Below are 114,291 nucleotides of genomic sequence, written 5' to 3'. Positions count from 1 at the left end.
GGCTCCATCGGGGTCCTGATGCTCGCCCCCGCCTTCCAAGCTGTGGTGGGCGCCTCCGGTGCCATCTTCGGACTATTCGGTGCCCTGTTCGTGATTCAGCGTCAGCGTGGCGGCGATGTCAAAGCCCTGTTGATCCTTATCGGCATCAACCTGGTCCTGGGCTTCGTTTACCCAAGCATCTCCTGGCAGGCGCATCTGGGCGGTTTGGTGACTGGCGCTGCCTGCGCCGCAGTGCTGGCCTACGCCCCCAAGGGCCCGCGCCGGTCGCTGGTGCAGTTCGGCGGTCTCGCCGCGATCGCACTGGTGCTGCTGGGCCTCGCCTTTTTCTGGACGCCCAGCTTCTAGCTGCCCGGCTTCCAACCACCCCGCCGCGCAGCAGGCCCCCGGTAAACCCGGGGGCCTGCTGCCGTTAACCACTCTGCACTCATCTGTTGATACTCCTCAACCGGCAAGCGGGACTGGTGGTTATCCACAGAGATACCCACATTGTTAATAACTTACAGGCGTGTAACTCTGCGATCGGACGCAGCGGGTCGGGCCGAAATCAGGACCTTAACGCATGGAAAGGCAGGTTACCCACAAGTAGCGCTGAGAGTTATGCACAGCCAGTGGGTAACTTCCGATGGAAGTTATCCAGTGCGCCGCCTGAGTTACACACATGTAATTCCACAGCTGTGGATAACTATGTTCCGCGTAAACACGCCAAATTGACCCTGACTGGCCACAGAGTTACCCACAGTTGTGGATAACTCTGTGCACATGGTGGGTACAACCTCGGTCGGGTTGCCCCTGAGTTATCCCCAGCTTTTCCACGTCCCCTTGTGGAAAAGCTGGGGAAAGCGCGGCACAACGTCCACTGGCTGACCGGGGCTGTTCTGAACAGGTTATGCACTCCTGTGGATAACCCCCTGTGGAGAAGTTGGCCAGCTGTGGGAAAGCCTGTTTAAAACACGAACTCCCGGCAGGCGGAGGACCGCATGCCGGGAGCTGGGGTTTATCTGGGGAAGTTTAGCGCCAGCGCGTCGTCATCAGGAAGCCAGCGATCGCGAGTCCGAAGCCGACCAGAATATTCCCTGAGCCCAGCGCCGGGACCGGGTAGACACCCTCGGAAATGTAAAAAACGATGATCCAGATCAGGCCAATCAGCATCAGCCCGAACATCACCGGCTTGTACCAAACCGGGTTCGGTTTGGGCGCGGTCTTCGCTTTGGCCGGAGCCGGTGCGTCAGCGGCTGACGGCTTCTTGCGGGACTTTGACTCGGGCACGGATCCTCCTAGCGGAACCGGCTCACTTCACGCCGGTGCGATTATGGTCTGTGGGAGATCCGCGCGCCGCGCCCGGGTGACGATATCCTGACTGGGTATCGGCGGTGAGCTGGGTGGCTTGCAGGTTCCCCTCTTCCAATCGTAGCGAATGACCAGCACCAAAGTGCCCGGTACCACCCGGCAGAGTATGGAGAGGATCGGGGACCGATTGCGCAGTTCAACGGAGGACATCCCAGGCACCGGTACCCCTGCGCCCGAATCCCGCCGGGCACGGCGGAACCTTCGAGAGGGCGGACGGCGTGGACGTGGCTCCCTGGCAGTGCAGGTCATTGGTGAACTTCTCATCACTGCCGGGCTGGTCCTGGTCCTCTTTGTGGTCTGGGAATTGTGGTGGACCAATATCGAGTCAGACCGCAGGCAGGAACAGGCCATGGAGGAACTCTTCTCCGGGTTTGACGCCCCGCCTGCCTCCACCGAAGCCGCGGCCCTGGAAGACTACGGCAACCCAGTCGTGCTTCCCGCGCCCGATGCTGAGGGCAGCACCTTCGCCGCCGTCTATATCCCCCGGTTTGGTCCGGAGCATGCCCGGCCGGTGACCCAGGGCGTGGGAACCGAGGTCCTGGACACACTGGGCCTTGGCCATTACCCGGAAACCGCCATGCCCGGCGAAGTTGGCAATTTTGCGTTGGCGGGCCATCGGCAAACGCACGGACAGGTCCTGGACGCCGTCGACACCCTGGTGCCGGGGGACCGTATATATGTGCAGACGGCAGAGGGCTACTACACCTATATCTACCGGAACAGCCAGATAGTTCTGCCGGACCAGGTGGACGTGCTGGCGCCGGTCCCCACACAGCCCAGCGCAGCACCCACAGAACGGATACTGACCCTGACTACGTGTAATCCGCGGTTCGGCTCCCAGGAACGGTTCATCGCCTACGCGGTGATGGAGTCCTGGCAGCCCGCGTCGGCAGGACCCCCGGCTGAGATCGCCGCAATCGCAGCGGCCAGGGCAGGAGGACAGGGATAAAATGTACGCTTGGATATTCCGGCATCTGCCCGGCCCGCTGTGGGTGCGCATCATTACGTCTGTGCTGCTGGCCGCGGGCGTGGTGCTGGCACTGATGGTTTATGTTTTTCCCTGGTTCTCGGAATTCAGTTTCCTGGGCCCACTTACGGATTCAACGATTGGCGGTTCCTGAGGCAATGAGCACCCGTATCCTCGTGGTCGATAACTACGACAGTTTCGTTTACACCCTTGTGGGGTATCTGCAGCAGCTGGGAGCCCAGACAACTGTGGTGCGCAACGACGACCTGAGCCTGGAGGAAGCCAAAGAGCTGGCAGCAGCCCGGGACGGCGTGCTCGTCTCCCCCGGTCCCGGCGCCCCGGCGGATGCCGGCGTCTGCATCGACCTCATCCGCTGGTGTGAAGCGAACGCCAAGCCGATGCTGGGCGTCTGCCTGGGACACCAGGCGCTGGCCGAAGCCTTCGGCGGCACGGTCACCCATGCCCCCGAGCTGATGCACGGCAAGACCTCGGAGGTGGAGCATCACGGGACGGATGTCTTCTCCGGGCTGCCCAGCCCGCTGACGGCCACCCGCTATCACTCCCTCGCAGCAGTCGCGGACCAGATTCCGGCGGAGCTGGAAGTCACTGCACGGACCGCCAGCGGAATCATCATGGGCCTGCGGCACCGGACAGCACCGCTGTCCGGCGTGCAGTTCCACCCGGAATCCGTCCTCACGGAGGGCGGCTACCAGATGCTCGGAAACTGGCTGGAGAGTCTTGGCCTGGAAGGCGCCGCGGCACACGCAGCCACTCTGAGCCCGCTGATCAGCTCCGGTGCCTGACGCCCTGCCAGCGCTAGTCGTCCCGCCGGTTGCCGGAACTCGACGGCGATGAGGAGGAACTGGGCGACGCCGACGGCGACGGGCTCGCCGGCTCCTTGGCCACCGTCAGCGTGATGGTGCTGCCCTGCGGAACATCCGATCCGGGCAGGGCGCTTTGATCAATGACGGTACCCGGTTTCACCACCGAGTTTTCGACTTCCTCCACTGCCACCTCCAGCCCGTAGGCAGGATCGGCCAAGTAGGCCCGGGCCTCTTCGATGCTCACGTCCCTGAGATTGGGGACGGTGACCTTCCCGGAAGAGAGCACCAGGTCCACGGTGCTGCCGACCTGGACGGAGGTTCCGATGCTGGGCGTCGTTTCGATGACCCGGCCCTCGGGAACAACCGGACTGTTAGCGGTGACGGTGTTGCCGCCCTGCAGTCCCATCAGGCGCAGGACGTCCCTGGCCTGGGCCTCGCTCATCCCTGGCAGGGTTTCCGGGATCGCTACCGCGGACGGGCCCTGGGACACAAACAGGGTGATGTCGGCGTCGAACAGAGTGTCTGTCCCAGCCGTCGGTGAGGTTCCTATGGCCAGGCCGGATTCAACCGTGTCGCTGTACTGCGGCTCAATGACGGGTGCCCTGAAGCCCTCAGCGGTAATGGTGTTGATGGCTTCGGTCTGGGTCATGTTTTCCACATTCGGGATGCTGCCCGACACCGGTGGAGGGGGCGGCTGGTTGGCAAGGTTGTAGGCAAAAATCCCCCCTGCCGCGAGAAGCAGCGCCAAAGCAAGGAACAGTGTGATGATCCAGGCCCTGCGTCGTTTCTTCTGCCTGGGATCCCGCTCCTGGTTAGTGCCCACCGGCAGCCGGGAATGACCCTCATCTTCCTGGAGGTCTTCCGCCGGCATGCTCGTCAGCGGTCCGCCCTCCATGACCCGGGCCATGGCACGTGTGCGTGGTTCCTCGTCAGGCCAGGGCTGCACAGAGGCCTTGGGCATCTGGATAGCCTCCGTGGCACCAGTTTGTTCCGGTTCCAGCTCACCGCGGCGCGCGGCCTGCAGCGCTTCGGAGAAGGCATGGGCGTTCTGGTAGCGCTGCTCGCGGTTCTTGGCCAGACCACGTTCCAGCACGGAATCCAAGGCGGGCGAAACCTCCCGGTTAAAGCTGCTGGCCTTGGGCGGCTGCTCCCGTACATGCTGGTACGCCACTGACACCGGGCTGTCCCCCACAAAAGGCGGCCGGCCGGCCAGCATCTCAAAGAACAGGCAGGCAGCGGAGTACAGGTCGCTGCGTGCGTCGACCGTCTCCCCGCGGGCCTGTTCCGGTGACAGGTACTGCGCCGTGCCGATAACGGCCTGGGTCTGCGTCATCGTCGCCGCTGAATCCGCGATCGCCCGGGCAATGCCGAAGTCCATGACCTTGACCCGTCCGTCGGCCGCAACCATAACGTTGGCCGGTTTGATGTCGCGGTGCACAATCCCGGAACGGTGGCTGTATTCGAGGGCAGCCAGCACGCCCAGGGTGTAGTCCACCGCCGCATCAATGCTGATTTCTCCGGCCTTGATGAGGTCCCGGAGGGTGCGTCCGGAAACGTATTCCATCACGATGAAGGGCAAACGGACCTCATCGTGGGATCCGTCCGCCGCTTCCTGGTCCCCGGTGTCATACACGGAGACGATGGAGGGGTGGTTCAATCCGGCGACCGCCTGCGCTTCACGCCGGAACCTGGACTGGAAGAGCGGATCGCGGGCCAGATCCGGGCGGAGCACCTTGATGGCCACTGAGCGTCCCAGCCGGGAGTCACGGCCGAGGTAGACGTCGGCCATACCGCCGCGGCCAATGAGCTCACCTACCTCGTACCGCCCGTTGAGGATCCGGTCAGTGTTCAGTGTGGGGTGTCCTTTCAGGAAATCCGCGCTCATGGTGCCTACGGACCGTCGGGATTCGTATCAGCGCCTGCACCGGGTTGTGAGTCAGGGACGGGGCCCAGGGAGACGACAATCGTCACAGACGATCCGGGAGAGACGGTTGCACCTTCACCCGGATTGACGCCAATGACATTACCCTCGGGAACGGACGGATGATTCTGTTCCGTACGGGTAGGAACAAGTCCGGCATCCACAATCCTTGCGCTTGCCGTTGCAGCTGAGACGCCAATCAAGCCGCCTGGTACCTGAACCTGCTGCTCGGCTTCAGGGCCAGAGGAATAGGTGATGGTGACGCTGTCGCCGGGGGAAAGAGTACCCGTTGGATTGATTGAAATAACCAATCCACTCGCGACCGTATCCGAGCTGACGGGATTCGTGTTGACGCCCAAGCCGAGCTGCGTCAACTCATTCGCGACCGTATTAACATCGCGGCCCTGGTACTGCGACGCGTTGATGGTGATTTCCTCCGCAGCCGAAGAACTGGGGCTCGCGGACGGGCTTGTTGGCGACGCTGAGCTCGTGGTCGGCGAGGCACTGCTCCGGGTGGGACTGGCGGACGTCGACGGCGAGGAAGATGTGGACGGGGACTTCGTGGCCTCGTTGTCGCTGGCCGGATCGGAGTTCAGGTTCACCGCGATCACGGCAATGATGGCAATCAGGACCAGGGACAGGAGCACGATCAGCGGGATGAGCCATTTTTTGCGCTGAGGCTGGTCATCGTAGCCGTCATCGCTGCCGTATCCGTCACCGTCGTCGTCGACGTCCTCATCGGTCCATTCACGGGACGCTGCCAGTGCACTGGTTTCCTGGCCGTTGGCTTCGGAGGCTGCCACCGGCAGTGCGGAGGTCGACGGCGAAGTATCCACCATGCGCGTGGCGGAGGTGTTGCCCGGCATCGGAACCGGTGCCGTGACGGCGCTGGTGGCCGCCGTACCGGCGGATCCGAAGAGGAGCATGCCCGGAACGGCCTGCTGAGCGGTGCTGATATCGCCGCGGCGGATAGCCTCAACGGCCCGGGCCAGCGCCTCGGCATCGGCGGGGCGGTCCGCCGGGTCCTTGGCCAGCATGGACATGATCAAGGCGCGGACCGGGGCCGGAATGGACTCCGGCAGCGGCGGCGGGGTGTCATTGACCTGGGCCAGCGCAATTGCGATCTGGGATTCCCCGGAGAACGGACGGGTGCCGGCCAGCAGTTCGTAGCCAATGACACCGAGGGCGTAAATGTCGCTGGACCCGGTGGCCTGCTGACCCGTTGCCTGCTCCGGTGCAAGGTACTGGGCGGTTCCCATTACCTGTCCGGTTGCGGTGAGCGGCACCTGGTCGGCAAGGCGCGCAATGCCGAAGTCGGTGATCTTCACCCGCCCATCGGGCATGATCAAAAGGTTGCCGGGCTTCACATCGCGGTGCACCAGCCCCTGGCGGTGTGCAACCGCCAGCGCCGTGGCGGTCTGGCCAATGATCGAGAGCGTCCGGTCCGGGGACAGGACCTTTTCACGTTCGATAATGCTGGAGAGCGGCTGGCCCGGGACCAGTTCCATCACCAGGTAGGCCGAACCCTCCTCCTCGCCGTAATCGAACACGTTGGCGATGCCTTCGTGGTTCAGCAGGGCAGTGTGGCGTGCCTCCGCGCGGAAACGGTTCAGGAAGCCAGGGTCGCCGGTGTACTCCTCCTTGAGGATCTTGATGGCAACGATCCGGCCCAGGACAAGGTCCCGCGCCTTCCAGACCTCGCCCATGCCGCCGATGGCTATACGATCGGTCAGCTGGAACCTGCCGCCTAAGGTGATACCCGAAGTAGGCCTCACTTATTCAACACCGCCTCTAGGAGTTTTTGCGCGCTTGGAGTGGTCAATTGGGATCCGGTGGCCAGGTCAACGTCTTCCATGACGATGGAGATGGCCACCCGGGGGTCGTCTGCCGGGGCGAAGCCGGTGAACCAGGCATTGTCGCCGCGTCCCTCGACTTCGGCGGTGCCTGTCTTGCCTGCCACCTGGAATCCGGGAACGCGGGCTGCCGAGGCAGATCCGTTGTTCACGACGCTCACCATCCAGTCCGTCAACTGCGCGGCCGTGCCTGGGCTGACGGAGGTGTTGAGCACGGTTGGCTCCGGTTCATCGATGACGGACAGGTCCGGTGCGCGGACCGCCTTGATCAGGTTTGGGGTCATCTGGACGCCGTTGTTGGCGATGGCCGCGGAAATCATGGCCACCTGCAGCGGGGTTGCGGTAACACTGCCCTGTCCGATGGAGGAAAGCGCCAGTTCGGCCTGTCCCTCCGTATCAGGGAACTGGCTGGCCGTGACGTCCGTGGGGATGTTCAGTGACTGCCCGAAACCGAACTTCTCCGCCTGCTGCGCCAAGGCATCCTCGCCGACGTCCCAGGCGACCTGGGCGAAAACGGTGTTGCAGGACTGCTCGAGAGCGAACTCCAGATCAGCTTCGCTGCGGGTTGAGCACAGTCCGTTGGTGAAGTTCGGCAGTGAAATAGTGGTGCCCGGCAGTGGCAACGCTGCAGGGTTGGGGATGACGGACTCCGCGTTGTACTTGCCGGTTTCCAGCGCAGCCGCAGCGACCACCAACTTGAAGGTCGAGCCAGGGGCCAGGAGCGACTGGGTTGCCGGGTTCGTGTAGGGAGAAAGCCCCGGAACGCCCAGCAGTGCCTCCATGTTGGCTTCGACCTGGGGGGTGTTGTGCCCAGCCAGCAGGTTCGTGTCGTAGGAGGGCTTTGACACCATCGCCAGGATATCGCCGGTCTTGGGATCCATCATCACGATCGATCCCTTCTGCCCGTCGGGAATCAGGTCGTAAGCCATCTGCTGCAGCTCAGGGTCGATGGTGAGCTCCACGGAAGCGCCCTCTGCCTGGGCGCCGGAGAGCAGCTGGACCAGGCGGTCGTAGAACTGCTGGTCGCTGTTGCCGGTAAGTTCGTCATTCATGGCCTGTTCCAGCTGGGTCACGCCATAAACCAGGGAGAAGTAGCCGGTGACGGCTGAATAGACTTCAGCGTTGTTGTACACACGCTGGAAGTTGAACTCGTCGTTGGAGGGCACCGATTCGGCGATCGGAACTCCGTCTACCAGGATCGAACCACGGTTCTGCCCGAAGTCCTGGTACAGGCTGCGCACATTGATCGGATCGTCATTGAGCTGCTCAGCGGCGAAGAACTGCACATACGTCAGCGAACCCAGGATGGCCAGGAACATGGCCAGTGCCACGATCCAGCTGTTGCGGATGGCCTGGTTCATGGGCGCCTCACCTCCGTGGAGTCGTTACCGGTGCGCCGCAGCGGGTTCCCGGTGTGCGCTGGAGAGGCCAGGGCAGGCTCCATATCAGTCATCAGGCCGGTGGCGGCTGGACGGCGGGCGGCGTTGGAGATCAGCAGCAGCAGGGCAATGATGATCCAGTTGGCCAGCAGCGAGGAGCCGCCGGCGGACATAAAGGGAGTGGTGAGGCCGGTCAGCGGGATGAGCCGCGTGACTCCGCCGATCACCACGAAGCACTGCAGTGCGAGGGTGAAGGACAAACCACACGCCAGCAGCTTGCCGAAACTGTCCCGGGTGCCGAGCGCGGCCCGGAACCCCCGCGAAACCAGCAGGACGAAGAGCAGCACGATCGCGAAGACACCGATCAGCCCGAGTTCCTCCCCGAGGGCGGCGATGATCATGTCCGAGTTCGCGTAGGTCACCAGATCGGGGCGGCCCTGTCCCAGGCCGGTGCCGGTCATGCCGCCGCTGGCCAGCCCGAAGAGCCCTTGAACGACCTGCCAGCTGCCGCCCGGACTACGGTCGATGACCTCCGGGTCAAAGGCATTGAGCCAGCTGTCGATGCGCAGTGCCACATGGCTGAACAGCTGGACTGCGACCAGTCCGCCTGCTCCGATCAGCGCCAGGCCGATCAGGACCCAGCTAACCCGGCTGGTGGCAACGTAGATCATTGCCATGAACAGCCCGAAGAACAGGATCGAGGAACCCAGGTCGCGCTGGAAGACAAGGACTCCAATGCTCACGCCCCAGGCGGCCATCATGGGCCCCAGGTCCTTGAACCGGGGGAACTGCAGCGGGCCGACCTTGCGGCCGGCAAGCAGGATCAGGTCCCGGTTGGTGGAAAGATACCCCGCGAAGAATATAGCGAGCGTAATTTTGGCGATTTCACCCGGCTGGAACGTTCCAAAGCCCACATTGATCCAGATTCGGGCACCGTTGATGGTCAGTCCGAGGGGCGTCAGAGGCAGCAGGAGCAGGACGGCACTGACAATGAGGGAGATGTACGTGTATCGCCGAAGGATGCGGTGATCCTTGATGACGAACAGCACGCCGATGGCCGCGGCGATGGCGACAGTGCTCCAGAGCAGCTGGCGGTCCGCGGCTGTGTCCCCTTCGACGATGTCCAGCCGGTGGATCATGGCCAGGCCGATCCCGTTCAAGGCTGTGACGATGGGAAGTATTACCGGATCGGCATATTTTGCCCGGAAGCGGAGAACAATGTGGAAGGCCAGGACAAGGGCCACCAAGGTGCCGCCCTGGACCCAGAAGTCCTCATCGAAGGCCCGGTCCTCGTCGATGCCAACGAGCATGTTGGCGCCAATGCCCACGGCGAGGGCGAGCAGCAGCAGCACAGCTTCGACATTGCGGCGGGACTTGGCGGGAGCAGCCAGCTCTGACATTATTCCTGCCCTCCACACGGGTTGGGAACCGCGGGAGCGGAGTCCGGAGCCGCTGCAGCTTCCAACGCGTCCGCGAGCACTGTCGGCGACGGGGAGGGTGCAGGTTCAGTATCGGATGGTGCCGGGCAGAGAATTGCCTTGGCAGTACCGCGCAGCTGGTCCACGATCTGTTCAGCATGGACGAGGTCACGGGCCGGAACGGTGTCATTCACCCGGCTGCGCCAGTATTCCGGCAGGCTGTCGACAGGAATGTTGGACGTCTCCGTGACCTGCGAGAGCTTGATCGGCCCCAGGGTCTGCGAAACACCGTTGAAGATTGCAACGCGGTTGTCCGCGGAACCCACGTAGTAGCGTGTCTGGGTCCAGGCATAGCCCACCCACAGCACTGATGCCAGCAGGGCGGCCAGGACCGCGAGCACGACAACGAGGATCCAGCGCCTGCGCTTGGGCGGCACCTCGGTTTCCGCGGGAGTGTCCGGGGAACCGGCGTCGTCTGCCTTGTGCATCAGCATGCGCGCAGCGCGGCGCTCCGCCGTCCGTTCGGTGACGATCGGAATCTGCCCGGTTTCCGTAGCCAGGGAGGCAGCTCCAACCAGGATGTGCGGACGGGAGGCAAGGTCCTGGCGGATCAGCTCGGCCCGGACCGGATTGTCAGCGTTTCTGTCCCCGTCGCTCTCAGGAAGCGCCGCTGCTGGTCCTTCCGGAGCAGCAGCGTGACCGGAGGCAGCCTGGCTTCCCGCTGCGTCTGCTGAGGATGAAGCAGCCCTATGCTGAATGGCCGTTCCACCGGTGACCGGAGCAGGCTCTCGCCGCGGGTGCTTAGCGTCCGCGGCGTCGGCGGCAGCTTCGGCGACTTCGATAACGGCGACGGTGACGTTGTCCGGCGAGCCGCCGGCAAGGGTCAGGTCCACAAGGGTTTCGACGGCGTCGTCAATGTCTGCTGACCCGCGGAGGACGGACTCGATGTCACTGTCGCGCAGCACGGCGTTGAGGCCGTCGGAACACAGCAGCCACTTCTCTCCGGCAGCGACCTCGAAAGTAGCCAGGTCAAGTTCCGGACTGGCATCGACGTCGCCCAGGACCCGCATCAGAACGTTCTTGTGCGGATGGATCTCCGCTTCCTCGGGCTTCAGCCGGCCTTCATCGATAAGCCGCTGAACGAACGTGTGGTCAACGCTGATCTGCTCGAAGACGCCGTCCTTGAGACGGTATGCCCGCGAATCCCCAATGTGCGCCAGCGCAGCACGGTTTCCCTGGAGGAGCATTGCGGTCACCGTGGTGCCCATGCCGGAGAGTTCAGGGGACGTCGTGACCAGTTCCGAGAGCAGGGAGTTGGCCGCCTGGATTTCGTCAGCAAGTACGGTCACGGCTTCGTCGTCCAAATCCGGACGGTCCAGGTGGACCAGGTCCAGCACAGTTGAAGCAGAAGCCACGTTGCCTCCGGCGTGGCCGCCCATGCCGTCAGCAACGACGGCGAGGTAGCGTCCGACGTAGGCAGAATCGTCATTCTTGAGCCGCACCATGCCCACATCGGAGCGGGCCGCGTATCGAAGGACCAAAGCCACTGCTAAGGCCTCAATTCAATGACCGTTTTGCCGATGCGGATCGGCACGCCCGGGTCCACGGGCTGGGCACGCGTCAGCTGGGATCCACCCAGGAAAGTTCCGTTGGTTGAACCGAGATCTTCAATGAACCAGCGGCTGCCCTGCGGGAAGAGGCGGGCATGCCGGCCGGAGGCATAGTCATCCTCCAGCACGAGGGTGGCTTCCTGGGCGCGGCCCAGCAGAATGGGGCTGGAGGCGAGCTCCAGGGTGGTTCCGCGAAGCGGGCCTTCAGTGACGACCATCTGGCGGGCCTGAACCCGCGCCGGTGCCGGAGTTTCGCGTTCCAGGGCCGGATTCTTGCGGACCTGGCGTGCCGAAGGGGTGCCGGTGCGGTTCCGCAGGCCAAGCACCAGATCCCGCCGGATTGCTCCGACAACACCCAGGACCATGACCCAGAGCAGAATCAGGAATCCATACCGCAGCAGGGTCAGTGTCAGTGAGCCGTCCATCAGCGCCCCCCGGAACGGATCGGAAGCAGGCGGAAGACGATGCGGGTCCGTCCCATGGTGATGGTGGAGCCGTCGGTGAGGATGGTGTCCCCCTGTACTTTCTGGCCGTTGATGTAGCTGCCGTTGGTTGAGCCCAGATCAACTGCCCTAACAGTGCCGCCCTCGGTCCGGATTTCCAGATGGCGCCGGGAAACTCCGGTGTCGTCAACGAGGATGTCGGCCTCGGAGGACCGGCCGAGCACTACGGAGGAAGCATTCAGGGAATAGCGCTGGCCATCTATGTCCAGCACGGGCTGCATGCGTGTGGGACTCTGCCTGGGAGCAGGAGGCTGGGGATGGCGCGGGCCGGCTGTGGTGGATTTCTCCGTGGCGGAGTCAACCTCGAGCGAGCCGGGTTTGAGCGAAGAGTCCCTGGTGAATGAGACCCGGACCGGACCCTGAAGGGTGTAGGTCTGGCTGCGTGCATGTTTGATGACGACGTCGCACAGCTCTTCAGCGAGCGGCGCGCCCCATTCCTGGGCGCGGGCAAAATCTTCATCGGAAAGACGGGCGGTGAAGACGTTGGGTGCGAGGGTGCGGCCCTGCCCCAGCGTCATGGACTTCTCATCCAGTTCACGGCGGAGGGCGATCGCCAGTTCGAGTGGTTCAACACGTCCTGAGGAGCCGCTGGAAAATGCTCCTCGGACCATCCGTTCAATGCCGCGTTCGACGTTGTCGAGTAGGCCCATCTCCGACTCCTTCCCTATGCCTAGAGTTTCCTGACCTTGCTGAGGACTTTGTCCCGCCCTGCTTTCGACCCAATCTTCCGGTGAGGGTCCGGTGATCCGGTCCCGTAAAGGAATCTGCGCACGTACACCTGGCAGCCCGCTGCAGAATGCAGGCGTGCGGACAGGACACATGTCTATCCATTCCGATAGTACTGGGGTCAGCTGATAAATGTCTTAACACCCTAGCGGTGTCCCGGACCGCTGTTTTCTGCCTCTCCCGGGGTGCAGCCCTGGCGCTGGCGGACTGTGCGGGCCGGTAAGTCCCGGAATTTCGCCGTTCTTCCGGGGCTTCGGTGCCGCCGGAAGGACCCAGTGGAGCCTGATGGGACCCCGTTTAGGTGTTTGGCGCAAATGCCGGTATGCTTGATTCTGCTGTTCCCGAGGAATCGGAATGCCGGGCCTTACCTTTGAAGGTGAGATTCAACGCATTACCTCTGCGGGAGACACTTTGCGCGAGTGGCGGAACGGCAGACGCGCTGGCTTCAGGTGCCAGTGTCCGAAAGGGCGTGGGGGTTCAAATCCCCCCTCGCGCACGAATGAAGATTGGCCCCTGACCCGGCTTTGATAACCGGGTCAGGGGCCTTTTTTGTTAGGCGAGTTTGATGGCTCGACCTCGGGCAGCAGTATTCCTGCGCGTGACTCACGTTGATAGTGCACCACACGGTGCAATATCATGCACTTATGAGTGTGGACGCAGAAACGCTGGCCGCCACGATCGGATCGCGGGTGCGGCACGAACGGATCAAGCGTGGGTGGACGTTGGATCAATTGGCGGAGATGGCCGGTGTGAGCCGGCGAATGGTAGTCAACGTCGAGCAGGGCGCGGTGAACCCGAGTATCGGCACCCTGCTTCGGTTGAGTGACGCCCTGGGCGTCGGACTGCCGGCACTGGTGGAACCACCTCATCAGGAGCGGGCAAAGCTCACCCAGGCCGGCAGCGGAGCCACGCTGTGGAAAGGCAGCAAGGGCGGGCGGGCCGTGCTGGTCGCGGGCACCGAACCGCCGGACGTGGTCGAGCTCTGGGACTGGATGCTTGCTCCGGGCGAGGAACACGCCAGCGAGGCCCATTCCCACGGAACAAGGGAACTCCTCCAGGTGCACGAAGGCACCCTCGTGGTCACGGTGGCGGATGAGACCTTTACGCTCGGCCCCGGTGATGCGCTGAGGTTCGTGGGAGACGAGGCACATTCCTACGTTAATTCCGGCGATACCCCCGCACTTTTCTCCCTGGCCGTGCATGAGCCCGGCGTCGGAAACAGGCATCGGATGGAGAGTACCCATGTCTGACCTGCGCTTCAGAACTGGCACCCGCCCGGCTGCCGGGATCCCGCCGTGGTCGATGGCGGTCGCGGCGATGCTCGCCGTCCAGCTTTCCAACGCCCTCTCGGTCGGCGTGATCGAGCAGGTCGGTGCGGCAGGGACCGGCTGGCTGCGCATGTGCTTTGGAACGGTCATCCTGTGGATGATCTCCCGCCCGGCGTTCCGATCGCTGCGCCGCAAGGACCTCCCGGCGCTGCTCGCACTCGGAGTGGTCACCGGCTTCATGACCACGTTCTTCCTCGGTGCGGTTGAACGTATTCCACTGGGCACCGCGGTCGCGATCGAGTTCCTTGGTCCGCTGACCGTGGCGGGCTTGATGAGCAAGCACCGAAAGGCACTCGTGTGGCCGCTGCTCGCCCTGGTGGGCGTTGTGCTCCTCACCGAACCCTGGCACGGGGACATCGATCCGGCAGGGGTTGGGTTCGCCCTGGCCGCGGGTGCGTGCTGGGGGCTCTACAACGTGTTCACACAGCACGTAGGTGACCGGTTCTCCGGGATCAGCGGGCTTTCGATGACCATCCCGATCGCGGCGCTGGCGACCCTGCCGGTTGGGCTGCCGCAGGTCATCGGCGGCGAGATCACCTGGTGGGTGCTGCCTGCGGCCGCGGGCATCGCGCTGATCAGCCCGGTCATAGCATTCGGGCTTGAAATGCTCGCCCTGCGCCACATGACCCACACCGCGTTCGGCACGCTGCTGTCCGTCGAGCCTGCCTTCGGCATCCTTCTGGGACTGCTCATGCTCGGCCAGACGCCCGCGCTCATCCAGCTGCTCGGCGTCGCCCTTGTCATAGCCGCGGGTGCCGCAGCACAGCGTGACGGCGCCCGCCTGACCAACCCGGGTCCGGCGGAGAAGAGCACTGCGGCGCCGTGAGCGGCCTCAGGTTAGGAAACCAGGCCTCCCGGACTTCCCGGGTTCCCGGCCCCGCGCACGGCGGCCCCGAAGGTGCCCCGGTGCGCAGGACCGGAACGGACGTCCGTTAAGCGCGGGCCTTCTTGGCTGCTTCGTCCTTGACCCGCTTGGTTTCGGCACGAACCGCCGCAAAACTGGCGCGCTCGGCGACGAGCCACTGCGGAGGAGCAGCGAGCAGCTCGGTGATCTGCGCCGTCGTCAGCGGATCCGTAATGCCGCCGCGGGCCAGGCCGCCGATGGAGATGTTGAGTTTCTGCGCCACTACGGGGCGGGGGTGCGGTCCGTTGCGGCGCAGTTCGGTCAGCCACTCCGGAGGCGTAGCCAGCAGCTCATCGAGTTCGGCGCGGGTTACAGGGTTCTCCTGGAACTCCTTCGGCGCGGCGGGAAGGTAAATGCCCAATTTCTTGGCAGCCGTTTCAGGCTTCATGGATTGGGAAGATTTTTGGGACGTCATGGCTTAAGGGTATCCGCCGTGCCCGCTGGTGATGGTGAGCTAGTGTGAACAGGTGCCCCAAGAGTCCCTGTCACCGTCCGGTTCGGCGGCCATGCCGCTGAAAATCGCCTACGTCCCGGGGGTAACGCCAGGCAAATGGATCTCACGGTGGACCGAACGCCGCCGGCGCGGCCTCGAAGCTGAACAGGTTGACGAAACCGCCGTCCTGGCCCGCCTCGAAACCAACTCGGCGGATCTGGTGTTCCTCCGTATCCCGGAGGAGGGCTTCCGCCGCCCGGAGGGTGTGCACGCGATTCCGCTCTACCTTGAACAGCCGGTTGTGACCGCACCCAAAGACCACCCTGTGGCGGCATTCGAAGAGGTCGAGCTGGCCGATCTGGCCGGTGAGAACCTTATGGAGGCAGGTGAACTCGGTGGAACCGCCACCGCGCTGGAAGTTGTTGCTTCCGGCGCCGGGCTGCTGATTCTGCCCATGCCTGTGGCCCGGATCCATTCGCGGCGGGACATCATCACCCGCCCGGTGCATGGAGATGGTGTGGAAGGGACCCGGATTGCTGTTGCCTGGCGCGAGGACGCCCAGGACCCGGACATTGAGGAGTTCATCGGGATAGTCCGAGGCCGAACAGCCAACAGCTCCCGCCAGCCTTCGGCGCAGGCTGAGCCGGCAAAAACCCGGAAAGCCAAGGCTGGCAGGACCGGAGAAGGCAAGCCACCAGCTGCAGGAAAATCCGGGGGGAGGTCCGGCGCCGGCAGGACCGCAGGTAAAACCACGGGCAAAAGCCAGCACGGCAAACCGGACAAGACCGGCAGTAAGCAGCGCCGGCGGCCAGGAAAGGGACGCGGTTAGCACCGCTTCCCGGCGAGGCCCTGCTAGACCAGCCACCCCCGCAGGGCAGCGAATCCAGCCTCGATGACCCCGTAGATGGCATAGACCGAGACCGGGACCATGATCGCCCATTCCCGCCAGGATCCCGCTCGTCCGATGAGCGGCACGGACAGGGAGCCACTTGCCTTCCACAACTTGGACAGCAGCGGCATGGAGGCTATTTTCCGGGGCCGTTTAATCCGCAGCGGCCACAGCACCATCACGCCCTGATGGGTCAGCAGGTCACCGAGAATATGCACCCCGACGCCAAGTCCGACGGCGATGGGGAGCCACCCGTTGTTTTCCGGCGCATACAACGCGATGAACAGGGAGAGAAGGATGGCCAGCAGCCAGCTGCGGGCCGCCCCGCCGGCGATTTTGAGGGCCTTCAGGGCGAAACCCATCAGCAGGACGGAGAGCAGTCCTGCGCCGATCTCCACTGTCCCGAGCCCGCGGATTTCCGTGGTCATTTCGCCCAGCGCACCGGCCAGGGCGACGAACACGGCCAGTCCCAGCAGAGAGTGGGTTCCGCGCCGGTGTCCGCCGCTGATCCGCTCCGTGATGCGGGCGAGGATCCGGGTCAGGGGAGGGAGGGAGTTGGCGATGGTTCCGCTGTGATGGTCGAGGTCCGGCAGCAGTGCGGCTCCGGCTGTCAGCAGGGCGCCGCTGACAACACCGAGCGGACTGACCGGATACCAGCCCAGCGCGTACGGGGCGGTTGAGGCTACGGCTACCCATGCCGCTGCGCCGCTTGCGGCGTGATGGCCACCCATCATGGTGTGTTGCGTTCCTTCCGGGCAGTCTTTGCGCCGGAAATCCGGCAGTGTTCCATGCTGTCACCTGCCTCTGACATTCAAGGCTGCGGGGCGGCGTCCCCGGCCGGTACGGCCACGGGCAACGGATTGCACTGTGGGGTTAGAGGAGAAGCCTGTCCAGGATTTCCGCCGTGAGCTGGGCCGGGCTCTTGAGGATGTCAACGGTGATACCGGACTCGTCAGCCGCCAACGGCTCCAATGCGGAGAGCTGGGAGGGCAGCAGGGAAGCGGGCATGAAGTGGCCGCGGCGGGACTGCATCCGCTCGGCAAGTACATTTGGCTCCCCGTGCAGGTGCACGAAGTGGACCTGTCCTTCCGCCTTCGCCAGTACATCGCGGTAGCTGCGTTTCAATGCCGAGCACGTGATGATGGTGCATCGTCCGTTCCGGGCCTGGGTGCTCATCCAGCCGGTAATCGAGGAGAGCCAGGGCCACCGGTCCTCGTCAGTCAGGGGTACGCCGGAAGTCATCTTGTCGATGTTGGCCGCGGGATGGAATTCGTCTGCCTCAGCAGCGATCCAGCCCAGGTGCTCGGAGAGCAGTGTGGCGGTGGTGGTTTTTCCCGAACCCGCAACGCCCATGATGACCAAATGCTGGGTGGGGTGATTCATGGTAGTGCTCCTCAGGACGCCGTTGTCGCCGAAGATGGGATGCCCACGCTTCGATCCATGGTGCTTTCAAAGGTATCACCATAGACTGGGAGGGTTTTTATGCCCGCTGAAGGGATACGCTGGACAAGGCCGGTCACGGACCTTGCCGGACCGCAAAGGATGCGCCTTGCAGGACAATGGAGTTTTTGAACAGGACCGGCCTGCAGCCGAGGTGATGAACAACCGGATTATCGAGGTTGTTGGCAGCGAAATTGTGACCGGTGTGCTTGCTCCGGGAAAACGCCTCACACTCGTTGGCCTCCAGGAACAATTTGGTGTTTCACGTACCGTTGTGCGCGACTGCATGCAGATCCTCGAGGCCATGAACCTGGTCTATTCGAAGCGGCGCATCGGAATCGTTGTCCTGGGGCCGGAACGCTGGAACGTCTACGATCCGCGGATCATCCGGTGGCGGCTGGCCGGGCCGGGGCGCAGCAGCCAGTTCCGCTCGCTTACCGAACTGCGCGTCGCCGTCGAACCTCTTGCCGCAGCCGGCGCAGCGCGCGCTGCGAGCGAGGATCAGCGCCGGGCCCTGCAGGATTTGGCGGGCCGAATGCGCCGTGACGCAGATGATCCTGAAGCCTTCCTCGCCCTGGATATCGCCTTCCATGCATTGCTTTTGCAGGCCAGCGGCAACGAAATGTTCGCCTCCCTCCGCGAGGTCTTCGCTGAGGTGCTCTCGGGCCGGAGCAGGCAGAACCTTATGCCGGAGGGGCCCCGTCCAGAAGCCCTGGACCTGCATGAGAGCGTAGCCGAGGCCATCTGGCGGGAAGACCCCGCCGCGGCCAGGGCACACATGGCTGAACTGCTGGTCGAGGTGGAGGAAGCCCTCCGGCTGCAGGGCTAGTCCTGCTCAGGAACCGGCCGGATCCTGCGCCAAAACGCGCCGGACCCGGCCGGAAGATGCGCGGACTAGACCGTGGCTGCCTTGTTTGCGCCCTTCGCTGACACAACGTTTGCAGTCGGGCGAATGTTCTCCGCGTCGACCATCCAGGCGTACTGCTCCAGCTTTCCGATGAAACCGTGCAGGATGTCCGCCGTCGTGGGATCTTCTTCGTCCACCTGATCGTGGACATCGCGCATCGTCTTGACTGTGCCCTCCAGCAGGGCGACAACGAGCGTCACGGTGTCCTTGGTGTCAACCAGGCCTGCGGGGAACGGCGGGAGCGAGGTGCCTTCGGCTACGGCCTGGCTGCGCCCGTCCGGAACTGCCTGCAGTGCGCGCATCCGCTCGGCGAGCTCATCGGCGAACAGGCGGGCGTCTTCGATGATCTCATCCAGCTGCAGATGGAGGTCACGGAAGTTCTTGCCGACCACGTTCCAATGCGCCTGCTTGCCCTGCAGATGAAGTTCGATGAGGTCCACCAGGATGGACTGCAGGTTGGTGGTCAGCTGCTTTGATGCCTTCATGTTTCCTCCAGTGTTGACGAAAAATGTTGACCTCCGGCCAAGGCCGGGAACTGGATCTTCCGTCCCCGCCGGGGCCGCCATAAGTAAGCTTACCTTCAGTTTGTGATCTGGTGTCCAGTTGGTTAAGGTTGGGAAACAGGGTCGAATAAGGTCCCTTACTATCGGACAGTACTCTCGAACTTTCGTTCACCACGAACGCCGCTATCCGCGGCCGAAGGGACAGTATGAGCACCGTAGAAGAATCCATTGACGTTGCAGTACCCGTAAACACCGCTTACAACCAGTGGACGCAGTTCGAAACGTTCCCGCAGTTCATGAAGGGCGTTGAGTCCGTTACCCAGGTAACCGACAAGGAATCCCGCTGGGTCACCAAGGTGGGCGGAGTGGAACGGACCTTTGATACCACTGTCACCGAGCAGCACCCGGATGAGCGTGTCGCCTGGAAGAGCACGGACGGTAAGTCACACGCAGGCGTGGTGACGTTCCACCGGCTGAGCGATACCGAGACGCGGGTGACCGTTCAGCTGGACTGGGACCCGGAAACTTTCGCAGAAAAAGTAGGTGCCGTAGTAGGTGCCGACGACCACCGTGTTAAGGGAGATCTTAAGCGGTTCAAGGAATTCATTGAGTCCAGGGGAACTGAGACAGGTTCCTGGCGTGGAAATGTGGACGCTGCCCCAACGGCGGCCACGCACGATACGGGCTTGAAGGCCGCCCCAACGGCCGACCCCTCACTCGATGATCCGGAATCGGGCGGCCCCAGGGCAGCAGGCATTTAGCCGGCAGCCCGCCCGAACCGGATGAAAAGCCCGGTGCCCCTCCCTGATTCAGGGAAGGACACCGGGCTTTTTGTCTGCCCGGGCTCCGATGGTGCGCCCCGGCACCCGCGTCACGGACGCACGGTGCCGGGGCATCCCCGGGAAACCGGCTAGGCGGGAGTTCCCCTCCGGCGGCGTTCCAGCCAGAGGACTCCGGCTCCAGCAAGCAGGATCAACAGCCCGGCCCAGAGAAGCAGGGTTCCCGAGCTCCCCGTGTCAGCCAGTTTGCCGTTGGTTGTGGCCTCGACAAGTGCCGGACCGCTGTCCGCAGCCGGTGTCTGGCCGGCGCCGGGCGACGGAGCCGGGTCCTCGTCGTCGACGGGAGGAACGGGTTCCTCACCTCCGTCAACGGGAGGTTTTTCCCCTCCGTCAACCGGAGGTTCCGGCTCGGGTTCGACCGGAGGCACCGGGAATCCTGCCGAGGATCCTCCGCCGCCGGAGACAGACGCAACGTTCTCAATCACTGTTCCCGGCGCGGCCGTAACCTTCGCGGCCACGGTCAGCTCCCGGCTCTCGCCTGGAGCGATCCCGGCGTCGTGGACACACTCAACCAGCGCACCGGCGGGCGGACAGGTCCACCCGGTGCCCTCCGCGGAAACAAACTCCAGGCCCGAGGGCAGGTTGTCCGTTACGGTCACCGGAGACACAGAGGTGTTCTGGCCGGTGTTGGTCACCGTGATCACGTATTCGGCCTGGTGGTTGGAGTAGCCAGCCAGCTCCTTGGTGATGCTCCAGACCACCAGCGGAAGCACCGGTGCGGTGTCGGTGGAACTCACCGGGGGAGACCCGGGTGCGCCGGCCGTTGCCGTGTTCTCAACCTCCGGATAGGCGCCGGCCAGGACGTCGACCGTCAGGACCAGTTCCGCGGCGGCGCCGACGGCAAGCTCGCCCGCCCGCGCGCAGTCCACCATTTGGTCAGCGGCGGTGCAGGACCAGCCGTCACCGGCCGCGGAGACAAACCGGAGGGAATCCGGCAGGTCGTCGGAAAGAACCACCGGCCCGGGAGTAGCTGTCGGTCCCGTGTTGGTAACCGTCAGCGTGTAGGTTCCCTGGCTGCCGACGGCGAAGCCGCCGTTGTGGACCTTGCTCAGCGCCAGCGCGGCGGAAGGGTCGACGTCGAGCCGGTCGTCCGCCGTGGAGGTCCCCGGCAGGTCCGGGTCCGTGGAGGAAGCCGCCGCCGTGTTGACTGCCGACGGGTAGGCAGCCGGTTCCACCATCACAGTGACGAGGATGTCCTCTGCGGACTCCCCGGGAGCGAGGGTCCCCGGATGGTCGCAGGAAATGGTGCCGCCGGCCTCTGTGCAGGTCCAGCCGTTCCCCGTGGCGGATTCAAACTTCAGTCCGGCCGGGAGGACGTCAGTGACCTGGAGGTCCTGGACGTTGGATGTTCCGGTGTTGGTTACCGTGAGCCGGAAGTCCTTCACCTCTCCGACCGTGCCGTTGCCGACGTGGGATTTGGTGATGTCCAGGGAGAGGACGCGGTCCACAGATACCGTGGCCGAGCCGGTGTTGTTTGCCGCCACCGGGTCAGGTGTGGGCGAGGAAACAACGGCGGTATTCACCATGTCCGCTTCCGCCGCGTCCGCCGCAACCATCACGGTAAGGACCAGCGGTTCCGCGGATTCACCTGCCGCCAGCGAAGCTGCGTGAATACAGGTGACCGGCTGCTGCGGGGCCGGGCCGGTCGGCATGGTCCCGGGCGTGCAGATCCATCCGGTTCCGGCTGCGGATACGAAGCTCTGGCCAGCAGGCAGCGTATCCGTGACGCTCAGCGGTCCGGTTGCTGTGCTTGGCCCGTTATTGGTGACGGTCAAAACCCAGTCCATCGCTGTTCCGGCCTCGACTGCGGCGGCGGAAGGCGCCTTGGTCAGCTCCAGGTCAGCGCTGGCAATGATCGGGACATCCACCGGGCCGGGATTGGTGACGGTCGACGGCGTGCCGCTGGCCAGTTCGGCCACGTTCTGGACGGTCAGGACCCCGTTGGCGGGGGATACCGGCACGGACGGATCCACTGCGGCCAGTACCGTAATCGGCGGCTGCGTGCCGATCGCCGCCGTCGGCCGATCACAAACAACGTCCTGGCCGTAGGCCTCGCAGGTCCAGCCTGCACCGGATGCCGAGACAAAGCTCAGGTACTGCGGGAGGGTGTCCCGGACCGTGACCGATTCGGCGTTGCCGGGGCCGGCGTTCGCTGCCTGCAGGGTGAACTGCGCGGTGGTTCCGGCGACCACCGGTGCCGGTGTATCCAGCGTTTTGACCAGTGAGAGTGCAGAATCCCGGAGCACAATGGTTGGATCGGTGCTGTGGTTGTTGGCCGGATCCGGGTCAGGAACCGTACCGTCACCGGTCACATAGGCGGTGTTGTAAACCTGGCCCTGGACATCCGCGGCGATGGCCACCGTCAGGACCAGGGAGACTGACCCGCCGGGAGCCAGGCTGCCCGGATAGTTGCAGGCAACCATCTGGCCTGCGGCGGCGCAGCCCCAGCCGGCGCTGGCGGACACGAAGGACATGCCGGACGGCAGGGTATCCGTAACCGCCAGGGAACCGCCCCCGGCAGCAAGGCTCGAATTCGACGGCCCGTTGTTGCTGACCACCAGGGTGTACGCCAGGTTTTGTCCGGCTACCGCTGCGTCGGTGTGCGATTTGGCGATGGCCAGGTCGGCGCGGGCCGTGGTGGAGCCGGTGCTGGTGCTGCTGTTTGGCGCGGGACCGGTCTCCGGCGTGCTGGTGGATACCGACGCCGTATTGGCGATGCTGGCGCCGCCGCTGGACGCGGAGACCAGGACGGTCAGGTCGAAGCTGGTGGGGACCGCTGGTGACGCCGCGGTCAGCACACCTCCATTGGCTGTATAGGCGCAGGAGACATCCTGGTCCATGGCAGAGCAGGTCCAGTCACTTCCTGAAGCGGACACGAAGGCCAGGCGGGAATCCAGCTGGTCTGTGACCACCACGTCCCGGGCCGCAGAAGGCCCGTAGTTCGTGACGGCGACGGTGTAGGTGGCCTGCTGACCGGCGACCAGGTCCTGGGAGGACAGGATCTTGGTGATGCCCAAATCCGTGACCTGCTGCGGAGTGGCCGTCGCGGTATCCGTGTTGTTTCCAGTCGGCTGGGGCTCTCCGTCCGGAGCTTCCGGGGTAACCGGGGTGACGGTGGCCGTGTTGGTGACGGCCGCCGTCGTGCTGGAGTCAACCGCCAGTACCAGGTCCAGCTGGGAGGCGCTGGCACCGGGGGCAAGGTCAGCGCCGTAGGAGCACGTCACCTTGTCGCCCGCCGGCGCGCCGCAGGTCCAATCGGTCCCGGAGGCCGAGACAAAGCTGGTCCCGGCGGGAATGGTATCCGTGACGGTGAACCCCTTGCTGGAATCGGAGGGGCCCCTGTTGCTGACGTTCAGCGTGTAGGCGACGTTTTCGCCGGCCGTCATGGATCCGACCAGGTCCTTGGCCAGGGCCAGATCCGCGTAGGCGGAGACGGTTGCCGTGGCGGTATCGGTGTTGTTCCCCGGGACCGGATCATGGGTTTGCCCGGTGACGCGTGCGGTGTTTGTCAGGACGGCGCCCTCGCCGCCTCCGATCACCGAGTACGTGACCGTGATCGGCTGGAACGAAGCGCCGGGAGCCAGTGTCCCTGCCCGTGTGCACTCCATTGTTCCGATCTGGCAGGTCCAGCCCGCACCGGATATACCGGTGACTGTGGCGGCATTCTGCAGGTCGAAGGTGTCCTTCACGGTGAACGGTCCGGCTGCTGTATCAGGGCCGTTGTTGGTCACGGTCAGGACCCAGGAGCCGTTCAAACCGGCCACAGGGGCCGTGCCGACCGTCTTCTCGATCGAAAGGTCAGCAGAGGCAATCTTCGCTTCCGCGCTGGTGGACGGTCCGGAGTAGCTCCCGGTCTGGTTGCCGGGCGCTCCTGTCCGGTCGGCGCCAGTGGGCGTGGCCGTGTTGCGGTGTGCCGTTGCCATGCCGACCGCTGCCTCAGTCGCCGGGACGGCCTGGTACGTGATCGTCAGCGACCGCCCGGAGGGCAGATCACCGAGCCTTGCCCAGGTCAGGTTCCGGACTCCGGAAATATTGGGTTCGACGGCGGCTGCAGCGCCGGTGTTGACGCTGACCCGCGCGCTGTCGGCAACGTAAGTCCAGTTCTCCGGAAGCGTGTCGGTGGCGCCGGCGGCGAAGGCCGTTCCCCGGCCGGAGTTGGTTACCGTGACCTGCCAGGTGAAAGGCTGTCCCCGGTAAGCGATACCGCCGTCGGGAGTGGTCTTGGCGGCGGCCAGCTTCGGGAAGTCCGGTGTGACGGTCGCTGTCGCTTCGGGGCCTGTATAGGTTCGTCCAGTGTCAGCCGGGTCCGTTCCCGGCAGCGACGTGTAGGACGAAACCTTGGCGGTGTTCTTCAGGCCCGCCGCGGTCAGCTTCCCGGATGCCGCCAGCGTGGCGTTATAGGTGAGCTGGATCGTTGCTCCCGGCGCGATCTGGGAGATGGTCCAGGTGATGGTTCCGCCCCCGGTCTGGGGGTCGGCGCCTTGCAGGGCCCCGCCGTTGCCCAGCGAGGCAGCATCGACCAGGACATTGGACGGTACGACGTCGGTGACCACCACGTTGTGGGCGGTGCTGGCGTTGGCGCCGCTCCAGTTGGTTGCCCGGACGGTGTAGGTGAAGTTCTCGCCGGGTTCCGGCGTGGTGTTGGAAACCACCTTGGTGATGCTGACCTTAGGCTCCAGGACCTTGACGGTGGCCGAAGCCTTCGGGCCCTCCTCGTCGAAGGGATAAGCCGGTGTTGCGGGTGCCGGCTGGCTGACGGTGTCCCAGACCGGGAAGGCCGTGTTGGTCAGGATTGTCCCGGCTGCTGGTGCTGCGGTGGTGGCCAGCTTTGCCGAGTACTGCACCGCGATGATCCGTTCCTGGGGGCTTGCCGTGAAATCGCCCAGCAGGAAGCCGGCCTTTTGTCCGTCGGCGCCCAGATAGGTCGTATTCGCACCCACAGGCGTGATGCTGTTGAGGTCGATTCCGGCCGGGAGGGTATCCAGGACGGTGAGGTTGTAGAAGTTGATGTTGGCGGGAATCGTGGTTGTGACCGTGTACGTAACGGTTTCACCCTTGCGCGCCGAGGCAGGGTTCGCCGTCTTCGTTACGGTTGCGCCAGCCACCTTGACTGCGCTTGATGCCTGGGTGGTGTAGGTCCGGACATCGCCGTCGGCCTGGGGGGCGCTCAGGCTGCTGCCCGCGAGCCGGACGGTGTTGGTGTAGGTCAGTGAGCCGGCCGTCGCGTTTTCCACCTCGGCCGTGTAAGTGCGCACTTCCGAAGCTCCGGGGGCCAGGTCGCCGAGATTCCAGCTGATGAGGGTGCTGCCGGCCGCGCAGCCGGCCTCCGCGGCAGTGAGGACCCGGTTGTCCAAACCGGTGCTGGTCAGCCGCAGTCCTTCCGGCAGGCAATCCGTCAGGACCGCATTGTGCAGCACCGAACCGGAAGCGTTGCGCCCGGTGACGGTGTAAGTGATGACATCGCCGCCCTTGACCGTCTGGCTGGAGGCCGGGCGGTCGTTGGTTTTGGTGACTCCCGGTGCCGGTTCCACAATGCCGGTCTGGGCGGTGGCGGTCCGGTCTGACGGGTCGGTTGCCCCCGGGTACGTTCCGGCGTCGCTCGAGAGGGTCGCGGTGTTGGTCCGGATGGCGCCGGCCGCATTGGCCTGGAGATCGGTAACCACGGCCTCAATGAGCAGGGTGAAAACCTGCTCCTGGGGTGTGTTGTTCTGATAGGTCCCAATGTTCAGCGTGACCGTGCCATCGGTTCCCACGGCTGGAGTGATGCTCCCGGTGTAGCCCGCCGGAACGGTGGCGCCGATCTTCGGCTGGCCGTTGTCCTGCAGCACTGCGAGGCCAGGCGGCATGGTGTCCTTGAGCGCTCCGTTGTACACAGTGGTGCCTGCCGGAATGCGGGCGGTGACGGTGTACGTCACCTTTTCCCCGATGGTTGCCTGGGTCGAGGACCCGGGCACCGGTTCCGAACCGGTGTTGCCTGCCTCGCCTACTGCCGACGTCACGCCCTTGGCAACGGCCGCAGACGGAACCTGGACCAGCGCATCGTCCCGGACCGGATCGGGATCCTGATCCAACTGGTCCACAGAGGTGTCAATGTTCTCGCCGGGGTAGTGCGTGACGGTGCCGCCCAGGTTGGTGGCTGCTTCGTAGGAGCGGACGTGCGCCGTGTTCGTCAACCGCTCGGAAACGCCCAGGTAGGAGGGCATCGTGACTTCGTAGGTCAGGTCATGGCTGGCACGCGGTGCGATGTCCGGGATCGTCCAGGTCAAGGCGCTGTGGTCCGCATTGCCCGCGAAGGTGGGGTGTCCGGATGCTCCGGGGTCGGTGCAGGTGCCGCCGCCCGGATTGGTGACGTCGGTGCAGCGGATTTCTTCCGGGAGCACATCCCAGACCCGGACGTTGCTGACAGTGCGGGAGGAATCGTTCCCGACCTTGAGCGAGTAGGTCACCTTGTCTCCCTGGCGCACCTGGGCCGAGGAAGCTGACTTCTCGATGCTCACCGGGGTCTTCTCGGTGAGGAAATTGACCTCGTCGCGGTGCGAACGGGCCTGGCCTGCGGTGTTAGTGGCACGCAGCTTGGCCAGGTTTCCTGTCTTGTCTCCGCTCTGGGCCGGGGCGGAGTTGACGATGGCGCCGAAGACGACCGTGAAGACGCTGCCCGCCGGAACCACCCGGCTGCCGCCGACGTCGCTGCCCAGGGACCAGGTGAGCAGGCCCTGATCCGCATTGAACTGCACGGGTGGGGCGAAGCCGGAGACCGTGGCGGAGCCGTTCTCATAGGTCAGGTTCGACGGCAGGAAGTCCGTCACGACGGCGTTGCGGGTTTCCACGGCGCTGGAGAACTTCACCTGGATCTCAAAGCACACGCGGTCACCCTTGGCGAACGTGACGTCATCTGTCCCGGACGGGTCGGCGCGGAAATCGGCGCTCGAACACGTCATCGAAGCGGAATCAAGCCCGATCCTCTTGGTCAGTGACTCGGCGTCGGTGCTCAGGCCGGCCGAGGACGGGTCGGTCACGTTGGCAGTGCCGGAGTCCACTGGGTTTGCCGGGATGGGGGTGGTGACTGCCGTCTGGGAAACCTTGTTTTCGAAGGAGTCACCGGCGGAGGTCGGGGTATTGTTCAGCGATCCGCCGCTGTAGTCCTTCCGCATCAGGGCTTTGTACGTCAGCGTGAAGCTGCCGTTGGCTGCTATCTCGGCGCCCGGATCAAATCTCAGGGTGAAGGTGCCGGCCGCCGGGTCGTGGGTGACGGCGGTATAGGGAACAGACGGCTCATGGCCCGCAATATCGCAGTCAGCGGGTTTTTTGTCGTAGGTGCCCAGTGGGCACAGTCCGTCAGGCAGAACGTCGGTGATCACGATGCCGTTGCTGGAGGCGTACTCACTGGCATCCAGGGTGAGCGTATAAGTGACGACCTCGCCGGCGTCGAACTTCTCGGTTTCACCTGACGACTTGAGGATGCGCAGGTCGTGCACGGTGACGGTGTGCCGGTCCTTGGCCATAACCTCGGGGCTGCCGTCTGCTTCCACCTTGCCGGAATACCGGCCGGCCGCTTCCACATAGTTAGTGGCTTCGTCGCCGCCGTCGACCTGGCGGGTGGCCTTGCCGGTGTTGTTGTCCAGGTTGGCGGCCTGGCCCAGGCTGTCAGGGGCGGGGGCCGAAGCGAACAACGCGTTCTCCAACAGGGGCACACCCGCGCGGTAGCGGATATCAGTGACCTGTCCGGCGGCCATGCTGCCCAGCTCCCAGATGACCTTGGTGTAGATGCCGGCCGGATATCCCGCCGGATCCTGCACGGTCTCTACTGACGCGGGGAGCAGGCAGGGCGTCACCACCGGAGTTCCGGTCAACGAAGGAGCTCCCGTGAACTCCACGGGGCCATTGTCCACCGCGCCGCAGCCGAGGAATTCGAGGTTGGCCGGGAGGTAGTCCGTGACCACCACGCCGTCGGTGGCAGCGAGGGTGTTGTTCGTGACCTTCACCGTGTATGCAGTGGTCTGAGTGTGCACACCGCGCAGGAGCTCCGATTCCGGGCTGGGCTCGGACTTGGCGACTTCCAGGGCCGTAACGGCCGTTGACACCGGGCCGCTGGAGGCCTCGGCGGAGAAGCTGCCGGCCCGGACGGCGCCGGCTGGGTTGAAGGCGGGCACCGTGCGCGGGTTCGTGTTGGAGTACACGTCGGCGTTGTTGCTGAAGGTGTTGCCGACCGGATGGCTGGCCGCATCCACGGCAACCCTGAAGCTAATCCCGTTCGAATCGCCGGGCTGCAGGTCGAAGGCATCCCGCCAGATGAGCGTGGTCTGCCCTGTGCCGGGCCTGTCCGCGATCACCAGCGGTTCATTACCTGCGGGAGCTGTGCTTCCCGGGACGTAGCTGACACCGGCGGGCAGGACATCGCGGAAGGAGACGTTGTACTGGGCTGTCCCGGCGGTGGTGTTGGTTGCCGTCAAGGTGTAGGGCAGGGACCCGTTGACAAGGACGGTCTCCGGCGCTTCCTTAACCAGGGACAAACCGGTGTCGGCAGCGACGGCCGGCAGGGCCGGCACCACCAGTCCGGTTACCAGAACGGAAAAGGACAGCAGCAGAGCAAGCATCCTGCGCAAAAGGGGCCCCAGAAAAAATCCGCAATTTGTCTAGAGCAAAAGGCGGTTTGGATACAATCAGCACCACCCTATGAGGGCAGGGACGGCTGATCTCGCATAACGCCGGGCTTTGCCGTAAATTGCGGGAATCTTGAGTGTCTTCAGGCGGCAGCACCTTCAAACAGCAGTGTCAGCCCGTAACGATCACGCATTTTAGGCCGGATCCAGCCCCCGGGTGGCCGGTCCTTCGAGCAGTTCTCCGTTGGCGGTAAAACGCGACCCGTGCAACGGGCAGTCCCAGGAAGCTTCTGCGTCATTCCAGTTGAGAATGCCGTGCAGATGCGGGCAAATGGCGGACCGTCGGCTGGTAATCCCGTTCACGGTACAAACTGCCACCGGCGACCCGCCCTCCCGCACAACAACACCGAGTCCCTCGCCTGGCGCGGCGTCGGCGCTGCGGGCCAAACCGCCGGCCCAGCCGCTGATCATCTGAAGGCCTGCCTCGGCGTTGTCCTTGACGGTGGTGACGGCGTCCGGAACGCTGATCCGGGCTTTGAAGAGACCTCCCGCAGGATCCGGCCGGCCAAGGATCCGGGAACTGAGTGAGAGAGCGGCAGCCACACCGTTGGTCATTCCCCACTTGTTGAATCCCGTCGCGGCGTAGATCCGCCGCCCCAGTACCGGAAGCTCTCCCATATACGGAACGGCAGACGCCGGCTGGTAGTCCTGAGCGGACCATTGATAACGCGCTTCCGCCACGGCGAAGTGCTCCTGGGCCCAGCGGGATAGATCCGCCAGCCTGTCCCGGGTGTGCGCTGCGCGTCCAACGGGATGCCCGTTCCCGCCAACCAGAAGGTACGTGCCGCCCCCGGCCTCCGCGGTCCGCAGTGACTTGGCGGGCTGATCCACGGATAGATACATCCCTTCCGGTGCGGGGCCGGCAACGGGGAAAGCTGCGGCGTAGGAGCGCATCGGTTTCACGACGGCGAAATATCCTCCGCGGTCAAGGATGGGAATGCCTGTAGCCAGGACCACGGAGCCGGCATCCAGGTCACCCGCAGCGGTGACTATCCGCACCCGGTCACCGGTGTGCTTCACATCTGTGACACGCGCTCCTTCCACCAGCACCCCGGACCGCCGCCTCAGCTCCGCGGCCAGGGCACCCAGCGCCTCCAACGGGTGGAACTGCGCCTGGCCGGGGAGTTTCAGGGCCGCTTCAACACGGAACGGGAGCTCAGTTTCCACGGTGCTTTGGACCGGCAGTCCCGCGGCGCGGCAAGCGTCCGTTTCCTCGGCGATTGAGGCGGCGCCCTGTTCGGTAACGGCGTAGGTCCAAGCGTCGCGTACCTCATAGCTGACGCCGGCCTCCGTGCAGAACTGCAGCAGCCAATCCTGCCCCTGGCGGTTTGCATTCACATATTCGGTCGCAATACCGGTGTTGTGGTGTCTCGCCACCCCGGAGACAACGCTGCCCTGCAGCAGGCTGATTTTTGCGGTTGTGTTGCCGGTGGTGACCGCGCCGGCCTGCCTGGCCTCAAGCACCGCTACGCGCTGGCCGCCGCGGGCCAGCAAAACAGCGGTCACCAGGCCGGTGAGACCGGCGCCGACGACCACTGTGTCAAAGGACGCGTCGGGGACAAACGTGTCCGTGGGGATGGCTGGTGCGGTGTCGATCCAGAGGGATTTCATGGCGGTCCTTCCTGCGCGGGCCTCCAGCCCACAGGTTCGCAGCTCATCCGTCAAGGTGCCTGCTGGACCCAGGCACTGCGACCGCAGGGAGATAGTAAGCCTGCTTCCCAACGGGCGGTGACTGTGCCAGAGTTTAAGGCGTAGATTACGGGCCTCCGTATGGCCGGAGTCCACACTCTCCGCTGGAGTAAGGAGTTGGCCATGTCATACGCAAGCAGCAGTCAAGGACTTTCTGCCCGAAGGACAAGCGCCCAAGTCGCAGCGCTTGTTTTTGGCATTATCTTCCTGGTAATCGGCGTTCTCGGGTTTATTCCCGGAATTACCGCGAACTACAGTGCGCTCTACTTTTCCGGTTACGACTCCGAGGCTGTTCTGCTTGGAGTTTTCCAGGTTTCCGTGCTGCACAATGTGGTTCACCTCCTCCTCGGGTTCCTGGGGCTGTGGATGGCCAGAACACACTCATCCGCCAAGACTTACCTGATCGGTGCCGGTGTCCTGTACCTGCTCCTGTTTATTTACGGGTTGATCATCCCGCTGAACGGGGCCTGGAACTTTGTGCCGTTTAACTGGGCGGACAACTGGCTGCACCTTGGCTTGGGGGCGGTGATGATAATTCTGGGGTTCGCACTCGGGGATGACCGCGCTCGCAGTGGAAGTGGCAGCCGGGGGTCACCCGGGGAAGGCAGTATTCCGAACTAGCGGCAGTCGCAACGGAAGGCATGGCCCAAGAGCCGTGCCTTCCGTTTGTGTGCCCGCTGCTTTCGGCGTCCGGCGTTGCAGCAGTGTTGCGCGAATTTCCGGGTCCTGCCTCAGGGTTGTAAATTAGACAGCACCCTTAGAAAGGAGGGCTGGGTCCGTGTCAATCGAGCTGTCTCTTGCTGTTCCCAGTACGCTTCGCGCCGTGAACGCTCCCGCCGCTGACAGCGGCACGGGAGGGGGCGCATGATCCGCCCTGTCCAGCTCGGGCCGGACCCGCTTTCGACCGAGGACAGGGCTGCCCTAGCGGACCTCGGTGAGTTTGCTGTTGAATCCAACGGTTCAGCCGTCGCAGCCCTCTCGCTGATTAAGCCCGCCGCCGCTTTCGCACCTCTTCCGGGGAAGGGGGCAACTGTCCGGCTCTGGGAGCTCCTGGCCACCCTCGGCGCGGCGGATCTGACGGCCGCCAGAGTGGTTGAACCGCACCTGGATGCTGCTGCCATCCTGACGCAAGCCGCAGAAGAAGCGGAAGCCGGGATGCATGCCTTCGGCGGAATGGATCCATCCGCCGGCCCATGGGGTGTGTATGCAGCAGAGTCACCCGCAGCGGTCCTGGCAGCAGACCGGCACGACGACGGCAGCTGGCACCTCTCCGGCACGAAACCATGGTGCTCCCTGGCCGGGCAGCTGGATTATGCAGTAGTCACCGCGCACACGGGGCCCCAGGCCCGGCGTGCATTCGCCGTCGACCTCCGGCTTCCCGGGGTCCAGCCAGGCGGCGGGCTGTGGGTCAGCCGGGGCCTTGCCTCCGTGGAGAGCAGCGCGGTCGACTTCTTTGACGTTCCCGCCGTCCCGGTGGGCGAAGACAACTGGTATCTGGAACGCAGTGGGTTCGCCTGGGGCGGGATGGGGGTGGCTGCGTGCTGGTTCGGCGGAGCAGTGGGCATTGCCCGCCGGCTGGTCAGCGCCAGCCGCGACCGGAAACCTGACCAGATAGCCCAGATGCTCATTGGCCAGGCGGATGCTTCCCTGCACGCTGCGCGCCAGGTGCTGGCAGCAGCGGCGGCAGACATTGATGCCGGCCGGGCCAACGGAGCCGCCGGCGCCGTCCTGGCCCACCGCGTCCGCACAATTGTGGCCGGAGCGGCCGAGCGGGTACTCACGGCTGCAGCGCATGGGCTTGGCCCTGGGCCCCTGACCGCTGAGGAAGAGCACGCCCGGCGGGTCGCCGACCTCCAGGTTTATATCCGTCAGCACCACGCTGAGCGGGACCACGCCGCCTTGGGCAAGGCGCTCCTGGCCGGCGGCGGCCAACCATGGTGAAATTCACGCACGAGGATCCCACCAGCTCCGAGGCAGCCTGGCTGCCCGTGCTGGAGGGCGTCCCCGACGTTCGGGGGATCCTGCCCGGGAACCCCCGGCGGCTGGTGGTCCTCGCGGCGCATCCGGACGACGAAACGCTGGGCGCAGGCGGCCTGATTGCGTCTCTGGCTGCTGCCGGAACCACCGTCGACGTCATAGTGGCGACGGCCGGAGAAGCCTCCCATCCGCACTCACCGACCCACACCCCCCAGACGCTTTCCGCAGTGCGGGAGAAAGAGCTGCGCGGCGCCGTCGCCCGGCTGGCTCCCGGTGCCGGTGTGACCCTGCTCGGGCTTCCCGACGGAGGCCTGGCCGACCACCGCCAGGAACTGGCCCGGGCCCTGGCCGAGGTTGTGGCGGACGGCGACAATGTGTGGCTGGCCGCCCCGTGGCGCGGTGATGGACATACAGACCACGAAGCGGCCGGAGCTGTTGCCGCCGAGATCGCCGGGGCCGCACGGATTCCCCTGCTCGAGTACCCCATTTGGCTCTGGCACTGGGGCGGCGCAGCTGATCTGCCTGAAGGCCTGCATCTTTTGGGGCTGGACGGCGCATCGGAGCACCGTAAGCACCTGGCGATGGCGGCCCACCACAGCCAGGTGGCCGCGCTTTCGGAGGAACCCGGCGACGAGGCGCTGCTGGCCCCGGAGGTCCTTGAACATTTCAGGCGCCCGTTCGAGGCCTTCATCCTCACCGTTCCGCGTCCTGCGCGCAGGGTCTTCGAGGAGCTCTACGCAGCCTCCTCGGATCCGTGGAACTTTGAGGGAAGTTTCTACGAACACCGCAAACGCGCATTGACTTTGGCGATGCTGCCGCGGGAGCGCTTCGCCCGGGTCTTCGAACCGGGCTGCTCCATCGGGGTGCTCACGGCGGACCTGGCGGGGCGGTCGGACTCCGTGCTGGCCATGGACATCAGCGACCGGGCCCTGGCTCTGGCCCGGGAACGCCTGGCTGGAACGGCTGGCGTGGAACTGGCCCAGGGGTCCATCCCAGCGAACTGGCCGGAGGGCACGTTCGACCTGGTGGTGATTTCTGAAATCGGCTACTTCCTGACTCCCGGCCAGCTGCAGGAAACGGTGAAGCGCGCTGCCGTGTCCCTTACCGAGGGCGGTGTGCTGCTTCTATGCCACTGGCGGCATACAAATGACGGATGGCCGCTGACCGGTGACGCCGTGCACAGCGCGTTCCGTTCCGTCAGCGGGCTGACAGTGCTGTCCGAACACTGCGAGGAAGATTTCCGGATCGACGTGCTGACGAACGGACCGGCTTTGTCGGTGCACTCCCTAGCTCAGCGAGAAGGGCTGCTGTGACCCCACGCCACACCGGCGTCGTCATTCCAGCCCGGAACGAGGAAGGCTTCCTGCCCCGTTGCCTGGCCGCGGTGGCGGCGGCCGTAAAAAACGTGGAAGCCGCAGGCCCCGTCCGGGTGAGCGTCGCCGTCGTCCTTGACTCCTGTACCGACGGCTCGGCGGAAGCGGCCGCGCAGGCAGGCGCTGGACTGGGACTGGAGCTGCACCTGCTGGAGACCGCGGCGGGCAACGTGGGGGCAGCGAGGGCTCTGGGAGTCGATGCGATGCTGCGCCTGGGTGCCGGGTGGATTGCGAACACCGATGCTGACACCGTGGTCCCCGGCAACTGGCTTTTGATGCAGCACCAGCTGGCCGAGGCAGGGTACGGCCTCATCCTTGGCACGGTGGTGCCCGACGCTGCTGATCTGACCGCCGAACACCTGAGCATCTGGCATTCGCGCCATGAGCTGAGTGAAGGCCACCCGCACGTGCACGGCGCCAACCTCGGCTTCTCCGCGGCGGCCTACACTGCGGCGGGCGGCTTTACAGCCCGGGCAGCCCACGAGGACGTCCAGCTGGCCGAACGGATCAAAGCCGCGGGGACGGCCTGGATAGCCACCGACTGGATTCGTGCGGTGACTTCGGGCCGCCGCGACGGGCGGACGCCCGAGGGATTTTCAGGTTTCCTCCGGCAACTGCTTAACTGATCCGCCCACGGTGCGTGGCTATGGTGCAGGACTTCACTGCTGGCTAGCGTGGGTGAATGGACACTTCAGAAATTCAGCATCAGATCCAGGAACTGGTAGAGCGTGAACAGGCACTGCGCGACGCCGGTCCTGCCGCGAACCCGGACCAGCATGCCGAGCAGCTCCGGCAGGTAGGTGAACAGCTGGACCAGTGCTGGGATCTGCTGCGGCAGCGCCGTGCCCGCCTGGAGGCAGGCGAGAACCCGGATGACGCGGCCGTGCGGCCCGTTAGCGAAGTTGAGGGTTACCGCCAGTAGGGTCCACCCGTCACCGGGTCAGGGACCGCACCAGCGCCGCGGCGCCTACCGTTCGGCGGAACGGACTGCGGCCGCGGAAGGCTTCACCGGCGGCCCACCACAGCATGGAACCCCGGCTCGCCCGGTGCAGCAGGGTGCGGTAACGCGGTGTCAGGGCCATACCGGCGGCAGCGCCGAAACCGGCCCAGGCCAGCAACGGCAGGTTGGGCCACAGGAACACAGTCTGCCGGCCGGTCCGGTCGCGGAAAAATCTTGTGATGGCCATCCTTAGGCGCCTTTCCTGGTTTTTTTACCGGCAGACTTCGCCGCCGGTTTACTGTCCCCAGCTTCCTTCTCCTTTGCGGACCCGGATTTCTTTCCGCGGTTTTTCTCCACGCTGCGGCGGAGGGCCTCCATCAGGTCAAGGACCTTGCCGCCCTCTTCCTCAGGCTCTTCGCCGAAGGTTTCCTGGGTGTCCAGGGCTTCACCCTTTTCCAGCTTGGCCTCAATCAGCGTGCGCAGCTGCTCCTGGTACTCATCGGTGAAGCCCGACGGGTCAAAATCGGAGCTGAAAGACTCCACCAGCGCCGAGGACATCTCGAGTTCCTTCGCGGAAATCCGGACGCTTTCCTCCAGCGAGGGAAAAGCCGCCTCCCGCACCTCGTCCTCCCAGAGCAGGGTTTGCAGGGTCAGGACATCTCCGCGTACCCGCAGCGCACCCAGCCGGCTCTTCTGCCGCAGTGAGAACTGAACTATGGCGGTGCGCTCTGATTCCTCCAGCGTGCGGCGAAGCAGTACGTAGGACTTGGTGGACTTCGAGTCCGGCTCCAGATAATAGGTCCGGTCGAAAAGAATCGGATCCACCTGGTCGCTGGGCACGAACTCAACCACTTCAATCTCCCGGCTTTTCTCCACCGGCAGCGAGGCGAGGTCCTCGTCGGTCAGGACGACCGTCTGTTCGCCGTCGTCGTAGGCCTTGGCAATGTTCTTGTACTCCACCACCTCGCCGCAGACTTCACAGCGGCGCTGGTACCGGATGCGGCCGCCGTCCTTTTCATGCACCTGATGGAGGCTGACGTCGTGGTCCTCGGTGGCGGAATAGACCTTAACCGGCACGTTGACCAGCCCAAACGCTATGGCACCCTTCCAGATGGCTCTCATGTACCAAGTGAACACCAAGCAGGCTGAGAGTTGCCAGCCTTTGGCAGGACCTGAGCCGCGCGGGCAGCGGCGGCACTGTCTTTCCCGCACACCCTTGGCCTCCGCTGAATGCGTGCATACCCTGTGAGCAGATTTCCGGTGCTCAGGCCGGGCGCCTTCGCCATCACCACAGGCGACCACCGCAACCCGCCGGGAGCAGCCATGATCCAGGAAGCAGACCTTGAAGCACTCCGCGGAAGCGTCCGCGGCATCGTGGGCCTGCCGGGGGAGGCCGCCTACGCTGAGGACACCGCGTCCTACAACCTGGCCCAGGTGCACCGGCCTGACGCAGCCCTGGGAGCGCTCGACGCCGATGATGTCGCCAACGCCGTGGCCTGGGCCGCGCAGCGTGGAATCCCCCTCGGGGTACAGGCAACCGGCCACAGCGCTTCGGCACCCATGGACGAAGGCCTGCTGATCAACACGTCGCGGCTGGAAGAGGTCGCCGTGGACCAGGCTGCGGGGACCGTGACGGTGGGAGCGGGCGTCCGGTGGTCAGCCGTGCTGGAGGAGCTGGTGCCGCTGGGGCTCACCGCTGCCCACGGTTCCAGTTCCCGCGTGGGAGTTGTTGGCTACACCCTCGGGGGAGGGCTCCCGCTGATGGGCAGGTCCCTCGGATTCGCGGCGGACCACGTGCGCAGCTTTGAGGTTGTCACACCGGACGGCACAGCGCGCCGAGTCGATCCGGATCAGGAACCGGAGCTGTTCGCCGTGCTGCGGGGTGGAAAGGGGAACTACGGCATCGTCACGGAAATGACCTTTGGTGCGGTGCCGCTCGGTGAATTCTACGGCGGGCAGATTGTGTTCCCGGAGGAAGCCGCCGGGGACGTGCTGGAGCTTTTCCGGCGGTGGGCACCGGACCTGCCCCATGAGGCATCCGCGTCACTGGCCTTTATGCACCTTCCGGATGTCCCCTTTGTTCCGGAAGAGCTCCGCGGGAGCGCACCGGTGCTGCTGCGATTCGGCTTCTTCGGCGGCCAGGAGGAGGGCGGGGCTCTGCTCGAACCGATGCGTGCGCTTCCGCTGCTCAGGGACACTGTTGGGCTGATGGACTATGGGGCTGTGGATTCCATTCATGACGACCCCGCGGGCCCCATGCCCAGCATGGAACGCGGCATGCTGCTCGCTGACTTAGGGGAAGAGGGCACAGCGGAACTGCTGCGGCACGTCGGCCCGGGATCGGACACGCCCCTGGTCATGGCCGAGCTCCGCCTGCTGGGCGGAGCCCTTGCCGCTGATCCAGCGGTGCCGGACGCGGTGTCCGGCCGCGGCGCCGGTTTCCACCTCTTTATCCTTGGGGTTCCGGGGCTCCCTGCGGAGGACGCCGTCGAGGCGGCGCTGGCGCGGCTCGCCGCGGGATTCGAACCCTATGCCGCCGGCAGCCTGATCAATTTCCATGGCCCCGCTGGTGATGAACAGGACAGGGCACGCGCTTGGGAGCCGGAAGCGTACGCGCGGCTGCGGTCGGCCAAAGCAACCTGGGATCCACAGAACCTCTTCCGCTACGGCCACGCCGTCCCGCCCCTTGGTTTAATGGACTCAGCAACCGGCTGAGCTTCAGCCGTCGGTGTCGGCAGGCAGGGCAATGCACGAAATGGACGGACAAACCCAGGTCCCGGGTGAACTGAGCGTTGGCCAGGTGGCCGAACGAAGCGGAGTAGCTGTGTCAGCCCTGCATTTCTACGAGCGGCAGGGTTTGATCCGGAGCCGCCGGACTGCCGGGAACCAGCGCCGCTTTGACCGCTCGGTGCTTCGGAGAGTGGCGGTCATCCGCGCTGCCCAGCGGGCAGGAATCCCCTTGTCCCATATCGCCTCCGCCCTGGCGGAACTGCCGCACGACGGCGTTCCGGACCAGGCGGACTGGCAGCGTCTCTCCGCGGCCTGGCGCCAGGACCTCGATAGCCGGATCCACCAGCTCGAGGCTCTGCGGGACAGGCTTGGCGGCTGCATCGGATGCGGCTGCCTCTCCCTGGCAGAGTGCAGCTTCGTCAACCCGGACGATGCGTCAGGACTCCATTCGCACGGTGCACCCCTGCTCGAACCGGAAATTTGACCTCAACTATTGTTGAGGTTCTACGCTTGGGGTATGACTTCAACGGCAGTTACCAACCCAGTGGTGGATGAATTCAAGGACGCTTTCCGGGGCCACCCCGCCGGCGTCGCAATCATTACCGCCGCGGGGTCCAACGGACCGGTGGGACTCACGGCGTCGTCAGTCGCGTCCGTGTCCGCGCTCCCGCCCATCCTGGCCTTCTCGCTGGCCTCGACCGAGGGGACCGCCGGTGTTATCGCTGCCGCTGACACGATTGTGGTCCACCTGCTCGGTGCCGATAATGCTGACCTGGCCGCTCTCTTTGCCGCACGTGGCGCAGAACGTTTCGGTCCGGACCTGGAATGGGACACACTGCCCGGCGGTGAGCCGCTGCTGAAGGGGGTTCCCCGTGCGCTGGTCTGCCGGGTGCTGTCTCTAACCCAGGCAGGAAGCTCGACCCTCGTCGCAGCCGCTGTGCAGGAAATTTACGCCGGGCCGGCGGCCGCGCCCCTGGTCTACCACGATCGGACGTACCACCGCCTGAGCAGGGACTCTGCTCTCTAACGGGTCCCTGCTAAGCCAGTGCCCTGTGAGGCCAGCACCCGCGCCGCTGCGCTGGTCAGAGCCTCGGCAACCCGGGAGAGGGGCGGAAGATCCACCCGCCACTGCTGCCAGAACAGCGGGACATCCAGTGCGCGGCCAGCGTCCAGCAGCACCAGCGAACCGTCGGCCAGCAGAGGTGCTGCCTGCAGATCCGGAAGCACAGCCCAGCCAAAACCCAGCCGGGTTGCCTGCAGGAAATCCCAGGACGCCGGAACAAAGTGGTGCGGCGGAGCCAGGCCGGGCCCGAAGCAGTCCGAAAGGAACCTCTGCTGCAGGGAATCCCTCCGGTTGAACACGACCATGGGGGCTGCGGCGGCGGAAACGTGATTCCATCCCTCCGGAAGCCAGCGCCCGACGAAGTCCGGGCTGGCCACGGCCAGGTACCGCATAATGCCCAGCGGCTCCACGGAGCAGCCCTGCACCGCTGTGGAACTGGAGGTTACGGCCCCCATAGCTGTGCCGTTGCGCAGGCTGTCGGCGGAATAGTCCTGGTCCTCCAAGGTGAACTCAAAACTGATGTCCTGCAGTGGAGCCAGAGCCGGCAGGACCCACGTGGCCATCGAATCCGCGTTGATGACCAGCAGGACCCGTGGCCGGCCGGCCTGTTCGTCCAGTCCCAGCCGCCGCGCGGCGTCGGTCTCCAAGGCCGCCACCTGGCGGGCCAGCCGCAGCAGGACAGCTCCCGGTTCCGTGACTGCTGCCGGCTTGCCGCGCCGGACCAGAACAGCACCCACCTGCTTCTCCAAAGCCTTGATCCGCTGGCTGATCGCCGAGGGGGTGACATGCAGGGAGGCCGCCGCCGTTTCGAAACCGCCGTGATCGATCACGGCTGAGAGGGCGCGCAGCTGCTCGGAATTCAGGTCCACATTAGCCACTCTAAACTTTCGTTAGAAGATTTAGCTGGATTCATGGGAACGTCACCGCCTAGCGTCGAAGGGTGACCCCATTGGATTTGTCCCCCTTCTTCACCGGCCTGGGCAGCGGCCTGGCCCTCATCATCGCAATCGGTGCGCAGAACGCCTTTGTGCTCCGGCAGGGTATTCGCCGGGAGTACCTGCTCCCGGTCCTCGCCGTCTGCATCCTCAGCGACGCCGTGCTGATCCTGCTGGGTACGGCTGGGATTGGGAAACTCGCGGAAACCGCACCGCTGGCCCTGGATGCCATCCGCTGGGCCGGTGCTGCCTTCCTGCTGGCTTATGCGGTGCTGTCCTTCAAACGTGCCCTTCGGCCGGCCGCCCTGGAGGCAACGGGCGGAGGCCGGGGCACGCTTGCCGCGGCGATCCTCACCTGCCTGAGCCTGACCTGGCTTAATCCGCACGTGTACCTGGACACCGTGGTGCTTCTGGGCTCCCTGGCCTCCTCCCACGGCCCTGACGGCCGGTGGGTATTCGCGGCCGGAGCCGTCGCGGCCAGCACCCTGTGGTTCAGCGCACTTGGTTTCGGGGCACGCCTGCTCGCACCCGTATTTGCCCGGCCCTCGGCCTGGCGGATCCTGGACGTGGCCATCGGCGTATTTATGGTGGTCCTGGCACTCAGCCTGGTTGTCAGCTCCCCGTGACCGGGTTCCGGAGAACGGTGGCGGAAGGGTGGTAGTCTCCCGGTAATCTGCGGCCGCTGCAGGCCACAAAAACCGGGGGAGCAGGACATGGGGACATCACAGCTGCTGGGTGCGCACAAACGGCGGAAAAGGCCCGCCGCTGCTTGGACGGCCCTGGCGGCAGCGGCTGGACTGCTGCTGGGCGGTTGCTCAGCACCGCCGCCGCCATTCGCCATATTTGAGTCCGAGGCCGGCGAGCAGGACACGCTTCCCAGCTGGGTGAGGCTGGAGGCCGGCGGTGATGAGGTCCGGTACCTGGCCTCCGCGGGCACTGCGCGCTACTACGTGTCCCGCAGCAGCACCGATCATTGCCTGGTGACAGTGTTCGAAGACCGGGATCAAAGCTGGTCTGCCGGCTGCAGCGGCGGACTGGCAAGCGGCTTGGTGGTCAGCAGCACCGCGCCGGGCGCCGGAGCAGCCCTGGTGGTGGACGGCTACGCCGGAAGGAACGACATAGCTGCCGAGGGCTGGGAGCAGCTGCATGAGAACCTCCTGGTCAGCCGGACCGGTGCCCTGCCTTAACGCCGGACCGGGGGAACGGATAGGTTGAAGGGAGGGGACTTCCCGGCAGAACGTCCGAAAGGAGTGCCATGACCGACTACTTCGAGGGAGATCAACGGTCTATGCGGGAGCGGATGCAGGCGGGAGACCTGTATATCGCCGACGACGCGGAACTGGCCGCAGACAGCCGCCGGGCCATTTCCCTGGCCGACCGCTATACCCGCCTTTGGCCGCAGGACCCGGGTGCCGCCGTCGAACTCCTGAACGAACTGCTCGGGGCGATTGGCGCGGATACCGAGGTGCGGCCGCCGCTCTACGTCGATTACGGGAAGTACATCAGCATTGGCGAGCGGACGTTTATCAATTACAACTTCACCGCCCTGGACGTCGCCCCCATCACCATTGGCGACGACGTTCAGATCGGACCGAACGTCCAGCTGCTCACGCCCACGCATCCGCTGGAGCCGGGACCGCGGCGGGACAAGCTGGAAGCTGCCCGGCCCATCAGCATCGGGAACAACGTCTGGCTCGGCGGCGGCGTGATCGTACTGCCCGGTGTCAGTATCGGGGAGAACACGGTGGTGGGAGCCGGCGCCGTCGTCACGAAGGACCTGCCTCCCAACGTCGTCGCCGTTGGCAACCCGGCACGCACCGTCCGGGAACTGGACGCAGACGCCTAAGGCGGCCGTTACCTACAGTGGGAGAGGCGGGAAGGATATTTCCGCCTTCGTCGAGACAGGAGAACCAGGAATGGGTCAGATCAGCGTTGGCACGGAAAACAGCACCTCCATCGACCTGTACTACGAGGACCACGGCTCGGGGCAGCCCGTTGTCCTGATCCACGGCTACCCCCTGGACGGGGCCTCGTGGGAAAAGCAGACGGCGGCTCTCCTCGACGCAGGTTACCGGGTGATCACGTACGACCGGCGTGGTTTCGGCAAGTCCTCGAAACCCGCCACCGGCTACGACTATGACACCTTCGCTGCCGACCTCGACGCCGTGCTCACCACCCTGGACCTGCAGGACGTTGTCCTGGCCGGTTTCTCCATGGGAACGGGCGAAGTGGGACGCTACCTGGGCACCTACGGCTCGGCCCGGATCGCCAAGGCTGCCTTCCTCGGGTCCCTGGAGCCGTACCTGCTCCAGACCGAAGACAACCCCACCGGCGTTCCGCAGGAGGTCTTTGACGGCCTGGTCGAGGCAGTCACCGCGGACCGCTATGCCTTCTTCACGGAATTCTTCAAGAACTTCTACAACGCCGATGACCTGCTGGGTACCCCGCGGCTCAGCCAGGAGGTCATCAACGCCGGCTGGAACCTGGCAGTGTCCGCAAGCCCGGTCGCCGCGGTTGCGGCGCAGCCGACCTGGCTGACCGATTTCCGCAAGGACATCCCCAAGATCGACGTACCGGTCCTGATCGTCCACGGCACGGCAGACAACATCCTGCCCATCGACGCGACCGGCCGGCAGTTTGCCAAGGCCGTCCCGTCCGCCGACTACGTGGAAATCGAGGGAGCGCCGCACGGCCTCTTGTGGACGCACGCTGCCGAGGTCAATGAAGCGCTGCTGAAGTTCCTCGCCAAGTAGGGAACCGCCCTCCCGGGTCCGGCGGCTTGGGATCGGTTACAGTTTGCTGCATCAATGGGGGGAGGGCAGGGGCGGACGACGGCGGGTGCCGAGGTGGCTTTGGCGCCCGCCGCCTCGACCGCCCACGCCCGCACGAAGAATGGGATGGCTGCACCTTGACCAGCAAGCGAAGTGAATTCGATCCGCGGTACGACCAGGCCTACCAGCGCGGCGGCAGTGACGGGGGTTTCCGGGACATCATCGATGAGGCGCCACAGGTGGTGGAAATCAGCGATGCCCCGCAGCACCAGCCGGGAGCCGCACCCCAGGTCTGGGCGGACCTGGAGCTGCGGCAGCGCAGATACCGGACACTGATCTGGGCGATGGCCGGCGGGCTGGTGGCATTGGGGTTGTTCGGGTTTTTCGCGGACCTGATCTTTCCGCCCGAGCCTTCCTATCTTCAACCGAACTCCTACGGCTACATGACTGAGCCGTGGAGCCAGAGACTGCGCTACGCGGCCCCGAACCTGATCAACCTGGGGGTCCTTACCGCAGTCGTCCAGCTTGTCCTCGAACAGATGCAGGTTTTCAAGCTCCGCACGGGCCGCTGACCAGGCACCCTGATCTAATCAGCTCATCAGACTGCAACAAGGAGAACCCATGAGTAAGAAAACGTCCCTCAAAGACCTCAGCTCGGAGCAAAAGAAGGGCCTGGGAATCCTCTCCGCCGTCCAGTTCCTGCTGGCAGGCGCTGCCCTGGTGGATATCTGGCGCCGGCCCAGGAGCGAGGTCCGCGGTTCGCGGGCGGCGTGGAGTGCTGCCTGCGCAGTGAACTTCGTTGGCCCCCTCTCGTATTTCGTGTTTGGGCGCCGCCGGGACTAGGCCTTGGGCTGAGTGGAGTATTCCGTCCAGGGAATATTCCAGTCGCCGTAACCGTCCCACACAGCTGCCGGACCAACCCCGGTATTCAGGACCTGCACCAGATCCCCCGGTTCGAACGTGTCATAGAAGTACTTCGCGCCTTCGGGAGACATTCCGACGCAGCCGTGGGAGACGTTAATGACGCCGAGGGCACCCATTGCGCCCGGCAGCGCCTGATGGACGAACACACCCCCGTTGGTGAGCCGGCTGGCCCAGGACGCATCGAAGGGCTCGTAGTAGTCCGGGTCGCCGGGTTTCAGGCCGATACTCTCCGCCCGGAAGGGCAGTGTCGCGTGCTGGCTCATCACCACCTGATAGCCGCTCGGCGAGGGCCATTGCTCGTCGCCGAGGGTTACGGGGAAGGTCCTGGTCAGCTGTCCGTCAATGAAGACCTGCATGGTCTTGGTCAGGTTGTCGACGACGGCGACCCTGCTGTTGTGCACCGTGAATGTGCGCGTCTCGTTGAAGTTGCCGATCATTGAGTTGCCGAAATCCACGCCGAAGAGCTTCATATCCACGGTGACTGTGGAATTCGGTTCCCAGAAGGTCTCCGGGCGGTAGCGGACCCAGTTGTCCGTGATCCAGTAGAAGGCGCCCGTCTGGGTGGCGGAGCTGGTGATGGTGATGGCTTCTTCGACGGCGGTCTTATTGGTGACCGGCTCGCTGAACTTGATCTCAATGGGATGCCCAACGCCGACAACCGACTTGTCCACCGGGCCCATAAAGGCGTTGGCTTCATGCGGCGGCGTCACGGTGTGGAAAGTCTGTGACGCAGTGGTGGTCTTGCCGCTGGCATCGGCGAGGGTGAACTCGAAGGTGTACTCCGTGTTGAACGCCAGGGGTTCAGCCGCCGACCATTCGGTCTTCGCGCCTGTCAGGTCACCGGTGACCTTGGTGCCGCCGCTGGACACCAGGCTCACGGAATCGATGGTCCCGTGCTCGACCTTAAGCGTGGGCACCGTGATGGGGTTGACCTCGACGGCTTGGTCTGCGGGTTCGGCAGTGAACTCCACGGGGACCGCCGGGGCCGCGGGTTCACTGGGCGGGGAGGAAGGTCCAGGCGTCTGGGCGGAGGAACTCCCGCCCTCGAAAGCGCCGCTGGCAACGGCTACACCCACTGCGCCGCCAACCACCAGCGCTGCTGCCGCTGCGGCCAGGGCTATCCACCGCTTACGGTTGCTCTTTTCCTGCACGATTCGATTCTTCCCCTGCGTTCTTGTCCGGCTGAAGTTATCCTACGTCAGCCAACCTGCCTCATTGTGCGCTTATCCGGAGTCGGTCCTATCCTGCGTCCTGCTCCGCGAGCCGGGCTGCCTGCCGGGTGATGTTCTTGGCCATGGACGGGAAGATGAGCCCATGGAAGGGGTAGATCAGCCACCAATACAGCCGTCCCAGCAGGCCGCGGGGGAAATAGATGGCGCGCTGGCTGTAGACGCTGCCGCCGCCGTCGGGATCCACCCGCAGCTCCAGCCAGGCCTTGCCGGGAACCCGCATTTCCGCCCGCAGGCGCAGCAGGGTGCCGCGTTCCAACAGCTCGACCCGCCACCAGTCCACAACATCGCCGGTCAGGAGGGTTGCCGGATTGCGGCGTCCGCGCGTGAGCCCGGCACCGCCCACGGTCTTATCCAGTACGCCCCGGATGGCCCACGCCATGGGCAGCGAGTACCACCCGTTCTTGCCGCCGATGCCTTCGATAACCTGCCAGACATGCGCCGGGTCGACGGCGGAGCGGCGCCGGCGTTGGTCCACGTAGACGGTCTGTCCCGCCCAGTCGGGGTCCGAAGGCAGGGGTTCCGACGCCAGGTCCGCCGCGCTGGAGGCGCTGGCCCAGGTGGTTTCCACCTCGCCGCGGGCCTCCTTGCCCAGGGCCCGGGCCACGGCGTCGTGGTAGTTGGTCAGTCCGCCTTCCGGGGCGGGAATGTACCCGTCGATGTCCCTTTCCTTGGCGACTGCGTCATGCTGCAGTGATTCGACCAGGGGCCGGGACATGGAGAGCGGGATGGGGGTCACCAGTGCCACCCACAGGCCGGCCAGTTTGGGAGCGGGCAGCGGCAGGGCGTAGATCCGGCGGCGGGGGAGGCCCGCCACCTCGGCGTAACCGTTCATGATGTCCGCGTACTCCAGTACCTCCCGGTCCCCGATGTCGAAGGTGCGGTTCATTCCGTCGGGGAGGTCGACGGCGCGGGTCAGATAGTGCAGGACGTCCCGGACGGCAATCGGTTCGATCCGGCGGCGGACCCAGCTGGGGGCCGGCATCACGGGAAGGGTTTCGGTCAGGTGCCGGATCATCTCGAAGGATGCGGAGCCGGAGCCGATCACCACCCCGGCTTGGAAGACGACCGCCGGTACCGCGCCGTCCAGGAGGATTCTTCCCACGGCGGTCCGCGAGGCCATGTGGGGTGAGAGCTCCCCGGAGTCCGGGTGGAGACCGCCCAGGTAAACGATGCGTTTTACGCCGGCCCGTTCGGCTGCGTCCGCCACATTCCGGGCGATCGCCTCCTCCTGGGCAGCGAATCCCTTCCCCGAGGCCATCGAATGGACCAGGAAGTACACCGTGTCCACGTCTTGGAAGGCCGATTCCACTGATTCTGCGTCGGACAGGTCCCCCTTCACGATTTCGACATCGTCATGCCAGGGAACGTCATTGAGTTTCTCCGGGGACCGGACCAGTACCCGGACGGTATGGCCGTCCGCCAGCAGCAGGGGCACCAGCCGCCCGCCGATGTACCCGGTGGCGCCGGTAACCAGGACCCGCTGCACATCAGTCATTTTCCCAACATACACACCGTGGCAGGGGGGCGTGGGTCTGCCGCTGTTCCAGCGGGGAAAACGGCTGCAACATTTTGTAAGCATGCTGATGTCTACTGGCGTTTGGGTGCCAACCCCGGTAAGACTAGGGGGCATGGCGAGAACGGGAACGGGCCCGCAGCAGCGGGAAACGGTCAATGTGGACGGACACCGCCTGCGCCTGACGTCGCTGGACAAGGTGCTCTACCCGGAAACCGGAACCACCAAGGCAGATGTGCTGTCCTACTACGCTGCCATCGCCGAAGTGATGGTCCCGTATGCCCGGAACCGTCCCGCGACCCGCAAGCGGTGGGTCAACGGCGTCGGGACCCCCGCGAAACCCGGAGAAGTGTTCTTCCAGAAGAACATTGACGATTCCGCTCCCAGCTGGGTGAAACGCTACGCGATCAAACATAAGGACCATGCGAGCGTTTATCCCCTGGTCAACGACTTGGCCACGCTGACCTGGCTGGCGCAGCTGGCCGCCTTGGAAATCCACGTCCCGCAGTGGCGGTTCGGTCCACGCGGCGCCCGGCAGAATCCCGACCGCCTGGTCCTGGACCTTGACCCCGGGGACGGCGCGTCCCTGGCCGAGTGTGCGGAAGTGGCACGGCTGGCCCGCGGAATCCTGACCGATATGGGCCTGGACCCCCGGCCGGTTACCAGTGGCTCCAAGGGTATCCATCTCTATGCCGCACTGGACCAAAAGCAAACGTCGGAGGAGGTCAGTGCCGTGGCACACGAACTGGCCAGGGCGCTGGAAGCCGACCATCCCGACCTGGTGGTCAGTGACATGAAAAAGGCCCTGCGCAAAGGCAAGGTCCTGGTGGACTGGAGCCAGAACAACGCGAACAAGACCACAATCTGCCCATATTCGCTGCGCGGGCGGTTCCAGCCCATGGTTGCGGCGCCCCGTACCTGGGAGGAACTGGAGGATCCGGCGCTGGAGCAGCTGACCTACGAACAGGTGCTGAAACGGGTGGAGGAGATCGGTGACCCACTTGCGGGCATGCACGGCGGGGAGGCGGACGCCGCTGCCTTCCCCGCGGAAGACGGTGGACCGCCGCAGGACAGGCTGCACAAATACCGCAGCATGCGGGACGCCGCGAAAACCCCCGAACCCGTCCCGCACGAGCCGGTGGCAGTGGAAGGGGACGGCAACAGCTTTGTCATCCAGGAGCACCACGCCCGCCGCCTGCACTGGGACTTCCGGCTGGAGCGGGACGGTGTGCTGGTCTCCTGGGCCGTGCCCAAAGGGCCGCCGACCACTCCGGCCAAGAATCACCTGGCCGTGCAGACCGAAGACCATCCGCTGGACTACGGCGGTTTTGAGGGCACCATCCCGAAGGGCGAATACGGGGCCGGAGAAGTAACCATCTGGGACCACGGCACCTACGAGACGGAGAAATGGCGGCCGGACAAGGAAGTGATAGTCACAGTGCACGGCCAGCCCGACGGCGGACTGGCGCGGGATGGTTCGGCCCACCGGCGCTTCGCCTTCATCCATACCGGCGGCGAGGATGGAAAGAGCAACTGGCTGCTGCACCTGATGAAGGACCAGCGGCCGGCGGATCACTCCGATGCCCCGAAGAGCGCCGCCACCCGCGGCGGAAAACAGCAGGAACAGAAGTCTCCGGAAGAAACTCCGGTGAAGACGGCCTCCGCCGCCGCGAAATCCCGCCCGGAACCCCTGCCGCTGCCGGACGCAGCGGCGGTGAAGCAGGACATCCGGGACTCCGGGATGCCCCCGCTGAAGCCGATGTTCGCCACCCTGGGCACGCGGGCGGACGTGAACGACGACGCCGAGTGGGCGTTCGAAATGAAATGGGACGGGGTGCGGGCCATCGCCGAAGTCACCCCGGAAGGGACCCGGCTGATCAGCCGGAACGGAAACGACATGACCACCGCCTACCCCGAGCTGCAGGAGCTGGGGGAACGGCTGAACGGCGAACGGGCGGTACTCGACGGGGAGATTGTGGCATTGAACAAGGCCGGACGTCCTGACTTCGGTCTGCTCCAGCCGCGGATGCACCTGACCCGGGCCAAGGACGCCGAGGCGGCTGCCGCCAGGACCCCCGTCCAGTTCATGGCCTTCGACCTGCTGTGGCTGGATGGCAACTCCCTGGTGGACCTCACTTATGAGCAGCGCCGGGAAATCCTGGAACAGGCAGTGGAATCCGCGGATGCGGACGGCCACGTCCAGGTGCCGCCCGCGCTGGACCTCTCCATGGACGAGGCTGTGGCTGCCATCAAGGAGCTGGGGCTGGAGGGTGTGGTGGCCAAGCGTTTGGCTTCGGATTACTCGCCGGGCCAGCGGTCCCGCAGCTGGATCAAACTCAAAAACCAGCTCACCCAGGAAGTGGTGGTTGTCGGTTGGCGTCCCGGGCAGGGCAACCGGGCGAACAAGGTTGGTTCGCTGCTGGTCGCCATCCCGGAGGGGACAGACCTGTTGTACATCGGCCGGGTAGGTTCAGGGCTCAGCGAACGGGACCTCGCCTCCGTCGGCTCCCGGCTGAAAAAGCTTGGCCGTAAAACACCGCCGCTGGATGGTGTTCCCCGGGCCGATGCTTCCGACGCCCGCTGGGTGCGCCCGGTCCTGGTTGGCGAGGTGACCTACGCGGAGCGCACCGGCACCGGCAAACTCCGCCACCCGGTGTGGCGCGGGCTGCGGCCGGACAAGCGGCCCTCCGACGTCGTGCCGGAAGTTCCGGACGCCGCGGAAGCCGCAGATTCCTAGGGGCCCGAAGTTTCGAAAACCGTATCCACGTCCCCAACGGGAGGAAACGCACAACATGACCGAGACAGGAACACCCCAGACCCGCCTGGCCGGGACCGCCGTGCCGCCGGAACCCGAACTGGACGGCGTTGATGCGTGGTGGCGGGCGGCGAACTACCTCTCCGCGGGGCAGATCTATCTGCGGGACAATCCGCTGCTGCGCCGTCCGCTGGAAACAGCTGACGTTAAGGCACGGCTGCTGGGCCACTGGGGAACCACGCCCGGCCTGAACTTTATCTACGCGCACCTGAATCGGCTGATCAACGAATCCGGCCAGCCGTTCCTGTTCATCACCGGACCCGGACACGGCGGTCCGGCGAATGTTGCCAACGCCTGGCTGGAGGGCACCTACTCCGAGATCTACAGCCATGTGGGCCTGGAGGAGGAGGGTATGCGCACGCTGTTTAAGCAGTTCTCCTACCCCGGAGGCGTCCCCAGCCACGCTGCCCCGGAGACTCCGGGTTCCATCCATGAAGGCGGAGAGCTTGGTTACTCGCTGGCCCACGCCTACGGCGCCGTGTTCGACAACCCGGACCTCATCGCTGCCACGGTGATCGGCGACGGTGAGGCAGAAACCGGTCCGCTCGCGGCCAGCTGGCACTCGAACAGCTTCCTGGATCCCGCAGCGGATGGTGCGGTGCTGCCGATCCTGCACCTGAACGGCTACAAAATCGCCAACCCCACGGTCCTGGCCCGGATGCCCGAATCACAGCTGCTCAAACTGCTGGAAGGCTACGGTTTCCACCCCCATGTGGTCACCGTGGAGGACCCCGCCGCCGTGATGACCGCGCATGAGGATTTCGCCGCTGCGCTGAGCACATGCCTCGCCGAGATCCGGGCCATTCAGGAGCCCTTCCGCACCGGGAGCAAGCCGGCAGAGGCGCCGCTGGCCGGCGGCTTCGAGGAGCATGCCCCGCGCTGGCCCATGATCGTTTTCCGCTCCCCCAAGGGCTGGACCGGGCCGCAGACCGTGGACGGCAAACAGGTCGAAGGAACCTGGCGGGCCCACCAGGTTCCGCTCTCCGAGGTCCACGACAATCCTGAGCATCTGGCACAGCTCGAGGAATGGCTGCAGTCCTACCGGCCCCAGGAACTGTTCGACGGCGATGGCCGGCTGCGCAAAGAGCTGGCTGCCCTTGCTCCGGTGGGGGACGCACGGATGAGTGCCACACCGTATGCCAACGGCGGGCACCTGCTGCGTGACCTGCGGCTGCCGGAGTATGCCGGCTTTGCGGTGGAGACCGCACAGCCGGGCAGTGAACGGGTGAGCCCGATGCTGAACCTGGGCCGCTACCTGGCGGAAATCATCCGGCTGAACCCGGAAAACTTCCGCATCTTCGGCCCGGATGAAACGGCGTCGAACCGGCTGCAGGAGGTGTATGGCGTTACCGACAAGGTCTGGCAACAGCGGATCGAGGCGGTGGACGAACACCTGGCCCGCAGCGGCCGGGTCCTGGAGGTCCTCAGCGAACACCTCTGCGAAGGCTGGCTGGAGGGTTACCTGCTCACCGGCCGGCACGGGGTGTTCAACTGCTACGAGGCCTTCGTCCACATTGTCGATTCCATGTTCAACCAGCACGCCAAATGGCTGAAGGTCAGCCGGGAGCTGCCCTGGCGCCAGCCCATCGCCTCGTTGAACTACCTGCTCTCCAGCCACGTCTGGCAGCAGGACCACAACGGGTTCTCGCACCAGGATCCCGGCTTCATTGACCACGTGGTCAACAAGAAAGCCGATGTGATCCGGGTGTACCTCCCGCCGGATGCGAACACCCTGCTGGCCGTCGCCCAGCACATCCTCGGGACCCGGAACCGGGTGAACGTGGTGATCTCCGGAAAGCAGCCGGCCCCGGTGTGGCTGGCTCCCGGCGAAGCGAAACTGCACGTCAAGCGCGGTATCGGTGTGTGGGACTTCGCCGGCAGTGAAGACAGCGGGCCGGGCGCGAAGCCGGATCCCGACGTCGTGATGGGCTGTGCGGGGGACGTCCCCACCCTGGAAACCGTGGCCGCGGCGGCGCTGCTCAAGGAGCGGCTGCCCGGACTGCGGATCCGGGTGGTTAATGTGGTGGACCTGATGCGGCTCCAGGACTCCGCCGAGCACCCGCACGGACTCTCCGACCGGGACTTCGACACCCTGTTCACGAAGAACAAGCCCATTGTGTTCGCCTACCACGGCTATCCGTGGCTGATCCACCGGCTGACCTACCGGCGCACCAACCACGGGAACCTGCACGTGCGCGGCTACAAGGAGGAGGGCACCACCACCACGCCGTTCGACATGGCCATGCTGAACCAGATTGACCGGTTCCAATTGGCCATCGACGTGCTGGACCGCGTACCGTCGCTGGGATCCACGCAGGCCGGTTTCCGGCAGTGGCTCCAGGACGAGCGGGAACGCTGCCGCCAGTACACCCGCGACGAGGGCCAGGACCCGCCCTTTATCAGCGGCTGGGCCCTCGAAGAGGCACAGCGGTCCACCGCTGACTAGATTTCCCGAGCCGGGCAACCGCCCGTGCGGGGATGGCATGATCCGTCTACACGAAGGAGAAATATGTCCACCGAGCAGTCAACCATTTCCGTTTCCCGCGTCATCGACGCAGCGGCAGGAGATCTTTTCCACCTGCTGTCCAATCCCGAACGGCATCCCGAACTGGACGGCGCCGGCATGGTGATTTCGGATGAGAAGACCGACCGCATCGCCAAGGTGGGCGATGTGTTCACGATGAACATGAACAACCAGAAAATGGGCGACTACAAGACGGACAACCACGTCACCGGTTTCGACCACAATAAGCTCCTGGCCTGGCAGACAGCCGTTGCCGGCACGGAGCCGGCGGGCTGGGAATGGGTCTGGGAGCTGGACGCACTGGGCCCGGATTCCACCGAAGTGACCCTCACCTACGACTGGAGCAAGGTCACCGACAAGGAGACCCTGAAGAAGGTGTCCTTCCCGATGATCAGCAAGGATGAGTTGGAGGAGTCGCTGAACAAACTGGCGGCTGCTGTCGCGGGCGGCTAACCGCTAAAGGTACGACGGCGGCCGGTTCCCTTCGCTGCGAAGGGAACCGGCCGCCGTCGTTGGTATTGCTGGGCCTAAACCGCGGACCAGCCGCCGTCGGAAGGCAGGATCGCGCCGTTGATGTTCACGCCGTCGTCGCTCAGCAGGAAGGTGATCGATGCCGCGAGCTCCTCGGCGGAGGCGATGCTCGGGATGTTGATGCGGGCCGGGCCCAAGCGGGCTTCGCCGTACTCCGATACCGCCCCGCCCATGGGAATACCGGTGGCCACACCGCCCGGAGCAACAGCGTTCACACGTATGCCTTCCTTGGCATACATAAATGCGGTGCTGCGGGTGATGCCCACAACGGCGTGCTTCGACGCGGTATAGGCCACACCGGAAGCGGAGCCGCGCAGGCCGGCCTCCGAGGTGACATTGACGATCGATCCGCGGCCGGCCGCCAGCATGGACGGCAGCACCGCGCGGGTCAGCCGGACCAGACCGTCGACATTAACCGCGAAGACCTTCTGCCACATGGCATCGGAAACCTCGTGAAGCGGGCTGAAATCATCGTTGATGCCGGCCACGTTGGCCAGGGCATCAATGGAGCCGCCGGCCGCGGCAATGATCCGGTCCACAGCGTCCAGATCGGTGAGGTCCGCAGCCACGGGAACAATGGCTTCGCCCAATTCCCCGGCCAGTTCCTTGACCCGTTCTTCGGCGATGTCCACGGCGATCACGCGGCCGCCTTCGCGGGCAACCCGGGCGGCGGTGGCGCGGCCAATGCCGGCACCGGCACCGGTCACGATGACAGTACGTCCCTCGAACCGGCCTTCGACGGTCGGCAGGGCAGTCTCTTCCAATTCGGGCATCACCCCGCCGTTGGCCTGCCGCACCAGTTCATCGACTGCGGCCTGCGGCATCTGGCCCTGGCTGAGGTCCACCAGCTGCTGGAGCTTCAGGCTCCGGGCGGGACCGAGCGCGGCTTCGCCGCTGCCGCTCTGCGCCAGGAAGCCGCGCAGGATCGGACCGCCCTCCGGGTGGGCCAGCCACTCCTCGATGGTGTTCCGTGCTGTCAGGGGCTTGTGTGCCGCCATGGGCGTTCCTTTCAGTGAAGGGCGGCCGCAGGTCCCCGGCCGTTTGACCTCGAACATACACGTGAATCCAAGGACCGGGTCAGATTATCGATCCGGGCCGATTCGCTCCGGTTTGGGATATCGCTGCCGCCGCGGACCGGAGCGATGCCCCAAACCGGCAGCGGAAGCCAGAGTTACTTCTCCCGTGCGCGGTAAAGCTGCATCTGCCGGTACCGGCGGCCCAGCGACTCGCGCCGCGGCTTGACCGGAGCGTCCTCCGGTTCCGCTGTGAGGTCGATGTGTGCCTTGCCGAACCGCCAGAGCAGGAGGTCGTCCAGCAACCGGTCCGGGCCCGGGGAGTAGCGGTGGTCCAGGGCTTCGCGGACCTGGGTGATGGCATCGGCCTGCAGCAGACCGGCCAGGTCCATGGTGGTCCTGAGTCCGTGGGCGGCCAGCAGTTCGGCGGCCCAGCCCCAGTCGTCGCCGGCCTTGCGGTTGACGTGAGGCAGGAGCGTCATCCAGATGTCGCGGATCCGGTTCGGGGTCAGGGGAGCGCTGCCCTCACCCTCCTCGTCCCAGAAACCGGTGACCGTTTCATACCTCTCGTGCAGTTCGGCGAACTCGTTCTCCACCGTCTCCAGCATGGCGGCCGTGGCGATGAACTGCCGGTCAAAGTACGGGCTCCATGCCCGCGGATCCCCGGCCTTGAATCGGATGTCATGTTCAATTTCGGACCAGGCATGCGCCAGCACGGTGCGGATCTGCACCTCGAAGAGGTAACTGCCGTTCGGTTTCTGGGTGGGTTCCAGCAGCCGGTGGAACTCCCGCACCGTCTCATTCTGGATGGTGCGCAGGATCAGATGCCGGCTGGAATAGCCGTAGGTGCCGGACTCGATCGAGCCAATGTCCTTCTCCCGGTCGCCCCGGCAGTCGAACTCGGCCCGCTGCCGTTTGATCAGATTCGCGGCTTCGTCGACCTCATGCGGAAGGGTCATAATCACGCGGACCCCCACCAGGTCCGTCAGGTTCCGCAGCGGGTCAGGGAACAGGAGGGTAGGGACTTCGCTGGCATCTTCGGCCGGGAGTGTCCGGGAAGCCTTGTCCCGGAAGGACTCCACCGTCTTGGTCCGGGAGGCGATGAACAGCGGCTTAACCTGGCTGTCCGCAAAGACCGCCCGCAGGCTCGCCTCCATCTCCGCCGTCACGGATTCCAGGGCCGGACGGACCCGGGCATACTCATCCGTACTGGCCTGGACTATCGGCCGCAGCCGGTCATCCAGGGTGTCCCACGCGCTCACGATTGTCCTTTCGCCGTTCCTGCCAGCCTAGGCCACGCCGGTGACGGAACAGGGCGTGCCCCGCTGCAGGTGGATAGGCTCATCTCCAGATTAGGACGACGGCGGCCAAGAGCTTAAGGAACACAAGTGTGCGCGCCCGCTGCGGGAGCGGGGATGGGCCGGGAGCGGGACAGATTCCACGGACGGGGGAGACAGCGTGCCGCAGCGGTTTAGCTACGGAGGGCACCCGGACCAGTTCGGGGAGCTCACGCTGCCGCCCGGGCAGCCGGTCCTCGGAACCGTGGTGATCATCCACGGCGGATACTGGCGCTCCGGGTACACCCTGGAACTCGGCCGCCCGGCGGCAGCCGACCTTGCCGCCCGCGGCTGGGCGGCCGTCAACCTGGAGTACCGCCGGGCGGGCAACGGCGGAGGCTGGCCGGAAACCTTCCAGGACATCGCCGCCGGGATCGACGCGATGGCAGACCTGAAGGCTCTCCAGGACCCCCAGGGGGAAGTTCCGTCCCCGGTTATTGCACTGGGCCACTCGGCCGGCGGGCACCTCGCGGTGTGGGCTGCCGGGAACCGCAGCACGGGAGGCCGCAGCCCGGGCACCCGCGTGCCGCTGGCCGCCGTCGTCAGTCAATCCGGTGTGCTGGACCTGCGCCTGGCCCACGACCTGGGTTTGAGCGATGGTGCCGTCAGCAACTTTCTCGGGGCCGGCCCGGAGGAGGACCCGGAACGGTACCGGCTGGCCGATCCCACGCTGCTGGTGCCGGCGGGTGCTCCGGTGTTCGTCCTGCACGGAGACCGGGATACGACGGTGCCGCTGAAACTGGCGGAGTCCTACACAGCGGCAGCCGAGGCTGCGGGCGGATACACGGACCTGCGCCTGGTTCCCGGCGACCACTACGGCATGATCACCCCGGAAACGCCGGCGTGGAACGGGGTCCTCCAGGCAATGGCCGACGCCGCCAAAGCCGCAGCCGGGTAGCGCCGCCCCCCGTTCGATCGGTAGGTTGAGGGCGTGCTCACAGTCATCGGCGAAGCCCTGGTCGACGAAGTCCTCAGCGATACCGCGCCCCGCAGGTCCCATCCCGGCGGGAGCCCCATGAATGTTGCCGTGGGCGTGGCCCGGCTGGGACGCCCGGTCCAGTTCGTGGGCCGGTTCGGCAAGGATGCCTACGGGCTGCTGATTGCCGAGCACCTCAAGGCCAACTCAGTCCTGAACGCTTTTCCCGCCGACGACCTGCCGACCAGCACCGCGACCGCCACCCTTGATCCCGCCGGCGGCGCGCGGTACACCTTCGACCTCGAATGGACCATTCCCGGACTGGCCGACGCCTTGCCCCGGCTGCTGGCGGGCACCACGCTGCTGCACACAGGGTCCATCGCCACCATGCTTTCCCCTGGGTCGGATGAGGTCTTCACCGCCGTCGAGCGGGCGCACCCCCAGGCCACGATCACCTATGACCCGAACTGCCGGCCCACCATCATCACGGATGCGTCCTATGCGCGGGACCAGGCGGAGAAGTTCGTGCGCCTGGCGGACGTCGTCAAGGCCTCGGACGAGGATCTCGCCTGGCTCTATCCCGGCGAGCCGGTGGAGGCCTCTGCGCGGCGGTGGCTGGGAATGGGTCCGGCAGCCGTCGTCGTAACCCGCGGATCCCAGGGGCCGTGGGCTGTGGCCGCCTCCGGTGCCTGCTCGGTGCCCGCCGTAACCGTGAGCGTCGCCGACACCGTCGGCGCGGGGGACTCCTTTATGGCGGCGCTGCTGGCCGGGCTGATGGACCGGGGCTTCGACGGCGCCGCCCGACGGCCGGAACTGCGGAAGATCGGGGTCGGGGACCTCGAAGCGGTCCTGACCTACGCTGCCCGTGCCGCTGCCATCACCGTGTCCCGTCCGGGCGCGGACCCGCCGTACCGCTCCGAACTCCTCTAATCCCTGCCCCCTGGCGGGAGGAAAGGAAAGGTACGTGCAGGCCTGCGATCCCACCGAATCCCTTCCCGGCCGGATCCCGGCACGCTGACGCGCCAAGCACAACCACGTCCGTCCGGCTAGGCTGGAAGCCGACGGAAGGGCGGGACATGCGGCTGGTGGCAAGTGACCTGGACGGGACCATTGTGGGGCCGGATAACAGGATCAGTGACCGGACGGTCAACGCATTCCACAAATGCGTGGACGCAGGAATTGAAGTTGTTTTCGTCACGGGCCGTCCGCCGCGCTGGCTGAACCCGCTGCGGGAGCAGATCGGCCACACCGGAACCGTCATTTGCTCCAACGGAGCCATTCTCTACGACCTGAAGGCCGGCGAAGTCACCTGGTCCCATCCCCTGGAACTGGACGGAATGTTCCAGGCCGCCGGCATCATCCGCAGCCTCTATCCCGCCGTCCGCTTCGCCGCGGAAACGGTGGACGGCTTTCACCTGGAGCCCGGATTCCTGGAATCCGGCGGTGCCGATCTGCTGGGCGACGTCACTCCTGCGCCCCTGAAAAAGACCCTGGGTGCTGACTCGCGTGTGGTGAAGTTCCTGGCACGGGTGGATGACGTGCACCCGGACGAGTTCCTGGGGGCTGTCCAGCCTGCGGTGGCCCACCTGGTGTCCACCACGCACTCGGCGCCCTCGGTGCCGCTGCTGGAGATGTCTGCCTCGGGTCTGGACAAGGTGGTGACCCTCGCCGAGTACGCCGGTTCGCTGGGAATCAAGCCAGCCGAGATTGTCGCGTTCGGCGATATGCCCAATGACCTGCGGATGCTGGGCTGGGCCGGCCGCGGTTATGCCATGGCCTCCGGACACCCGCAGGTGCGGGCCGCCGCATCCGCGATCGCACCGCCCTTCGCTGAAGACGGGGTGGCGCAGGTTTTGGAGGACCTCCTCCGGGAGCTCTAGCCCCGGTCAGGGTCATCCGCGGCAGGACCCGCCGACGAGCCGGCACCGCTGCCCGCCGACGAGCGGGTGTTCCGCCGGTGCAGCACCTGGTGGACGGTGATTACGATGGCCAGCCACGCCAGGCCGATGGTCCACGCGACCAGTACGTCCGTAAGCCAGTGATGGCCCAGATAGACCCGGCTCAAACCCACCGCCGCGATGAAGAGAACCGCACCGGTGATGGCCGCAGCCCGGGCCAGGCGCGAGTGCAGGTACAGCACCAGCAGATAGGCCAGGGTGCCGATCACCGCCAGGGAGTTCAGGGAATGGCCGCTCGGAAAGGAGGCTGAGTATTCGTACGGAGGTACGGCGTCCTCCAGCGGCGGGCGGTGCCGGCCCACAACCGACTTCCCCACCACGGTGATCAGCAGGGACCCGGCGGCGGCCGTGGCAACGAGGACCAGCGGCGTCCAGGTGCGTTTCCACCAGCACAGCGCCACGACGGCGGCGCCGGCGATCAGCGGCAGGCCCACCGTTCCGCCCAGATTGGTCAGCCCGGTGACGGCGGTGTCCAGCGCCGGGCTGCGGGCTGCGATAGCGGCATCCAGCACCGGCTGATCCAGACCGGCAACCCCGTCCTCTTCCACGACGGAGTCATAAACGCCGGCAGCGGCCAGGGTGAGGAGCAGGGCGGGAACCAGGCCCGCCACGAGGGTCAGCACCAGTACGGCGTGCCGGCCCAGCAGTCCCGAGGCGGACGCCAGGAGACGCTGGAGCTGGTTCCGGACGGCCTCGGTCATTGTCCAAGTATGCCAAGACGCCCGGCGAGCCAGTCGAGGTTGTTGGCGAGCCCGGCTTTCCAGACGGTCCAGGAGTGGCCTCCGTCCAGCTGCTGGAACTGGACGTCCATCCCGGCTGCTCGGGCGGCGTCGTACACCTGCTGGCCCTGGGGCGCGTAAACGGAATCGTCCCGGCCCACCACCACAATTCCCGCGCTGTCCGGGAAGCTCCGGGTGGGCAGCTTGTCCAGGGCGTTTTGTGCCGTGAACGCTGCGGCATCTCCGCCGAAATAGGTGTCCACCAGTGCGCTGCGTCCGCCGGGAATAGTTGGTTCGCTCTCCCCGGCGATGTCCAGGAAGGTGGGATAAACCTCCGGGAAGTTGACCGCCAGCTGCAGCGAGCACGTGCCGCCGTAGGAGTACCCTGCCACCGCCCATTGCCTGGCATCCGTGAGCCCCGATGCCAGGTTCGCCTTGACCCAGGCAGGCAGGTCAACAGCCAGGTACGTCGCCGAGCGGCCGGCGTTTGAGTCCAGGCACAGCGGCCAGTTGGCGGCCCCGGCCGCCGAGAGGTCCGGCACGACGACGACGGGCGCCAGGCCGCTGTGCGCTGCGGCGAAGCCATCCATCACCTGCGCCAGCTGTCCCGCGGTGAACCAGTCGGAGGGTGAACCCGGCTGGCCATGGAGCAGGACCAGCACCGGGAGGTTCTCTGCCGGAGGAGAGGCAAGGTACGCGGGTGGCAGGTAGATCAGGGCGGGGTTGGACGGATACCCGGATCCCGATTCCGGGATGGTGGCGGAGAAGACACTTCCCGTTTGCGGCATGTCCGGCGGCGGCTGCCACGCAGCTTCAGCGGCCGGTGGAGGCACCGGGCTGGAGGGTGCGCGGGTGGGGAGGGCGCCGCTGGTTCCGGGCCGTTCGAAGAGCGAGGCGATGGTCGGGTACTGGCCGTAGGCCACGTTCACACCAGCGAACAGGGCTAGGAGGACCAGGAACGCCGCGAGCACCGGCAGGGTGCGCCCCACGGGTCCCCGGGCGGTCAGGAACCGGCGCACCGCGAGGAACTCCGCAAATATGGCCAGGAAGGTATATACGTACAGGTGGCGCGGCAAGGATGCGTCCCACCAGTGGAAGACGAGTTCAGCCAAAACAAACAGCAGGAGAGTGAATGCCGCTGCGCTCACCGCAGCCAGCGGAATCGCCCTGGAAAGATTCCGGCCCCGCCCCCAGCACAGCCAGGCCACCGAGAGCACCCCCAGGCAGAGCAAAACCACCGGAACAGCCCCGGCTGTCAGTGGGATATTCATCGAAGGCAGCCGTTCACCGGGCTGTGCCGACGATCCGGCGGGCGATGCTCAATCCCTGGCCGACGGAGACGTGGGGGAGATACGCACGGCTGAGGGCATTTCCAATCGCTGGCAGAGAAGCGGCATCCGGATAGGCCATGTAGAGCGGGATGTAGCGCGGCTGGAACTTTGCCTTAAAAGCCAGCAGTGACCGAAAGCCATAGACCGGTTCCAGGGCAGCGCCGAGCCGGTCCAGGAGCCAGTCCATCACCGGAGGATTCTCCTCCTCGCCCGCGCTGTCCCTGGCTCGTGCCAACGGTGCCCCGGAGAGGCTGAGGAACCGGTACCCCTCCTCCTGCAAGGACAGGGCAGCCGAGGCGATCAGAAAGTCCATGGCGGCGGGGAACCCGCGGCTGCGCCGCCGCATGAAGTCCAGCGTCCAGCCCTGGATGTGGCCGCCCTGGTAGACGGGCAGCCAGGATGTCACGCCGTGGACGGTCCGGTCTTCATCGATGGCAATCAGCAGCCGGACGTTGGGATCCTCCATTTCCTCCAGTCCGCCGAGGGTGAAACCCATCTCCGGCATGTGCTTGTCTGCCACCCACTCTTCGGAGATGACGTGGATCTGGTCGATCACGGAAAGGGGAGCGGTGCCGAAGGTGGTCCATTCGGCGCGAACGCCGGACTTTTCCGCACGGTTCAGGGCCGTGCGCAGATCCTGGAACTTCTTCCCTTTGAACGCCAGCGCACCCAGTTCCAGGACTGTTTCTTCGGCGACCTGGAGACTGGCGAATCCCCGAACGGAGGTGATGTCCTCCGTTCCGGCACCCACGGAATAGAAGCAGGGGGTGGTGCCCTGGTCACTGCAGAACGCCATAAAGCCATCCAGGACCTCCCGGCGCTCAGCCTCCGGGCCCACCGGATCGCCCACGGTCAGCGCAACGCCAAAACTCTCCCGGTAGGCGATGTAGGACCTTCCGGTAGGGGCGAACCAGTAGGAGTTCCCGGCCCACAGCGTCATCCAGGACAGCGTGCTGCCGCCCTGACTGGTCAGCAGTTCCCGGGCGCGGTCCACATCCTCGGGGTGTTTCTCCGGCACCGGAAGGAGGAAGGAGCGAACAAGCAGGATGCAGGTGAGGACCCAGAAGGCCACGCCCACTCCCTCATACAGAAGGGCTGCCGGCAGGGTCTGGGGAAGCAAAGAGGGAGAGTGGTTCCGCAGTTCCAGCACAGGGAGGAACCGTTGGGGCAGATCGGCCAGCAGGGCCCGGACCGTCGCTTCCGGACTAAAAGAGGTGCGGGCCAAATACCCGCCGGCGACATAGCAGGCGGCCAGGACCGCAGCGGCAAGTCCAGCGCTGGCCGTGAGCCTGCGGTAGGTCCCGGGCGGGGCGGAAACGGTAAACAGCCTTCCGGTGCCGGCCAGCAGGGCCATGACTGCTACCGGAACCAGCATGGGAAGGAGCAGGGCCAGCGGTTGTTCCACGGCACCAAACTCGTACCGTTCCCCGGCAGGATTTCCCGTCAGGTAGCGGTAGATCCGGAACCCCGCCGCCAGCGTCAGGCCAGCCTGCAGGATCAGGGCAGCCAGCCAGGCGAAGCGCCGGCCCCGGCGCAGCCCGTCCGAGAACACCACCAGCAGAACCTGCGGCAGGGTGGCCAGGAAAAACCCGGCGGGTCCGGCACGAAGCTCGAAACGTGCAGCACTGCATTCGGCCCCGCGCCCGGCCTCGGCACACAGTTCAGCGAGGTCCTGGGGGCTGGTCGCCTCCACATAGGTGAACAGATAGCGAAGCACCGACAGCGGGCCTACGGCGTGGGCGTTCAAGGCAGCCAGGACGGGACCAACAGCGGAAGCCAGCACCGCCAGGGCCACCAGCACCCGGGCTTCCCGGCGGGTGGAGGCGATCTTCCGCGGCATCCGGGGCCGGCGGCCGAACAGCAGCGGACCGCAGAGGCCGCCCGTCAAAGCGGCGCCAAGTGCCATCACGTCCTGGAAGGAACCCGAATACAGGGCCAGCAGCACCAGCAGGGTGAAGAGGAGCAGCCGCAGGCGCCGGCGCCAGAGGGTTTCCAGCCCCGCACTGGCTGCCGCCGCGGATCCGCACAGGAACGCCACGGGACCAACAAACGACTCCGCTGTCAGTTCCCGGCCCCATTCACCGAAGAAGAATCCCGAGACGGCAGCGAAGCTGGTCGCGAGCAGGGCACCTGCCACCTGGGTGCCGGCGGCCGCGGCGAGGAACCGCCGGCTCCCCAGGATTCCCTCCGCGGCCACCCCCACCACCAGGGCCAGGACTGTGCCGCCGATATAGCCGGCCAGGCCGGTCGCCCAAAACGCGGAGAGCAGCAGTGAGGGCCAGTATTCCGGCAGGGACTCAGAGGATACGCTGACCCAGTCCAGCAGAGGTTCTTCCGGGCCCGAGGCAATGGTCGAGGTCAGGATGCCGAGCAGCCAGAACAGAGCCACAAAGCCCAGCGTCACCGGTGCCCTGCGCAGGCTTCCGCGCAGCACATCCGCCTGCCAGCGCGCCAACCGCCGGAGCCGGTGCCAGGCAGAGACTCCATGCTGCATTGGGCCACCTCCCTGGCTGCGGCGCCGCGGGGTTCCGCGCCCGTAACGGTGCCGCCATTGTAGTGACGCTCCCGGCGCAGCGGACCGGTACCTGTCCGGGTTGCTGCCGTGTGCTGAGGATAAAGTACACCCTGTGAACACTGCCCTGCCGAACTCACTGCCGTACTACTTCCCGCCGGCCTCCGACGCCGTGCCGGGTCCGCTGGGCCTGGCCCACCGCGGCTTCTCCCCGGCGGGCCTGGAAAACACCATGGTGGCTTTCGAAGCCGCTGCGGAGCTTGGATTCGGGTACCTGGAGACGGATGTACGGACCACCAGCGACGGCGTCCTGATGGCTTTCCACGATGAGACGCTGGACCGGGTGACGGATGCCAGCGGCGCGATTGGCCGCAGGAGCCTGCGGGAGCTGCACGGCGTGCGCGTGGGTGGGACTGAACCCATTCCAACATTCGAGGAACTGCTGGTCCACTGGCCCCGGATGCGCCTGAACGTGGACATCAAGGACGCAGCGGGAGCCGAGGCGCTCGCAGCGCTGATCGAAAAGCACCAGGCCCATGACCGGGTCCTGGTCACCTCCTTCTCCGACCGGCGGCGGCTGCAGTGCCTGCGGCAGCTGAGCCAGCCTGCCGCCAGCTCCGCCGGATCCTTGGCCACGGCGCTGCTGCTGCTGCTTTCCCCTCTCGGGCTGGGCCGGACTGTGGCCCGGATTGGCCGGTTCCAGTGCGTCCAGGTTCCGCTTCGCTTCCGGACGCTTCCCGTGGTGACACCTGCTTTCCTGCGCCGCTGCCACCGGGCGGGAATCCAGGTGCACGTCTGGACCGTCAACCAGAAGGAACTGATGGAGGGGCTGCTGGACCTCGGTGTTGACGGTCTGGTTTCGGACCGGGCAGATGAGCTGGCCGCGGTGTTGGCCTCCCGTGGTTCCTGGCCGCAGGGGCCGGCGGACTGACTGGCCCCCGCCCGCCCGCCGTGCTGTCCCGGCTAAGGAAACGCTGGCAGGATGGAACCCATGCGTGTCCTCATAGCCCCGGATAAGTTCAAAGGCAGCCTCAGCGCCGAAGAAGCCGCAGCAGCCATGGCCCAGGGCGTACTGGGGGTGTATCCGGACGCCGAAGTAACCCGGCTGCCGGTCGCCGACGGCGGTGAGGGAACCCTGGAAGCGGCGCTGGCCGCCGGTGCGGTGGAACAGACCAGCCGGGTGCGTGGACCCCTGGGCCGCGAAATCACGGCTGTGTGGGCGCTGGACGGTACGACGGCGGTCATTGAGACCGCGCGCTCCTCCGGGCTGATGCTGGTGGAGCCCTCGGTGCAAACATCCCTGGCCGCCTCAAGCTACGGCAGCGGCCAGCTCATCACGGCGGCCCTTGACGCCGGCGCCAGGGAGATCATCCTCGGCATCGGCGGATCGGCGATGACCGACGGCGGTGCCGGCGCGCTCCAGGCGCTGGGCCTGGAGATCCTGGCGGCGGACGGCAGCCCGGTTCCGCCCGGCGGTGCCGGACTGGCCCTGGCCCAGGCGGTGGATGGAACAGGGATGGACCCGCGGCTGGCGGACGTCCGGATCCGGATCGCCGCCGACGTCACCAATCCGTTGACGGGTGCCGACGGTGCTGCCCATGTTTTCGGCGGGCAGAAGGGTGCCGACGGGTCTGCCCGGCTGCTGCTCGATGAGGCGCTGGCCCACTGGGCCCGGCTGCTGAAGGAAGCCACCGGCGTCGACGTCGATGTTCCCGGTGCGGGTGCCGCCGGGGGATTTCCGGCAGCGTTCCTGGCCTTCACGGACGCCGTCCTGGAACCCGGGTTCGACCTCATTGCGGACCTGGTGGGGCTTGTTCCTGCCCTGGCCGGCGCTGACCTGGTCCTGACCGGTGAAGGTTCGATGGATGACCAGTCCCGTTTCGGCAAGGCTCCGCTGGAAGTCGCCCGGCTGGCAGCGGGTGCCGGCATACCCGTGGTGCTGATTGCCGGCCGGATCACGCTGGAACCCAGGGTCCTGGCGGAGTACGGGGTGGAGGCTGCGGTCAGCCTGCTGGACCTGGCACAGAGCCCGGAAGACGCAATGGCCCGGGCGGACTATTACGTCGCCCGGGCCACCCGTGCGGCCCTCGAAGGGGCCTGAATCAGCTCTGACCGGTCCTAGCCCAGGCTGGAGGGCTTGGCGCCAACGTCTTCCTGCGGCTCGTCCGGCATGGTGCCGCGCCACCGCGCGATCGCGCTCATGCCGTGGTAGATCACCAGGGTGGCAGCCGTACCGAGCGCGATGCCTTCGAAGGTCAGTCCGGCGACGTTCCAGGTGTAGTTGGCGATTCCCACCACCAGCGCCACGCCGGCGACTGAGAGGTTGATCGGGTTGGAGAAGTTCACCCGGTTATCAACCCAGATGCGCACCCCCAGGATGCCGATCATGCCGTACAGCACCACGCCGGCTCCGCCGAGGACGCCGGCAGGGATGGTGGCGATCAGGGCGCCGAACTTTGGGAAGAGGCTTAGCAGCACTGCCACGATGCCGGCCACCCAGTAGGCGGCGGTGGAGTACACGCGCGAAGCTGCCATGACGCCGATGTTCTCGGCATAGGTGGTGGTGCCCGATCCGCCGCCGGACCCGGCCAGCATGGTGGCGACGCCGTCGGCCATCAGTGCCCGGCCGGTGTAGGGATCGAGGTTGCGGCCGGTCATGGCTGCCACGGACTTCACATGGCCGATGTTCTCGGCGACCAGCACCAGCACCACCGGCACAAAGAGCCCAATGACATTGAAATGGAAGGTGGGTGCGGTGAACTCAGGCAGGCCGAACCAGCCGGCGTCGTTGATGGCGGCGAAGTCCACTTCACCCTGGATGATGGCTGCCACGTAGCCGGCGAGCACACCCACCAGGATCGAGAGACGGCCGATCAGTCCCTTGAACAGCACGGTGCACAGCAGGATGGCCACCACGGTGACGGTGGCTGTGAGCGGGCCGGCCTCGTAATTGGTTTTGGTGGTGGGAGCCAGGTTCAGGCCGATCAGGGCGACAATCGCGCCGGTCACTATCGGAGGCATCAGGACCTGGATCCAGCGGGTTCCGGCCAGCTGGGCCGCCAGGCCGATCAGGAACAGCGTGGCGCCGGCCATGATGATGCCGCCCAGGGCACCGCCGGGGCCATGCTGGTTCACGGCGGCACCAATGGGCGCAATGAACGCGAAGGACGAACCCAGGTAGCTGGGAACCTTTCCTGCCGTGATGATCAGGAACAGGATCGTGCCAATGCCGGAGAACAGCAGCGTGGTGGCCGGCGGGAACCCTGTCAGCAGCGGAACCAGGAACGTTGCCCCGAACATGGCGACCACGTGCTGGGCGCCGATGCCGATGGTCCGGGGCCAGGTGAGGCGTTCATCCGGGGCTACATAGGCACCCGGCCGAATGGTCTTGCCATCGCCGTGCATTGTCCAGTCTGTGCCTAGCCTGCTCATACGTGTGCCTTCCAAAGGACAAGGGGGAATGATTCGTGGAGAATGTTACCGGTGCGGCACGGTTAGCATGCCTTTGTTGCACGGCACCCAGTATTTTACCGGCAAGCGATTGGCTGCCCTGCGGCCTGGAACGGACGGAACAGCGTGGGTATATCAGTTTCTGGACGGAGCGTCCTCGTCACCGGCGGCGCCATGGGAATGGGCCGGCTCTACGCGGAACGGGCCGTGCGCGAGGGTGCCCGGGCGGTGGTCCTCTGGGACCGCGATGCGCAGGCGCTGCGCACCACGGCTGCTGAACTGCGCGCGCTGGGCGGCGCGGAGATCCACCCCTATGAGCTGGATATCGCCTCCGTGGATGAGGTGTTCCAGGCAGCCGGAGCCGTGCTGGCGGAGGCGGGTGCACCGGATGTGCTGATCAACAACGCCGGAATCGTCCGCGGAAGTTATTTCTGGGACCATTCGGATGCGGACATCGACGCCGTGATGAACGTGAATACCCTGGCCCCGATGCACATCACCCGGGCCTTCCTGCCGGCCATGATCGAACGCCGGACTCCGGCTCGTATCCTGAACGTCGCTTCCGCCTCCGGCACCCTCTCGGTGCCGAAAATGAGCGTCTACACGGCGTCCAAATGGGCCGTGATCGGATGGAGCGACTCGCTGCGGCTGGAACTCGTCAAAGCAGGCCACGGCCATGTGCAGGTGACCACCTTGATCCCGAGCTATATCAAGACCGGCATGTTCGAGGGTGCCCGCGGTCCGTTGATGACCCCGCTGATGGAGCCGGAGTTCGTGGTCAACAAGGCCTGGGCTGCCCTGCTGGAAGGCAAGGCCCGGGTGCAGCTGCCGTGGACCGTGGCGCTGGGAAGTGCCCTGCGCGGCCTGCTGCCGCAGCCGGCCTGGGACGTGGTGGCCGGCAGGGTGTTCAAGGTTTACCAGTCAATGGACCAGTTCACCGGCCGTCAGGCGGGTGCCGCTGCGCCGGCCCGGCAGCCGGCCGCGACGGAGCAGGAGCAGCAGAACCAGGAAACGGGGAGCCGGGCATGAGAGCAGAAATCGAAACCCAAACCGGAACAGTCGTTGATGGCATTCCTGCACGGATCGCCGCAGTCCGGAAAACGTATGACGCCGGCCGGACCCGCCCGCTGGCGTGGCGGCGTGAGCAGCTGAAGGCTCTGCTCCGGATGCTCTCCGAACGCGAGGCGGAGCTGGTTGCGGCCCTGCATGCCGACTTGGGCAAGAACCCGCTCGAAGGCTATCTGACCGAGGTCTCCATCACCCGGTCAGAGGCGGAATACACGCTCAAGCACCTGGACGCCTGGACCCGCGTCCGGAAGGTGCCGGTCCCGCTCGGCCTGCAGCCGGCGTCGGCCCGCACCGAACCCCAGCCGCTGGGGGTGGTGCTGATCATCGCGCCGTGGAACTACCCGGTGCAGCTGCTGCTGGCACCCCTGATCGGCGCCCTGGCGGCCGGCAACGCCGCGGTGCTCAAACCCAGCGAACTGGCCCCGGAAACCTCCCGGACCCTGGCCCGCCTGCTGCCCGAGTACCTCGATTCCGAGGCAGTAGTGGTGATCGAGGGGGCGCAGGCGGAATCCGAGGCGCTGCTGAAGGAACACTTCGACCACATCTTCTTCACCGGCGGAGAGCGCGTCGGGAAGGTAGTAATGCGGGCCGCCGCCGAGCACCTGACGCCGGTCACCCTGGAGCTGGGCGGCAAGTCTCCCGCCGTCGTGCTGGACGGGAACCTGGCCACCATCACACGGCGGCTGGTGTACGGGAAGCTGTTGAACGCGGGGCAGACCTGCGTGGCGCCGGACTATCTGCTGGCGACGCCGGACGTTGCACCAAAGCTGGTGAAGCACCTCGGCAAGGCCATCCGCGAATTTGTCGGCAAGGATCCGTCCCGGAGCCCGGACTTCGGCCGGATCGTCAATGAAAGCCATTTCGACCGGCTCACCGGCTACCTCCAGGACGGGACAGTCGCCTGCGGCGGCCGCAGCGACCGGGACAGCCTGTACTTGGAACCCACGATCCTCACCGGAGTTCCACTGGAGTCCCCGGTGATGCAGGAGGAGATCTTCGGGCCGATCCTGCCCGTGGTGACCGTGCCGGACCTCGGCGCGGCCATGGACATCATTAACTCCCGGCCGGCACCGCTGGCTTCCTACCTGTTTACCTCCTCGGCGGCGCAGCAGCTCCGGTTCGAGGAGGGAATCCGGGCGGGCAGCGTGAACCACAACGCGGCGATCGTGCAGCTGGCCGTCCCCGAACTCCCGTTCGGCGGCGCGGGAGCCAGCGGAATGGGCGCCTATCACGGCAAGGCCTCCTTCGACACGTTCAGCCAGCTGCGGCCGGTCTTCTCCAAGGGCACCCTGCTGGACACCCTGCGCGTGGCGTATCCGCCCTATAACGGGTTCAAGTCGAAAATCCTGCGGCGCCTGCTTTAGCGGCACCGAACAAAATGCAAGCGGCCCCCGGCTGGAAGTCCCGGAGCCGCTTAGCTGATGCGCATCAGTTAGGAAATGACGCCGTCCACGATTGCCTTGGCCTCGTCCTGGACCTGGCGCAGGTGCTCCGCGCCCTTAAAGGACTCGGCGTAGATCTTGTACACGTCTTCGGTGCCGGAGGGCCGGGCGGCGAACCAGGCGTTCTCCGTGGTGACCTTGAGTCCGCCCACAGCCGCGCCGTTGCCCGGCGCTTCGGTCAGGCGTGCGGTGATCTCCTCGCCAGCCAGGGTGGTGGCGGTGACGTCCGACGGCGAGAGCTTGGACAGTGCTGCCTTCTGTTCCCGGGTGGCCGGGGCATCAACGCGCGCGTAGACCGGGTCACCGAAGCGGCCGGTGAGTTCGCGGTAGTGCTGGGACGGCGTCTTCGAGGTGACGGCGGTGATTTCGGAGGCGAGCAGGGCCAGCAGGATGCCGTCCTTATCCGTGGTCCAGGCCGTTCCGTCCAGGCGCAGGAAGGACGCACCGGCGGATTCCTCTCCGCCGAAGGCCACTTCACCGGACAGCAGGCCCGGGACAAACCATTTGAAGCCCACCGGAACCTCCATCAGACGGCGGTCCAGGCTGGCGGTGACCCGGTCGATCATGGAGGAGGAGACCAGGGTTTTCCCGACCATCGCGTCCCCGCGCCAGCCGGAGCGGTTGGCGTAGAGGTACTCCACGGCCGCGGCGAGGTAGTGGTTCGGGTTCATCAGCCCGGCGTCGGGCGTGACGATCCCGTGCCGGTCGGCGTCGGCATCGTTGCCGGTGGCGATGTCGTACTGGCCTGCCTGCGCGATCAGCGAGGCCATGGCGTGGGGAGAGGAGCAGTCCATCCGGATCTTCTCATCCCAGTCCAGGGTCATAAACCCGAACTGCGGGTCCACCTTGGGATTCACCACGGTGAGGTTCAGGCCGTACTGCTCACCAATGGCACCCCAGTAGTCCACTGAGGCTCCACCCATGGGGTCTGCGCCGATGTGCAGGCCGGAGGAAGCGATCGCGTCCATGTTCAGGACCGAGCCGAGGTCCCCGACATAGTGCTGCAGGAAGTCGTAGGAACCCACGGAGTCCGCCAGCCGGGCCTGGCCCAGCGGAATCCGCTTCACGCCGCGCAATCCGTTCTCGAGCAGCTCATTGGCCCGGTTCGCGATCCAGGAGGTGGTCTCCGAATCTGCGGGTCCGCCCGAGGGTGGGTTGTACTTGAATCCGCCGTCGGCCGGCGGATTGTGGGACGGGGTGATCACGATCCCGTCCGCCTGGTCCGTCCGGGTGGCGTTGTGCGTCAGGATGGCGTGGCTCAGCGCCGGGGTGGGCGTAAAGCCGGTCCGCACGTCGATCAGTACGTTGACGCCGTTGCCTGCCAGCACCTCCAGGGCAGTGTTCTGCGCCGGTTCGGAGAGGGCATGGGTGTCCTTGCCCATGAACAGGGGGCCCGTGATGCCCTGCCCCGTGCGGTACTCCACGATCGCCTGCGTGATGGCGGCGATGTGCGGTTCGTTGAAGGCAGCGTTGAGTGAACTGCCGCGGTGGCCCGAGGTGCCGAAAGCGACGCGCTGACCCGGATCGGAGGGGTCGGGTGCGACGTCGAAGTAGGCATCCAGAAGTGCCGTCAGGTCAACGAGGTCAGAGGTCTGGGCAGGGGTACCGGCTCGGTTAGACATAAACCCAAGCATGCCAAAGATTCCGGGGTCTCCGCAGCGAAACGGCAGAAAGTGCCCCCTTCGCCGCCTGGCAAAGAAGGCACTCCCGGTATCAGCTGTCCGGACGGCGCTACTGAAGCATGGTCCGGTCGTCCAGGCTGCCCTTGATCTTCTCGAACTCGTGCAGCAGATCGGGGACCGTCATTTCGGCCTTCTGCGTGCGGTTCAGATCCAGGATGATCCGGCCCTCATGCATCATGATCAGCCGGGTGCCCAGGTCCAGGGCCTGCTGCATGTTGTGCGTGACCATGAGCGTGGTGAGCCGGTGCCGCTCCACGATCTCGCCCGTCAGCCGGGACACCAGGGCCGCGCGCTGTGGATCCAGTGCCGCCGTGTGCTCATCCAGCAGGAGGATTTTGGGTTCGCTGAAGGTGGCCATCAGCAGGGACAGGGCCTGGCGCTGGCCGCCGGAGAGCAGCCCGACCTTGGACTTCAGCCGTCCTTCAAGCCCCAGTTCCAGGGATTTCAGTTCCTCCCGGAAGAGTTCCCGCTTTTTGGCAGAGACACCCCAGCCCAGGCCGCGGATCTTGCCGCGTTCATAGGCAATGGACATGTTCTGCTCAATGCTCAGCTGGGGCGCGGAGCCGGCCATCGGGTCCTGGAACACACGGCCGATGTAGCGGGCCCGCTGGTGGTCCTGCAGCCGGGTGACGTCCCTGCCGTCGATGACAACTGAGCCGGTGTCCGGCCGCAGCTTGCCGGAAACCATGTTCAGCAGTGTCGACTTTCCCGCGCCGTTGCTGCCGATCACGGTGAGGAATTCCCCGGACGCCAGCTCCAGGTCGATGTTTGCCAGGGCGATCCGCTCGTTGACGGTTCCGGCGAAGAAGGTCTTCTGTACGTTCTGAATCTTCAGCATGGTGATTCCCGGCTAGCTCGACGTCGTGACGGTGGACTTCCGCAGGCTGCGGAAGGTGGGCAATCGGCGGAACACTTTCCATTGCGGCAGCACCAGGGCCACCACAACCAGCACCGCGGAGATCAGCTTCATGTCCGAGGGGTTGAAGCCCACCTGCAGGGCCAGGGCAATGACGATCCGGTACACAATGGATCCGAGGATGACAGCCAGCGTGGAGATCACGATCAGACGGCTGCCGAAGACGGCCTGCCCGATGATGACCGAAGCAAGCCCAACCAGGATCAGGCCAATACCCATGCCAATGTCCGCAAAGCCCTGGTACTGGGCAATGAGGGCGCCGCACAGGGCTACGAAGCCGTTGGAAACAGCCAGGCCAAGGATCTTCATCCGGTCGGTGCTGACACCGAAGCTGCGGATCATTTCCTGGTTGTCGCCGGTGGCCTGCATGGCCAGGCCGAGATCGGTGTGCAGGAACCAGTCCAGGAAGAGCTTGACGCCGATGGCCAGCAGGGCAAAGACCGCGATCGCGACGGCGCCGCCCAGGTAGCCGTTATCCCGCAGCGGGGAGATGAGGGTATCTTCCCGGAGCAGCGGCAGGTTGGCTTTGCCCATGATCCGGAGGTTGATCGAGTACAGCGCGATCATGGTGAGGATGCCGGCCAGCAGCCCGTTGATCTTGCCCTTGGTGTGCAGCAGTCCGGTAATGCAGCCGGCCAGCAGGCCGGCCCCGAACGCGGCAGCCGTGGCGGCCAGGGGCGGAGCCCCGTTGATAATCATCACGGCCGCCACAGCCGCGCCGGTGGTGAAGCTGCCGTCCACTGTCAGGTCCGGAAAATCCAGGATGCGGAAGGTGAGATAGACACCCAGGGCCATCACCGCATAGATAAGCCCCAGTTCAACAGCAGTGATCATGGAAGATCCGTTCCTTCAAGCAGGTAGTGAGCGCAGCGGGAGGGTTATTCGATGACCTTGTCGGCCTTGTCCAGCATGGCGGCCGGGATTTCGATTCCCATGTTGGCCGCGGCGGACTTGTTGATGATGAGCTGGATTTCGGTCAGCGTTTCCACCGGCATGCTGGCCGGATCAGCGCCGTCCTCGAGGATCTTCAGGGCCATCAGCCCGGTCTGGTAGCCCAGGGATTCGTAGTCGAGGCCGTAGGTCGCCACGCCGCCTTTTTCAACGGAGTCGCCTTCGCCGACGACCACTGGGAGCTGCTTGGCTTCGGCAATCTGGATTACCGACTGCAGGGCCGTGACGACGTTGTTGTCAGTGGGGACGTAGATGGCGTCCACGTCCAGGGACTCGGTGGCCTGCTGCACTTCGGCGGAGTTGCTGACGGTGGCCAGCTTGACCTCCAGGCCCAGCTCCTTGGCCGCTTCCTGGGCAAGCTCGACCTGCACGTCGGAGTTGACCTCTCCCGAGCTGTAGACGATGCCGACGCTCTTGGCATCCGGAGCCAGCTCCTTGATCAGGCCGATCTGCTCCTTGACCGGGTTCAGATCGGAGGTGCCGGTGATGTTGGCACCCGGGGAGTCCCAGGAATCGACCAGGCCGGCAACTTCGGGCTCCGTGACTGCGGTGAACAACACCGGAACCTCGGTGATCGCCTGGGCCGCCGCCTGGGCTGCCGGGGTGGCGATGGCCAGGACCAGGTCCTTTCCGTCCGAGGCGAAGGACGATGCGATGGTGGTGGCCGTGGCCTGGTCGCCAGAGGCGTTCTGGATATCCAGCTCCAGGTTCTCGCCCTCGGTGTACCCGTTCTCCTCGAGTGCCCGGATGAAGCCCTTGCGGGCCTGGTCCAGGGACGGGTGTTCCACCAGCTGGCTGATGCCGATCCGGACCGTGTCGCTGCTTCCGGCGGCTGTGTCCCCGCCGCAGCCGGTGGCTGCCAGCGATACTCCCAGCAGCAGGGCCCCCAGTGCCCCTGTCTTCGAACGCTTCATCGTTGCCCTTTCAGTGCGCTGCCCAGCGGCGGACGGCGCCGGGGCAGGATGACGTGGTACCGGGCGGGGCTTCCGGTCCCGCGGGCCGACGTCGTTATCGGTCCACGGTGTACGGGTGCCTTTGCGCACCGGCTGGTCCCACGATACTAACTGTGAGGGTGGTCACATTGTCTAATTCGACGCGCACTGTAAAGACAGTTGACTGGTTGTTCGGGGCCATCGAGGACAAATATGGCGCCCTGACGAGCCAAGGCCGTCAGATTGTCTAGGTAGATTCGGCTGCCCAAGGGCCCGGAACGCAGAAAGTGCCCGCCTGGTGATCCAGGCGGGCACTTTCTTGGCTGTGGGGGAGGGGTTACCGTACTCCGCCCATGAGCTTCTTGATCGACGGAGCGCAGAGGGCAAGGATGATGCCCAGCACGATCGCGGCGATGCCGAGGAAGGAGAAGTAGGACACCTCGGTCTCGGTGGAGTAGAACTGCGCGAGCCAGCCCGAGAGCGTGCTGCCCAGGGAGACCGAGAGGTAGAACAGTGCCACCATCTGGGTCGGGTAAGCCGCCGGGGCAAGCTTGGTCGCTGCAGAAAGGCCGATCGGGGAGAGTGAAAGCTCAGCGAACGTGAACAGCAGCAGGATGCCGGCCAGGGCCAGCAGGGGTGTGCTGTTGGGTCCGCCCCCGGAGAACGGGATGAAGGCCAGGAAGGCCAGTCCCATCACGGCCAGGCCGATGGCGAACTTAACCGGCGTGCCCGGCTGGCGGGTGCCCAGCTTGGTCCACATGCTCGCGAAGACGGCCGCGAAGATGATGATGAAGATCGGGTTAATCGACTGCACGAAGCTCGGGGGCATCTGCCAGCCGAACAGGTCCAGGTTGAGCGAGGAGTCTGCATAAAGCGCCACGACGGTGAACTGCTGCTGGAACAGGGCCCAGAAGGCGGTGCTGGCCACAAAGAGCGGCATAAACGAGTACACCCGGCGGCGTTCGAGCGTGTTGACGCGCTTGCTGGTGAGGATCACCGCAAAGTAGCCGATCGACGCCAGCAGCGCGAGGACAGCCATAACGCTGACCAGGTTTTCGCTCGTCACCAGGCCGAAGCCGATAGCCAGTGCCACGACAATCAGCACGGCTGCGGCGATTCCGCCCATGCGCGCGTACTTGCTCTTAGGCAGCGGGTTGGCGACGATGTGGGCGGACTCGGGCAGGTGCTTGCGGGTCGCTGCGTACTGGGCCAGGCCGATGGCCATGCCGACGGCGGCCAGGCCGAAGCCGAAGTGGAAGCCCATGCTGTTCCAGACCAGACCGGTCAGGATGGGGCCAATCAGACCGCCGATGTTGATGCCCATGTAGAAGATGGAGAAGCCGGCGTCGCGGCGTTCATCCTTCTCCTCGTAGAGCGTTCCCACGAGGGCGGTGGCATTGGCCTTCAGGCCGCCGGAGCCCAGGGCGATCAGCACCAGGCCGATGGCCAGACCTGCGTAGCCCGGAACCAGGGAGAGCGAAACATGGCCAAGCATGATGATGATGGCCGAGTAGAAGAGGGTCCGTTCCGAACCGAGGATGCGGTCCGCTACCCACGCACCGAGGATGGTGGAGAGGTAGACGCCGCCGCCGTAGGCTCCGACAAGTCCTGCCGCGACCCCTTCGTTCATGCCCAGGCCGCCGTCAGTGACGGAGTAGTACATGTAGTACAGCAGGATGCCCTGCATACCGTAGAAGGAGAACCGCTCCCAGAGCTCAACGCTGAACAGGTTGGCTAGCATCCGGGGGTGGCCGAAGAAGGCCTTGCGCGCAGGTGCTGCGGACGCGGGTTGTGTGGAGGGAGGACTTGAAGTCATGTCTCCATCGTCGCAAAGCCTAACGAAGGCACGTTTGAGCACTTAGCCCAAAAACCGGATGCTTCTAGGGGTTACAAGCAAGGTTCTGTGTGTAGAATCACCGCAAATTGCTCACTTTTGTCCACATTTTGGACAAAGTGGCGTCAGATGAAGGGGTTCACCTGTTATTGGGACTCCAGCTGGGCGGCAACGGCCAACAGCTCGGCCTCCGCTCCGGGGCGCCCGATGAGCTGGATGCCCATCCAGAGTCCTGCCGCGGTGCGGTAGGTGGGAACCGTAATGGCCGGCAGGCCGCTGACGTTGACCATCGAGGTGAACGGCGAGTACTGGCACTGCCGCGCGTAGTCCTCATCGGCGTCGCCCGTCCAGTACCAGCCGATGGAGCGTGGGGTCATGCCCAGCACCGGGGTAAGGATCATGTCCCATGCCGCATACTGCCGGATGGTGTCTTCCTCGAAGCCGCGCAGGATGTCCACGGCCTCGGCCAGATCTGCTGCGGAGCGCTGGAGGGCGCGGCGGCGCATCGTCGCTGTGAGCGGAACCAGCTGGTCTTCCTGACCAGCCGGGAGTGGAATATTGGCCAGCGGTGCGGTCCACACGAGGCTGAAGGCGTCCGGATACCGTTCGTCGTAGTGGACATCGGCTTCTTCGACACTGTGCCCGGCGCCGGTCAGGGCCAGAATGCCGGCCTCCAATCCAAGAAGGACTTCCGGATCCAGTCGGATGTCGAGGCGCGATTCAAAGGGGGAGCGGGTGCTGACGCCGATCCGGAAGCGTCCCTCGGCCCGCAGTGCTGCTTCCAGGAAGGTGCCGCCGGGGGTGGGGGCGGACGTGGCGTGGAAATTCGGCTCGGCCACCATGGCGTCCAGCAGCAGGGCCGCGTCCGCTGCGTTGCGCGCCAGCGGCCCGGCGACGACGAGCTGGCCGAGGTCGCGCTGCCCGCCGCCCGCCGGAATCCGGCCGCGGTTCGGTTTCAGGCCAACCAGTCCCGTGGCGGCAGCGGGAATGCGGACGGACCCCCCGCCGTCTGTCCCGGGCGCAAAGGGGAGCATGCCTGCGGCCACCGCCGCGGCGGAGCCGCCGGAGGATCCCCCTGGACTCAGGGAGGGGTCCAGCGGATTGCGTGCCGGAGGTGCGATGAGGTTCTCGCTGTAGCTGCTCAGGCCAAACTCCGGCACCTGCGTTTTGCCGAGGCTGACAGCTCCTGCCGCGCGCAGGACGGAGACCAGGGGTCCGTCCTCGGCTGCAGGTGCCGCAGGAACGGCGGCGCTGCCCATGGTGGTGGGTACGCCGGCAACATCGGTGAGGTCCTTGTGCGCCAGCGGCATGCCGTGGAGCAGGGCCGGCGCCTGGCCCCGGGCCAGGGCATCATCGGCCCTGGATGCCTCAGCCAGTGCCAGGTCCGCGGTAACCGCAATGAACGAACCGAGCGACGGGTTGAGGGCGTCGATCCGGCCCAGGTAGAACTCGGCAGCCTCCCTCGCAGATACTTCCCCCGCGGCCAGGGCATTTCTAAGCTCCAGGGCGGTCAGGGCGCCCAGCCCTGCACTGGAAGGCGTTCCAGCGGGATCATCCTGCACGGGTGGGCCAATGGGCATTGCTACCTCCGGGGTGGGGGCCGTTTGGTTCTCTGGTGGTGCTTCCCACTATAGGCTGGGAGGCGGGGCGGACCCCCGCGTCTGAGCGGGTTTACCGCCTTGTCAGCCCAGGCAAAGAACTACTGCGAGGAAGCTATGAGCGAGATGGAAAACGTGTCAGTGGAAGCCATTCCCGTAGGCGCCAAGATACTCGACGTCCGTGAGGACTATGAGTGGGAGGCCGGGCACATTCCCGATGCCGTGCACATCCCCCTTGACCAGCTTCCGGAACGCCTGGATGACCTTGATCCGGACGGCGACCTCGCCGTCATCTGCCGCACCGGCGGACGGAGCGCCCGTGCCACCCAGTGGCTGGAGGCGCACGGCTACTCTGCCGTGAACGTCACCGGTGGCATGGGAGCCTGGCTGGAAGCCGGCAAGCCGATGGTCTCCGACACCGGGACGGAGCCCACGGTCGTATGAGTGCTCCCGGCAAGACTGCGGCGCGGGACTCCCGCCTGCCCGGCACCATGGTCTACACCTTCCTGGGGCCGGAGGGTACCTTCACGGAGGCTGCGCTGCTGCAGGTTCCCGGCGCGGAAGAGGCTGTCCGGATACCGTCGAGCTCGGTCAACGCGGCACTGGAAATGGTCCGCTCCGGACATGCCAACGCTGCCGTGGTGCCCATCGAGAACTCCGTCGAGGGCGGAGTCAGCGCCACCCTGGATGCCATCTCCGTGGGTCAGCCGCTGAGGATTCTGCGGGAGATCCTGGTCCCGATTACCTTCGTGCTGGCTGTCCGGCCGGGTATGGAACTGGCCGATATCCGCCGGGTTTCCACCCACAGCCATGCCTGGGCGCAGTGCCGCAACTGGGCCGAAGCTAATATTCCCCAGGCGGAATACATCCCGTCCTCCTCCACCGCAGCCGCTGCTGTCGGGTTGACGGACGGGGACTCGGGATTCGACGCCGCGATCTGTGCGCCGCTGGTTGCCGCCAGGCTGGGGCTGAATGTGATTGCCCGCGGAATCGGGGACTATGCGGAGGCTGTCACCCGGTTCATCCTGGTCAGCCTGCCGGGCCTGCTGCCCGAACCCACCGGCGCTGACAAAACCACCGTGGTCATCCCGCTGCCGGAGGACCGCCCCGGCGCATTGATGGAAATCCTGGAACACTTCACGGCCCGCGGCGTGAACCTGAGCCGGATCGAGTCCCGTCCAACCGGCGCCTTCCTGGGGGACTACTTCTTCAGCATTGACGCTGACGGGCACGTCTTCGATGCGCGGGTGGCAGATGCCCTCAAGGGACTGCACCGGGTATCCCCGGGCCTCCGGTTCCTTGGCTCCTACCCCCGGGCCGACTACCGCCGGCCGGAAGTTCTGCCGCACACCTCGGACCAGGCCTTCGAGGCTGCCGATCAGTGGCTCGAATCCCTGATTAACGGCTAAGCCCATGCCGCGCCTGCGCCGCAGTAACTGCGAACATCCCGGCTACACCCGGCGCCGATGGGGCAAGGGGTTCAGTTACCGCGGCCTGGCCGGGGAAGTGCTGCGGGATCCCGCCGAACTGCGGCGCATCCGCGGCCTGGCCATTCCTCCGGCCTGGGAAGACGTCTGGATCAGTCCCTATCCCAACGGGCACATCCAGGCCACCGGCCAGGATGCCGCTGGGCGGCGGCAGTACATCTACCACCCGCACTGGCGTGAGCTGAAGGACCGGGAAAAGTTTGACCGGGCGCTTCAGCTGGCCCAGGCGCTGCCGGGTGCCCGGCGGATTATTACCAAGCATCTGCGGGCGGAGGGGAATGGGCCGGAGCGCGCGTTCGCCGCGGCCCTGCGCATCATCGATTCGGGTGCGCTCCGCGTTGGCGGATCCCGTTACGCGGAAATGAACGGATCCTACGGGACAACCACGCTCCTCACGGAGCACGTCGCATTGGAAGGCGCCCGCCTGGTCCTGCACTTCCCGGGCAAAAGCGGACAGGAATGGCATGTGGAGCTCGACGACGAGGACCTCGCAGTGGCTGTCCGGCCTATGCTGGCACGGCCGGAAGCTGATACCGCCCTGGCCTACATCGGCGCCGATGGGCGGTGGCACAGTATTGATGCAGCCCAGTTGAACGGTTTCCTGCGGGAGGTCTCGGGTGGCGATTTCTCGGCCAAGGACTTCCGGACCTGGCAGGCTACGGTTTCCGCTGCCATGGGCCTGGCCCGCGCTGACAACCCGGAGGCCACCAAACGGGGGCGGGAGCGGGCAGTGGCTGCGACCATCCGGGAGGTCGCAGAACGGCTGGGCAATACTCCTGCCGTGGCCCGGAAATCCTATGTTGATCCTCGAGTGGTGGACCGGTTCCTCGGCGGAGAGGTCATCCCGGTGGCCGGTTACTCTGCCTCCGAAACGGCTGTGCGCGAGATGCTCGGCGGATAGGCGCGCATTTGCATGCCAACCTATGGTAAGTATGCTTATAGACCCGATGCCGGGAGGTGTGCGGGCAAGCCAGCCAACGAAAGGCGGACCATGAGCGAGTACCCGAACGAAGAAGAGCAGCTCACGAACCCCAAGCCCAGCGGCCAGTCCACGGGCGATGACAATTGGCGCGGAGACGCGGCGGACCAGGGAAATGACATCCGCTTCGCCGAAGAGCAGGAGCTCATCCGCGAACAGGCCTCCCCGGAATCCGTCCGGCGGGATGACGACGGCGAATACACCGACGCCGAGGGGTCCAAAGAACCACCCGCCGGCCACCCCGGCAAGAGCAAGACTGCCGGATCCAAGGAAACCGAGGGCGGTTACACGGATTCTGAGGGCACCCAGGACTGAACCCCGCAAGGCGCCGGCCGGTCCAGGAGTGTTCTGATCTGAGGCCGGTGGCACCAGGGGCTGACCGGACCCGCCGCAGTCTAAGCGGCGGGTCCCTGGGTCTGTGCGGCGCCTGAGGAGCGGACCCGCAGCGACTGCGGGTCAACCGTCACGGTGACGCTGGTCGCCGCGCCGCTGAGGTCGCCGTCGAGCTGCGTGATGGTTGGCTCCTCCGTGCTCACGGTCACCGTGCGGGCCCGCTGGTACTCAATAACCGGAAGCTCCCGCCGGTTCCGGGTGACAACCTTGCCCAGAACTGCCGCCCAGCCGAACACCGTGCGCGGACTGAGCACCACGATGTCCAGCAGGCCGTCGTCCACTGCGGCCAGGGGAATGAAATCGATTCCGGCGGGCAGCTGGCCGGTATTCGCGAAGACAACGCTGCTGACCTTCCGGACCTGCGCCGGTCCGCCGTCGACCTGGATCCGCATCCGGCGCCGCGGTCCGGGCAGCAGCCGCACCCCGGCTTCGCTGTAAGCCAGCCAGCCCACCCGCTTTTTCAGTCCGTCCCGGGTCGCAGCGATCACCTCCGCGTCCAGCCCGATGCCGCCCATCACCAGGAAATTACTGGTTGAACGGTCACCGGTACGGGCGTTCTCCAGTGCGATACGGCCCATGTCAATTCGACGCTCAGCGCCGTGCAGCGCCGTCTGGATACTGCCGTGCAGGTCATTCACCGGGAGTCCAAGGTTCCGGGCCAGCAGGTTGCCCGTGCCCAGCGGGAGCACTCCCATGGCAGCCGGTGAGCGGGCGACGGCGCGGGCGACCTCCCGGACGGTGCCGTCGCCACCTGCGGCCAGGACGACGTCGGCTCCCGCCGCCAGCGCCTGCTGGGCCTGGTGGAAGCCGGGGGATTCCACGGTGGTCTGCAGGATGAGCGGCGGCTCCCATCCGGCGAGCTCGCAGGCCTCGGCGAGGGCTGTCCGGGCTGGACCGGCCTGCATCTTGACCGGATTGATCACCATGGCGACCCGCTGGCTGGGGGCCGCTACCGGCCGGGTGACCCGTTCCGCGGCGAGCTGGCGCCGGTGCCGGCGGGAAGCTATCTGCCATGTGGCCAGGGAGGCGATGACGGCGGTGGCCAGGAGCAGGAATACAGCTAATTCGGCGGGCATGGTGCCCTCCAGAATAGCCGCAGGAGGGTGTGCAATCCCCGGATTGGGTTTTCGGTACCCTTGAGACGTGATCGATGTTAATGAACTGCGCGAAAATCCCGACAAGTTCCGAGCTTCCCAGCGCGCCCGGCTGGCCGAGCCGGAGCTGGTGGACGCAATCATTTCCGCGGATGCCCGCCGGCGCGAGACCCGTACCCGCTATGAGACGCTGCGCGCGGAGCAGAACGCCTTCGGCAAGCGCGTAGCCCAGGCCAAGGGCGAGGAAAAGCAGGCACTCCTGGCTGAGGTCAAGGAGCTCGCTGCTGCCGTCAAGGCCGCCGGGGCAGAGGCTGACGCGGTGCAGGCCGAGCAGGAAGCCCTGGTCCGCCGTGTAGCCAACGTCGTTGAAGACGGCGTTCCCGCCGGTGGTGAAGACGACTTCACCGTACTCAAGACGGTCGGCAAGCCCCGCGACTTCGAGGCTGAGGGCTTCGCCCCGCGCGATCACCTGGAACTGGGCGAACTGCTCGGCGCGATCGACATGGAACGCGGCGCGAAGGTCTCCGGTTCACGCTTCTACTTCCTGCGCGGCGTCGGTGCCCGCCTGGAACTGGGCCTGCTGCAGATGGCCATGGACCAGGCCATCAAGGCCGGTTTCGTTCCGATGATCACTCCCACGCTGGTCCGCCCGGAAACCATGCAGGGCACCGGCTTCGACGTGGCCCACGACGCCGAAATCTACCGCCTGGCCGAAGACGACCTCTACCTGGTGGGCACGTCCGAGGTGCCGCTGGCCGGCTACCACGCCGACGAGATCATCGACCTGAACGGCGGCCCGGTCCGCTACGCCGGCTGGTCCTCCTGCTACCGCCGCGAAGCCGGCTCCCACGGCAAGGACACCCGCGGCATTATCCGCGTGCACCAGTTCAACAAGGTGGAAATGTTCACCTACACCAAGGTGGAAGACGCCGACGCCGAGCACCAGCGCCTGCTCGCCTGGGAAGAGGAAATGCTGGCCAAGGTGGAGCTGCCCTACCGGGTGATCGAAACCGCCGCCGGTGACCTGGGGATGTCCGCCGCACGCAAGTTCGACTGCGAAGCATGGGTCCCCACGCAGGGCGCCTACCGCGAACTCACCTCCACCTCGAACTGCACCACATTCCAGGCCCGCCGCCTGAACATCCGCGAACGCCAGGAAGGCAAGACCCGCGCCGTCGCCACCCTGAACGGCACGCTGGCCACCACCCGCTGGATCGTGGCGATCCTGGAGCACCACCAGAACCCGGACGGCTCGGTCAACGTACCCAAGGCGCTCCAGCCCTACATGGGCGGCCTGGAAGTGCTGCCCGTCCTCTGACCCCTGGCTTCGGGCTGGTGCGGTATCCGCGCCGGCCCGAACGCCTGCATGGTTCTCCGGGTGTTCACCCGGAGTGTGAAACGCGTCCTACCGGTATTCACCACTGTCTGTTTATATAAAGCGATGACAACTCTCACTTCCGCCGGCATCGAAGACCGGCTCAGCTCAGAAACCAAACACCTCATAGCGCTCGACGTCGACGGGACCCTGGTGGACCACGACGGGCACATGTCCCCGAACGTGCGCTCCGCGGCCAGGGATGCGATCGCCGCCGGCCACCATCTGGTCATTTCCACCGGACGGTCCTTTGGAGCGGCGCTGCCGGTCCTCAAAAGCATCGGACTGACCGAGGGCTACACCGTCTGCTCCAACGGCGGCGTGACTCTCCGCGTGGACAGCTCGCTTCCGGAGGGCTACGAGATCGTGGACCGCGTGGTCTTTGATCCGCGCCCGGCACTGGATGCCCTGCGCGTCCAGCTGCCCACCGCCAAATTCGCCCTCGAGGACCACGAAGGCCGCTTCCTTTCCACGGAACGCTTCCAGGACGCCAGCTTCGGCGCTGAAGCGCAGGCCGTGGACTTCGAGTACCTCCGGGATTGCAAGGCCGTCCGCGTGGTGGTTTTCAGCACCGACAGCACGGCCGAGGAATTCGGCGAAGCCGTAGCGTCAATCGGCCTGCACGGCGTCACCTACTCCGTCGGCTGGACCGCGTGGCTGGACATTGCCGCAGCTGGAGTCACCAAGGCCTCCGCCCTTGAGCAGGTCCGGCGCCGGCTGGACATCGACCCCCGCAACACCGTGGCAGTCGGAGACGGCCGCAATGACATCGAGATGCTGTCCTGGGCTGCCCGCGGGGTGGCCATGGGCCAGTCGCCGCAGGAAGTTCTTGCGTCCGCATCGGAGGTCACCGGAACCGTGTACGAAGACGGGGCAGCCGCGGTGCTCCGCAGCCTCGTGGGCGCCCGCTGATTGGGGCTGCAACTCCCTTAGGCAGGACGCAAGGCAGGGCCTCCGGGTGAATCCTGGATGCCCGCAGCCGGGCTAGCGGCCGTAGGAAAGCGCTGCGGGAGGCAGGGCCGCCGGGCCCGCCGCCAAGTCCAGCAGCCGGGCCGCTGCTGGACGCGTGGCCCACTCCTCGGACCAATAGGATCGAACCACGGCTTTGCTGACCGCCTGGGTGGTGATCCCCAGCGCTTCTGCCACGTACTTCTGCTGGCCGCGCGCGCCGGGTGTCATCAGGTCCAGGACCTTCCATTCGGCAGCCGTACGGCCCGCCACAATCTGTCCCAGCAACCGCAGCACGGCCTCGGCCTCCGCAGCAACCTGCGCATCTGGCCCCTCCACGGCCAGGGGAATCCGGTCACCGGTGCGCTGCGCGCGCTCCACCGCCCGGCGGGCGTAAACCAAGCCAAACCCCCCTGCCTGCATCACGTCGGAGGGCAGGGGCCGGAGGAGTTCGCCCACCCCAAGCCCCACGTGCCACCGGCGGGCGCGGACGGCCGTCAGTGCGGCGTCGACCGCGGCCGCCGGATCAGCCAGGATTCCCTGGACCTCATCGCCCACCGAGCGCTGGAAGGCCACGGCCGCCGGGATATGCCGCAGGGCGCGCAGCAGCTCCGGAACCTGATCTCCCACCTCGCGGGTATCCCGCTGGTTGATGGTCAGCACGAAATGCATGGCATCAGCATGCCAGAGAAGGACCGCAAACAACCGAAAACGGTTGATCGGGCGCGGCGCGCCTCGGATGCCGCGCTGAGACCGCTGTTAACGACAAAGCGGCCGCCCACCCAATGGGTGGACGGCCGCCAGCCGGAACGCCGGAACGTGCTAGTTGTTCTCGGGGTTGGCGTCGACGTCGCGGCCCTGCGGCTCGTCCTCTTCGCTTTCTTGGCCCAGTGCTTCGAAGCGGGCGAGGGAGGCCTTGACCTCGGCCTCTGCGGCTTCGCGGCCTTCCCAGTCAGCGGCTTCCACCCACTTGCCCGGCTCAAGGTCCTTGTATTTGGTGAAGAAGTGCTTGATTTCATCGAGCAGGAACGGCGAGACGTCGCCGAGGTCCTGGATGTGGTCAAAGCGGGGATCCACCGGAACGCACAGGACCTTGGCGTCGCCGCCGCCGTCGTCGACCATGTTGAAGACGCCGATCGGGCGGGACTCCACCAGTACGCCCGGGAGCAGGTCGAAGTCCTGCAGCATCACCATGGCGTCCAGCGGATCGCCGTCCTCGCCCAGGGTGTTTTCGAAGTAGCCGTAGTGGGTCGGGTACTGCATCGAGGTGAACAGCACCCGGTCCAGGCGCAGGCGGTGCGTCTCATGGTCAATTTCGTACTTCACGCGGGATCCCTTGGGGATCTCGATCGTTACGTCGAGTTTCATAACGGCTCCTTGAAAGCGGCCCTACGGCCATGCAAACGGACAAACGGTTTCTGCACAATTCATGCAGGGTTCACGCACTTATGGACAATGGGCGCAGCCGGAATTCCCCGTCCATTTGGGAATGTCCGTTTGGCTCACCGCGCCGGTCTAGTGTTAAAGATATATGTCCTGAGGCATTACCGGGTTCCACCCCGGTCCCTGCCGCCTCGCAAACCGCCGCCGCTGAGGTGGAACCTGAGGCACCAGGGAAGTAATCGAGACGAAATTGGTGGCCCTTGGCTAGGATGTTCTCCGGCATTGCCCTTGCGCTGGCCTTTGCCGTGCTGCTGGTGCCCCTGGCCGTTTACGCCGGGCCGCCGGTACTGAAGGCCCTCAGCGGTACCGGCGTTGAACGCCAGGCAGCCGTTCCCTCCTACCAGAGGCCGCCGGCGGAGCTGACCCAGGTCCCGTTCGTGAATACGCTGGACCCCGCGGCGCCCATGCCGGATGCCGCTGTTCTTGGGACGCTGCTCGACGGCGAACTTCGGTTCAACGGCAGCGGAACCGTTTCAGCCGCCGTCACCGACGTGCGCACCGGCACCGTTCTGTACGAGCGGGACGCAGCGGCTGCCGGGATGCCTGCCTCCACCCTGAAGATCCTGACGGCAGTGGCTGTTGCCTCCACACTGGAACCGGACTCCCGGTTTGTGACAACCGTGCATTCCGCGCCGGCATCGGATGGCGGGACAGTGCTGGTGCTGCGCGGCGGCGGTGACGTCCTGCTCGCCTCCGGCGCTTCCGACGGCGACGCGGTGGTTGGCAGGGCAGGCCTGGCCACGCTCGCCGAAGAAACCGTCAAGTCCCTGGGCGCCTCGGCCGGGACGCTGCAGGTCCTGCTCGATGACACACTCTTCTCCGGCCCGGCACTGTCCGGTGCCTGGAACGCCGCCGACGTGGAAGCCGGCGAAATCGCTCCCGTGTATCCGCTTGCCGTCAACTCCGCGTGGACTGACGAGTCCCGGCAGTCCGGTGAGCGCGAGGACGACGCCGCGCTGGCGGCCGCCGAAGCGTTCCGTTCGGCACTGGCAGCCGCAGGCGCGGAAGCCGGACTCACGGTGGCCGACGGAATCGAGCGCGGCCCTGTCCCTGCCGGTGCCCGCCAGCTGGCCGCCGTCGAATCCGCGACCGTCGCCGAACAGGTCGAGCAGATGCTGCTGATCTCGGACAACTACCTGGCCGAGGCGCTGGCCCGCTCCGCAGCCCTGGCAGCCGGACGGGAGGCTTCCTTTGCCGGCGCCGTGGACACCGTTACGGCCCAGGCTGCGGCCCTGGGCATCGACACTGCGGGCATGGCGCTGGCTGATGTGTCCGGACTTGCCGCGGAGAACGAAGTCAGTGCCAGGCAGCTGACCGAGGCCGTCCGGCTGGTGCTCACCTCCGGCGGCGAAGGCCTGCGCGCCGTGGCCCGCGGGATGCCCGTCGCAGGGCTCAGCGGGACGCTGCAGGGCCGGTATGAGGGCGGGGACGACGACGCCGCCGGGGCAGGGCTGGTCCGGGCCAAGACCGGAACACTCTTTGAGGTCACGGCGCTGAGCGGCTACGTCACGGATGCCGATGGCCGCCTCCTGGCCTTCGCGCTGGTGGCGCGCGGATTGGACGGCAACACGGGGCAGGCCCGCAGCGCCGTCGACTCCGCGGCAGCCGTGCTGGCCGGCTGCGGCTGCCGCTGAGCGCGCATCCGGATTGGTGCCGGCGGGAGCGCATTCGGCTGCGGCTGTGATCGAATGGAGCAATGGAGAGCAACCAGCAGCACCTGAGCCAAGAAACCGCCGCCCGCCTGGTGAACTGGGACTTCGCCGCTGCCACAGCTGCCACCCTCGTGGCGCCGGGCCCCAAGATGTCCCGGCGCGAAATCCAGGACGCCGTCGCGGATCTGCGCCGGCAGGCTGACGACGCCGTTTCCCACGTCCACCGGATCACCGGGCTCGACGCCGCGGAGAACCTGCGTGATTCCCAGGTCCTGATCGTGGACCGTGCATCCTGGGCCAAGGCAAACTCCCAGAGCTTCGCCGCCCTGATGAACCCCCTGCTGCAGCATCTGGCAAAAACCCGCCCCGAAGCCGTGAATTCAACCAATACGGCCGTGGCCGGCACCATTACCGGTGCCGAACTGGGCGCCGTCCTGGCGTTCCTGGCCAGCAAGGTCCTGGGACAGTACGACCCGTTCGCGGCGCTCGCCGCTGATAACCCCGCGAAAAAGGCCGGACGCCTGCTGCTGGTGGCCCCCAACATCATCAGCACAGAGCGTGAACTCAACGTGGACCCCTCGGACTTCCGCCTGTGGGTCTGCCTGCACGAGCAGACCCACCGGGTGCAGTTCGCAGCCGCTCCCTGGCTGCGCGACCACATGCTGGAGCAGATCGGCGCGCTCAGCAACGGCCTGATGGACAAGGCCCAGGGCCTGCCGGAACGGATCAGCCAGCTTGCCAAGCAGCTTTCCGCCGCCGCAGGAAAGGACAAGCAGGACACGCCGTCCAACGGTGTTCCGGCCCGGCAGGCCGACGTCCTCTCCCTGCTTCAGGACCCGGAGGACAAAGCCCGGCTCTCCCACCTCACCGCCGTGATGAGCCTGCTCGAAGGCCACGCCAACGTGGTGATGGACGCCGTGGATGCCAGCATCATTCCCAGCGTGAAGACCATCCGCCGGCGTTTCAACGACCGCGGTGCGAACCGGGGCTGGCTGGATAAGTTCTTCCGCCGGATCATGGGGCTGGATGCGAAGATGCGCCAGTACGCGGACGGCTCCAAGTTTGTCCGGGCCGTGGTGGACAAGGTGGGTATGGAAGGTTTCAACCGGGTCTGGGAAGGTGCGGAGAACCTGCCCACCGAGGCGGAGATCCACAACCCTGATCTCTGGATCCAGCGGATGGGTCTGTAAGGCACCAATGAACGATTTTTCTGTGCCCTCCCCTGTGCCCTCCCCCGTGTCCGCAGCACGGTCCCGCCAGCGGCTGAACCCCACGCTCGGAAAGGCCCGCGGCCTGCTCCGCGATGCCCTGCGCGACGCCGGGATCCAGCCCGGCGGAGACTCGCCTCCCGTGCTGCTGGTCGCCTGCAGCGGCGGTCCCGACTCGTTGGCGCTCGCAGAGACGGCCAGCTTTTTCAACCGCCGCGGCGACTACCGGGTAGGTGCCGCCGTCGTTGACCATGGGCTGCAGCCCGGCTCAGCGGCTGTGGCGGAAGCAGCGGCCGCCAAGCTGCGCGGTATGGGGCTGGACCCGGTGACCGTTCACCGGGTGCACGTCCCGGAAACCGGTATGGGTCCCGAAGCGGCCGCCCGGAGCGTACGGTACGAGGCACTGGATGAGGCCGCAGGCACCGCGGGGGCAGCCGCAGTGCTGCTGGGGCACACCCTGGATGACCAGGCGGAGCAGGTACTGCTGGGCCTGGCCCGCGGTTCGGGCACCCGCTCCCTGGCGGGAATGCCGGAACGCCGCGGCCGCTACCTCCGGCCGTTCCTGGGGCTCCGGCGGGCCGAGGTGGATGAAATCTGCGCCGCCCAGGAGCTTGATCCGTGGCATGACCCGACCAACGCGGACCCAGCCTACGCACGGTCCCGGGTCCGCACCACGGTCCTGCCGTTCCTCGAACGCGAACTTGGGCCTGGAATCGCCGAGGCTCTCTACCGCAGTTCCCGGATCCTGTCCCAGGACGCCGACTACCTCGAGCACCAGGCTGCCGAAACCTACACCCGGCTGCGGCAGGAACACGCCGGAGAGGGCACGCCGGATGAGATCCTCCTCTCGGAAGAGTCCCTGCGGGAGCTGCCGCCGTCCCTGCGCCAGCGGGTCCTGGCGCTGGCCGCCGTCGAGCTCGGTGGCGCCCAGCCGAGCTGGGAACGCGTGCGCGCAGTGGAGGCCCTGCTGCGCCGTGAGGGCTCAGCGGGACCGGTCCAGCTGGTGGGAAAGGTCAGTGCCTACCGCCAGGTGCGGGGCAAACCGGTTCCCCAAGGCGCCCCAAGCTATGGCAATCTTGTTTTTAGGAAAAAGAGCAGCGCCTAACTTCAGCTGCAACATCTCGTACCCGGGAGCCATTCGTGGATTCACACGACGTCCAGTCAGACCTCAAGCACGTTCTTTACACCAGGGAACAGATCGCCGATCGGATCAAGGAGCTGGCGGCGGAGATCGACCGCGACTACGCCGGACGCGACGTCCTGCTGGTCGGTGTCCTGAAGGGCGCCGTCATGGTGATGGCGGATCTGTCCCGCGCGCTGCACAGCCACGTGTCGATGGACTGGATGGCCGTGTCCTCCTACGGTTCCGGAACACAGTCCTCCGGCGTCGTCCGCATCCTGAAGGACCTCGAGACGGACCTGCTGGGCAAGCACGTGCTGATTGTCGAGGACATCATCGACTCAGGGCTGACCCTGTCCTGGCTGCGGACCAACCTGGAATCCCGCGGCCCGGCCAGCGTGGAAATCTGCGCCCTGCTGCGCAAGCCCGCTGCCTCGAAGGTGGACATCGACGTCAAATACGTCGGCTATGACATCCCGAACGAATTCGTGGTCGGCTATGGCCTGGACTTCGCCGAGAAGTACCGCAACCTCGACTTCATCGGCACCCTGGCGCCGCACGTCTACGAGTAAGCCGAGTAAAACCAGGCGCGTTCGTGCCCTGCCCGCTGACCCCGGGCGCCGCTGCCGGCAGCGAAACCGGCGGCGCCGAACCGGGGCAGCGGGTTTTTCGTTATCCTCATGAGGCGAATCACGTCCCGGGATACGCCCTGAGGGAACTAAAGCGCCCCGCGGGCCGTGTATTTCTGGGGACGGTGTATAGCTAGAGACTGCTAGCCAACGAATTCCCGCGCACTATAAAGCGTTGTTGATCAGGAGGGACGGGGCATCTGCCCTGACGACGAATGAAATCCAAGAACTTCTTCAAGGGACCGATCATTTGGATCGTGCTGGCGCTGGCCGCACTGCTGATCATCCTTCCCAACCTTTCCAACTCCGGCGCGTCCCAGGTGGACACCAACGTCGGCCTGCAGCTGCTGCGGGACAACAAGGTGGAGCAGGCGAAGATCTATGACGGCGACCAGCGGGTGGACCTGACCCTTCGGGAGCCGTATGAAGACAAGGGCGAAAACGTCCAGTTCTTCTTCGGATCGGCCCGCGGCGAGGACATCGTCGAGGCAGTGAATAATTCCGACGTTGACGGCTTCACCGACCAGCCCGTCCAGACCAACTGGTTCACCAGCTTCCTGGGCCTCTTCCTGCCCATCATCATCCTCGGCGTGATCTTCTGGTTCCTGCTCTCCCGTATGCAGGGCGGCGGCTCCAAGGTGATGCAGTTCGGCAAGTCCAAGGCCAAGCTGACCAACAAGGACATGCCCCAGGTGACGTTCGCCGATGTTGCCGGCGCTGACGAGGCAGTCGAAGAGCTGCACGAAATCAAGGAATTCCTGAAGGAACCGGCAAAGTTCCAGGCCGTCGGTGCCAAGATCCCCAAGGGCGTGCTGCTCTACGGGCCGCCCGGTACCGGCAAGACACTCCTGGCGCGGGCCGTCGCAGGAGAGGCCGGCGTGCCGTTCTACTCCATCTCCGGTTCGGACTTCGTGGAAATGTTCGTCGGCGTGGGCGCATCCCGTGTCCGTGACCTGTTCGAACAGGCAAAGAACAACGCACCGGCCATTATCTTCGTGGACGAGATCGACGCCGTCGGCCGTCACCGCGGCGCCGGCGTGGGCGGCGGCAACGACGAACGCGAGCAGACGCTGAACCAGCTCCTGGTGGAAATGGACGGCTTCGACAGCACCACCAACGTTATTCTCATTGCCGCGACCAACCGTCCGGACGTGCTGGACCCCGCACTGCTGCGTCCCGGCCGTTTCGACCGGCAGATCGGCGTGGAAGCCCCGGATATGCAGGGCCGCCTGCACATCCTGCAGGTCCACGCCAAGGGCAAGCCGATGGCGCCCGGCGTGGATCTGGCGTCCGTGGCCAAGAAGACCCCCGGTTTCACCGGTGCGGACCTGGCCAACGTGCTGAACGAAGCTGCGCTGCTGACCGCGCGGTCGAACGCCCAGCTGATCGACGACCGCGCCCTGGATGAGGCAATCGACCGCGTGATCGCCGGCCCGCAGAAGCGCAGCCGCGTGATGAAGGAGCTTGAGCGCAAGATCACCGCGTACCACGAGGGCGGACACGCCCTGGTTGCCGCGGCCCTGCGCAACACCGATCCGGTCACCAAGGTCACCATCCTGCCGCGCGGCCGTGCCCTGGGCTACACCATGGTGCTGCCGCAGGATGACAAGTACTCGGTTACCCGCAACGAACTCCTTGACCAGCTGGCGTACGCCATGGGCGGCCGGGTCGCGGAGGAAATCGTGTTCCACGATCCGTCCACCGGAGCCTCCAACGACATTGAAAAGGCCACTTCCACGGCCCGCAAGATGGTCACCCAGTACGGCATGAGCGAACGGATAGGTTCCGTGAAGCTCGGCTCCGGCGGCGGGGAGCCGTTCCTGGGCCGGGATATGGGCCAGGAACGGAACTACTCCGACCAGGTGGCCTACGTGGTGGACGAGGAAGTCCGGCGCCTGCTGGACAACGCCCATGACGAGGCCTACCAGATCCTGACCGAGAACCGGGACGTCCTGGACCGGCTGGCGCTGGAACTGCTGGAACGCGAGACCCTGAACCAGGCGGAGATCGCCGAGATCTTCCACGACGTGCGTAAGCGCGACCTCCGTGAAGTCTGGCTCTCCAAGCCCACCCGTCCGGTCCACGACATTCCGCCCGTCGTCTCGCCGCGGGAGCGCCAGGAGGCAGCTGCCGCCGGTGAACCGGACCCGGCCACCGTGGCTCCGCAGGACCAGATCGCCGACGCCGACATCCCCAAGGACTTCGACGTCACCAGTGACGGGCTCCCGGAGCCCGAAAACAGCGGCCAGGGCAGCCACCACGGAGCCCCCCGCCGCAGCGAATAGCGCAGGCCGGACGGGGCGCCCGCCCGGCCCGGGGCCCGGCCGGGCCGCTTCGGCGTCCACGGTAGGATCAAGCAGTGACCGATTTCGACGACGAACTAATCTTGGCCGAGCTGACCGATACGGCTTCTCCGGTCGACCAGCCCCGGATCGAGCGGGCAATACGTGAAATCCTCCTCGCGATCGGGGAGGACCCGGACCGGGACGGCCTGCTGAAGACCCCCGCCCGCGTAGCCAAGTCCTACGCGGAGATCTTCGCCGGGCTGCACCAGAGCCCCTCTGATCTGCTGGCCACCACCTTTGACCTCGACCATGAGGAAATGGTGCTGGTCAAGGACATCCCGTTCTACTCCACCTGTGAACACCATCTGGTCCCCTTCCACGGGTCCGCCCACATCGGGTACATCCCTTCCCACGACGGGAAGGTGACCGGGCTGAGCAAGCTGGCCCGGCTGGTGGATGTCTACGCCCGGCGCCCCCAGGTCCAGGAACGGCTCACCACCCAGATCGTCGATGCACTGATGTCCAACCTGCAGCCGGTGGGTGCCATCGTGGTCATCGAATGTGAACATTTGTGCATGTCCATGCGCGGCGTGCGGAAGCCCGGGGCCAAAACGGTAACCTCGGCCGTGCGCGGCCAGCTGCGCGAGACAGCCACGCGTGCTGAAGCAATGAGCCTGATTCTCGGACGATAGGACGCTACGAATGGATTCCCTCGCCGCCACCCCCGGAACCGGGCCGGCCACCAACCCGCTGCCAGTGATTCGTCCCGGCGTGAAACCGCGCCGGTTCGAGGACCTGCCCACCGGACGCGCGCTGGTCATGGGCATCCTTAACGTCACTCCGGATTCCTTCAGCGACGGCGGCGAACACGCCGCCACGGACGCCGCCATCCGCGCCGGACTCAAGATGCACTACGACGGCGCGGACATCATCGACGTCGGCGGCGAGTCCACGCGGCCCGACGCCGAACGGATTTCCCCCGAGGAAGAGCAGCAGCGGATCCTGCCGGTGGTCCAGGCCCTGGTGAGAGCCGGAGCACTGGTCAGCGTGGACACAATGAACGCCTCGACCGCGGAAAAAGCCATCGAGGCCGGTGCCGGGATCATTAACGACGTCTCCGGCGTGAAACTGGATCCCGGAATGCCGGAACTGATTGCCCGGACCAAGGTGCCCTACATCCTGATGCACAGCCGCGGCAGCGTCCGCAGCCAGGATCCGAAGGCCGAGTACGACGACGTGGTTGAGGACGTTATTTCCGAACTGACGTCGCTGCGGGACCGTTTCTACGAGGCCGGAGTAACTCCGGAGCAGATCATCCTTGACCCGGGACTCGGCTTCGCGAAGAACGCCGAGCATGACTGGGCGCTGCTGCGCAACATCGACCGTCTGACCGTGCTGGGCCACCGCGTCCTTATCGGCGCCTCCCGCAAGCGGTTCCTGGGCTCCCTGCTCACCACTGCCGGCAAGGCGGCGCCGCCGGCGGAGCGGGACAACGCCACCCTGGCCACCTCGGTCCTGGCCGCGAGCCAGGGCGTCTGGGGCGTGCGGGTGCACGACGTCGCTGCCAACGCCGACGCCGTCAAAGTCGTCGCTGCCTGGCAGGGCTAGGGCAGTGACACCTCCAGTCGGCCCGCCAGCCCTCCGGGACCGGATCCGGCTCAGCGGGCTCAGTGCCACCGGCTACCACGGCGTCTTCGACCACGAGAGGCGTGAGGGCCAGCGGTTCGTCGTCGACCTGGTGCTCTACACGGACCTCCGTCCGGCCGCCGCCGCCGACGATCTCACCCTGACAGCCCACTACGGTGAGCTGGCGGAACAGGTTTGCGGAATCATCGAAGGCGATCCGGTGAACCTGATCGAAACCCTCGCTGAGCGCATTGCCGCCCACGTCCTCGGCGCCTTCCCGGTGATTGAGGCCGTGGACGTCACGGTGCACAAGCCGCAGGCGCCCATCACCGTCCCGTTCGGCGACGTCGAGATCCTGATCCACCGGGAGCGGGCATGAGCACCCCGGGAGTGCGCACCATCCTGGCCCTGGGAAGCAATCTCGGCGAGTCCCGCAGCACACTCTCTGACGCCGTCGCGGCCCTGGCCCGCCACCCGCAGATGACCCTTGTGGATGTCTCCCCGGTGGCGCGGACCCGTCCCGTCGGCGGGCCGGAGCAGCCCGACTACCTGAATCTGGTGGCTGCCTTCGACACCACGCTGGACCCGCATGCCCTGCTGGCGCACTGCCACGACGTCGAAAACCAGCACCACCGCAAACGCGAAGTGCGCTGGGGGCCGCGTACGCTCGACGTCGACATCATCACCTACGGCACGGAACACGTTGAGGATCCGGAGCTCACCATCCCGCACCCGCGCGCCGCGCAGCGGGCTTTTGTGCTGCAGCCCTGGGCCTGGATGGATCCGGACGCCGTGCTGGAAGGTGTCCCGGTGGCAGAATTGGCTGCCCGGGCCGCTGACCTGCCCGGGCTTGAACGCTTCGAGGGGGAGTGAATTCCGCGTGAGGACCATCCGGTACCGCTGGCTTGCTGTCACCGCCGTGGTCTTTGGGATCGCCGGCTGGCTGGTGAACGCCTGGGCTACCCGCAACGGCTACCCGGCGCCGGTCCTGAACCTCACAGCCCTCCTCACCCTGGCGTTCATTGTGGGTTTCACCCTTTTCCTTGGCCTCCGGGTCCGCCGCTGGCGGGACGGCAACCGCGAGAAGCAGCTGGATCCGATCGCTGCTGCCCGGACCCTGGTCCTGGCGCAGGCAACCGCCTATGCCGGCGCCCTCCTGCTCGGCTGGCACGGCGGCATCTTCCTGGACCAGGTGGGCCTCTGGGAAATGCGTCCCAACCACGCACCGACCTGGGCCTCGCTTGCCATGTCAGCCGGCGGCATCATCATGATTGCCACCGGCCTGCTCGTGGAACGGTTCTGCAAACTGCCTCCCGAGGATAAGAACAGCGGCGAGAACAACATGCCAGACGACGGAGGAGAATATGCGTAGCCAAGCCATCGATTCACAGGGCGTGGACTGGCAGCGGGTCTCCCCGCGGTACCTGACGCTGCGGGTGCTTTCCCTGGCCGTGGAGGCAGTCATCACCCTGGCAGTGGTTTCAGTGCCGCTGGTGCTCCGCTCCCTCGACATCTGGGGCGGCTTCCCCGCCTGGATCGCCTGGGGGCTTCCCGCACTGTTCCTGGTTATTTTCATCTGGCGCGGAATCCTGCTGCCGCGTCAGGTCCGCGCCATCGGCTATGCCGAACGGAATGAGGACCTGCTGCTGCGCAGCGGTATCTTCTTCCAGCGCACCCTGGTGGTGCCCTACGGGCGGATGCAGTACGTCGACGTCGCCGTCGGCCCGCTGGAGCGCACGTTTGGTCTGTGCACGCTGAAGCTCCACACCGCCGCCCCGGGAACCAACGCCACCATCCCCGGCCTCCCGGCCCCGGAGGGTGAACGCCTGCGTGAACACCTGTCTGCGCGCGGCGAGGCGCAGCTGGCGGGACTGTGACAGCCGCGTCCGGGGACCGGGAAAACCAGGAACTCCCGGAAAACCCGGAACCTGTCCCAGCCGCCGAGCCGGATTGGAAACGGGTTCATCCCGTCTCCCCGCTGGTCCGGGGCTGGATTGCCCTGGCCGCGATCGCGTACTTCGTAGGCCGCGACCGGGTCGAGGCGATGTTCCGGAACGAGGGCGGCGGGCCGCTGCCCGACGGAACGCCCGTGCTCTGGGCAGTGCTTGGACTGCTGGCCGTTCTGCTGGTTGTTGCCGGGATTTTCTTCCTGTCCTGGTGGTTTACCCGCTATCAGGTCACCGCGGACCACGTCCGCGTCCGCTCAGGTATCCTCTTCCGCCAGCACCGGCAGGCCCGCCTGGACCGGGTCCAGGCAATCGACATTGTCCAGCCGCTGCTCGCCCGGCTCTTTGGCCTGGCCGAACTGCGCTTCGAAGTGGCCGACGCCGGAGAATCCGCCGTCCGCCTGGCCTTCCTGCGCCTCGACGACGCCCGGTCGCTGCGTGCCACGATCCTGGACCGCGCCTCCGGAGCCGAACCCGAGGCCGGCACCGGCAACCACGGTGCCGGGCGGGCTCCGGCGTCTGAAGCACCGGAGTATCCGATCCTCGCCCTGGCCCCCGGACGGGTGCTGGGCGCCGCACTGCTCTCCGGCAACACCGTTTTCCTGCTCCTGGGCACAGCCTTTGTGGTGGTCCTTGCCGCCGTCACCCGGGAGGGGATCTCCCTTGCCGTGATCATCCCGGTGCTTCTGGGGGTTGCCGGCGGTTACTGGTCGGCCATCAACAGCGCCTGGAACTTCCGTGCCGCCGTGTCCCGGGACGGGATCCGGGTCCGCTATGGCCTGCTGGACACCCGAACCCAGACCGTACCGCCCGGGCGCATCCAGGCGGTCGCCGTGTCCCAACCGCTGCTGTGGCGGCTCACCGGCTGGTACCGCGTCTCCGTGAACGTGGCCGGCTACGGCACCGGCGCCACCTCCGAGGGCGCTGCCCGCACCCGGCTGCTTCCCGCCGGAACGCTGGAAGAAACCATGCAGATCCTCGCCATCGTCCTGCCGAATCCGGGCTCCGACGATCCCTATGGGCTCTTTGCTGCGGGGATGGCCGGCAGCGGCGAAGCCCACGGCTTTACCAATTCGCCGCGCCGCGCCCGCTGGGTGGCGCCACTGCAGTGGCGCCGCAGCGGATTTGCGGTGACGCAGACCGCGCTGCTGAGCCGGTCCGGTCGCCTCTGGCGGAGCCTCGCCGTCGTCCCGCACGAACGCATCCAGTCCATGGCACTGGAGCAGGGCCCGCTGGCCCGGAAACTGAGGATTGCGGACCTGCGGCTGCACTCCACACCCGGGCCCGTCGCTCCGCGCATCCGCCAGATCGACGCGGCAGCGGCGCTGCAGCTGTTCGACGAGCAGTCCCTGCGGGCCCGCGATGCCCGCCGGCGGGACCGGACCGAGCGCTGGCTGCACCGCGAAACGGCCACCGGCCCGGCGCCTGCGGCCGAGGCATCCGCCGGGCTGCCCGAAAGAGCAGCATCTGCCGAAGCAGCGCCCGCGGAAGCTGCGCCTGAAGAACGGGCGCCCGGAACGGCCTTGCCGTCTGAGGCACCGCCGGGCGGGCCGCCGCATGCCGGCCCTGCCGCCACCCCGACTGAGGAGAACTGGAATGAACACCGCTGATCAGCGCCGGCGGGGCCGGCTCGGAATCGGCATCATCGGTGCCGGCAAAGTGGGCGCCGTCCTGGGCGCCGCACTGCGCGCCGCCGAACACGCCGTCGTCGGCGTCTCTGCCGTGTCAGAGGCCAGCCGGGAACGGGCCGAGAACCTGCTCCCCGGCGTGCCGATCCTGGAAATCCCGGACATTGTGGAGCGTTCGGAACTGGTGCTCCTGGCAGTGCCCGACGACGCCCTGCCGACTCTGGTCTCCGGCCTCGCGGCCACCGGTGCCTGGCAGGCCGGGCAGCTGGTGGCCCACACCTCCGGCCGGTTTGGCACCGAGGTACTGGAACCGGCCCGCCGGGCCGGCGCGATTCCGCTGGCACTGCACCCCGCCATGACGTTCACGGGCATGAGCCTGGACCTGACCCGGCTGGCCGACTGCACCTTCGGCGTCACCGCCCCCACGGCCGTGCTGCCCATTGCCCAGGCACTGGTCGTGGAGATGGGTGCCGAACCCGTTGTCATCGACGAAGCGGACCGGGTGCCCTATCACGCTGCCCTGGCCCACGCCTCGAATCACCTGGTGACCATCGCCGCACAGTCCTCCGAACTGCTGCGCAGCCTGGGTGTGGAACAGCCCGCCCGCCTGCTGGGACCGCTGATGCGCGCTTCGCTGGAGAATGCACTCGCCTCCGGGGAGCATGCCCTGACCGGCCCCGTGGCCCGGGGGGATACCGGCACGGTCCAGGCACACACCCAGGCGCTGAGCGAGGGAGCCTCTCCGGACCTGGCCGCAGCCTACCGGGCGCTCTCCGAGGCAACGGCCCGGCGGGCGGTTGCCCGCGGGCTGCTCAGCGAGGCCCAGGGAGAGGCCATTATTGAAGTATTGAATTCCGAACCCGAAGGACCCCGGTGACCCACCCCCGGTTGGCAGCAACCCCCGCAGAACTCAGCAACGCAATAGCCGAACTCCTTGAGGCGGCCGGCAAGGACCGTCCCACGCTTGGACTCGTCCCCACGATGGGAGCCCTCCACCAGGGCCATGCTGCGCTGGCGCAGGCCGCCCGCGCGGAGAACGACGTCGTGGTGGCCAGTATTTTCGTCAACCCGCTCCAGTTTGACGACCCCGCTGACCTCGCGCGCTATCCCCGTACCCTGGAGGCGGACCTTGACCTGCTCGGGGCGGCGGGCGTGGACGTGGTGTTCGCACCCACTGAGGAAACCATGTATCCCGGCGGCCTTCCGCTGGTCCGGGTCAGTTCCGGCAGCCTGGGGACCCGCTTTGAGGGAGCCTCCCGGCCTAGACATTTCGACGGCGTCCTGACCGTCGTCGCAAAACTGCTGCACTGTGCCCAGCCGGCCGTGCCCGCGGAATACCGGGCCTACTTCGGGCAGAAAGACGCCCAGCAGGTGGCACTGATCCGCCGCATGGTCGCCGACCTCAACTTCCCCGTGCAGATCCGCCCCGTGCCCATCGTCCGGGCAGCGGACGGCCTGGCGGAGTCCAGCCGCAACGTCTTCCTCAGCCCGGAAGACCGCCTGAATGCCCTGGTGCTCTCCGCGGCCCTGCGCCAGCTGCGGGACCGTGCCGAGGCCGGCCGTCCGCTGGACCTCCCCGCCGCCGTCGGACTCATCACGGCGCAGGCCGGTGTGGAACTGGACTACCTGCAGGTTGTGGACCCGCTCACCCTGGACCCTGTTCCGGCCGGCCCGGAAGATACGCTGACCGGTCCTGCACTGGCCCTCGCAGCGGCCCGCGTTGGGGGAATCCGGCTGATCGACAACATGGAACTGCAGGCCTGAATAGGCCTTCCCGGGCAGTACCGTCCAGGACCCGCCGCCCGGCTGGGTAGACTTAAGAACCGTGACCACCTCTAGCCCCGTTCCCGAAGCAGCCGATTCCTCCGAGCAGATGCGCATCCGCGCAGAAAAGCGCGCCAAGCTGCTTGAACGCGGCGAGGAAGCCTACCCCGTAGGCGTGGAGCGCACGCACTCCCTGCGGGAGGTCCGGGAAAAATACGGACACCTGCAGGCCGATGAGGCCTCGGGCGAGACAGTGGGCGTCAGCGGCCGGGTGATCTTCATCCGCAATACGGGCAAGCTGTGCTTCGCCACCCTGCAGGAGGGGAACGGTACCCGCCTGCAGGCCATGCTGTCCCTGGCCTCGGTTGGTGAGGAAGCCCTCGCTGACTGGAAGGCGCTGGTTGACCTGGGGGACCACGTCTTTATCCGCGGCGAAGTGATCTCCTCCCGCCGCGGAGAACTCTCCGTTATGGCCGAATCCTGGTCCATGGCGTCCAAGGCCCTGCGTCCGCTGCCCGTCCTGCACGCCGGCCTGAATGAGGAAACCCGGGTCCGCCAGCGGTACGTGGACCTGATGGTCCGTGACGAAGCACGGGAGATGGTCTACAAGCGGGCATCGATCATCCGCGCAGTCCGCGACACCCTGCACGATCACGGCTACGTCGAAGTCGAAACCCCGATGCTGCAGCTGATCCACGGCGGCGCCGCCGCCCGGCCGTTCGAGACCCACCTGAACGCCTTCGACCAGCCGATGACCCTGCGCATCGCCACCGAGCTGTTCCTCAAGCGCGCGGTCGTCGGCGGGATTGAGCGGGTCTACGAACTTGGCCGCATCTTCCGCAATGAAGGTGTGGACTCCACGCACAGCCCCGAGTTCACCACTCTGGAGTGCTACGAGGCCTACGCCGACCAGTTTGTTATGGCCGAGAGGATCAAGGAGATCATCCTCAACGCGGCCGACGCCGTGGGCACCCGGCAGATCGAAACCGAAGCCGGAACCATTGACCTCGACGGGGAATGGCGCTGGCTGGCGGTCTACCCGGGCCTGTCCGAAGCCGTTGGAACCGAGATCACGCCGGAAACGGACGCTGAAACCCTGCGCCGGATTGCCGCCGAAAAGGGCGTGAAGGTGGACCCGAAGTGGGACGCCGAGAAGCTCGTTGTCGAACTGTTCGGGGAAATCGTCGAGCCGACCCTGCTGCAGCCCACCTTCGTCTACGACTACCCGCCCTCGGCCCAGCCCCTGGCCCGCCCGAACCGCAACGATCCCCGCCTGATCGAGGCCTGGGACCTGATTATCGGCGGAATGGAGCGGGGCACCGCGTTCTCCGAGCTGATCGACCCGGTGATTCAGCGCGAACGGCTGACCGAACAGTCACGCCGCGGTGCTGCGGGAGACGAGGAAGCCATGTCGCTCGATGAGGACTTCCTGCGTGCCCTGGAGTACGGTGCGCCGCCAATGGGCGGCATCGGCCTGGGCATCGACCGACTGGTCATGCTTTTCACGAACGTTGGAATCAGGGAAACAATTCTGTTCCCCCTCCTAAAGCCGGAAATGGGTTAGATCATGGAATATGTGGAAGTTCTGCTGCCTTCCATTTGTGTCGCAGCTCTCTTCTTTTTCGCAATGAAGGCGCTGTTGAACGCTGATCGTTCCGAGCGAAAAGCGCTTGCTGAAGCTGAACTCGAGGCCGACCAGAAGACTAACGATGATCCGGGGACAGTAAACGATGACTCCGGACCGGCCAATAAAGAATAGTTTGAAAATGCCTCCTCTGCTTTGACGCGGCATAACCAATTGCGTCATACTCGAAGTAGTCTCGAATTATCAAACATTCCGCTGCTTTGACTGCATAGGAGCCTGACATGGCGCAAAAGGTAAAAATCATTCTGGTCGACGATCTCGACGGTGGAAGCGCGGATGAAACAGTCCGTTTCGGACTCGATGGGTCACAATACGAGATTGACCTCTCAACTGACAATGCGAAGAACCTCCGCGCAGCTTTGAAGGCCTACGTGGATGCCGGCCGCAAAACCGGCGGACGCACCGGGCGCCCCCGCGGCACCGGCGCCGCGCGCAGCAATGAGGCAGCACAGATTCGGGAATGGGCACGAAACAACGGCTACACCGTTTCCGAGCGTGGCCGTGTCAACAGCGAAATTATCGAGGCTTACCGCGCAGCCCAGGGCTAACAGCCCGCGTGAGGTCACGCCCATGGCGAACACGCCCCTTAAGCGGGGTGTGGAGCCGTAGCATCGAATTACGCGTTAGCTAGGAGTGTGCCTCATGTTTGAAAGATTTACCGACCGTGCCCGTCGCGTTGTCGTGCTTGCCCAAGAAGAGGCACGCATGCTCAACCACAACTACATCGGCACCGAGCACATCCTGCTTGGGCTCATTCATGAGGGCGAGGGTGTTGCCGCCAAGGCCCTCGAGTCCCTGAGCATTTCCCTGGGTGCCGTCCGCGAGCAGGTGCAGGAGATCATCGGCCAGGGCCAGCAGGCCCCGTCCGGACATATCCCCTTCACCCCGCGCGCCAAGAAGGTCCTGGAACTCTCGCTGCGGGAAGCCCTGCAGCTGGGCCACAACTACATCGGCACCGAGCACATCCTGCTGGGCCTCATCCGCGAGGGCGAAGGCGTTGCAGCGCAGGTCCTCGTCAAGCTGGGCGCTGACCTCAACCGGGTCCGCCAGCAGGTCATCCAGCTGCTCTCCGGCTACCAGGGCAAGGAGCCCGTCTCAGCCGGCGGCCAGCAGCAGGAAGGCCAGCCGGCGGGTTCGGTGGTGCTTGACCAGTTCGGCCGCAACCTGACCCAGGCTGCCCGCGAAGGCAAGCTTGACCCGGTCATCGGGCGCGAGCATGAGATGGAACGGGTTATGCAGGTGCTCTCACGGCGCACCAAGAACAACCCGGTCCTGATCGGTGAGCCCGGCGTGGGCAAGACCGCCGTCGTCGAAGGACTCGCCCAGGCGATCGTCCGCGGCGACGTGCCGGAAACCATCAAGGACAAGCAGCTCTACACGCTGGACCTCGGCTCGCTGGTGGCCGGCTCCCGCTACCGCGGTGACTTCGAGGAACGCCTGAAGAAGGTCCTCAAGGAAATCCGCACGCGCGGCGACATCATCCTCTTCATCGACGAGATCCACACCCTCGTGGGTGCCGGTGCCGCCGAAGGCGCCATCGACGCGGCCTCGATCCTGAAGCCGATGCTGGCCCGCGGTGAACTGCAGACCATCGGTGCCACCACGCTGGATGAATACCGCAAGCACATTGAGAAGGATGCAGCGCTTGAGCGCCGCTTCCAGCCGATCCAGGTCAACGAACCATCGGTTGCCCATGCGATCGAAATCCTCAAGGGCCTGCGGGACCGCTACGAAGCCCACCACCGCGTCTCCATCACGGACGCAGCGCTGGCTTCGGCAGCAACGCTTGCGGAGCGCTACATCAGCGACCGCTTCCTGCCGGACAAGGCCATCGACCTGATCGATGAAGCCGGTGCCCGGCTGCGCATCCGCCGCATGACCGCTCCGCCGGAGCTGAAGGAAATCGACGAGCGCATCTCCGCCCTGAAGATGGAGAAGGAATCCGCGATCGACGCGCAGGACTTCGAAGGCGCCGCTTCCCTGCGGGACAAGGAGCAGAAGCTCCAGGACCAGCGCGCAGAGAAGGAACGCCAGTGGAAGTCCGGTGGCCTGGATGACATCGCAGAGGTGGACGAGGAGCTGATCGCAGAAGTACTGGCGAACTCCACCGGCATCCCCGTGGTGAAACTGAACGAAGAAGAATCCACGCGGCTGCTCAAGATGGAAGATGAGCTGCACAAGCGGGTCATCGGCCAGGACGAAGCCATCAAGTCGATTTCGCAGGCCATGCGCCGTACGCGTGCCGGCCTGAAGGACCCGAAGCGCCCGGGCGGTTCGTTCATCTTTGCCGGCCCCACCGGCGTCGGCAAGACCGAGCTCGCCAAGGCACTGGCAGAGTTCCTCTTCGGCGACGAAGACGCACTGATCACCCTGGACATGTCCGAGTACTCGGAGAAGCACACGGTGTCGCGCCTGTTCGGTGCCCCTCCCGGATACGTCGGCTACGAAGAGGGCGGGCAGCTGACCGAGAAGGTCCGCCGCCGTCCGTTCTCCGTGGTTCTGTTCGACGAGGTTGAGAAGGCCCACGCGGACCTGTTCAACTCGCTGCTGCAGATCCTCGAAGACGGCCGCCTGACCGACTCCCAGGGCCGGGTGGTGGACTTCAAGAACACCATCATCATCATGACGACCAACCTTGGCACCAAGGACATCTCCAAGGGCGTTATGACCGGCTTCCAGTCCGGAACCGACACGAAGACCGGCTACGACCGGATGCGTGCCCGGGTCACGGAAGAGCTGCGCCAGCACTTCCGCCCCGAGTTCCTGAACCGTGTGGATGACACCGTGGTGTTCCCGCAGCTCACCCAGGACGAGATTGTCCAGATCGTCGACCTGTTCGCCGATCGCCTGGGCAAGCGCCTTGCGGAGAAGGGCATGAGCATCGAGCTCAGCCCCGCTGCCAAGGTCCTGCTGGCCACCCGCGGCTATGATCCCGCCATGGGTGCCCGCCCGCTGCGCCGCACCATGCAGCGCGAGATCGAGGACCAGCTGTCCGAGAAGATCCTCTTCGGGGACCTGAAGCCCGGCGAAATGGTTTCGGTTGACGTTGAGGGCGAAGGTGACGACGCGAAGTTCACGTTCGTGGGCCACGGTGCCCCCCGCGCCATCGAAGAAGCCCCGTCGGCCATCGAAGCCGGCGTAGGCGACGCCAAGTAGCACCAGGAATCACCAGTAGCACCAGAAATACACAGCAGTCCCAGTCAGAGGGAGCTCCCGGAAAACCGGGGGCTCCCTCTGCGTTCACCCCCGGGCCGGAGGCCCGGTTCGCTGCCGGCGCCCGGGGAAGTCCTAGACTGAACCAATGACGCTTACCGCACAGACAGCCCCGGTCACCGTCCGCCGGGCCCGCACCTCAGATGTGCAGTACATCCGTGAACTGGTGGCCCCGCTTGCCGATGAGCGGGTCCTGATCGCCAAGGAGGCCGTGGCTTACTACGAGGGCCTCCAGGAGTTCCGCATCGCCCAGGACGCCGAGGGCAACGTGATCGGCTGCGGTGCGCTGCATGTTATGTGGGAGGACCTGGCCGAGGTCCGCACGCTGGCGACGCACCGGGACTGGAGGGGCCGCGGCGTCGGTCACCTGCTGTTGGATCAGCTGCTGGCCGACGCGGTGGAAATTGGTGTCTCCCGGGTTTTCTGCCTGACCTTCGAGGTTGATTTCTTTCGACGGCACGGTTTTGAGGTGATGGAAAACCAGGCCGCAGTCGATCCGGAGGTTTATTCCGAACTCCTGCGTTCCCAGGATGAAGGAGTGGCTGAATTCCTGGACCTCGCGCGGGTGAAGCCAAATACGCTTGGCAATACCCGCATGATTCGAACTGTTCGCGGGTAGTGAACGGCGGGATATTGCTGGCTATCGAGTAGCGAATCGGATAGAGTAAGGGTACTTAGCATCCACTAATGCCGACAGCTGGCCGCAGCGGAAATCGAAAAGATGCCTGCTGCGGGAAGCGCGCCGGACGATCAGAAAGCGGGTACCTAATATGGGCGCAGATGACAAGATGCAGAATAAGGGCGAAGAAGTAGGCGGCAAGGTGAAGGAAGGCCTGGGAAAGGTCACCGGAAACGAGCGCATGGAAGCTGAAGGCCAGGGAGACCAGGCCAAGGCCAACGTGAAGCAGGCCGGCGAACACGTCAAAGACGCTTTCAAGGGTAAATAGTTTCGACTAGTCCCTGGCACGGAAAATCCGTGCAGACTCCCGGTCGCTGTTGTCGCTGTTGACCGGGAAACACAGAAGGAAGGGCGGATGCCCTTCCTTCTGTGTGTCCGGGCGCATTTGCAGCCTGTGCAGCGCTGCTGTCGAGGGGTAGGGTTGCCAGAATCAGCGAACGGACCGGCGACGGCGCCTGTCCGGCTTAATCCCGTCCTTGTGGGTAAGAGGAGCGTCAGGCCATGAAGAAACTCATCAATGATCCCCGCGCGGTGGTAGCCGAATCCCTGGAAGGCTTTGGGCAGGCCCACCACGACCTCGTCACGGTTCACACCGATCCGGCCTACGTCCTGCGCCGTGATGCCCCGGTGCAGGGCAAGGTCGCCCTGGTCTCGGGTGGCGGCAGCGGCCACGAACCGCTCCACGCCGGCTACGTGGGCAGAGGCATGCTCGACGCCGCCGTTCCGGGCGCCGTCTTCACCTCGCCCACGCCGGACCAGATCCTGCCCGCTGTCACCGGTTCGGATTCCGGCGCCGGGGTGCTGCTGATCGTGAAGAACTACACGGGCGACATCCTCAACTTCGAAACAGCGGCGGAACTGGCCCAGGCCGAAGATATCCAGGTCCGGACCGTGGTGGTGAACGACGACGTCGCGGTGGAGGACTCCCTGTACACAGCCGGCCGGCGCGGGGTCGGCGGCACCGTGCTGCTGGAGCGGATCGCCGGAGCCGCAGCCGAACGCGGTGATTCCCTTGACTCGGTCGCCGCGGTCGCGGAGCGCGTCAACGCGAACGTGCGCTCCATGGGAGTAGCCCTGAGCGCCTGCACCGTTCCCCATGCCGGGGAACCGAGCTTCGACCTTGCGGAGAATGAAATCGAACTGGGCGTTGGAATCCACGGCGAGCCCGGGCGGCGGCGGATGCCGATGGCGGATGCTGACACGATCACCGACCAGCTGTTGGAACCGGTCCTTGGCGATCTTCAGGCTGCCTCCGGGGACCGGGTGCTGCTGTTCGTGAACGGGATGGGCGGTACGCCCCTGAGCGAGCTGTACATCGTCTACCGCCGCGCCGCCAAAGTCCTGGCGGACCGCGGGATCCACGTGGAACGTTCCCTGGTGGGCAACTACATCACCGCCCTGGAAATGCAGGGAGCATCAGTGACCGTGCTGAAACTTGATGAGGACATGATCGATTTGTGGGACTCGCCGGTGCATACCGCGGCCCTGCGGTGGGGAGTGTAGGAATGGACCTCAACGCCCAGTGGGCCGCAGCCTGGATGCGGGACGCGGCTGCGGCCATGGCCGAAAACCGTCAGCGCCTCATTGACCTGGACCGGGCCATCGGAGATGCCGACCACGGTGAGAACATGGACCGCGGCTTCAGTGCAATTGTGGAGAAACTCGACGCAGACGGCGTCCCGGCCACCCCCTCGGAGGTCTTCAAGCTCGCGGCAATGACACTGATGTCCAAGGTGGGCGGTGCCGCCGGGCCGCTGTACGGCACGGCGTTCCTGCGCGGTTCCACCGCCGTCGCCGGCAAGGAGGGGCTGGGCGCTGAGGACGTTGTCGCCTTCCTGACAGCCGCCCGCGACGGGATTGTCAGCCGGGGGAAGGCTGAACCGGGGGACAAGACCATGGTGGATGCCTTTACCCCCGCGGTCGAAGCAGCGCAGACGGCTGCCTCCGCTGAAGCCAGTGGAGCCGAAACCCTCTCGGCAGCCGCGAACGCTGCCGAGGCGGGCCTGGCCGGTACGGAGCCGCTCATCGCGCGGAAGGGCCGGGCCAGCTATCTCGGGGAGCGCAGCGCGGGCCACCTCGATCCCGGCGCAGCGTCAACAACCCTCATCCTGCAGGCGGCGGCCTCCGCCGCCGGGGAGAAGGCATGAGGGTCGGGCTCGTCATCGTTTCGCACAGTGACAAGCTCGCCGAGGGCCTGTGTGAACTTGCCGGTCAGATGGCCCCCGATGTTGCCCTCATCGCCGCGGGCGGCACCGACGACGGCGGAATCGGAACCAGCCTGGAAAAAATCCAGGCGGGCATCGCCCGGGCGGACGGCGGAGCCGGCGTAGTGCTGCTTGCCGATCTCGGCTCGGCTGTGATGACCGCGGAGATGGCGCTGGAGTTCCTCGAAGAGGATCAGCGCGAAAAGATCCGGCTCGCTGACGCGCCCCTGGTCGAAGGTGCTGTTGCCGCAGCCGTGGCTGCCCAGACCGGACAGGACCTGGCCGCCGTGGTCCGTGACGCGGAGGCGGCAGCCGCATCGATGGCCGGAGCGGCAGCGGAAAGCGGTGCAGCCCCGGCGGATGCCGCGCCCGAACTCGATGACATTGACCAGGACGACACCGGAGTGCTGGAGGCGTCGTGGGAGCTGATCAACCCCATGGGACTGCACGCCAGGCCGGCTGCGGTAGTGGCTCAGGCCATGGCGGACCTGGACGCGGACATTACGATCAACGGCGTCGACGGCAAGTCGGTGATGATGCTGATGACCCTGGGGCTGAAGGCGGGGGACACCCTCACTGTTTCGGCGCACGGACCGGATGCGGAGCGCGCGGTGGAGATGCTGGGTCTGGAAGTCCGGAACGGATTCGGGGAAATCTAAGCAGGCAGCCGCAGGCCGTCCCCGGAAAGCTCGGCCAGGCCGTCACGCACCAGACCGTTCAGCGCCCGTTCGAGCTGCTCCTGCGGCGCTGACAGGGCGTGCAGCGCGGCCAGCGGAGTCGTCACCGTTTCCTGACCGGCGGCCAGGTCCACCGGCCCGGCAAGCAGCAGTTCGCGCAGCACCGGCCCCTCAGCTTCCCGGAGCACCGCCATCATGGCCCCGCGCACCTGGCGGTCGGTTCCGTGCCAGGCCTGGCCCTTGGGCACGTAGTGCGGTTCCGGCCGGCCGGCGCGCACCCAGGCGCAGTCCGCCAGCACCGGGCAGTCCTCACAGCGGGGGTTCCGGGCAGTGCAGACGAGTGCGCCGAGTTCCATCACCGAGGCATTCCAGGCGACCGATCCGGCGTCGTCGTCAGGCAGCAGCGAGACCGCCAGGCGCATCTCCGCCGCCGTCAGGGACTGCGAAGGAAGTGCGTTGCCGGTCACCAGCCGGGCGTGGACCCGGCGGATGTTCGTATCCACCACCGTTTCGCGCTGCCCGAGGGCGAAGGCCGCGACGGCCGCCGCGGTGTAGTCCCCAACCCCGGGCAGGGCGAGCAGAGCCGCATGGGTATCCGGAACCAGGCCGCCGTGCTCAGTGACTATGACTGTGGCTGCCGCATGCAGGCGCAGCGCCCGCCGGGGATAACCCAGCCGGCCCCAGGCGCGGACGGCCTCGCCGCTGGGTTCTGCCGCCAGGGCAGCGGGCTCCGGCCACCGCTGCATCCATTCCTGCCAGACCGGCAGGACCCGGACAACCGGAGTCTGCTGCAGCATGACCTCGCTGACCAGGACGCCCCACGGACTGCAGTCCGGTTCGCGCCACGGCAGCGGGCGGGCGTTCCGGGTGAACCAGGAAGTGATCCGGCTGTGCAGCTGCGAAAGATGCTCTGCCTGCTCCGGTTCCATGCGCGTCCCTCCGTGTTGACCAGCAATACTCTACTGACCGGCGTGGGGTCCGCCGTAATCCCGGCCTGCCTCCCTAGCCTTAAACCATGGCGGCAAAAGGATCCAGCAGAACCCAGCCCAGCAAAGCGGTGTACCGCCGGCGCCGGCTGGTCCTGCTGCTTGCGGTTGTCCTTATGCTCGGCGTCCTGATCTGGGGAGGTTCCGCCCTGGCGGGGGCCCTGAGCAGTGACAACGACGCCTCGGCCTCGGAGGCGTTCCTCACCGCGCCGGATTCCTCCTCGCCGCCCAGCCCGCAGAGCAGTGCGCCGGGCAGTGCCGGCGCATCGGACCCGGCTGCATCCGGCAAGTCCGAGGAGCCCGATACCAAGTGCCCGGCTGCGTCGGTGAAGGTGGCAGCATCCACCGATGCGCCCGCCTATCCGGCCGGGAGTAATCCGCTGCTGACCCTCTCGGTGACCAATACCGGCACGGCACCGTGTGAAATCAATGTCGGCACCAACCAGATGGAATTCATCGTCACCAGCGGCTCAGACCGGATCTTCTCCTCCGCGGACTGCCAGGACGGCGGAGCCGACCTGATGAAGGAATTTGCTGCCGGCGCCACCGAGAAGGCCAACTTCACCTGGGAGCGGCTGCGTTCAGCGCCGGGGTGCGGGGCCGTTGCCAGCAACCCGAATCCGGGCTGGTACGTCTTCACTGCCCGCCTGGGCGAGGTCACCAGCGAGAAGGCCGTTTTTCAGCTGGACTGACCCGCTGCACGGGCGCCCAGCTGTGTAAACCAGCTACATAAAGCGGTCGAGCAGGCTCGTTTCGGCAATCCGGGACAAGCCCTCGCGGACCGTGCGGGCACGCTGCTCGCCGATTCCGTCCACCTGCATCAGGTCTTCGATGTTCGCTGCCATCAGGTTCTGCAGGCCGCCAAAATGGTCCACCAGCCGGTTCGACACCGCCGGGGGGACGCTCTTGATGTTGCTCAGCAGACGGTAGCCGCGCGGCTGCACCACCGCTTCCAGTGACTCCTGGCCGGGCTGGAAACCGACCACGGTGGCGATCTTGCCCAGGTCCACCATGTCGGAGGAGCTGAGGTTCTGCAGGGTCGCCATCCGTTCTTCAATGTCATCCAGGCTGCTGCTGGCGTCCGCGTAGTCCCGGATGATCATTTCACTGCCCGGGCCCAGGCCGGTGGTAAGTTCCTCCAGCTGCAGGGACAGCAGGCGGCCGTCGACGCCGAGCTCCAGGACGTACTGGGAGATTTCCTCGGAGATGCGGCGCACCATTTCCTGGCGCTGGAGCGTGACGGCGACGTCACGCATGGTGACCATTGCTTCGATCTCCAAGGCGGACAGGGAGTTGGTGACCTGGTCCAGCCGGGCCCGGTAGCGCTCCAGCGTGGCCAGTGCCTGGTTGGCACGGCCTGCCACGGGCTCGGATCCTTCCAGGACGTGGCGGAGCCCGCCGACGTAGAGCTGAATGATCTGCATGGACTGGCTGACGGAAATGACGGGGAAGCCCGTCTGGATGGCTACGCGCTCCGCGGTGCGGTGCCGGGTTCCGGACTCGTGTGTCTCAATGGTGTGATCCGGCACCAGCTGGACGGCGGCACGGAGGATGTTGGCGCCGTCCTTGTCGCAGACGATGGCACCGTCCATTTTGGCGAGTTCACGCAGCCGGGTGGAGGAAAATTCGATGCCAATGTCGAACCCGCCGGAGCAGATGGAATCCACTGTGCGGTCGAAGCCCAAGACGATCAGGGCGCCGGTGCGGCCGCGCAGGATCCTCTCGAGCCCGTCGCGCAGGGCGGTTCCGGGGGCGACCCTGGCCAGCGTGGCCTTCAGCGCATCCTCGGGGGTGCGAGCCATTGTCACTTCCTTCCGGCCAGTCCGGCCCACGGACGTTCTGGGCGTGGGTGCGCAGACACTTCACCATAGTAATGCGCGAATCGGTCACATTTGCCACTTCCGTCACCGGACAATGACAAATGAACCATCAGGCTGGGCCGGAAAGGATTTAGAAGAGCAGTTCCAGGGCCTCGGAGAGCGTGGAAACCTCTCTCACCTTGAATCCGGCGGGCACCTGGCCCGGCCCGTTGGGGGACGCCGGAACGATGGCATGGCTGAACCCCAGGCGTTCGGCTTCCTGCACGCGGCGGGCAATCCCGGGGATGGGGCGTACCTCTCCGGCCAGCCCCACCTCACCGAAGGCGATGAGCCGGGCGGGCAGCGGTTTGTTCATTTTGGCGGAGGCAACGGCCAGCGCGACGGCCAGGTCGGTGGCCGGTTCGGTGAGCTTCACGCCACCTACTGTCGCCACGTAGCTGTCATCCTTGGCCAGGTTCATTGATGCCCGCTGCTGCAGCACCGCGAGCAGCATCGCCACCCGGGCTGAATCCAGACCGCTGGTGGCGCGGCGGGCCTGGGCATTGCCGGTTTCGGCGAGCAGCGCCTGCACTTCGGCAACCAGTGGACGCCGCCCCTCAAGGGTCACGGTGATGCAGGTGCCGGAAACCGGGTCCTTGGTCCGCGAGACGAAAAGCCCGCTGGGGTCAGCGAGTCCTTCAATGCCGTCCTCGGTGAGGTCGAAGCAGCCGACTTCGTCCGTGGGGCCGTAGCGGTTCTTGACGGCGCGGAGCAGCCGCAGCCGGGAGTGCCTGTCGCCGTCGAACTGGCAGACCACGTCCACCAGGTGTTCCAGCAGCCGCGGGCCGGCGATGGAACCGTCTTTGGTCACGTGCCCGACCAGCAGCGTGGTCATGTTCCTGGTCTTGGCTGCGTTGATCAGGGATGCCGCGACTTCGCGGACCTGGCTGACGCCGCCGGCACTGCCGTCAACGGCGGCGCTGCTGAGGGTCTGTACGGAGTCAACGATCAGCAGGGCGGGCTTGACCTGTTCCACCTGGCCCAGGGCCTGCCCGAGGTCGGTTTCGGCACTGAGATAGAGGCTGCCGGAGAGCGCGCCGATCCGCTCCGCGCGCAGCTTGACCTGGGCGGTGGACTCCTCGCCGGTGACGTACAGGACGTCCCGGCCCAGGCCGGCCACTCGGGAGGCAACGTCCAGGAGCAGGGTGGACTTTCCGACGCCGGGTTCCCCGGCCAGCAGGATCACGGCCCCGGGAACGAGTCCCCCGCCGAGGACGCGGTCCAGTTCCCCCACACCCGTCGGCTGGTAGGCGGCCGTGGTGGCATCGACGTCGGCAATCAGCTGGGCAGGGCGGGCAACCGTTGCTGCCGCCGTGGTGCGGGCCAGCACTTCCCCGGCTTCCTCCACTGTTCCCCAGGCCTGGCACTCGCCGCAGCGGCCCACCCACTTGGCAGCGGTCCAGCCGCACTCGGTGCAGCGGTAGTTGGCGGTCTTCGCCCGGGATGTCTTCGTGGCCATGCCATCAGGCTATCCCGGGGCACTGACGGTGCTTGGCCGGGAGGGCGCCGGAGGACGGGCGCGGCTAGACCTTGGAGAGGCAGCTCACTGCTTCCTCGTGGGTCAGGCCGGTGGCTTCCAGCAGGTCCACCACCAGGGGGCGGAACAGCATGACCAGGGCATCGCCCTGCAGGTCAGTGACGTCCAGGGACTCCGGGTGCAGGCGGGAACCAACGGCGGCCAGTTCGTTCCGGGCCTGGCGCAGATGGCGTTCCCGCATGGCTGGGGACTCGCCGCCGCCCAGCGCGCGGGCCAGCACATCAACGGCGTCGGCCGTGTCATTAATGACCTCCGAGACCTTCTCCACCGCCTCATCCGAGAGGGCTGCGTGGTTGATCACCGAGGTGGTGCGCCGGGCCAGCACCCGGCTGTTCCGGATGGCCAGGTCAAGGTAGCTGACCGAACCCCGCAGGTCCCCCAGCTCTGCGAGGTAGCGCCGGTAGGCCGGGGAAATCTGGGCGACCTCGCGCGCGTCCCGGATGCTGCGCGCAAGCAGGTCCAGCTGCGGCTGGGTGTTCCGGGCCCGGACCAGTGCATGCCAGGCCAGGGTGGAGTCGCTGCGGGCCAGGGCCTCAGCGGTCTGGCGCAGCACGGCGGAGAGTTCGCTGAGCAGCTCCCGCACATTGGACTTAGGCTCCCGCCGGGGATCGCGCGGGGCCAGCATGGTGACTATCAGTGCGAAGACTCCACCCACCACGGCGTCCGCGCTGCGGGTGAACACCCCGCCGTCGGGCGCCGGAAGCAGCACCACCAGCAGGGACTGCAGGCCCAGCTGGGTGGTGAAGATGACGCCGCGGTCCAGGAAACGGGCCAGCAGCAGGGAGACAAACAGTACGACGCCGGCCTGCCAGAGGCCATTGCCGAGCAGATGCAGCAGAAGTTCGCCGACCGTAATGCCGAGAGTGCAGCCGATGCCGACCTCCAGCACCCGCCGCATCCGGGGTTCCCTGGAGAAACCAAGCGAAATCAGGGCAGCGGTCGCCGCGAACAAGGGGGCCTCATGGCCCAGGACGTACTCAGCGAAGGCATAGGCGCCCACCGCGCAGATGGTCATCTGCAGGGCTGGAAGAACCGAGGCGCCGCTGCGTTTGAGGCCGACCCGGAATCGGTCCCGCAGGAAACCGCGGGTGGCGGAAAGGCGGTCTCGGGCGGGCATGCCAACATTCTAGGCGGCGAAGGCCGGTCAGCGCCCAGCCGCCGGCAGTGTGACCCCGGCAGGGCCGTTCGAAGGCCCTGCCGTGACCGCTGCGACAGCGCTTCCGAAGGCTCCGCTTCCTGCCCGGGCACAGAATTCCCGAACTGCTTGGCCCGAGTTAACTTTCCGTTCACCTTGGCGGGCCAGTCTCAATCCGGGACGACCAAACGTCCCAGCGAACAGACTCCCGGCGTTGACGCGCCGGATATACCACCCTTGAAAGGGAACACAATCGTGAAGGTATTCCGCTTTGGCCGCACTGCGGCCGTTCTCTCGGTGGCAGCACTGTCCCTCGCCGCCTGCGGCAGCGACAACGCCACCGACGCCGCCGGCACTGAACCCTCTGCCTCCGCTTCGAGTGTTTCGGGAACCCTGTCCGGCGTCGGCGCCAGTTCCCAGGCCGCAGCCATGGATGCCTGGATCGCCGGCTTCAATGCCGCCAACCCCAGCGCATCGATCCAGTATTCACCTGACGGTTCCGGAGCAGGCCGGGAGGCCCTGCTGGCCGGCGGTGCGCAGTTCGCCGGCTCGGATGCCTACCTGAAGGATGAGGAAGTTGCCGCTTCGCAGGAGGTCTGCGGCCCGGACGGAGCCTTCAACGTTCCCGCCTACATTTCCCCGATCGCCATCGCCTTCAACCTGGAGGGGATCAAGGAACTGAACCTGGACGCCGCCACGATCGCCGGCATCTTCCGCGGAGAGATCAGCACCTGGAACGATCCGGCCATCGCCGGGCAGAACGAGGGTGCCAAGCTGCCCGCCACCCCCATCACCGTGGTCCACCGGGCAGATGATTCCGGAACCACCACCAACTTCACCGACTACCTCGCTGCCGCGGCTCCGGAGGTCTGGACCACGGAGGCCGACGGCGAATGGCCGGCAGAGCTCGACGGCCAGGAGAACGCGCAGGGCACCAGCGGCGTTGTCTCAGCGGCCAGCGCAACCGAAGGCGCAATTACCTACGCTGACGCCTCCGCCGTCGGCAGCATGGGCAAGGTCTCGGTCAAGGTGGGAGACGAGTACGTTGCCTACACCTCCGAGGCCGCGGCCAAGGCCGTGGAAGCCTCGACGCCGGTCACCGGTGAAGGCCGTCCTGACGTGGACATGGCAATGGACCTGGCCCGCGACACCACGGAATCCGGCGCCTACCCTGTGGTTTTGGTCTCCTACCACATCTACTGCACCACCTACCGGGACCAGGAGACGGTGGATCTGGTCAAGGCTTTTGGTGAATACGTCGTCAGTGACGAGGGGCAGGCAGCAGCTTCCGACGCCGCCGGTAACGCCCCGCTGTCCGCTAACCTGCAGGAGCAGGCCGTTCAGGCCCTCCGATCCATCAAGGCCGCGTCCTAAGACCCGGCCAGCCGCGGCAGGCCCCCGCACAGCGCCACGGCGCGCTGCGGGGGCATTTGCCCGGCCAGGGAGCCAGCTTGAAGTTCACCGGCTGACAGTGAAAACTGGCGAGTGCGGTGTCTTGTCCACAGTGAAGCAAGTTGCCAACAAAAGTTCGAAGGGTTGTGCAGTGTCAAGCAAGTCAATACAGGGCGCCGGCGGTGCCGGGCGCGCAGGAGACAAGGTCTTCTCCGGCATCACACTGCTGGCGGGTTGCCTGATCCTGACTGTCCTGTTCGCGGTGGCCGCGTTCCTGCTCTGGCAGGCGCTTCCCACTTTCACCGCACCCTCGGCGGACATCTCGGGCGGCTCAGGCTTCTTCACCTATATCTTCCCGCTGGTCATTGGCACGGTCATCGCGGCCGCGATCGCACTCCTGATCGCCACTCCGGTGGGAATCGGCGTCGCCCTCTTCATCTCGCACTACGCTCCGCGGCGGCTGGCGCAGAGCCTCGGCTACGTCGTGGACCTGCTGGCTGCGATTCCCTCCGTGGTGTACGGCGCCTGGGGCATGACCGTCCTGGCCCCCGCCCTGGTGGGACCGTACAACTGGCTGGCGGAGAACGCCGGCTGGTTCCCGCTTTTCGCCGGGCCCGCAAGCCAGACCGGCAAGACCATGCTGACCGCCGGCGTCGTGCTGGCCGTTATGGTCCTGCCGATCATCACCTCCCTGACCCGGGAGATTTTCCTGCAGACCCCGAAACTGCATGAGGAAGCCGCACTGGCCATGGGTGCCACACGCTGGGAAATGATCCGGATGGCCGTGCTGCCCTTCGCCCGGCCCGGCATCATCAGCGCCGTGATGCTCGGACTCGGCCGCGCCCTGGGCGAGACCATGGCCGTGGCCCTGGTGCTCTCCTCCGGCGGGCTGATCGCCAGCCTGATCCGGCCGGGAAACCAGACCATCGCCGCAGAAATCGCCCTGAACTTCCCCGAGGCCTACGGGCTGCGGCTGTCTGAGCTGATCGCCGCCGGCCTGGTCCTGTTCGTGATCACCCTGATCGTCAACGTGATTGCCCGCTGGATCATCAGCCGCCACAAAGAATTCTCGGGAGCCAACTGATGATTGAGACCACGCTGTCCCGTTCTTCCACCCTGACCAAGAACAAGCTTCCCGGCTACGCGATGTGGGCCGTCCTGGCCGCGTCGATCGTGCTGGGTGCGGCGCTCTCGGCCCTGCTGGGGTTCCACATTGCTTCCTTCGCCATCTTTGCCGCGGTGCTCTTCGTAGCCGGCAGCACCATCGTTACCCGGGTGGTGGAAGGCAGCCGGCGCGCCACCGACCGGTTCGCCACCAACCTGATCTACGGTGCGTTCATCCTGGCCCTGGTCCCGCTCATCTCGGTGATCTTCACCGTGCTGGTCCGCGGCCTGCCCGGCCTGAGCCCCGACTTCCTGCTGACCTCCATGGGCGGCATGACCGGAACCGTGGACAACAACACGGCAGAGACCGGCGGCCCCGTCCTGGGCGGTGCCTACCACGCGATCATGGGCACGCTGCTGATCACGCTGTGGGCCACCATCATCTCCGTGCCGATTGGCCTGCTGACCGCCGTCTACCTGGTGGAATACAGCCGCGGAGGTCCCCTGGCCCGGGCCATCACCTTCTTTGTGGACGTGATGACCGGCATCCCGTCGATCGTCGCGGGCCTGTTCGCCGCGGCATTCTTCGGGCTGCTCTTCGGCCCGGGAACCCGCACCGGCTTCGTCGCCGCCGTCGCGCTTTCGGTCCTGATGATCCCGGTGGTGGTGCGTTCCACCGAGGAAATGCTGAAGATCGTTCCGAACGAACTGCGTGAAGCCGCCTACGCCCTGGGCGTGCGGAAATGGCGGACCATCCTGAAGGTCGTGGTTCCCACCGCCATCTCCGGCATCGCCTCCGGCGTGACCCTGGCCATCGCCCGCGTGATCGGGGAAACTGCGCCGCTGCTGGTGACCGCCGGATTCGTGAACACCATCAACCTGAACGTGTTCGCCGGCTGGATGTCCAGCCTGCCGACGTTCATCTACCGCCAGCTGATGAGCCCCACCTCGCCCACCAACACGGACCCGAGCACCCAGCGCGCCTGGGCCGCGGCGCTGCTGCTGATCGTCATGGTCATGCTGCTGAACCTCGGCGCCCGCCTCGTTGCCCGGATCTTCGCGCCCAAGACCGGCCGCTGACCCTCCAGACCCGGCCGCTGCGGCGGCACCGGAGAATCCGACTGGATGCTCCACCGGAAAAGAACAGAAGGAAACA

The 114,291-nt window shown here is 65.9% G+C and carries 103 protein-coding genes, 1 tRNA gene and 1 pseudogene (1 of these 105 only partly in view); 67 read left to right on the top strand and 38 right to left on the bottom strand.

Annotated features, from left to right (window positions below; genetic code table 11):
- On the top strand, positions 1–345 hold the 3' portion of the coding sequence (locus H9638_RS01105) for a rhomboid family intramembrane serine protease (RefSeq protein WP_318241736.1). It extends 267 nt beyond the left edge of the window; the window shows 345 of its 612 coding nt (coding positions 268–612); its start codon lies beyond the left edge, outside the window; it ends in the stop codon at positions 343–345.
- A 663-nt stretch (positions 346–1,008) separates the two neighbouring features.
- Here the strand turns inward: H9638_RS01105 and H9638_RS01100 are convergent.
- Positions 1,009–1,266 (bottom strand): cell division protein CrgA, encoded by a 258-nt coding sequence (locus H9638_RS01100; RefSeq protein ID WP_191745345.1) that lies wholly within the window; start codon positions 1,264–1,266, stop codon positions 1,009–1,011.
- Between the two features lie 208 nt (positions 1,267–1,474).
- On the opposite strand from H9638_RS01100, the gene H9638_RS01095 reads away from it, so the two are divergent.
- Genes H9638_RS01095 through H9638_RS01085 form a run of 3 tightly spaced genes read left to right on the top strand, consistent with a single transcriptional unit; the run spans position 1,475 to position 3,117 of the window.
- On the top strand, positions 1,475–2,296 hold the full coding sequence (locus tag H9638_RS01095) for a class E sortase (RefSeq protein WP_225216862.1): 822 nt from the start codon (positions 1,475–1,477) through the stop codon (positions 2,294–2,296).
- 1 nt (position 2,297) lies between these two features.
- Entirely contained in the window at positions 2,298–2,468 is a 171-nt protein-coding gene (locus H9638_RS01090; RefSeq protein ID WP_191745344.1) for a hypothetical protein, read from the top strand.
- Positions 2,469–2,472: 4 nt separating this feature from the next.
- Positions 2,473–3,117, top strand: a complete 645-nt coding sequence (locus H9638_RS01085) for an aminodeoxychorismate/anthranilate synthase component II (protein WP_191745343.1) — start codon at positions 2,473–2,475, stop codon at positions 3,115–3,117.
- Between the two features lie 13 nt (positions 3,118–3,130).
- On the opposite strand, the gene pknB is transcribed toward H9638_RS01085, so the two are convergent.
- The 7 genes from pknB to H9638_RS01050 are packed head-to-tail and all read right to left on the bottom strand — an operon-like array spanning position 3,131 to position 12,472.
- A complete protein-coding gene (gene pknB, locus H9638_RS01080) occupies positions 3,131–5,023 on the bottom strand; it encodes a Stk1 family PASTA domain-containing Ser/Thr kinase (RefSeq protein WP_191745342.1) in 1,893 nt (630 codons plus the stop codon).
- 5 nt (positions 5,024–5,028) lie between these two features.
- Positions 5,029–6,834, bottom strand: a complete 1,806-nt coding sequence (locus H9638_RS01075; RefSeq protein ID WP_191745341.1) for a protein kinase domain-containing protein — start codon at positions 6,832–6,834, stop codon at positions 5,029–5,031.
- A complete protein-coding gene (locus tag H9638_RS01070) occupies positions 6,831–8,273 on the bottom strand; it encodes a peptidoglycan D,D-transpeptidase FtsI family protein (RefSeq protein ID WP_191745340.1) in 1,443 nt (480 codons plus the stop codon). The genes H9638_RS01075 and H9638_RS01070 overlap by 4 nt, the downstream gene beginning before the upstream one ends.
- Entirely contained in the window at positions 8,270–9,691 is a 1,422-nt protein-coding gene (locus tag H9638_RS01065) for an FtsW/RodA/SpoVE family cell cycle protein (protein WP_191745339.1), read from the bottom strand. Before H9638_RS01065 ends, H9638_RS01070 begins: the two co-directional genes overlap by 4 nt.
- Positions 9,691–11,256: a PP2C family protein-serine/threonine phosphatase gene (locus H9638_RS01060; RefSeq protein ID WP_318241735.1), complete on the bottom strand. Its 1,566-nt coding sequence runs from the start codon at positions 11,254–11,256 to the stop codon at positions 9,691–9,693. The genes H9638_RS01065 and H9638_RS01060 overlap by 1 nt, the downstream gene beginning before the upstream one ends.
- A gap of 2 nt (positions 11,257–11,258) precedes the next feature.
- Positions 11,259–11,744, bottom strand: a complete 486-nt coding sequence (locus H9638_RS01055; RefSeq protein WP_191745338.1) for an FHA domain-containing protein FhaB/FipA — start codon at positions 11,742–11,744, stop codon at positions 11,259–11,261.
- Positions 11,744–12,472, bottom strand: coding sequence for an FhaA domain-containing protein (locus tag H9638_RS01050; protein ID WP_191745337.1), 729 nt, complete (start codon positions 12,470–12,472; stop codon positions 11,744–11,746). Before H9638_RS01050 ends, H9638_RS01055 begins: the two co-directional genes overlap by 1 nt.
- A gap of 489 nt (positions 12,473–12,961) precedes the next feature.
- Here H9638_RS01050 and H9638_RS01045 point away from each other — a divergent pair.
- From H9638_RS01045 to H9638_RS01035, 3 genes are all read left to right on the top strand, one after another.
- Positions 12,962–13,044 (top strand) — tRNA-Leu (locus H9638_RS01045).
- Positions 13,045–13,192: 148 nt separating this feature from the next.
- Entirely contained in the window at positions 13,193–13,798 is a 606-nt protein-coding gene (locus H9638_RS01040) for a helix-turn-helix domain-containing protein (protein WP_191745336.1), read from the top strand.
- Complete coding sequence (locus tag H9638_RS01035; protein WP_225216861.1) at positions 13,791–14,702, top strand: EamA family transporter; 912 nt, start codon at positions 13,791–13,793, stop codon at positions 14,700–14,702. The genes H9638_RS01040 and H9638_RS01035 overlap by 8 nt, the downstream gene beginning before the upstream one ends.
- Before the next feature lie 106 nt (positions 14,703–14,808).
- On the opposite strand, the gene H9638_RS01030 is transcribed toward H9638_RS01035, so the two are convergent.
- Entirely contained in the window at positions 14,809–15,195 is a 387-nt protein-coding gene (locus H9638_RS01030; RefSeq protein ID WP_191745335.1) for a DUF5997 family protein, read from the bottom strand.
- Positions 15,196–15,247: 52 nt separating this feature from the next.
- Here H9638_RS01030 and H9638_RS01025 point away from each other — a divergent pair, with 52 nt between their 5' ends.
- Positions 15,248–16,042: a LysR substrate-binding domain-containing protein gene (locus H9638_RS01025; protein WP_191745334.1), complete on the top strand. Its 795-nt coding sequence runs from the start codon at positions 15,248–15,250 to the stop codon at positions 16,040–16,042.
- 23 nt (positions 16,043–16,065) lie between these two features.
- Here H9638_RS01025 and H9638_RS01020 read toward each other — a convergent pair whose 3' ends face one another.
- Positions 16,066–16,836, bottom strand: coding sequence for a metal-dependent hydrolase (locus tag H9638_RS01020; protein WP_191745333.1), 771 nt, complete (start codon positions 16,834–16,836; stop codon positions 16,066–16,068).
- Positions 16,837–16,975: 139 nt separating this feature from the next.
- Positions 16,976–17,485, bottom strand: coding sequence for a gluconokinase (locus tag H9638_RS01015; protein WP_191745332.1), 510 nt, complete (start codon positions 17,483–17,485; stop codon positions 16,976–16,978).
- 166 nt (positions 17,486–17,651) lie between these two features.
- Here H9638_RS01015 and H9638_RS01010 point away from each other — a divergent pair, with 166 nt between their 5' ends.
- Positions 17,652–18,371 (top strand): FadR/GntR family transcriptional regulator, encoded by a 720-nt coding sequence (locus H9638_RS01010; protein WP_225216860.1) that lies wholly within the window; start codon positions 17,652–17,654, stop codon positions 18,369–18,371.
- A 65-nt stretch (positions 18,372–18,436) separates the two neighbouring features.
- Here the strand turns inward: H9638_RS01010 and H9638_RS01005 are convergent, their stop codons facing one another.
- Positions 18,437–18,934 carry a Dps family protein gene (locus H9638_RS01005; RefSeq protein ID WP_191745331.1) on the bottom strand — a complete coding sequence of 166 codons (498 nt, stop codon included), beginning with the start codon at positions 18,932–18,934 and terminating at the stop codon, positions 18,437–18,439.
- 224 nt (positions 18,935–19,158) lie between these two features.
- Here H9638_RS01005 and H9638_RS01000 point away from each other — a divergent pair.
- A pseudogene (locus H9638_RS01000) lies at positions 19,159–19,608 on the top strand (SRPBCC family protein); the annotation flags it as partial.
- A 254-nt stretch (positions 19,609–19,862) separates the two neighbouring features.
- On the opposite strand, the gene H9638_RS00995 reads toward H9638_RS01000, so the two are convergent.
- Positions 19,863–28,385, bottom strand: coding sequence for an isopeptide-forming domain-containing fimbrial protein (locus tag H9638_RS00995; protein WP_225216859.1), 8,523 nt, complete (start codon positions 28,383–28,385; stop codon positions 19,863–19,865).
- Between the two features lie 201 nt (positions 28,386–28,586).
- A complete protein-coding gene (locus H9638_RS00990) occupies positions 28,587–30,062 on the bottom strand; it encodes an FAD-dependent oxidoreductase (protein WP_191745328.1) in 1,476 nt (491 codons plus the stop codon).
- Positions 30,063–30,263: 201 nt separating this feature from the next.
- Here H9638_RS00990 and H9638_RS00985 point away from each other — a divergent pair, with 201 nt between their 5' ends.
- From H9638_RS00985 to H9638_RS00965, 5 genes are all read left to right on the top strand, one after another.
- Positions 30,264–30,761, top strand: coding sequence for a DUF4383 domain-containing protein (locus tag H9638_RS00985; protein WP_191745327.1), 498 nt, complete (start codon positions 30,264–30,266; stop codon positions 30,759–30,761).
- Positions 30,762–31,004: 243 nt separating this feature from the next.
- Positions 31,005–32,081 (top strand): acyl-CoA dehydrogenase family protein, encoded by a 1,077-nt coding sequence (locus H9638_RS00980; protein WP_191745326.1) that lies wholly within the window; start codon positions 31,005–31,007, stop codon positions 32,079–32,081.
- Positions 32,075–33,430, top strand: a complete 1,356-nt coding sequence (locus tag H9638_RS00975) for a bifunctional PIG-L family deacetylase/class I SAM-dependent methyltransferase (protein WP_191745325.1) — start codon at positions 32,075–32,077, stop codon at positions 33,428–33,430. The genes H9638_RS00980 and H9638_RS00975 overlap by 7 nt, the downstream gene beginning before the upstream one ends.
- A complete protein-coding gene (locus tag H9638_RS00970) occupies positions 33,427–34,116 on the top strand; it encodes a glycosyltransferase (RefSeq protein ID WP_191745324.1) in 690 nt (229 codons plus the stop codon). Before H9638_RS00975 ends, H9638_RS00970 begins: the two co-directional genes overlap by 4 nt.
- Before the next feature lie 56 nt (positions 34,117–34,172).
- Complete coding sequence (locus tag H9638_RS00965) at positions 34,173–34,412, top strand: DUF2630 family protein (protein WP_191745323.1); 240 nt, start codon at positions 34,173–34,175, stop codon at positions 34,410–34,412.
- A gap of 10 nt (positions 34,413–34,422) precedes the next feature.
- Here H9638_RS00965 and H9638_RS00960 read toward each other — a convergent pair whose 3' ends face one another.
- Both H9638_RS00960 and ku read right to left on the bottom strand, forming a co-directional pair.
- The gene (locus tag H9638_RS00960) at positions 34,423–34,677 is read right to left on the bottom strand and encodes a hypothetical protein (protein ID WP_191745322.1); all 255 of its coding nucleotides are present in this window, start codon (positions 34,675–34,677) and stop codon (positions 34,423–34,425) included.
- Between the two features lie 2 nt (positions 34,678–34,679).
- Positions 34,680–35,552 (bottom strand): non-homologous end joining protein Ku, encoded by an 873-nt coding sequence (gene ku, locus H9638_RS00955; protein WP_191745321.1) that lies wholly within the window; start codon positions 35,550–35,552, stop codon positions 34,680–34,682.
- A gap of 123 nt (positions 35,553–35,675) precedes the next feature.
- Between ku and H9638_RS00950 the strand changes: the two genes are divergently transcribed.
- The 3 genes from H9638_RS00950 to H9638_RS00940 are packed head-to-tail and all read left to right on the top strand — an operon-like array spanning position 35,676 to position 38,187.
- Positions 35,676–37,145: an FAD-binding oxidoreductase gene (locus H9638_RS00950; RefSeq protein WP_318241734.1), complete on the top strand. Its 1,470-nt coding sequence runs from the start codon at positions 35,676–35,678 to the stop codon at positions 37,143–37,145.
- 31 nt (positions 37,146–37,176) lie between these two features.
- Positions 37,177–37,644, top strand: coding sequence for a redox-sensitive transcriptional activator SoxR (soxR, locus tag H9638_RS00945; RefSeq protein WP_318241733.1), 468 nt, complete (start codon positions 37,177–37,179; stop codon positions 37,642–37,644).
- 33 nt (positions 37,645–37,677) lie between these two features.
- Complete coding sequence (locus H9638_RS00940; RefSeq protein ID WP_191745320.1) at positions 37,678–38,187, top strand: flavin reductase family protein; 510 nt, start codon at positions 37,678–37,680, stop codon at positions 38,185–38,187.
- Here H9638_RS00940 and H9638_RS00935 read toward each other — a convergent pair.
- Positions 38,184–39,092: a LysR family transcriptional regulator ArgP gene (locus H9638_RS00935; protein WP_191745319.1), complete on the bottom strand. Its 909-nt coding sequence runs from the start codon at positions 39,090–39,092 to the stop codon at positions 38,184–38,186. The two genes, H9638_RS00940 and H9638_RS00935, sit on opposite strands and share 4 nt — an antisense overlap.
- 86 nt (positions 39,093–39,178) lie before the next feature.
- Here H9638_RS00935 and H9638_RS00930 point away from each other — a divergent pair, with 86 nt between their 5' ends.
- The 6 genes from H9638_RS00930 to H9638_RS00905 all read left to right on the top strand — a co-directional run bounded on the left by H9638_RS00930 (position 39,179) and on the right by H9638_RS00905 (position 42,772).
- The gene (locus H9638_RS00930; protein WP_191745770.1) at positions 39,179–39,784 is read left to right on the top strand and encodes a LysE/ArgO family amino acid transporter; all 606 of its coding nucleotides are present in this window, start codon (positions 39,179–39,181) and stop codon (positions 39,782–39,784) included.
- Between the two features lie 87 nt (positions 39,785–39,871).
- On the top strand, positions 39,872–40,345 hold the full coding sequence (locus H9638_RS00925; protein ID WP_191745318.1) for a hypothetical protein: 474 nt from the start codon (positions 39,872–39,874) through the stop codon (positions 40,343–40,345).
- A 68-nt stretch (positions 40,346–40,413) separates the two neighbouring features.
- Complete coding sequence (locus tag H9638_RS00920; protein ID WP_191745317.1) at positions 40,414–41,004, top strand: sugar O-acetyltransferase; 591 nt, start codon at positions 40,414–40,416, stop codon at positions 41,002–41,004.
- A gap of 70 nt (positions 41,005–41,074) precedes the next feature.
- Complete coding sequence (locus tag H9638_RS00915; protein ID WP_191745316.1) at positions 41,075–41,911, top strand: alpha/beta fold hydrolase; 837 nt, start codon at positions 41,075–41,077, stop codon at positions 41,909–41,911.
- 155 nt (positions 41,912–42,066) lie between these two features.
- Positions 42,067–42,501: a hypothetical protein gene (locus tag H9638_RS00910; protein WP_191745315.1), complete on the top strand. Its 435-nt coding sequence runs from the start codon at positions 42,067–42,069 to the stop codon at positions 42,499–42,501.
- Positions 42,502–42,550: 49 nt separating this feature from the next.
- Entirely contained in the window at positions 42,551–42,772 is a 222-nt protein-coding gene (locus H9638_RS00905) for a PLD nuclease N-terminal domain-containing protein (protein WP_191745314.1), read from the top strand.
- Here H9638_RS00905 and H9638_RS00900 read toward each other — a convergent pair.
- A complete protein-coding gene (locus H9638_RS00900; protein ID WP_191745313.1) occupies positions 42,769–44,004 on the bottom strand; it encodes a L,D-transpeptidase in 1,236 nt (411 codons plus the stop codon). The two genes, H9638_RS00905 and H9638_RS00900, sit on opposite strands and share 4 nt — an antisense overlap.
- An 88-nt stretch (positions 44,005–44,092) precedes the next feature.
- A complete protein-coding gene (locus tag H9638_RS00895; RefSeq protein ID WP_191745312.1) occupies positions 44,093–45,580 on the bottom strand; it encodes an SDR family oxidoreductase in 1,488 nt (495 codons plus the stop codon).
- A 133-nt stretch (positions 45,581–45,713) separates the two neighbouring features.
- Between H9638_RS00895 and H9638_RS00890 the strand changes: the two genes are divergently transcribed.
- The 3 genes from H9638_RS00890 to H9638_RS00880 all read left to right on the top strand — a co-directional run bounded on the left by H9638_RS00890 (position 45,714) and on the right by H9638_RS00880 (position 51,390).
- Positions 45,714–48,335: an ATP-dependent DNA ligase gene (locus H9638_RS00890; protein WP_191745311.1), complete on the top strand. Its 2,622-nt coding sequence runs from the start codon at positions 45,714–45,716 to the stop codon at positions 48,333–48,335.
- A 55-nt stretch (positions 48,336–48,390) separates the two neighbouring features.
- Entirely contained in the window at positions 48,391–50,859 is a 2,469-nt protein-coding gene (locus H9638_RS00885) for a phosphoketolase family protein (RefSeq protein ID WP_191745310.1), read from the top strand.
- A 63-nt stretch (positions 50,860–50,922) separates the two neighbouring features.
- Positions 50,923–51,390 (top strand): SRPBCC family protein, encoded by a 468-nt coding sequence (locus tag H9638_RS00880; RefSeq protein WP_191745309.1) that lies wholly within the window; start codon positions 50,923–50,925, stop codon positions 51,388–51,390.
- 74 nt (positions 51,391–51,464) lie between these two features.
- On the opposite strand, the gene H9638_RS00875 is transcribed toward H9638_RS00880, so the two are convergent.
- Both H9638_RS00875 and H9638_RS00870 read right to left on the bottom strand, forming a co-directional pair.
- Complete coding sequence (locus H9638_RS00875) at positions 51,465–52,466, bottom strand: SDR family NAD(P)-dependent oxidoreductase (protein WP_191745308.1); 1,002 nt, start codon at positions 52,464–52,466, stop codon at positions 51,465–51,467.
- A 173-nt stretch (positions 52,467–52,639) separates the two neighbouring features.
- On the bottom strand, positions 52,640–53,746 hold the full coding sequence (locus H9638_RS00870; protein WP_191745768.1) for a GTP pyrophosphokinase: 1,107 nt from the start codon (positions 53,744–53,746) through the stop codon (positions 52,640–52,642).
- 193 nt (positions 53,747–53,939) lie between these two features.
- Here H9638_RS00870 and H9638_RS00865 point away from each other — a divergent pair, with 193 nt between their 5' ends.
- From H9638_RS00865 to H9638_RS00855, 3 genes are all read left to right on the top strand, one after another.
- Positions 53,940–54,716: an alpha/beta hydrolase family protein gene (locus tag H9638_RS00865; protein WP_191745307.1), complete on the top strand. Its 777-nt coding sequence runs from the start codon at positions 53,940–53,942 to the stop codon at positions 54,714–54,716.
- Positions 54,717–54,749: 33 nt separating this feature from the next.
- A complete protein-coding gene (locus H9638_RS00860; protein WP_191745306.1) occupies positions 54,750–55,664 on the top strand; it encodes a carbohydrate kinase family protein in 915 nt (304 codons plus the stop codon).
- 146 nt (positions 55,665–55,810) lie between these two features.
- Positions 55,811–56,614 carry an HAD family hydrolase gene (locus H9638_RS00855; protein WP_191745305.1) on the top strand — a complete coding sequence of 268 codons (804 nt, stop codon included), beginning with the start codon at positions 55,811–55,813 and terminating at the stop codon, positions 56,612–56,614.
- Here H9638_RS00855 and H9638_RS00850 read toward each other — a convergent pair.
- The 3 genes from H9638_RS00850 to H9638_RS00840 are packed head-to-tail and all read right to left on the bottom strand — an operon-like array spanning position 56,611 to position 61,236.
- Positions 56,611–57,393, bottom strand: coding sequence for a phosphatase PAP2 family protein (locus H9638_RS00850; protein ID WP_191745304.1), 783 nt, complete (start codon positions 57,391–57,393; stop codon positions 56,611–56,613). The genes H9638_RS00855 and H9638_RS00850 overlap by 4 nt on opposite strands.
- Positions 57,390–58,682: an alpha/beta hydrolase gene (locus H9638_RS00845; RefSeq protein WP_191745303.1), complete on the bottom strand. Its 1,293-nt coding sequence runs from the start codon at positions 58,680–58,682 to the stop codon at positions 57,390–57,392. Before H9638_RS00845 ends, H9638_RS00850 begins: the two co-directional genes overlap by 4 nt.
- Positions 58,683–58,695: 13 nt before the next feature.
- Entirely contained in the window at positions 58,696–61,236 is a 2,541-nt protein-coding gene (locus tag H9638_RS00840; protein ID WP_191745302.1) for a bifunctional lysylphosphatidylglycerol flippase/synthetase MprF, read from the bottom strand.
- A gap of 133 nt (positions 61,237–61,369) precedes the next feature.
- On the opposite strand from H9638_RS00840, the gene H9638_RS00835 reads away from it, so the two are divergent.
- Together H9638_RS00835 and H9638_RS00830 are read left to right on the top strand one after the other, a co-directional pair.
- The gene (locus H9638_RS00835) at positions 61,370–62,185 is read left to right on the top strand and encodes a glycerophosphodiester phosphodiesterase family protein (protein WP_191745301.1); all 816 of its coding nucleotides are present in this window, start codon (positions 61,370–61,372) and stop codon (positions 62,183–62,185) included.
- Positions 62,186–62,236: 51 nt separating this feature from the next.
- Entirely contained in the window at positions 62,237–63,355 is a 1,119-nt protein-coding gene (locus H9638_RS00830; protein WP_225216858.1) for a glycerate kinase, read from the top strand.
- A gap of 17 nt (positions 63,356–63,372) precedes the next feature.
- On the opposite strand, the gene H9638_RS00825 is transcribed toward H9638_RS00830, so the two are convergent.
- The gene (locus H9638_RS00825) at positions 63,373–64,686 is read right to left on the bottom strand and encodes a uracil-xanthine permease family protein (RefSeq protein ID WP_191745300.1); all 1,314 of its coding nucleotides are present in this window, start codon (positions 64,684–64,686) and stop codon (positions 63,373–63,375) included.
- Between the two features lie 144 nt (positions 64,687–64,830).
- Here H9638_RS00825 and H9638_RS00820 point away from each other — a divergent pair, with 144 nt between their 5' ends.
- Both H9638_RS00820 and H9638_RS00815 read left to right on the top strand, forming a co-directional pair.
- On the top strand, positions 64,831–65,733 hold the full coding sequence (locus H9638_RS00820; RefSeq protein ID WP_191745299.1) for an SDR family NAD(P)-dependent oxidoreductase: 903 nt from the start codon (positions 64,831–64,833) through the stop codon (positions 65,731–65,733).
- Positions 65,730–67,136, top strand: coding sequence for an aldehyde dehydrogenase family protein (locus H9638_RS00815; protein WP_191745298.1), 1,407 nt, complete (start codon positions 65,730–65,732; stop codon positions 67,134–67,136). The genes H9638_RS00820 and H9638_RS00815 overlap by 4 nt, the downstream gene beginning before the upstream one ends.
- Positions 67,137–67,204: 68 nt before the next feature.
- Here the strand turns inward: H9638_RS00815 and pgm are convergent, their stop codons facing one another.
- From pgm to H9638_RS00785, 6 genes are all read right to left on the bottom strand, one after another.
- Positions 67,205–68,836, bottom strand: coding sequence for a phosphoglucomutase (alpha-D-glucose-1,6-bisphosphate-dependent) (gene pgm / locus H9638_RS00810; RefSeq protein WP_191745297.1), 1,632 nt, complete (start codon positions 68,834–68,836; stop codon positions 67,205–67,207).
- A 109-nt stretch (positions 68,837–68,945) separates the two neighbouring features.
- A complete protein-coding gene (locus tag H9638_RS00805; protein WP_191745296.1) occupies positions 68,946–69,734 on the bottom strand; it encodes an ABC transporter ATP-binding protein in 789 nt (262 codons plus the stop codon).
- Positions 69,735–69,746: 12 nt separating this feature from the next.
- Entirely contained in the window at positions 69,747–70,646 is a 900-nt protein-coding gene (locus tag H9638_RS00800; RefSeq protein WP_191745295.1) for an ABC transporter permease, read from the bottom strand.
- 44 nt (positions 70,647–70,690) lie between these two features.
- Positions 70,691–71,677 (bottom strand): ABC transporter substrate-binding protein, encoded by a 987-nt coding sequence (locus H9638_RS00795; RefSeq protein WP_191745294.1) that lies wholly within the window; start codon positions 71,675–71,677, stop codon positions 70,691–70,693.
- A 355-nt stretch (positions 71,678–72,032) separates the two neighbouring features.
- Positions 72,033–73,511, bottom strand: coding sequence for a peptide MFS transporter (locus tag H9638_RS00790; protein ID WP_191745293.1), 1,479 nt, complete (start codon positions 73,509–73,511; stop codon positions 72,033–72,035).
- A gap of 164 nt (positions 73,512–73,675) precedes the next feature.
- Entirely contained in the window at positions 73,676–75,109 is a 1,434-nt protein-coding gene (locus tag H9638_RS00785) for an amidase (RefSeq protein ID WP_191745292.1), read from the bottom strand.
- Positions 75,110–75,244: 135 nt separating this feature from the next.
- Here H9638_RS00785 and H9638_RS00780 point away from each other — a divergent pair, with 135 nt between their 5' ends.
- From H9638_RS00780 to H9638_RS00765, 4 genes are all read left to right on the top strand, one after another.
- The gene (locus H9638_RS00780) at positions 75,245–75,571 is read left to right on the top strand and encodes a rhodanese-like domain-containing protein (RefSeq protein ID WP_191745291.1); all 327 of its coding nucleotides are present in this window, start codon (positions 75,245–75,247) and stop codon (positions 75,569–75,571) included.
- Entirely contained in the window at positions 75,568–76,536 is a 969-nt protein-coding gene (gene pheA / locus H9638_RS00775; RefSeq protein ID WP_225216857.1) for a prephenate dehydratase, read from the top strand. Before H9638_RS00780 ends, pheA begins: the two co-directional genes overlap by 4 nt.
- A 4-nt stretch (positions 76,537–76,540) precedes the next feature.
- The gene (locus tag H9638_RS00770; RefSeq protein WP_191745290.1) at positions 76,541–77,515 is read left to right on the top strand and encodes a DNA topoisomerase IB; all 975 of its coding nucleotides are present in this window, start codon (positions 76,541–76,543) and stop codon (positions 77,513–77,515) included.
- Positions 77,516–77,605: 90 nt separating this feature from the next.
- Positions 77,606–77,908 (top strand): hypothetical protein, encoded by a 303-nt coding sequence (locus H9638_RS00765; protein WP_191745289.1) that lies wholly within the window; start codon positions 77,606–77,608, stop codon positions 77,906–77,908.
- Positions 77,909–77,988: 80 nt separating this feature from the next.
- Here the strand turns inward: H9638_RS00765 and H9638_RS00760 are convergent, their stop codons facing one another.
- On the bottom strand, positions 77,989–79,062 hold the full coding sequence (locus tag H9638_RS00760) for a diacylglycerol/lipid kinase family protein (RefSeq protein ID WP_191745288.1): 1,074 nt from the start codon (positions 79,060–79,062) through the stop codon (positions 77,989–77,991).
- Positions 79,063–79,129: 67 nt separating this feature from the next.
- Here H9638_RS00760 and serS point away from each other — a divergent pair, with 67 nt between their 5' ends.
- Together serS and H9638_RS00750 are read left to right on the top strand one after the other, a co-directional pair.
- Positions 79,130–80,398 (top strand): serine--tRNA ligase, encoded by a 1,269-nt coding sequence (gene serS / locus H9638_RS00755; protein ID WP_191745287.1) that lies wholly within the window; start codon positions 79,130–79,132, stop codon positions 80,396–80,398.
- Between the two features lie 123 nt (positions 80,399–80,521).
- Positions 80,522–81,367 (top strand): HAD family hydrolase, encoded by an 846-nt coding sequence (locus tag H9638_RS00750; RefSeq protein WP_191745286.1) that lies wholly within the window; start codon positions 80,522–80,524, stop codon positions 81,365–81,367.
- Positions 81,368–81,439: 72 nt separating this feature from the next.
- On the opposite strand, the gene H9638_RS00745 is transcribed toward H9638_RS00750, so the two are convergent.
- Positions 81,440–82,075, bottom strand: coding sequence for a hypothetical protein (locus tag H9638_RS00745; RefSeq protein ID WP_191745285.1), 636 nt, complete (start codon positions 82,073–82,075; stop codon positions 81,440–81,442).
- Between the two features lie 150 nt (positions 82,076–82,225).
- Positions 82,226–82,771, bottom strand: coding sequence for an inorganic diphosphatase (locus tag H9638_RS00740; protein ID WP_191745284.1), 546 nt, complete (start codon positions 82,769–82,771; stop codon positions 82,226–82,228).
- Between the two features lie 284 nt (positions 82,772–83,055).
- Between H9638_RS00740 and dacB the strand changes: the two genes are divergently transcribed.
- From dacB to dhaM, 23 genes are all read left to right on the top strand, one after another.
- The gene (gene dacB, locus H9638_RS00735; RefSeq protein WP_225216908.1) at positions 83,056–84,480 is read left to right on the top strand and encodes a D-alanyl-D-alanine carboxypeptidase/D-alanyl-D-alanine endopeptidase; all 1,425 of its coding nucleotides are present in this window, start codon (positions 83,056–83,058) and stop codon (positions 84,478–84,480) included.
- Between the two features lie 62 nt (positions 84,481–84,542).
- Positions 84,543–85,688 carry a zinc-dependent metalloprotease gene (locus tag H9638_RS00730; protein WP_191745282.1) on the top strand — a complete coding sequence of 382 codons (1,146 nt, stop codon included), beginning with the start codon at positions 84,543–84,545 and terminating at the stop codon, positions 85,686–85,688.
- Positions 85,689–85,695: 7 nt separating this feature from the next.
- Positions 85,696–86,811 (top strand): tRNA lysidine(34) synthetase TilS, encoded by a 1,116-nt coding sequence (gene tilS, locus H9638_RS00725; RefSeq protein WP_191745281.1) that lies wholly within the window; start codon positions 85,696–85,698, stop codon positions 86,809–86,811.
- Between the two features lie 35 nt (positions 86,812–86,846).
- Entirely contained in the window at positions 86,847–87,398 is a 552-nt protein-coding gene (gene hpt, locus H9638_RS00720; RefSeq protein ID WP_066300669.1) for a hypoxanthine phosphoribosyltransferase, read from the top strand.
- 272 nt (positions 87,399–87,670) lie between these two features.
- Positions 87,671–89,740, top strand: a complete 2,070-nt coding sequence (gene ftsH / locus H9638_RS00715; RefSeq protein WP_191745280.1) for an ATP-dependent zinc metalloprotease FtsH — start codon at positions 87,671–87,673, stop codon at positions 89,738–89,740.
- A gap of 74 nt (positions 89,741–89,814) precedes the next feature.
- Positions 89,815–90,432 (top strand): GTP cyclohydrolase I FolE, encoded by a 618-nt coding sequence (folE, locus tag H9638_RS00710; protein ID WP_191745279.1) that lies wholly within the window; start codon positions 89,815–89,817, stop codon positions 90,430–90,432.
- Between the two features lie 10 nt (positions 90,433–90,442).
- A complete protein-coding gene (gene folP / locus H9638_RS00705) occupies positions 90,443–91,348 on the top strand; it encodes a dihydropteroate synthase (protein ID WP_191745278.1) in 906 nt (301 codons plus the stop codon).
- Positions 91,349–91,352: 4 nt separating this feature from the next.
- Positions 91,353–91,745, top strand: coding sequence for a dihydroneopterin aldolase (gene folB, locus H9638_RS00700; RefSeq protein ID WP_191745277.1), 393 nt, complete (start codon positions 91,353–91,355; stop codon positions 91,743–91,745).
- Positions 91,742–92,239 carry a 2-amino-4-hydroxy-6-hydroxymethyldihydropteridine diphosphokinase gene (gene folK / locus H9638_RS00695; protein WP_191745276.1) on the top strand — a complete coding sequence of 166 codons (498 nt, stop codon included), beginning with the start codon at positions 91,742–91,744 and terminating at the stop codon, positions 92,237–92,239. Before folB ends, folK begins: the two co-directional genes overlap by 4 nt.
- Before the next feature lie 7 nt (positions 92,240–92,246).
- Positions 92,247–92,738, top strand: a complete 492-nt coding sequence (locus H9638_RS00690; protein WP_191745275.1) for a DUF3180 domain-containing protein — start codon at positions 92,247–92,249, stop codon at positions 92,736–92,738.
- Complete coding sequence (locus H9638_RS00685; RefSeq protein ID WP_191745274.1) at positions 92,731–93,243, top strand: PH domain-containing protein; 513 nt, start codon at positions 92,731–92,733, stop codon at positions 93,241–93,243. The genes H9638_RS00690 and H9638_RS00685 overlap by 8 nt, the downstream gene beginning before the upstream one ends.
- Positions 93,240–94,922, top strand: coding sequence for a PH domain-containing protein (locus H9638_RS00680; protein ID WP_191745273.1), 1,683 nt, complete (start codon positions 93,240–93,242; stop codon positions 94,920–94,922). The genes H9638_RS00685 and H9638_RS00680 overlap by 4 nt, the downstream gene beginning before the upstream one ends.
- Positions 94,909–95,817: a Rossmann-like and DUF2520 domain-containing protein gene (locus H9638_RS00675; RefSeq protein ID WP_191745272.1), complete on the top strand. Its 909-nt coding sequence runs from the start codon at positions 94,909–94,911 to the stop codon at positions 95,815–95,817. Before H9638_RS00680 ends, H9638_RS00675 begins: the two co-directional genes overlap by 14 nt.
- The gene (gene panC / locus H9638_RS00670; protein WP_404799615.1) at positions 95,814–96,704 is read left to right on the top strand and encodes a pantoate--beta-alanine ligase; all 891 of its coding nucleotides are present in this window, start codon (positions 95,814–95,816) and stop codon (positions 96,702–96,704) included. Before H9638_RS00675 ends, panC begins: the two co-directional genes overlap by 4 nt.
- A 109-nt stretch (positions 96,705–96,813) precedes the next feature.
- The gene (gene lysS / locus H9638_RS00665; protein WP_191745762.1) at positions 96,814–98,268 is read left to right on the top strand and encodes a lysine--tRNA ligase; all 1,455 of its coding nucleotides are present in this window, start codon (positions 96,814–96,816) and stop codon (positions 98,266–98,268) included.
- Between the two features lie 3 nt (positions 98,269–98,271).
- Complete coding sequence (locus tag H9638_RS00660; protein WP_191745270.1) at positions 98,272–98,463, top strand: hypothetical protein; 192 nt, start codon at positions 98,272–98,274, stop codon at positions 98,461–98,463.
- A 107-nt stretch (positions 98,464–98,570) separates the two neighbouring features.
- Positions 98,571–98,897, top strand: coding sequence for a histone-like nucleoid-structuring protein Lsr2 (locus H9638_RS00655; RefSeq protein WP_191745269.1), 327 nt, complete (start codon positions 98,571–98,573; stop codon positions 98,895–98,897).
- Between the two features lie 94 nt (positions 98,898–98,991).
- Positions 98,992–101,505 carry an ATP-dependent Clp protease ATP-binding subunit gene (locus H9638_RS00650; RefSeq protein ID WP_191745268.1) on the top strand — a complete coding sequence of 838 codons (2,514 nt, stop codon included), beginning with the start codon at positions 98,992–98,994 and terminating at the stop codon, positions 101,503–101,505.
- A gap of 145 nt (positions 101,506–101,650) precedes the next feature.
- Positions 101,651–102,181 (top strand): amino-acid N-acetyltransferase, encoded by a 531-nt coding sequence (locus tag H9638_RS00645; RefSeq protein ID WP_191745267.1) that lies wholly within the window; start codon positions 101,651–101,653, stop codon positions 102,179–102,181.
- Between the two features lie 151 nt (positions 102,182–102,332).
- Positions 102,333–102,509 (top strand): CsbD family protein, encoded by a 177-nt coding sequence (locus H9638_RS00640; RefSeq protein ID WP_191745266.1) that lies wholly within the window; start codon positions 102,333–102,335, stop codon positions 102,507–102,509.
- A 233-nt stretch (positions 102,510–102,742) separates the two neighbouring features.
- Positions 102,743–103,744: a dihydroxyacetone kinase subunit DhaK gene (dhaK, locus tag H9638_RS00635; protein ID WP_191745265.1), complete on the top strand. Its 1,002-nt coding sequence runs from the start codon at positions 102,743–102,745 to the stop codon at positions 103,742–103,744.
- A gap of 2 nt (positions 103,745–103,746) precedes the next feature.
- Positions 103,747–104,388, top strand: coding sequence for a dihydroxyacetone kinase subunit DhaL (dhaL, locus tag H9638_RS00630; RefSeq protein WP_191745264.1), 642 nt, complete (start codon positions 103,747–103,749; stop codon positions 104,386–104,388).
- Positions 104,385–105,104, top strand: coding sequence for a dihydroxyacetone kinase phosphoryl donor subunit DhaM (dhaM, locus tag H9638_RS00625; RefSeq protein WP_191745263.1), 720 nt, complete (start codon positions 104,385–104,387; stop codon positions 105,102–105,104). The genes dhaL and dhaM overlap by 4 nt, the downstream gene beginning before the upstream one ends.
- On the opposite strand, the gene H9638_RS00620 is transcribed toward dhaM, so the two are convergent.
- Complete coding sequence (locus H9638_RS00620; RefSeq protein WP_191745262.1) at positions 105,101–106,051, bottom strand: A/G-specific adenine glycosylase; 951 nt, start codon at positions 106,049–106,051, stop codon at positions 105,101–105,103. The genes dhaM and H9638_RS00620 overlap by 4 nt on opposite strands.
- 86 nt (positions 106,052–106,137) lie before the next feature.
- Here H9638_RS00620 and H9638_RS00615 point away from each other — a divergent pair, with 86 nt between their 5' ends.
- A complete protein-coding gene (locus H9638_RS00615) occupies positions 106,138–106,800 on the top strand; it encodes a hypothetical protein (RefSeq protein ID WP_191745261.1) in 663 nt (220 codons plus the stop codon).
- A 33-nt stretch (positions 106,801–106,833) separates the two neighbouring features.
- On the opposite strand, the gene disA is transcribed toward H9638_RS00615, so the two are convergent.
- From disA to H9638_RS00600, 3 genes are all read right to left on the bottom strand, one after another.
- Complete coding sequence (disA, locus tag H9638_RS00610) at positions 106,834–107,910, bottom strand: DNA integrity scanning diadenylate cyclase DisA (protein ID WP_191745260.1); 1,077 nt, start codon at positions 107,908–107,910, stop codon at positions 106,834–106,836.
- A 148-nt stretch (positions 107,911–108,058) separates the two neighbouring features.
- Positions 108,059–109,426, bottom strand: coding sequence for a DNA repair protein RadA (gene radA / locus H9638_RS00605; protein ID WP_191745259.1), 1,368 nt, complete (start codon positions 109,424–109,426; stop codon positions 108,059–108,061).
- 64 nt (positions 109,427–109,490) lie between these two features.
- The gene (locus H9638_RS00600; RefSeq protein ID WP_191745258.1) at positions 109,491–110,621 is read right to left on the bottom strand and encodes an FUSC family protein; all 1,131 of its coding nucleotides are present in this window, start codon (positions 110,619–110,621) and stop codon (positions 109,491–109,493) included.
- Positions 110,622–110,894: 273 nt separating this feature from the next.
- Here H9638_RS00600 and pstS point away from each other — a divergent pair, with 273 nt between their 5' ends.
- The 3 genes from pstS (at position 110,895) to pstA (ending at position 114,215) form a co-directional block, all read left to right on the top strand.
- Positions 110,895–112,013 carry a phosphate ABC transporter substrate-binding protein PstS gene (gene pstS / locus H9638_RS00595; RefSeq protein WP_191745257.1) on the top strand — a complete coding sequence of 373 codons (1,119 nt, stop codon included), beginning with the start codon at positions 110,895–110,897 and terminating at the stop codon, positions 112,011–112,013.
- Positions 112,014–112,182: 169 nt separating this feature from the next.
- On the top strand, positions 112,183–113,115 hold the full coding sequence (pstC, locus tag H9638_RS00590) for a phosphate ABC transporter permease subunit PstC (RefSeq protein WP_191745256.1): 933 nt from the start codon (positions 112,183–112,185) through the stop codon (positions 113,113–113,115).
- Positions 113,115–114,215 (top strand): phosphate ABC transporter permease PstA, encoded by a 1,101-nt coding sequence (pstA, locus tag H9638_RS00585; RefSeq protein ID WP_191745255.1) that lies wholly within the window; start codon positions 113,115–113,117, stop codon positions 114,213–114,215. The genes pstC and pstA overlap by 1 nt, the downstream gene beginning before the upstream one ends.
- Positions 114,216–114,291: the final 76 nt, after the last annotated feature.

The sequence above is a fragment of the Arthrobacter pullicola genome, assembly GCF_014836875.1.
GTDB classification, from domain to species: domain Bacteria; phylum Actinomycetota; class Actinomycetes; order Actinomycetales; family Micrococcaceae; genus Arthrobacter_B; species Arthrobacter_B pullicola.
This window is presented reverse-complemented; position numbering and strand designations above follow the sequence as displayed.

Excerpts from the sequence above, each read along its gene's own strand:
- H9638_RS01090 (WP_191745344.1), top strand. The coding sequence starts at position 2,298 with ATGTACGCTTGGATATTCCGGCATCTGCCCGGCCCGCTGTGGGTGCGC.
- H9638_RS01085 (WP_191745343.1), top strand. The coding sequence starts at position 2,473 with ATGAGCACCCGTATCCTCGTGGTCGATAACTACGACAGTTTCGTTTAC.
- pknB (WP_191745342.1), bottom strand. The coding sequence starts at position 5,023 with ATGAGCGCGGATTTCCTGAAAGGACACCCCACACTGAACACTGACCGG.
- H9638_RS01070 (WP_191745340.1), bottom strand. The coding sequence starts at position 8,273 with ATGAACCAGGCCATCCGCAACAGCTGGATCGTGGCACTGGCCATGTTC.
- H9638_RS01065 (WP_191745339.1), bottom strand. The coding sequence starts at position 9,691 with ATGTCAGAGCTGGCTGCTCCCGCCAAGTCCCGCCGCAATGTCGAAGCT.
- H9638_RS01055 (WP_191745338.1), bottom strand. The coding sequence starts at position 11,744 with ATGGACGGCTCACTGACACTGACCCTGCTGCGGTATGGATTCCTGATT.
- H9638_RS01050 (WP_191745337.1), bottom strand. The coding sequence starts at position 12,472 with ATGGGCCTACTCGACAACGTCGAACGCGGCATTGAACGGATGGTCCGA.
- H9638_RS01040 (WP_191745336.1), top strand. The coding sequence starts at position 13,193 with ATGAGTGTGGACGCAGAAACGCTGGCCGCCACGATCGGATCGCGGGTG.
- H9638_RS01035 (WP_225216861.1), top strand. The coding sequence starts at position 13,791 with ATGTCTGACCTGCGCTTCAGAACTGGCACCCGCCCGGCTGCCGGGATC.
- H9638_RS01030 (WP_191745335.1), bottom strand. The coding sequence starts at position 15,195 with ATGACGTCCCAAAAATCTTCCCAATCCATGAAGCCTGAAACGGCTGCC.
- H9638_RS01020 (WP_191745333.1), bottom strand. The coding sequence starts at position 16,836 with ATGATGGGTGGCCATCACGCCGCAAGCGGCGCAGCGGCATGGGTAGCC.
- H9638_RS01015 (WP_191745332.1), bottom strand. The coding sequence starts at position 17,485 with ATGAATCACCCCACCCAGCATTTGGTCATCATGGGCGTTGCGGGTTCG.
- H9638_RS01005 (WP_191745331.1), bottom strand. The coding sequence starts at position 18,934 with ATGAAGGCATCAAAGCAGCTGACCACCAACCTGCAGTCCATCCTGGTG.
- H9638_RS00995 (WP_225216859.1), bottom strand. The coding sequence starts at position 28,385 with ATGCTTGCTCTGCTGCTGTCCTTTTCCGTTCTGGTAACCGGACTGGTG.
- H9638_RS00990 (WP_191745328.1), bottom strand. The coding sequence starts at position 30,062 with ATGAAATCCCTCTGGATCGACACCGCACCAGCCATCCCCACGGACACG.
- H9638_RS00985 (WP_191745327.1), top strand. The coding sequence starts at position 30,264 with ATGTCATACGCAAGCAGCAGTCAAGGACTTTCTGCCCGAAGGACAAGC.
- H9638_RS00980 (WP_191745326.1), top strand. The coding sequence starts at position 31,005 with ATGATCCGCCCTGTCCAGCTCGGGCCGGACCCGCTTTCGACCGAGGAC.
- H9638_RS00975 (WP_191745325.1), top strand. The coding sequence starts at position 32,075 with ATGGTGAAATTCACGCACGAGGATCCCACCAGCTCCGAGGCAGCCTGG.
- H9638_RS00965 (WP_191745323.1), top strand. The coding sequence starts at position 34,173 with ATGGACACTTCAGAAATTCAGCATCAGATCCAGGAACTGGTAGAGCGT.
- H9638_RS00960 (WP_191745322.1), bottom strand. The coding sequence starts at position 34,677 with ATGGCCATCACAAGATTTTTCCGCGACCGGACCGGCCGGCAGACTGTG.
- ku (WP_191745321.1), bottom strand. The coding sequence starts at position 35,552 with ATGAGAGCCATCTGGAAGGGTGCCATAGCGTTTGGGCTGGTCAACGTG.
- soxR (WP_318241733.1), top strand. The coding sequence starts at position 37,177 with ATGCACGAAATGGACGGACAAACCCAGGTCCCGGGTGAACTGAGCGTT.
- H9638_RS00940 (WP_191745320.1), top strand. The coding sequence starts at position 37,678 with ATGACTTCAACGGCAGTTACCAACCCAGTGGTGGATGAATTCAAGGAC.
- H9638_RS00925 (WP_191745318.1), top strand. The coding sequence starts at position 39,872 with ATGGGGACATCACAGCTGCTGGGTGCGCACAAACGGCGGAAAAGGCCC.
- H9638_RS00920 (WP_191745317.1), top strand. The coding sequence starts at position 40,414 with ATGACCGACTACTTCGAGGGAGATCAACGGTCTATGCGGGAGCGGATG.
- H9638_RS00915 (WP_191745316.1), top strand. The coding sequence starts at position 41,075 with ATGGGTCAGATCAGCGTTGGCACGGAAAACAGCACCTCCATCGACCTG.
- H9638_RS00905 (WP_191745314.1), top strand. The coding sequence starts at position 42,551 with ATGAGTAAGAAAACGTCCCTCAAAGACCTCAGCTCGGAGCAAAAGAAG.
- H9638_RS00895 (WP_191745312.1), bottom strand. The coding sequence starts at position 45,580 with ATGACTGATGTGCAGCGGGTCCTGGTTACCGGCGCCACCGGGTACATC.
- H9638_RS00890 (WP_191745311.1), top strand. The coding sequence starts at position 45,714 with ATGGCGAGAACGGGAACGGGCCCGCAGCAGCGGGAAACGGTCAATGTG.
- H9638_RS00885 (WP_191745310.1), top strand. The coding sequence starts at position 48,391 with ATGACCGAGACAGGAACACCCCAGACCCGCCTGGCCGGGACCGCCGTG.
- H9638_RS00880 (WP_191745309.1), top strand. The coding sequence starts at position 50,923 with ATGTCCACCGAGCAGTCAACCATTTCCGTTTCCCGCGTCATCGACGCA.
- H9638_RS00875 (WP_191745308.1), bottom strand. The coding sequence starts at position 52,466 with ATGGCGGCACACAAGCCCCTGACAGCACGGAACACCATCGAGGAGTGG.
- H9638_RS00855 (WP_191745305.1), top strand. The coding sequence starts at position 55,811 with ATGCGGCTGGTGGCAAGTGACCTGGACGGGACCATTGTGGGGCCGGAT.
- H9638_RS00850 (WP_191745304.1), bottom strand. The coding sequence starts at position 57,393 with ATGACCGAGGCCGTCCGGAACCAGCTCCAGCGTCTCCTGGCGTCCGCC.
- H9638_RS00845 (WP_191745303.1), bottom strand. The coding sequence starts at position 58,682 with ATGAATATCCCACTGACAGCCGGGGCTGTTCCGGTGGTTTTGCTCTGC.
- H9638_RS00840 (WP_191745302.1), bottom strand. The coding sequence starts at position 61,236 with ATGCAGCATGGAGTCTCTGCCTGGCACCGGCTCCGGCGGTTGGCGCGC.
- H9638_RS00830 (WP_225216858.1), top strand. The coding sequence starts at position 62,237 with ATGGAACCCATGCGTGTCCTCATAGCCCCGGATAAGTTCAAAGGCAGC.
- H9638_RS00825 (WP_191745300.1), bottom strand. The coding sequence starts at position 64,686 with ATGAGCAGGCTAGGCACAGACTGGACAATGCACGGCGATGGCAAGACC.
- H9638_RS00815 (WP_191745298.1), top strand. The coding sequence starts at position 65,730 with ATGAGAGCAGAAATCGAAACCCAAACCGGAACAGTCGTTGATGGCATT.
- pgm (WP_191745297.1), bottom strand. The coding sequence starts at position 68,836 with ATGTCTAACCGAGCCGGTACCCCTGCCCAGACCTCTGACCTCGTTGAC.
- H9638_RS00805 (WP_191745296.1), bottom strand. The coding sequence starts at position 69,734 with ATGCTGAAGATTCAGAACGTACAGAAGACCTTCTTCGCCGGAACCGTC.
- H9638_RS00800 (WP_191745295.1), bottom strand. The coding sequence starts at position 70,646 with ATGATCACTGCTGTTGAACTGGGGCTTATCTATGCGGTGATGGCCCTG.
- H9638_RS00795 (WP_191745294.1), bottom strand. The coding sequence starts at position 71,677 with ATGAAGCGTTCGAAGACAGGGGCACTGGGGGCCCTGCTGCTGGGAGTA.
- H9638_RS00790 (WP_191745293.1), bottom strand. The coding sequence starts at position 73,511 with ATGACTTCAAGTCCTCCCTCCACACAACCCGCGTCCGCAGCACCTGCG.
- H9638_RS00785 (WP_191745292.1), bottom strand. The coding sequence starts at position 75,109 with ATGCCCATTGGCCCACCCGTGCAGGATGATCCCGCTGGAACGCCTTCC.
- H9638_RS00780 (WP_191745291.1), top strand. The coding sequence starts at position 75,245 with ATGAGCGAGATGGAAAACGTGTCAGTGGAAGCCATTCCCGTAGGCGCC.
- pheA (WP_225216857.1), top strand. The coding sequence starts at position 75,568 with ATGAGTGCTCCCGGCAAGACTGCGGCGCGGGACTCCCGCCTGCCCGGC.
- H9638_RS00770 (WP_191745290.1), top strand. The coding sequence starts at position 76,541 with ATGCCGCGCCTGCGCCGCAGTAACTGCGAACATCCCGGCTACACCCGG.
- H9638_RS00765 (WP_191745289.1), top strand. The coding sequence starts at position 77,606 with ATGAGCGAGTACCCGAACGAAGAAGAGCAGCTCACGAACCCCAAGCCC.
- H9638_RS00760 (WP_191745288.1), bottom strand. The coding sequence starts at position 79,062 with ATGCCCGCCGAATTAGCTGTATTCCTGCTCCTGGCCACCGCCGTCATC.
- H9638_RS00750 (WP_191745286.1), top strand. The coding sequence starts at position 80,522 with ATGACAACTCTCACTTCCGCCGGCATCGAAGACCGGCTCAGCTCAGAA.
- H9638_RS00745 (WP_191745285.1), bottom strand. The coding sequence starts at position 82,075 with ATGCATTTCGTGCTGACCATCAACCAGCGGGATACCCGCGAGGTGGGA.
- H9638_RS00740 (WP_191745284.1), bottom strand. The coding sequence starts at position 82,771 with ATGAAACTCGACGTAACGATCGAGATCCCCAAGGGATCCCGCGTGAAG.
- dacB (WP_225216908.1), top strand. The coding sequence starts at position 83,056 with ATGTTCTCCGGCATTGCCCTTGCGCTGGCCTTTGCCGTGCTGCTGGTG.
- H9638_RS00730 (WP_191745282.1), top strand. The coding sequence starts at position 84,543 with ATGGAGAGCAACCAGCAGCACCTGAGCCAAGAAACCGCCGCCCGCCTG.
- tilS (WP_191745281.1), top strand. The coding sequence starts at position 85,696 with ATGAACGATTTTTCTGTGCCCTCCCCTGTGCCCTCCCCCGTGTCCGCA.
- ftsH (WP_191745280.1), top strand. The coding sequence starts at position 87,671 with ATGAAATCCAAGAACTTCTTCAAGGGACCGATCATTTGGATCGTGCTG.
- folP (WP_191745278.1), top strand. The coding sequence starts at position 90,443 with ATGGATTCCCTCGCCGCCACCCCCGGAACCGGGCCGGCCACCAACCCG.
- folK (WP_191745276.1), top strand. The coding sequence starts at position 91,742 with ATGAGCACCCCGGGAGTGCGCACCATCCTGGCCCTGGGAAGCAATCTC.
- H9638_RS00685 (WP_191745274.1), top strand. The coding sequence starts at position 92,731 with ATGCGTAGCCAAGCCATCGATTCACAGGGCGTGGACTGGCAGCGGGTC.
- H9638_RS00675 (WP_191745272.1), top strand. The coding sequence starts at position 94,909 with ATGAACACCGCTGATCAGCGCCGGCGGGGCCGGCTCGGAATCGGCATC.
- lysS (WP_191745762.1), top strand. The coding sequence starts at position 96,814 with ATGCGCATCCGCGCAGAAAAGCGCGCCAAGCTGCTTGAACGCGGCGAG.
- H9638_RS00660 (WP_191745270.1), top strand. The coding sequence starts at position 98,272 with ATGGAATATGTGGAAGTTCTGCTGCCTTCCATTTGTGTCGCAGCTCTC.
- H9638_RS00655 (WP_191745269.1), top strand. The coding sequence starts at position 98,571 with ATGGCGCAAAAGGTAAAAATCATTCTGGTCGACGATCTCGACGGTGGA.
- H9638_RS00650 (WP_191745268.1), top strand. The coding sequence starts at position 98,992 with ATGTTTGAAAGATTTACCGACCGTGCCCGTCGCGTTGTCGTGCTTGCC.
- H9638_RS00645 (WP_191745267.1), top strand. The coding sequence starts at position 101,651 with ATGACGCTTACCGCACAGACAGCCCCGGTCACCGTCCGCCGGGCCCGC.
- H9638_RS00640 (WP_191745266.1), top strand. The coding sequence starts at position 102,333 with ATGGGCGCAGATGACAAGATGCAGAATAAGGGCGAAGAAGTAGGCGGC.
- dhaK (WP_191745265.1), top strand. The coding sequence starts at position 102,743 with ATGAAGAAACTCATCAATGATCCCCGCGCGGTGGTAGCCGAATCCCTG.
- dhaL (WP_191745264.1), top strand. The coding sequence starts at position 103,747 with ATGGACCTCAACGCCCAGTGGGCCGCAGCCTGGATGCGGGACGCGGCT.
- dhaM (WP_191745263.1), top strand. The coding sequence starts at position 104,385 with ATGAGGGTCGGGCTCGTCATCGTTTCGCACAGTGACAAGCTCGCCGAG.
- H9638_RS00620 (WP_191745262.1), bottom strand. The coding sequence starts at position 106,051 with ATGGAACCGGAGCAGGCAGAGCATCTTTCGCAGCTGCACAGCCGGATC.
- H9638_RS00615 (WP_191745261.1), top strand. The coding sequence starts at position 106,138 with ATGGCGGCAAAAGGATCCAGCAGAACCCAGCCCAGCAAAGCGGTGTAC.
- disA (WP_191745260.1), bottom strand. The coding sequence starts at position 107,910 with ATGGCTCGCACCCCCGAGGATGCGCTGAAGGCCACGCTGGCCAGGGTC.
- radA (WP_191745259.1), bottom strand. The coding sequence starts at position 109,426 with ATGGCCACGAAGACATCCCGGGCGAAGACCGCCAACTACCGCTGCACC.
- H9638_RS00600 (WP_191745258.1), bottom strand. The coding sequence starts at position 110,621 with ATGCCCGCCCGAGACCGCCTTTCCGCCACCCGCGGTTTCCTGCGGGAC.
- pstA (WP_191745255.1), top strand. The coding sequence starts at position 113,115 with ATGATTGAGACCACGCTGTCCCGTTCTTCCACCCTGACCAAGAACAAG.